Annotated in this window: 101 protein-coding genes (1 of these 101 running past the window's edge); 19 read left to right on the top strand and 82 right to left on the bottom strand. The window is 51.5% G+C overall.

Annotated elements, in window-relative coordinates; all coding sequences use genetic code 11:
* Window positions 1-403: 403 nt before the first annotated feature.
* The 3 genes from efp to BLR64_RS04730 form a co-directional block, all read right to left on the bottom strand.
* Window positions 404-961, bottom strand: coding sequence for an elongation factor P (gene efp, locus BLR64_RS04720; RefSeq protein WP_068728590.1), 558 nt, complete (start codon window positions 959-961; stop codon window positions 404-406).
* 53 nt (window positions 962-1,014) lie between these two features.
* Window positions 1,015-2,085, bottom strand: a complete 1,071-nt coding sequence (locus tag BLR64_RS04725; RefSeq protein WP_090712692.1) for a M24 family metallopeptidase — start codon at window positions 2,083-2,085, stop codon at window positions 1,015-1,017.
* Window positions 2,086-2,159: 74 nt separating this feature from the next.
* Window positions 2,160-2,651, bottom strand: a complete 492-nt coding sequence (locus tag BLR64_RS04730; protein WP_090712694.1) for a YqhR family membrane protein — start codon at window positions 2,649-2,651, stop codon at window positions 2,160-2,162.
* Window positions 2,652-2,853: 202 nt separating this feature from the next.
* On the opposite strand from BLR64_RS04730, the gene BLR64_RS04735 reads away from it, so the two are divergent.
* Window positions 2,854-3,807: a DUF1385 domain-containing protein gene (locus BLR64_RS04735; protein ID WP_090713148.1), complete on the top strand. Its 954-nt coding sequence runs from the start codon at window positions 2,854-2,856 to the stop codon at window positions 3,805-3,807.
* A 7-nt stretch (window positions 3,808-3,814) separates the two neighbouring features.
* A complete protein-coding gene (locus BLR64_RS04740) occupies window positions 3,815-4,162 on the top strand; it encodes a hypothetical protein (RefSeq protein WP_090712696.1) in 348 nt (115 codons plus the stop codon).
* A 75-nt stretch (window positions 4,163-4,237) separates the two neighbouring features.
* Here the strand turns inward: BLR64_RS04740 and BLR64_RS04745 are convergent, their stop codons facing one another.
* From BLR64_RS04745 to mntR, 3 genes are all read right to left on the bottom strand, one after another.
* Window positions 4,238-5,179 (bottom strand): patatin-like phospholipase family protein, encoded by a 942-nt coding sequence (locus BLR64_RS04745; RefSeq protein ID WP_090712698.1) that lies wholly within the window; start codon window positions 5,177-5,179, stop codon window positions 4,238-4,240.
* A gap of 66 nt (window positions 5,180-5,245) precedes the next feature.
* Window positions 5,246-6,889 carry a family 10 glycosylhydrolase gene (locus BLR64_RS04750; RefSeq protein WP_090712700.1) on the bottom strand — a complete coding sequence of 548 codons (1,644 nt, stop codon included), beginning with the start codon at window positions 6,887-6,889 and terminating at the stop codon, window positions 5,246-5,248.
* Between the two features lie 206 nt (window positions 6,890-7,095).
* Window positions 7,096-7,521 carry a transcriptional regulator MntR gene (gene mntR, locus BLR64_RS04755; protein WP_039875255.1) on the bottom strand — a complete coding sequence of 142 codons (426 nt, stop codon included), beginning with the start codon at window positions 7,519-7,521 and terminating at the stop codon, window positions 7,096-7,098.
* A 193-nt stretch (window positions 7,522-7,714) separates the two neighbouring features.
* Here mntR and splB point away from each other — a divergent pair, with 193 nt between their 5' ends.
* The gene (gene splB / locus BLR64_RS04760; protein ID WP_090712703.1) at window positions 7,715-8,791 is read left to right on the top strand and encodes a spore photoproduct lyase; all 1,077 of its coding nucleotides are present in this window, start codon (window positions 7,715-7,717) and stop codon (window positions 8,789-8,791) included.
* Window positions 8,792-8,804: 13 nt separating this feature from the next.
* Here the strand turns inward: splB and BLR64_RS04765 are convergent, their stop codons facing one another.
* From BLR64_RS04765 to BLR64_RS04895, 26 genes are all read right to left on the bottom strand, one after another.
* Window positions 8,805-9,518 (bottom strand): cytochrome c biogenesis CcdA family protein, encoded by a 714-nt coding sequence (locus tag BLR64_RS04765; RefSeq protein ID WP_090712705.1) that lies wholly within the window; start codon window positions 9,516-9,518, stop codon window positions 8,805-8,807.
* A gap of 47 nt (window positions 9,519-9,565) precedes the next feature.
* Window positions 9,566-10,369: a metal ABC transporter permease gene (locus BLR64_RS04770; protein WP_167360600.1), complete on the bottom strand. Its 804-nt coding sequence runs from the start codon at window positions 10,367-10,369 to the stop codon at window positions 9,566-9,568.
* Between the two features lie 967 nt (window positions 10,370-11,336).
* Window positions 11,337-12,086: a metal ABC transporter ATP-binding protein gene (locus BLR64_RS04775; RefSeq protein WP_090712709.1), complete on the bottom strand. Its 750-nt coding sequence runs from the start codon at window positions 12,084-12,086 to the stop codon at window positions 11,337-11,339.
* A 45-nt stretch (window positions 12,087-12,131) separates the two neighbouring features.
* Window positions 12,132-13,223 carry a metal ABC transporter solute-binding protein, Zn/Mn family gene (locus BLR64_RS04780; protein WP_090712711.1) on the bottom strand — a complete coding sequence of 364 codons (1,092 nt, stop codon included), beginning with the start codon at window positions 13,221-13,223 and terminating at the stop codon, window positions 12,132-12,134.
* A gap of 408 nt (window positions 13,224-13,631) precedes the next feature.
* Window positions 13,632-15,659 (bottom strand): methionine--tRNA ligase, encoded by a 2,028-nt coding sequence (metG, locus tag BLR64_RS04785; protein WP_090712714.1) that lies wholly within the window; start codon window positions 15,657-15,659, stop codon window positions 13,632-13,634.
* Window positions 15,660-16,039: 380 nt separating this feature from the next.
* A complete protein-coding gene (gene yidD, locus BLR64_RS04790) occupies window positions 16,040-16,303 on the bottom strand; it encodes a membrane protein insertion efficiency factor YidD (protein ID WP_090712717.1) in 264 nt (87 codons plus the stop codon).
* Window position 16,304: 1 nt separating this feature from the next.
* Window positions 16,305-16,766 carry a Fur family transcriptional regulator gene (locus BLR64_RS04795; protein WP_068728577.1) on the bottom strand — a complete coding sequence of 154 codons (462 nt, stop codon included), beginning with the start codon at window positions 16,764-16,766 and terminating at the stop codon, window positions 16,305-16,307.
* A 210-nt stretch (window positions 16,767-16,976) separates the two neighbouring features.
* Window positions 16,977-19,223 (bottom strand): stalk domain-containing protein, encoded by a 2,247-nt coding sequence (locus BLR64_RS04800; protein WP_090712719.1) that lies wholly within the window; start codon window positions 19,221-19,223, stop codon window positions 16,977-16,979.
* Between the two features lie 300 nt (window positions 19,224-19,523).
* Window positions 19,524-20,315 carry a response regulator transcription factor gene (locus tag BLR64_RS04805; RefSeq protein ID WP_090712721.1) on the bottom strand — a complete coding sequence of 264 codons (792 nt, stop codon included), beginning with the start codon at window positions 20,313-20,315 and terminating at the stop codon, window positions 19,524-19,526.
* Complete coding sequence (locus BLR64_RS04810; RefSeq protein WP_090712723.1) at window positions 20,293-22,149, bottom strand: cache domain-containing sensor histidine kinase; 1,857 nt, start codon at window positions 22,147-22,149, stop codon at window positions 20,293-20,295. The genes BLR64_RS04805 and BLR64_RS04810 overlap by 23 nt, the downstream gene beginning before the upstream one ends.
* 26 nt (window positions 22,150-22,175) lie before the next feature.
* Window positions 22,176-23,006 (bottom strand): carbohydrate ABC transporter permease, encoded by an 831-nt coding sequence (locus BLR64_RS04815; RefSeq protein ID WP_090712725.1) that lies wholly within the window; start codon window positions 23,004-23,006, stop codon window positions 22,176-22,178.
* Window positions 23,006-23,890 carry a carbohydrate ABC transporter permease gene (locus tag BLR64_RS04820; protein WP_090712727.1) on the bottom strand — a complete coding sequence of 295 codons (885 nt, stop codon included), beginning with the start codon at window positions 23,888-23,890 and terminating at the stop codon, window positions 23,006-23,008. The genes BLR64_RS04815 and BLR64_RS04820 overlap by 1 nt, the downstream gene beginning before the upstream one ends.
* Before the next feature lie 159 nt (window positions 23,891-24,049).
* Window positions 24,050-25,456, bottom strand: coding sequence for an extracellular solute-binding protein (locus BLR64_RS04825; protein WP_090712729.1), 1,407 nt, complete (start codon window positions 25,454-25,456; stop codon window positions 24,050-24,052).
* A 613-nt stretch (window positions 25,457-26,069) separates the two neighbouring features.
* Window positions 26,070-26,810: a pyruvate formate-lyase-activating protein gene (pflA, locus tag BLR64_RS04835; protein WP_068728570.1), complete on the bottom strand. Its 741-nt coding sequence runs from the start codon at window positions 26,808-26,810 to the stop codon at window positions 26,070-26,072.
* A gap of 124 nt (window positions 26,811-26,934) precedes the next feature.
* Window positions 26,935-29,196, bottom strand: a complete 2,262-nt coding sequence (gene pflB, locus BLR64_RS04840; protein ID WP_090712733.1) for a formate C-acetyltransferase — start codon at window positions 29,194-29,196, stop codon at window positions 26,935-26,937.
* A gap of 263 nt (window positions 29,197-29,459) precedes the next feature.
* Window positions 29,460-32,081, bottom strand: coding sequence for a bifunctional acetaldehyde-CoA/alcohol dehydrogenase (gene adhE, locus BLR64_RS04845; protein WP_090712736.1), 2,622 nt, complete (start codon window positions 32,079-32,081; stop codon window positions 29,460-29,462).
* A gap of 353 nt (window positions 32,082-32,434) precedes the next feature.
* A complete protein-coding gene (locus BLR64_RS04850) occupies window positions 32,435-33,907 on the bottom strand; it encodes an ABC transporter substrate-binding protein (protein WP_090712738.1) in 1,473 nt (490 codons plus the stop codon).
* Window positions 33,908-34,052: 145 nt separating this feature from the next.
* Entirely contained in the window at window positions 34,053-34,925 is an 873-nt protein-coding gene (locus BLR64_RS04855; RefSeq protein ID WP_090712741.1) for a carbohydrate ABC transporter permease, read from the bottom strand.
* Between the two features lies 1 nt (window position 34,926).
* On the bottom strand, window positions 34,927-35,754 hold the full coding sequence (locus tag BLR64_RS04860) for a carbohydrate ABC transporter permease (protein ID WP_090713150.1): 828 nt from the start codon (window positions 35,752-35,754) through the stop codon (window positions 34,927-34,929).
* A gap of 211 nt (window positions 35,755-35,965) precedes the next feature.
* Window positions 35,966-37,294, bottom strand: a complete 1,329-nt coding sequence (locus tag BLR64_RS04865; RefSeq protein WP_090712743.1) for a response regulator — start codon at window positions 37,292-37,294, stop codon at window positions 35,966-35,968.
* A 16-nt stretch (window positions 37,295-37,310) separates the two neighbouring features.
* Window positions 37,311-39,032, bottom strand: a complete 1,722-nt coding sequence (locus BLR64_RS04870; RefSeq protein WP_090713151.1) for a cache domain-containing sensor histidine kinase — start codon at window positions 39,030-39,032, stop codon at window positions 37,311-37,313.
* A 713-nt stretch (window positions 39,033-39,745) separates the two neighbouring features.
* Window positions 39,746-41,335 carry a peptide ABC transporter substrate-binding protein gene (locus BLR64_RS04875; RefSeq protein WP_090712745.1) on the bottom strand — a complete coding sequence of 530 codons (1,590 nt, stop codon included), beginning with the start codon at window positions 41,333-41,335 and terminating at the stop codon, window positions 39,746-39,748.
* A 142-nt stretch (window positions 41,336-41,477) separates the two neighbouring features.
* Window positions 41,478-42,275: an alpha/beta hydrolase gene (locus tag BLR64_RS04880; RefSeq protein ID WP_090713153.1), complete on the bottom strand. Its 798-nt coding sequence runs from the start codon at window positions 42,273-42,275 to the stop codon at window positions 41,478-41,480.
* 74 nt (window positions 42,276-42,349) lie between these two features.
* A complete protein-coding gene (gene pgmB, locus BLR64_RS04885; protein ID WP_244157616.1) occupies window positions 42,350-42,994 on the bottom strand; it encodes a beta-phosphoglucomutase in 645 nt (214 codons plus the stop codon).
* A gap of 48 nt (window positions 42,995-43,042) precedes the next feature.
* Entirely contained in the window at window positions 43,043-45,361 is a 2,319-nt protein-coding gene (locus tag BLR64_RS04890; RefSeq protein WP_090712747.1) for a glycosyl hydrolase family 65 domain-containing protein, read from the bottom strand.
* Window positions 45,358-47,664, bottom strand: coding sequence for a glycoside hydrolase family 65 protein (locus BLR64_RS04895; protein ID WP_090712749.1), 2,307 nt, complete (start codon window positions 47,662-47,664; stop codon window positions 45,358-45,360). The genes BLR64_RS04890 and BLR64_RS04895 overlap by 4 nt, the downstream gene beginning before the upstream one ends.
* 417 nt (window positions 47,665-48,081) lie before the next feature.
* Between BLR64_RS04895 and BLR64_RS04900 the strand changes: the two genes are divergently transcribed.
* Entirely contained in the window at window positions 48,082-48,801 is a 720-nt protein-coding gene (locus tag BLR64_RS04900) for a Crp/Fnr family transcriptional regulator (protein ID WP_260509899.1), read from the top strand.
* Window positions 48,802-48,995: 194 nt separating this feature from the next.
* Here the strand turns inward: BLR64_RS04900 and BLR64_RS04905 are convergent, their stop codons facing one another.
* From BLR64_RS04905 to BLR64_RS04950, 10 genes are all read right to left on the bottom strand, one after another.
* A complete protein-coding gene (locus tag BLR64_RS04905; protein ID WP_090712751.1) occupies window positions 48,996-49,787 on the bottom strand; it encodes a formate/nitrite transporter family protein in 792 nt (263 codons plus the stop codon).
* 30 nt (window positions 49,788-49,817) lie between these two features.
* Window positions 49,818-50,159: a nitrite reductase small subunit NirD gene (nirD, locus tag BLR64_RS04910; protein WP_090712754.1), complete on the bottom strand. Its 342-nt coding sequence runs from the start codon at window positions 50,157-50,159 to the stop codon at window positions 49,818-49,820.
* Between the two features lie 28 nt (window positions 50,160-50,187).
* Window positions 50,188-52,617, bottom strand: coding sequence for a nitrite reductase large subunit NirB (gene nirB, locus BLR64_RS04915; protein ID WP_090712756.1), 2,430 nt, complete (start codon window positions 52,615-52,617; stop codon window positions 50,188-50,190).
* Window positions 52,618-52,876: 259 nt separating this feature from the next.
* On the bottom strand, window positions 52,877-53,566 hold the full coding sequence (locus BLR64_RS04920) for a hypothetical protein (RefSeq protein ID WP_139171907.1): 690 nt from the start codon (window positions 53,564-53,566) through the stop codon (window positions 52,877-52,879).
* A gap of 255 nt (window positions 53,567-53,821) precedes the next feature.
* The gene (gene ric, locus BLR64_RS04925; protein WP_090712760.1) at window positions 53,822-54,547 is read right to left on the bottom strand and encodes an iron-sulfur cluster repair di-iron protein; all 726 of its coding nucleotides are present in this window, start codon (window positions 54,545-54,547) and stop codon (window positions 53,822-53,824) included.
* A gap of 118 nt (window positions 54,548-54,665) precedes the next feature.
* On the bottom strand, window positions 54,666-55,916 hold the full coding sequence (locus tag BLR64_RS04930; RefSeq protein WP_090712762.1) for a hypothetical protein: 1,251 nt from the start codon (window positions 55,914-55,916) through the stop codon (window positions 54,666-54,668).
* Window positions 55,917-56,061: 145 nt separating this feature from the next.
* The gene (locus BLR64_RS04935; protein WP_090712763.1) at window positions 56,062-56,784 is read right to left on the bottom strand and encodes a hypothetical protein; all 723 of its coding nucleotides are present in this window, start codon (window positions 56,782-56,784) and stop codon (window positions 56,062-56,064) included.
* Between the two features lie 251 nt (window positions 56,785-57,035).
* A complete protein-coding gene (locus BLR64_RS04940) occupies window positions 57,036-57,353 on the bottom strand; it encodes a winged helix-turn-helix transcriptional regulator (protein WP_038594991.1) in 318 nt (105 codons plus the stop codon).
* 123 nt (window positions 57,354-57,476) lie between these two features.
* Window positions 57,477-57,779 (bottom strand): hypothetical protein, encoded by a 303-nt coding sequence (locus tag BLR64_RS04945; protein ID WP_415840988.1) that lies wholly within the window; start codon window positions 57,777-57,779, stop codon window positions 57,477-57,479.
* Window positions 57,780-57,818: 39 nt separating this feature from the next.
* Window positions 57,819-58,757, bottom strand: coding sequence for a Gfo/Idh/MocA family protein (locus BLR64_RS04950; RefSeq protein ID WP_090712771.1), 939 nt, complete (start codon window positions 58,755-58,757; stop codon window positions 57,819-57,821).
* Window positions 58,758-58,889: 132 nt separating this feature from the next.
* Between BLR64_RS04950 and BLR64_RS04955 the strand changes: the two genes are divergently transcribed.
* Together BLR64_RS04955 and msrB are read left to right on the top strand one after the other, a co-directional pair.
* Entirely contained in the window at window positions 58,890-59,507 is a 618-nt protein-coding gene (locus BLR64_RS04955) for a TVP38/TMEM64 family protein (RefSeq protein ID WP_090712778.1), read from the top strand.
* Window positions 59,508-59,613: 106 nt separating this feature from the next.
* Window positions 59,614-60,600, top strand: coding sequence for a peptide-methionine (R)-S-oxide reductase MsrB (gene msrB, locus BLR64_RS04960; protein WP_090712780.1), 987 nt, complete (start codon window positions 59,614-59,616; stop codon window positions 60,598-60,600).
* A gap of 107 nt (window positions 60,601-60,707) precedes the next feature.
* On the opposite strand, the gene BLR64_RS04965 is transcribed toward msrB, so the two are convergent.
* Together BLR64_RS04965 and BLR64_RS04970 are read right to left on the bottom strand one after the other, a co-directional pair.
* Window positions 60,708-61,106, bottom strand: a complete 399-nt coding sequence (locus BLR64_RS04965) for a GNAT family N-acetyltransferase (RefSeq protein ID WP_090713157.1) — start codon at window positions 61,104-61,106, stop codon at window positions 60,708-60,710.
* A 25-nt stretch (window positions 61,107-61,131) separates the two neighbouring features.
* Complete coding sequence (locus BLR64_RS04970; RefSeq protein ID WP_244157617.1) at window positions 61,132-62,277, bottom strand: DUF4349 domain-containing protein; 1,146 nt, start codon at window positions 62,275-62,277, stop codon at window positions 61,132-61,134.
* A 420-nt stretch (window positions 62,278-62,697) separates the two neighbouring features.
* Here BLR64_RS04970 and BLR64_RS04975 point away from each other — a divergent pair, with 420 nt between their 5' ends.
* Window positions 62,698-62,850: a DUF1540 domain-containing protein gene (locus BLR64_RS04975; protein ID WP_090712784.1), complete on the top strand. Its 153-nt coding sequence runs from the start codon at window positions 62,698-62,700 to the stop codon at window positions 62,848-62,850.
* A gap of 194 nt (window positions 62,851-63,044) precedes the next feature.
* On the opposite strand, the gene metE is transcribed toward BLR64_RS04975, so the two are convergent.
* From metE to BLR64_RS05000, 5 genes are all read right to left on the bottom strand, one after another.
* The gene (metE, locus tag BLR64_RS04980; protein WP_090712786.1) at window positions 63,045-65,336 is read right to left on the bottom strand and encodes a 5-methyltetrahydropteroyltriglutamate--homocysteine S-methyltransferase; all 2,292 of its coding nucleotides are present in this window, start codon (window positions 65,334-65,336) and stop codon (window positions 63,045-63,047) included.
* Window positions 65,337-65,724: 388 nt separating this feature from the next.
* A complete protein-coding gene (locus tag BLR64_RS04985; protein ID WP_090712788.1) occupies window positions 65,725-66,585 on the bottom strand; it encodes an undecaprenyl-diphosphate phosphatase in 861 nt (286 codons plus the stop codon).
* Between the two features lie 67 nt (window positions 66,586-66,652).
* A complete protein-coding gene (locus BLR64_RS04990; RefSeq protein WP_090712790.1) occupies window positions 66,653-67,276 on the bottom strand; it encodes a DedA family protein in 624 nt (207 codons plus the stop codon).
* Window positions 67,277-67,298: 22 nt separating this feature from the next.
* Complete coding sequence (locus BLR64_RS04995; protein WP_090712792.1) at window positions 67,299-69,242, bottom strand: FtsX-like permease family protein; 1,944 nt, start codon at window positions 69,240-69,242, stop codon at window positions 67,299-67,301.
* Window positions 69,217-69,987 (bottom strand): ABC transporter ATP-binding protein, encoded by a 771-nt coding sequence (locus BLR64_RS05000; protein WP_090712794.1) that lies wholly within the window; start codon window positions 69,985-69,987, stop codon window positions 69,217-69,219. The genes BLR64_RS04995 and BLR64_RS05000 overlap by 26 nt, the downstream gene beginning before the upstream one ends.
* Window positions 69,988-70,213: 226 nt before the next feature.
* On the opposite strand from BLR64_RS05000, the gene BLR64_RS05005 reads away from it, so the two are divergent.
* Together BLR64_RS05005 and BLR64_RS05010 are read left to right on the top strand one after the other, a co-directional pair.
* Window positions 70,214-71,251, top strand: coding sequence for an NADH:flavin oxidoreductase/NADH oxidase (locus tag BLR64_RS05005; RefSeq protein ID WP_090712796.1), 1,038 nt, complete (start codon window positions 70,214-70,216; stop codon window positions 71,249-71,251).
* 148 nt (window positions 71,252-71,399) lie between these two features.
* Window positions 71,400-71,837 carry a MarR family winged helix-turn-helix transcriptional regulator gene (locus tag BLR64_RS05010; protein WP_090712798.1) on the top strand — a complete coding sequence of 146 codons (438 nt, stop codon included), beginning with the start codon at window positions 71,400-71,402 and terminating at the stop codon, window positions 71,835-71,837.
* 250 nt (window positions 71,838-72,087) lie between these two features.
* Here BLR64_RS05010 and BLR64_RS05020 read toward each other — a convergent pair whose 3' ends face one another.
* Both BLR64_RS05020 and BLR64_RS05025 read right to left on the bottom strand, forming a co-directional pair.
* Entirely contained in the window at window positions 72,088-73,107 is a 1,020-nt protein-coding gene (locus tag BLR64_RS05020) for a sensor histidine kinase (protein WP_090712800.1), read from the bottom strand.
* On the bottom strand, window positions 73,104-73,805 hold the full coding sequence (locus BLR64_RS05025) for a response regulator transcription factor (RefSeq protein ID WP_090712802.1): 702 nt from the start codon (window positions 73,803-73,805) through the stop codon (window positions 73,104-73,106). The genes BLR64_RS05020 and BLR64_RS05025 overlap by 4 nt, the downstream gene beginning before the upstream one ends.
* Window positions 73,806-73,930: 125 nt before the next feature.
* Between BLR64_RS05025 and BLR64_RS05030 the strand changes: the two genes are divergently transcribed.
* The gene (locus tag BLR64_RS05030; protein ID WP_090712804.1) at window positions 73,931-74,665 is read left to right on the top strand and encodes a class I SAM-dependent methyltransferase; all 735 of its coding nucleotides are present in this window, start codon (window positions 73,931-73,933) and stop codon (window positions 74,663-74,665) included.
* 93 nt (window positions 74,666-74,758) lie between these two features.
* Here BLR64_RS05030 and BLR64_RS05035 read toward each other — a convergent pair whose 3' ends face one another.
* The 6 genes from BLR64_RS05035 to BLR64_RS05060 form a co-directional block, all read right to left on the bottom strand.
* Window positions 74,759-75,553: a TIGR00266 family protein gene (locus tag BLR64_RS05035; RefSeq protein ID WP_090712806.1), complete on the bottom strand. Its 795-nt coding sequence runs from the start codon at window positions 75,551-75,553 to the stop codon at window positions 74,759-74,761.
* Window positions 75,554-75,754: 201 nt separating this feature from the next.
* Window positions 75,755-76,426 (bottom strand): YitT family protein, encoded by a 672-nt coding sequence (locus BLR64_RS05040; protein ID WP_090712808.1) that lies wholly within the window; start codon window positions 76,424-76,426, stop codon window positions 75,755-75,757.
* A 355-nt stretch (window positions 76,427-76,781) separates the two neighbouring features.
* Complete coding sequence (locus BLR64_RS05045) at window positions 76,782-77,282, bottom strand: Crp/Fnr family transcriptional regulator (RefSeq protein WP_068728537.1); 501 nt, start codon at window positions 77,280-77,282, stop codon at window positions 76,782-76,784.
* A gap of 150 nt (window positions 77,283-77,432) precedes the next feature.
* A complete protein-coding gene (locus BLR64_RS05050) occupies window positions 77,433-79,358 on the bottom strand; it encodes a PTS fructose transporter subunit IIABC (RefSeq protein WP_090712810.1) in 1,926 nt (641 codons plus the stop codon).
* Between the two features lie 49 nt (window positions 79,359-79,407).
* Window positions 79,408-80,319 carry a 1-phosphofructokinase gene (gene pfkB / locus BLR64_RS05055; protein ID WP_090712812.1) on the bottom strand — a complete coding sequence of 304 codons (912 nt, stop codon included), beginning with the start codon at window positions 80,317-80,319 and terminating at the stop codon, window positions 79,408-79,410.
* Between the two features lie 32 nt (window positions 80,320-80,351).
* On the bottom strand, window positions 80,352-81,116 hold the full coding sequence (locus tag BLR64_RS05060; protein WP_244157618.1) for a DeoR/GlpR family DNA-binding transcription regulator: 765 nt from the start codon (window positions 81,114-81,116) through the stop codon (window positions 80,352-80,354).
* 285 nt (window positions 81,117-81,401) lie between these two features.
* Between BLR64_RS05060 and BLR64_RS05065 the strand changes: the two genes are divergently transcribed.
* On the top strand, window positions 81,402-81,689 hold the full coding sequence (locus BLR64_RS05065; RefSeq protein WP_090712814.1) for a hypothetical protein: 288 nt from the start codon (window positions 81,402-81,404) through the stop codon (window positions 81,687-81,689).
* An 8-nt stretch (window positions 81,690-81,697) separates the two neighbouring features.
* Here BLR64_RS05065 and BLR64_RS05070 read toward each other — a convergent pair whose 3' ends face one another.
* Entirely contained in the window at window positions 81,698-82,171 is a 474-nt protein-coding gene (locus BLR64_RS05070; RefSeq protein WP_167360601.1) for a general stress protein, read from the bottom strand.
* A gap of 175 nt (window positions 82,172-82,346) precedes the next feature.
* Between BLR64_RS05070 and BLR64_RS05075 the strand changes: the two genes are divergently transcribed.
* Window positions 82,347-83,447, top strand: a complete 1,101-nt coding sequence (locus BLR64_RS05075; RefSeq protein ID WP_090712818.1) for an AI-2E family transporter — start codon at window positions 82,347-82,349, stop codon at window positions 83,445-83,447.
* A 112-nt stretch (window positions 83,448-83,559) separates the two neighbouring features.
* On the opposite strand, the gene BLR64_RS05080 is transcribed toward BLR64_RS05075, so the two are convergent.
* The 4 genes from BLR64_RS05080 to BLR64_RS05095 all read right to left on the bottom strand — a co-directional run bounded on the left by BLR64_RS05080 (window position 83,560) and on the right by BLR64_RS05095 (window position 86,116).
* The gene (locus BLR64_RS05080) at window positions 83,560-83,964 is read right to left on the bottom strand and encodes a hypothetical protein (protein WP_068728531.1); all 405 of its coding nucleotides are present in this window, start codon (window positions 83,962-83,964) and stop codon (window positions 83,560-83,562) included.
* Window positions 83,965-83,995: 31 nt separating this feature from the next.
* Window positions 83,996-84,664, bottom strand: a complete 669-nt coding sequence (gene ung / locus BLR64_RS05085; RefSeq protein WP_090712820.1) for a uracil-DNA glycosylase — start codon at window positions 84,662-84,664, stop codon at window positions 83,996-83,998.
* Between the two features lie 52 nt (window positions 84,665-84,716).
* Window positions 84,717-85,385 carry a ribonuclease H gene (gene rnhA / locus BLR64_RS05090; RefSeq protein WP_090712822.1) on the bottom strand — a complete coding sequence of 223 codons (669 nt, stop codon included), beginning with the start codon at window positions 85,383-85,385 and terminating at the stop codon, window positions 84,717-84,719.
* Window positions 85,386-85,528: 143 nt separating this feature from the next.
* Entirely contained in the window at window positions 85,529-86,116 is a 588-nt protein-coding gene (locus tag BLR64_RS05095; protein WP_090712824.1) for a TetR/AcrR family transcriptional regulator, read from the bottom strand.
* A gap of 168 nt (window positions 86,117-86,284) precedes the next feature.
* Between BLR64_RS05095 and BLR64_RS05100 the strand changes: the two genes are divergently transcribed.
* The 3 genes from BLR64_RS05100 to BLR64_RS05110 all read left to right on the top strand — a co-directional run bounded on the left by BLR64_RS05100 (window position 86,285) and on the right by BLR64_RS05110 (window position 89,209).
* A complete protein-coding gene (locus BLR64_RS05100; RefSeq protein WP_090712826.1) occupies window positions 86,285-86,827 on the top strand; it encodes a hypothetical protein in 543 nt (180 codons plus the stop codon).
* A 53-nt stretch (window positions 86,828-86,880) separates the two neighbouring features.
* Window positions 86,881-88,230, top strand: coding sequence for a metallophosphoesterase (locus tag BLR64_RS05105; RefSeq protein ID WP_090712828.1), 1,350 nt, complete (start codon window positions 86,881-86,883; stop codon window positions 88,228-88,230).
* 76 nt (window positions 88,231-88,306) lie between these two features.
* Window positions 88,307-89,209, top strand: coding sequence for a manganese catalase family protein (locus tag BLR64_RS05110; protein WP_090712830.1), 903 nt, complete (start codon window positions 88,307-88,309; stop codon window positions 89,207-89,209).
* Between the two features lie 110 nt (window positions 89,210-89,319).
* Here BLR64_RS05110 and BLR64_RS05115 read toward each other — a convergent pair whose 3' ends face one another.
* From BLR64_RS05115 to BLR64_RS05130, 4 genes are all read right to left on the bottom strand, one after another.
* Window positions 89,320-89,955: a hypothetical protein gene (locus tag BLR64_RS05115; protein ID WP_090712832.1), complete on the bottom strand. Its 636-nt coding sequence runs from the start codon at window positions 89,953-89,955 to the stop codon at window positions 89,320-89,322.
* A 40-nt stretch (window positions 89,956-89,995) separates the two neighbouring features.
* Window positions 89,996-91,108: a DNA alkylation repair protein gene (locus BLR64_RS05120; RefSeq protein ID WP_090712834.1), complete on the bottom strand. Its 1,113-nt coding sequence runs from the start codon at window positions 91,106-91,108 to the stop codon at window positions 89,996-89,998.
* Between the two features lie 117 nt (window positions 91,109-91,225).
* Window positions 91,226-91,738 carry a GNAT family N-acetyltransferase gene (locus BLR64_RS05125; RefSeq protein WP_090712836.1) on the bottom strand — a complete coding sequence of 171 codons (513 nt, stop codon included), beginning with the start codon at window positions 91,736-91,738 and terminating at the stop codon, window positions 91,226-91,228.
* Window positions 91,739-91,821: 83 nt separating this feature from the next.
* Entirely contained in the window at window positions 91,822-92,166 is a 345-nt protein-coding gene (locus tag BLR64_RS05130) for a DUF3139 domain-containing protein (RefSeq protein WP_244157619.1), read from the bottom strand.
* Window positions 92,167-92,307: 141 nt separating this feature from the next.
* Here BLR64_RS05130 and BLR64_RS05135 point away from each other — a divergent pair, with 141 nt between their 5' ends.
* Complete coding sequence (locus BLR64_RS05135; protein WP_090712840.1) at window positions 92,308-92,526, top strand: hypothetical protein; 219 nt, start codon at window positions 92,308-92,310, stop codon at window positions 92,524-92,526.
* A 227-nt stretch (window positions 92,527-92,753) separates the two neighbouring features.
* Here the strand turns inward: BLR64_RS05135 and BLR64_RS05140 are convergent, their stop codons facing one another.
* The 5 genes from BLR64_RS05140 to BLR64_RS05160 form a co-directional block, all read right to left on the bottom strand.
* On the bottom strand, window positions 92,754-94,061 hold the full coding sequence (locus BLR64_RS05140) for an ABC transporter substrate-binding protein (RefSeq protein WP_244157620.1): 1,308 nt from the start codon (window positions 94,059-94,061) through the stop codon (window positions 92,754-92,756).
* A gap of 226 nt (window positions 94,062-94,287) precedes the next feature.
* Window positions 94,288-95,397 carry a glycoside hydrolase family 172 protein gene (locus tag BLR64_RS05145; protein WP_090712842.1) on the bottom strand — a complete coding sequence of 370 codons (1,110 nt, stop codon included), beginning with the start codon at window positions 95,395-95,397 and terminating at the stop codon, window positions 94,288-94,290.
* Between the two features lie 104 nt (window positions 95,398-95,501).
* A complete protein-coding gene (locus BLR64_RS05150; RefSeq protein WP_090712844.1) occupies window positions 95,502-96,347 on the bottom strand; it encodes a carbohydrate ABC transporter permease in 846 nt (281 codons plus the stop codon).
* 13 nt (window positions 96,348-96,360) lie between these two features.
* Window positions 96,361-97,236, bottom strand: coding sequence for a carbohydrate ABC transporter permease (locus tag BLR64_RS05155; protein WP_090712846.1), 876 nt, complete (start codon window positions 97,234-97,236; stop codon window positions 96,361-96,363).
* 122 nt (window positions 97,237-97,358) lie between these two features.
* A complete protein-coding gene (locus BLR64_RS05160) occupies window positions 97,359-98,627 on the bottom strand; it encodes an ABC transporter substrate-binding protein (RefSeq protein ID WP_090712848.1) in 1,269 nt (422 codons plus the stop codon).
* A gap of 209 nt (window positions 98,628-98,836) precedes the next feature.
* On the opposite strand from BLR64_RS05160, the gene BLR64_RS05165 reads away from it, so the two are divergent.
* From BLR64_RS05165 to BLR64_RS05175, 3 genes are all read left to right on the top strand, one after another.
* Window positions 98,837-100,672 (top strand): cache domain-containing sensor histidine kinase, encoded by a 1,836-nt coding sequence (locus BLR64_RS05165; RefSeq protein ID WP_090712850.1) that lies wholly within the window; start codon window positions 98,837-98,839, stop codon window positions 100,670-100,672.
* Window positions 100,650-102,254, top strand: a complete 1,605-nt coding sequence (locus BLR64_RS05170) for a response regulator transcription factor (RefSeq protein WP_090712853.1) — start codon at window positions 100,650-100,652, stop codon at window positions 102,252-102,254. The genes BLR64_RS05165 and BLR64_RS05170 overlap by 23 nt, the downstream gene beginning before the upstream one ends.
* Before the next feature lie 195 nt (window positions 102,255-102,449).
* Window positions 102,450-103,658 carry a GNAT family N-acetyltransferase gene (locus BLR64_RS05175; protein ID WP_090712855.1) on the top strand — a complete coding sequence of 403 codons (1,209 nt, stop codon included), beginning with the start codon at window positions 102,450-102,452 and terminating at the stop codon, window positions 103,656-103,658.
* Window positions 103,659-103,742: 84 nt separating this feature from the next.
* On the opposite strand, the gene BLR64_RS05180 is transcribed toward BLR64_RS05175, so the two are convergent.
* The 11 genes from BLR64_RS05180 to BLR64_RS05230 form a co-directional block, all read right to left on the bottom strand.
* Window positions 103,743-104,663: an N-acetylglucosamine kinase gene (locus BLR64_RS05180; RefSeq protein ID WP_090712857.1), complete on the bottom strand. Its 921-nt coding sequence runs from the start codon at window positions 104,661-104,663 to the stop codon at window positions 103,743-103,745.
* Between the two features lie 12 nt (window positions 104,664-104,675).
* Window positions 104,676-106,238: a glycoside hydrolase family 3 protein gene (locus tag BLR64_RS05185; protein WP_090712859.1), complete on the bottom strand. Its 1,563-nt coding sequence runs from the start codon at window positions 106,236-106,238 to the stop codon at window positions 104,676-104,678.
* Window positions 106,239-106,255: 17 nt separating this feature from the next.
* Window positions 106,256-107,398: an exo-beta-N-acetylmuramidase NamZ family protein gene (locus BLR64_RS05190; protein WP_090712861.1), complete on the bottom strand. Its 1,143-nt coding sequence runs from the start codon at window positions 107,396-107,398 to the stop codon at window positions 106,256-106,258.
* Window position 107,399: 1 nt separating this feature from the next.
* A complete protein-coding gene (locus BLR64_RS05195; protein WP_090712863.1) occupies window positions 107,400-108,104 on the bottom strand; it encodes a PIG-L deacetylase family protein in 705 nt (234 codons plus the stop codon).
* A gap of 2 nt (window positions 108,105-108,106) precedes the next feature.
* Complete coding sequence (locus BLR64_RS05200; RefSeq protein WP_090712865.1) at window positions 108,107-109,075, bottom strand: GNAT family N-acetyltransferase; 969 nt, start codon at window positions 109,073-109,075, stop codon at window positions 108,107-108,109.
* Window positions 109,075-110,295 carry an anhydro-N-acetylmuramic acid kinase gene (locus BLR64_RS05205; protein ID WP_090712867.1) on the bottom strand — a complete coding sequence of 407 codons (1,221 nt, stop codon included), beginning with the start codon at window positions 110,293-110,295 and terminating at the stop codon, window positions 109,075-109,077. The genes BLR64_RS05200 and BLR64_RS05205 overlap by 1 nt, the downstream gene beginning before the upstream one ends.
* Window positions 110,295-111,155, bottom strand: coding sequence for a carbohydrate ABC transporter permease (locus tag BLR64_RS05210; protein WP_090712869.1), 861 nt, complete (start codon window positions 111,153-111,155; stop codon window positions 110,295-110,297). The genes BLR64_RS05205 and BLR64_RS05210 overlap by 1 nt, the downstream gene beginning before the upstream one ends.
* A 17-nt stretch (window positions 111,156-111,172) precedes the next feature.
* Window positions 111,173-112,075, bottom strand: coding sequence for a carbohydrate ABC transporter permease (locus BLR64_RS05215; RefSeq protein WP_090712871.1), 903 nt, complete (start codon window positions 112,073-112,075; stop codon window positions 111,173-111,175).
* Window positions 112,076-112,183: 108 nt separating this feature from the next.
* Window positions 112,184-113,629, bottom strand: coding sequence for an ABC transporter substrate-binding protein (locus tag BLR64_RS05220; RefSeq protein WP_090712873.1), 1,446 nt, complete (start codon window positions 113,627-113,629; stop codon window positions 112,184-112,186).
* 57 nt (window positions 113,630-113,686) lie between these two features.
* On the bottom strand, window positions 113,687-114,592 hold the full coding sequence (gene murQ / locus BLR64_RS05225; protein ID WP_090712875.1) for an N-acetylmuramic acid 6-phosphate etherase: 906 nt from the start codon (window positions 114,590-114,592) through the stop codon (window positions 113,687-113,689).
* Window positions 114,593-114,947: 355 nt separating this feature from the next.
* Window positions 114,948-115,343: the end of a MurR/RpiR family transcriptional regulator gene (locus BLR64_RS05230; RefSeq protein ID WP_090712877.1), read on the bottom strand. The gene runs 468 nt beyond the window's last position; 396 of the gene's 864 nt are visible here — the last part of the coding sequence; the start codon falls outside the window, past its right edge; it ends in the stop codon at window positions 114,948-114,950.

Consider the following 115,343-nt stretch of genomic DNA (forward strand, 5'->3'; position numbering starts at 1 on the left):
TCCCCAGTTCACTGCATTATCTTTCAAACCATGCCGTTCCCTCTACGCCGGAGGGTTCTTCGCTGTTGTACCAAGTTCTTTACAGCTTCCATGGCCTTCGTCCAGTTTAGCGAGACTCGGCTCCCTCTTTTCCCCTTTGCAGGGCCTTTTTGACGACGCGGCAGGATTCACTTGATGTTGCGGCCTGGGTTGTTGCTCGCCCGGTCTCTGACCGGTACTTTTGTCGATGCGCTTTTACACACAGATTTCGCCATGCGCAAGCATCCTAGCTACAAGAGTGGCTTGGCCCCTCTCTTGGTTGGACTTGCACCAACTAGATAATGCGTGCCTCTGGGCACGCCTAAACAAAAAAGCCTCCGCCGCTAAATAGCGGGGAGACTCTGTTAACTGGATAGGACTTGTCCTACGCGCGGGAGATATATTTACCTTCGCGGGTGTCGATCAGGAGAACGTCCCCTTCATTAATGAACAATGGAACCTGTACAGTATGGCCAGTTTCCAGTGTAGCCGATTTGGTTGCGCCCTGAGCGGTGTTACCCTTAACACCCGGCTCAGTTTCAGTAACCTTCAGCTCAACGCTAGTAGGCAGGTTAATCCCGAGGATTTCGCCCTGGTAGCTGACAATGTTAACCGTCATGTTTTCTCTCAGGAAGTTAAGCTCCCATTCAAGCTGCTTCGCGCTCAGCTCGAACTGATCGTAAGTTTCGTTGTCCATGAATACATGGTCGGCACCGCTTGCATACAGGTACTGTACGCCGCGGTTTTCGATGATGGCACGGCCGATGGTTTCGCCGGCACGGAAGGTGCGCTCAACGGTGTTGCCGTTGCGCAGGTTCTTCAGCTTGGAGCGGACGAATGCCGCACCCTTACCCGGTTTAACGTGCTGGAAATCAAGCACGGTAAAGATATCGCCATCTACCTCTACGGTCAGGCCTGTTTTGAAGTCATTAACTGAAATCACTAAAAATCCCTCCTGGATCATTAATCAACTTGGTGAATGGGTGATGCAAAATTCTAAAGCGTCAGATATTCCTTCGACGAATGCGTCAAAAGTGTAATACCGCTTTCGGTAATTACAATATCGTCTTCAATCCGTACTCCGCCTAGCCCTGACAGATAAATCCCCGGTTCAACGGTAACGACCATCCCCGGCTCCAGAATCTCGTCAGCAAGCTTGGAGAGCCGCGGCCATTCATGGACCTCCATACCAAGGCCATGGCCTGTGCTGTGGCCGAAATACTCGCCGTAGCCGTAACGGGTAATGATATCGCGCGCAAGCGCATCCGCTTCCCGTCCGGTCATGCCGGGCTTGATATTCGCCAGCGTGTGCAGCTGTGCTTCAAGCGTGATGTCATAGATTTCCTTCAGCTTGGGATCCGGCTTGCCCAGTGCAATCGTACGGGTTACATCCGAGCAGTACCCGTCCAGCAGCGCACCGAAATCAAAGGTAACAAATTCATTGTTCCCGATGACCTTGCTGCTGGCTACACCATGCGGCATGGCCGAACGTTCACCAGAGGCTACAATAGTGTCAAACGATGAAGAGGTTGCACCGTGGGTGCGCATGTAGAATTCCATTTCCAGATCCACATCACGCTCGGTCATGCCGGGCTTGATCACATTCAGGATATGGCTGAACGTTGCATCGGCCAGATCGGCCGCGCGCTGCATAACAGCCAGCTCATCCTCATCCTTGAACATGCGCAGATTCTCAACCGCCTTGGACACGGGAACCAGCACTGCCGGCTGGAGCGCCTCGGCATAAGCCGTGTATGCGCTGAATGTAACATCATCCTGTTCAAAGCCCACACGGACACTTCCGCTCTGGGGCAGCAACTCCCGTACAGTATCAATGAATTTCGTCCCATGCTGTATAACCTTGAGGCCGGTTACCTGCTCCGCCGCCTGGGTCATATACCGGAAGTCAGTCAGCAGGTAGCTTTCATCGCCGGTAACCAGCACATAACCTGAAGAACCGGTGAATCCGCTCAGGTAACGGCGGTTATACCCGCTGGTAATTAACATAGCATCCAATCCCAGATCCTGCAGAACCTTACGCAGCTTGGAGACGCGCTTGTTGCCCATTTTCATTCTCCTCTCGAAATAGCCACATTGTATTTTAACATAGGGTTATGCCCTTGAGAAGTTTTTTCGGGCGTTCAGGCCAGCTTTGTCCGCTGTTCGCGTTTTCTTTCATCTGTATACTCGATGGCTGCCGTGTACCCGATGAATAATCCCCAGAGCAAAAAGATGCAAAATTCGCTGACCACAGAGTTCCAGGGGAGCCTGAACATCGGCTGCTGCAGGAAAAGCCAGGACCCGGCGAGGAAGATTACCGCCCACCAGATCACACCGTATACCATTCCCGGCCAGGGCCCTTTTAGCTTGCGGAGGAGGAATACGTAGATAAGCGAAGCGATTACCGAGAACAGAATAAAAAACAGATATCCGGTCAGCTGTCCTGCGGGCTTCATTAAAAAAGCATGCTGAAAGAAAGGCTCTGCCAAAAAGCCCGGAATCACCTTGGTAAAATGAAAAACGTAGATCAGCCAGCGTATCCCTCCCCAGATTATTCCGGCAAATATCCCCAGCTCGATTGCAAAAAATAAAGGGTTCGTATGCCCTGATGCCTGCTTGCCTGCCTTGTTCATTATGTTGCCCCGCTTTCAGATGTGAATTGGCTGTACTGCTTGCCTCTTCCTCCTAGTATGCTCAGGAAAAGCCAATCCAACTAGCAATGTAAGCATAAATTAGTTACAATGGTTTATATCAATCATATTATTATCAGGGAAGGTGAATTGGTTGTCCCAGGAAACTCCCAGTTACGGCGGCCAGGCCGTTATCGAAGGCGTCATGTTCGGCGGCAAGCATATCAACGTAACAGCCGTACGGCGGAAGAATCAGGAAATCACATTTTTGGAGGTGCCGAAGAGCGATAAGAGCTGGGTCATCAAGCTGCGCAAGATTCCGCTGCTTCGCGGCATTGTCAGTATTATAGATTCCAGCGCCAAAGGCTCCAAGCATTTGAATTATTCAGCAGAATCGTTTGCTGAAGATGAGACTGACCCGGAGGAAGCGGCCAAGCAGAAGGACAAAGCCAAGGACAAGAAGAAAGAAGAAGGCTGGAGCCTCGGCATGATTTTTGGTGTCGCGGTGATGGGTATCCTGTCATTCCTGTTCGGCAAGCTGATCTTCACCCTGGTTCCGGTCTTTGTAGAGACGTATCTGTTCGGGGATGCATTTGATAACTACATTCTGCACAACCTTGTGGAAGGCGTCATTAAGCTGATTCTGCTGCTGATCTACCTGACCGCTATTTCACAGACTCCGGTAATCAAACGGCTGTTCCAGTATCACGGGGCCGAGCACAAGGTTATCAGCGCCTTTGAAGCCGGAGAAGAACTAACTGTCGAGAACGTACAGAAATACAGCCGCCTGCATTACCGCTGCGGCAGCAGCTTCATGATGCTGACCATTATTCTCGGTGTTGTGATCTACTCCGTTGTTCCTTGGAGCAGTCTGACTGAACGCGTTCTGCAGCGTATCATTCTGCTGCCGGTTGTCATCGGAGTATCGTTTGAGGTTCTGAAAGGAACGAACGCGGTACGCGACGTTCCATGGCTGAAGTATTTAGGTTACCCGGGCCTGTGGCTCCAGCTGCTTACCACCAAGGAACCTAAAGATGATATGGTTGAGGTGTCCATCGCCTCCTTTAACCGGATGCGCGAGCTGGACGCCATGATTGAAGCCAAAGGCTATATCGATGAAAGTGTGTCAGGCGGCGTATTGGATCCTGCGAAAGGATGATTGCCCTATGATCAGGCATGCTTTACTTTTTTGGATCAGTGTTATTCTTGGCGTTTATGGACTGGTTTACGGGGTAATGAATTTCGGATTCTGGTGGCTGTTCCTGCAGCTGCTTCCGACCTTCATCCTGGTAGGACTGCTGGTGTTCGCTTACAGGCTGGCTATGAAAGGCCCGTCCTACGGCTCAGGCTCCGGCCGCTCCAGACCGAAGGTTAAACCATCCCAGAAGACAATGGCCAAGGTTGCCGGAGTCCGCAAGGGCCAGACAGCTCCCGGCAAACGTAAAACGTATCCATTTCAGGTTATTGAAGGCAGCAAAGGCAAAAACGACGATCAGCTGCCCAAATATCATTAGAATAACAGCAAAGACCTCCCGGTGCTGCGCAAGCAGTCATGCGGGAGGTTTTTTTGTGTGTAAAAATAATCCGCTCTAAATCCTGTGCTTGCGAGGCCGCCAGTTCCGGAAAAATTCCTCGCCTGCCTTTATTCCTGCCGCATACAGCTCATCGCTCTCCTGTGCGGAAAGATGAAATTGTGTCGTAGAGATGCCCAGGGTCGGTATCTTGACTGTACGCACGAACTTCTCCGTTTCTATATAGCGCTCATCATGTGCGGACAGCATCGTGCCTACCATTGCCTGCAGCATGGTGAACGGCCCCGTAATCCGGTGCGGCTGCGGCTCCGTCTTTCCGATCAGCTGGTAGCCGACCGTCGGTGTCCGGTGTTCAGGGCTCTTGAAGCCGTCCTTCTTTTCATCAAACAGCCACAGAGGAAAATTACTCAGCACCCCTCCGTCCACGACATAGACAAACTGCTCAATAAACGTCTTCCCCTGTGCCGCCTGCCCGTTTAACCTTAGCATGACCGGATCGAAGAAATAGGGAATGCTGCAGCTCATCCGCACCGCCTTGGCAACCTCGAACCTGTCCGGTGATATCCCGTACTCGGGAAGATCGTCCGGCAGCACAATAATCCGGCCGTTGGTAATATCCGATGCGATGACCGACAGCTTGCCCCGGGGCAGATCGCTGAAGGTGACGATGCCTTTATCCATGAGGATGCCGCGCACCCAGCTCTCCAGGGCTTCTCCGGAATACAGCCCCTTCTTGATCATGACACGCAGCGCCGGACCAATCAGTGCCGTGTTGTAGAGCATTCCCCGCTTGAGAAAGGAGGTAAACGGTGTCTGCTTGATGATCCGGCTCATATCCTCCCCGTCGTAGCCTGCTGCCAGAAAAGCAGCGATAATCGAACCGGAGGAAGTTCCCGCCACTCTTTTAAAAACACCGCCTGCCCGCTCTGTCGCTTCAACCGCTCCGGCCAGCGCCACGCCTTTTACCCCGCCGCCTTCAAAGACTGCATTGATCTCCATACACGGCAAACCCCCGTTCCATAGATCTACTGCTTATCTATGAGCACGGGGGAATATTCATGACTTCTATGATTTAAAATAAAAGGCCAGCAGGCTTGCAAGCCCGTACGGATTACGTACGGCAACATCGTTAGCGCGGAACATAATGCTTCCGGCAACTTCCTCGTATTTATCATTGTATTTCAGCTGGTTGATAATCTGTTCACCGCTCTGCCATTCGGCTTTCTGATTAAGATCTCCTACCTTGTAAGCCGCCTGGCCGATGTACAGCCTGACGTCGGTGCCTTTGACCTCATTCACCCACCAGTCCACAAGCTTGTCATAGCGGGCCGCCGAAAAGGACAGGCTCCAGTAAATCTGCGGGGCGATATAATCGATCCAGCCGTTCTTGATCCAGGTACGCGTATCCGCATACATATCGTCATAGGCCGTTACCCCTGCTGTAGTGTCCGATCCGGTACTGTCGGCCTTTTTGTTGCGCCAGACGCCGAACGGGCTGATTCCATAGGATACTGCCGGCTTGGCGGTATGAATCTCCTGGCCGAGCTGGCGGATGAATGCATTGATATTATTTCGCCGCCAGTCCGCCTTGCTGGCAATGCCTTCAGCGTTATATGCCTTGAAGGCTGCATCATCGGCAAAGGCCACACCCGAGGGATAGAAATAATCATCCAGATGCACACCGTCGATGTCATAGCCCCGGACGACCTCCATCACCGTATCAATAATATGCTGGCGCGCCTCGGGGATGCCGGGATTAATATACAGCTTGCTGTCCGCCTTGACGATCCAGTCCGGATAGACCTTGGATACATGATTACCGGCCAGGCCGGCAAGTGTAGCCGCAGAGGTGTCCGTCGTGGCCCGGAACGGGTTAAACCAGGCATGGATCTGCATGCCGCGCTGGTGTGCGGCACTCACCATGTATTCCAGCGGATCATAGTCCGGAACCTTACCCTGCGTGCCGGTCAGCACCTTGGACCAGGGAACCAGCTGTGAAGTGTACAGGCTGTCCCCTGAGGGACGCACCTGCACAAATACAGCGTTGAAGCCGGTCGTCTGCAGCTTGTCCAGCAAGGTGTCAAACTCCTGCTTCTGTTTCGCCGAATTGCCAGCTGACGACGTGGACGGCCAGTCCAGGTTGAACACGGTGGAGATCCAGGCTCCCTTCATCGCTTTCCCTGTATTACCGGGCAGTGTCGGTGCAGGGACGGAAGGCACAGAAGGGGTTGGTACTGTCGGAACCGACGGCGCTGACGGGCCCGTGATCTCTGCATTTGAATACAGTGCGATATGCTTGGCCGCCTGGTTCCATACCACCTGAAGGCCGAGCTGTTCACTTACAAAGCGCAGCGGTACCATTACCCGGCCCTGTCTGATCTGTACCGAGGTATCCAGACGCACAGAGGCTGCATTTACCAGTGCTGTCTGTTTGCCGCTGGTCAGCTTCAGCACGGTATCTCCTTTGCTGATCGTCGCCGTCTTGCTGCTCTGGCTCCATTCAACCGCTGCACCAAGCCCTTGGCTGACTACACCGACCGGGACCATCGTTACGCCTGAGGCCGTAATATACGGCGGTACGTCAGGATTCAGCGCCTCCCCGTCCAGTTCAATCGTGATCTGAACCGCAGCCGCGCGGAGACTTGCCGGCCATACCGGCAGAAGCAGCAGCAGCACCATTACTCCCAAAAACCATTTTCGGTAATTCATAATTCCTCCCTGTTATGCATGAAATAAACGCAAAAAAACAGCCTCTCGTCCTTATGTAAGGGAGACGGCCGTTTCTTGCAAAACGGAGAAATACAAGTAAAAGTATAACAGGCTGCTATACTTTCTCATACTTCGTTAAAGGACGTTATCCGTTTTGACGTAAAAAAACTGGAAAGGTTGCGGTATACCATACAGAAACAGACTTTTTATGAATCGCTGACCAGCTCATTGTGAATATCATATAAGGTCTTCACGCGTTCCTCATCACGGCGGAAATACTCCACCAGCGTTTCAATACGCGTAATCGAATCCCAGCTCAGATGATGCTCAATGCCTTCGACATCCTTATAAATATGCTCCTGCTGTACTCCGATCAGGCCGAGGAACTCCTCCAGCAGCTGATGCCGGTCAACCAGCCGTTTTCCTACTTTTTTACCTTTGCTCGTCAGGACAAGCCCACGATATTTCTCATAGATGAGATATTCGTCCTTATCCAGTTTTTGGATCATCTTGGTTACAGAGGAGGGGTGTACTTCCAAGCCCTCGGCAATATCCGAAACCCGCGCATAACCCTTCTCGTCGATGAGCTTGTAAATGCGCTCCAAATAATCCTCCATGCTGGGTGTTGGCATTCAAGTTTACCTCTTTTCTATAATGAGCGTGGCACTGGGGCCGAGCCTTGCTCTAACAATGATACATGTTTCTGCCGCTCCTTGGCAAGTCCCGCGGAAAAGCACCTGCTGCCATTAACGATGTTTACCATGATTTCAGAACAGCGCGAAATGGCACAATATCATTAAGCCTACACGGAAGGAGTGTGAGTTCATGACAATCGCAATACCAGAACGTCCCGCTGTCAAAAGAAAACCGAGGCCCACCGGATTATTTATTCCTGAGCTGGTTTTTTTTGAGCCGGACGCCTTGAACTATCCCAAAGGGGAGCAGATCATGCAGTGGGTCAAAGCCCAAAACATCCCCTACCGGATGACCACCTCACATAACCGGATTACCAATCTGCCCGGTGAAGGCGAGCTGGAGCAATACAAAATCGCCAAGCGTACGCTGGTGGTAGGCCTGCGCAAAACGCTCACTTTTGACCAGTCCAAGCCTTCCGCCGATTATGCCATTCCTATTGCCACAGGCTGTATGGGCCATTGCCATTATTGTTATCTTCAGACCACGCTGGGCGCGAAGCCCTATATACGGGTGTATGTAAATACATGGGATATCCTGGATGCCGCCAAAAAATACATCGATGAGCGCGCGCCGGAAATCACCACCTTTGAAGCTGCCTGTACCTCCGACCCGCTGGGGCTGGAGCATATCACAGGCTCGCTGGCCGAGCTGATTACGTACATGGCCAAGGAGCCGCTGGCCCGGCTGCGCTTTGTTACCAAGTATCAGCATGTCGACCCCCTGCTCGGGCTGGAGCATAACGGGCATACCCGGATCCGCTTCAGCATTAACGCCGACTATGTAATCAAAAATTTTGAGCCTGCCACCGCCCGTTTCGAGGAACGGATTGAAGCCGCCGGGAAGGTGGCCAGAGCCGGTTATCCGCTGGGCTTCATCATTGCGCCCATCATCTGGCATGGCGGCTGGGAGGAAGGCTATGGGGAACTGCTGGCCAAGCTGGCGAAAGCGATGCCTCCCGGTACAGGCAAAGGCCTGACCTTCGAAATGATCCAGCACCGGTTCACCAAAACAGCCAAAGCGGTCATCGAGAAGCGTTATCCCAAATCCAAGCTGGAGATGGATATCGAGAAGCGCAAGAAGAAATGGGGCCGCTGGGGGCAGAACAAATATGTCTATCCCGATGAACAGCAAACCGCCCTGCGCGAATTCATCACAGAGCGGATTTTTGAGCATTTCCCGGAAGCGGGCATTGATTATTTTACTTAAATACCGAACAATACTAAAAAATCAGCCAGTCCGGCGTGACTCCCTGCAGCCAGATTGTAATCCTGAACATCTGGTCGGTAAACAGCAGGAAGCCCATCAGGATCATCAGCGCCCCTCCGGCTTTCATCAGTGCATTTGAATACTTCAGAATGCGCCTTGCCCCGCCCAGGAAGAAGGCCAGCGCAAAGAACGGGAGCGCAAAACCGATGCTGTAGGCGGTAATCATGGTGAACCAGGTGCCCGGGTCGCTGGCAGACAGCGCGATGATCGCCGTAAGAATCGGCCCGATGCACGGGGACCAGCCTGCGGAGAAGCCGATGCCGAAAATAAAGGATCCGGCATACCCTGCCGGCCTCCACTTCAGATTCAGCTTGCGTTCACGCAGCAGGAACTGTGGCTGGAAGACGCCCAGCAGGAACAGCCCCATTACGATGATCAGAATTGCCGACAGCTGGCGGATCAGGTCCCGCTGGCCGTTAAAAAACTGCCCGAACAGCCCGGCACCAAAGCCGAGCGTATAGAAAACTGCCGAAAAACCCAAAATAAAAGCCAGCGTATGCGAGAGGGTCCGGAAACGGACCTCTTTGCTGTTGCTGCCGTTTTTAAGCTGCTGAACCGACAAACCTGTAATATACGACAGGTACGAGGGGTAGAGCGGCAGACAGCAGGGCGAAATAAAGGACGCCACACCGGCGGCAAAAGCGATTCCTGCATTCAGATTGGACAAAGCGGCAGCTCTCCTTCCGGATTAGGGGTCACTTCGCTATTAATGAACTAGGCAGGCAGCCCTTTTTTGCCGATCAAAGTCAGGGCAAGCAGGGCAATAAGCAGCAGAACAATCGTTGCTCCCGGAGCAAGGTTCCAGACACCGGCTATAACGAGGCCGCCGACAACGGCGATTTCCGCAATAATTACAGACAGGACAACCGAAGACTTAAAGCTGCGCGACAGCAGCAGACTAATGGCCACCGGGATGGTCAGCAGCGCCGATACGAGCAGTGAACCGACAATTTTGATCGCTGTACTGATTACAAGCGCCGTAAGAACGGTAATGAGCATATTGAGCAGCTTGACAGGCAGCCCGCTGACGCTCGCCGCATCCTCTTCAAAGCTGAGCAGGAAAAACTCTTTGAAGAACAGTGCTACTACCACCACAACCGCAATAGTTACAATTCCGACGACGATCAGATCCGTATTGTCGAGTGTATAAATACTTCCGAACAAATAGCTCATTACATCCGCATTATACCCTTTGCCCAGCGTAAAGAACAGGGACGCCAGCGCCACCCCGCCCGACATAATGATCGCGATGGAGAGCTCGGCATAGCTCTTATAGGCTTTACGCAGCTTCTCGATCGCAAACGAAGCCAACACCGCAAAGATCAGCCCTGCTCCAAGCGGATAAAATCCGGTCAGAAACCCGAGCGCCACCCCGGCAATCGTAACATGCGCCAGCGTATCCCCGATCATCGACAACCGCCGTAACACAAGAAAAACGCCGATCAGCGGCGCCGTAATCCCAATCATCAGCCCGCCCGCAAGCGCCCGCTGAAAAAAGTCACTGAATAAAATTTCCAAGATGATATCTCCTCATTAATAATTAGAAACAAACCAATCCTTTTGCAAAAGCGTTTCGAACCCTCCCAAACCCTCCCTTCCAAGGGAGGGCCCCAAAGGGCTCTGCCCTCTGGACACCCGTTAAGTGCAACTGGTGTAGGCATGTCGGCTTGTGGCATCTAGTTGCGATTAGGAAGGATCGCTTACGTCCCTTACAGGGACACGCTTTACGGTTGGCGGTGTTTAGGGACAAGGTAAACATTTGGTTACTTTAAGGGATTATGAAAACGTAATATGTAGCATACCTTAGTGGACATTTGCATAATTAAGCTGGAATTTAAGTGTTCTCACAATAAGGTCGTCTGAAATGTTGTACGTTTGCTCAGATCTAACTGCGACCAAATAATTTGACCTACACCTGTATATCCGCATATACGAGCGACTGATTGATCTACTCCCCATGCCTCACATCAAGCAGGAATCAAACTTAAGTGTACTTTGTGCAACTAAACCGGACAAAAAAGAGGCACATGAAAGAATAAGTGTACTTTGTACAACTTTTCTCGGAAAATAGGGCGATTTTGGCCGTTTTCGGCAAAAATAAGTGTACAGAGTGCAGTTAAAACCTACAATTGAGCGAACTAGCAGGTTTTAGTTGCACAAACTACTGTTATTTCGGCGCAGCCATTTAAACAATCACATATAGCTGGCACAGATCATAGTTACTTAATCGTCCAGCTTGCTTACCATGTGCGAAATACGGTTACTCTCCGGGCTTCAGCACGCTTACACCGCATAGAACACATTTATTTTACTATTTTAGCCTACTTATAGCGTGTTTAACACTGTTACTTTACTAGTTTTTCCCGTCTGACATGCCTATGTGGGCGGACTAGCGGAGCAATATGCTGTGGGATGCAGAAGTATATTTCGTAATCCGCATCCCTTCACACAGCTATCTTTTACTGCGCTGGACAACAGTTCTCTTTTAAGCCAGTGTATGCTGAAGGTCCTCTGCCGCACAATTCTGGGCGTCATGGGAGTGGCGGCAGTAAAAGTTGATTTTACCGTTGCTTTGTACCGGCTCATTGCCCAGGTAGCTCTTGATCATGTCGATGTCATGCGACACCATCAGAAAGGTCATGTGGTGATGGGCATGCATATGGAAAATAAGCTCAAAAAATCCCGCCTGCGTCTCCGCGTCAATTCCGACCGTAGGTTCGTCCAGAATCAGCAGATCCGGATGGTTAATCAGCGCCCGTGCCAGGAAGACGCGCTGCTGCTGGCCGCCCGAGAGCTGGCCGACTCTTTTGTCCGCGATATCCTGAATCCGCATTACTTCCAGCGCGTCGTCGCATTGCCGGTGCTGCGCTTTGGATACGCGGCGGATCAGATTTTTGTTGTTGTACAGCCCGGACAGCACGACTTCGCGTACCGTGGCAGGGAACAGCGGGTTAAAGGCGTTCTTTTGCGGGACATAGCCGATCCGTTCCCAGTCCTTGAATTTGCGCACTGACTGGCCAAACAGCCTGATATCTCCGCTGGTTGGCGGCAGCAGGCCCACGATCATTTTCATCAGAGTGGTTTTGCCCGCGCCGTTGGAACCGATAATGCCAAGGAAATCCCGCTCCTTCACGGTGTAACTCAGACCGGAAATGACCTTCTGCTCTCCGTAGGAGAAGGACAAATCCTCTATTTCGATCATATGCTGATGGCAGTCCAGGGATACCGGTTGCATGATGTGTACCGCCTTTCACTTAACTTTCATATAAAGCTTTCTTTTTTATTGTAAGGCCTTAATCAGATTTTGCAAATTTTTCTCCATCAAAGTGAAATAATTATCGCCGTTCTTCTCCTGCGCTTCGGTAAGACCTTCCACCGGATTAAGCACCATGGTCTCTACTCCGGCTTCAGCCGCAAGTGTTTTGGCCAGCTTATCGGAGACCAGCTCTTCGAAGAAAATATATTTGATTCCTTCTTCCTTAACCAGTGCCGCCAGATTAACCAGATCCTGGCCGCGCGGCTCTGCATCAGGAGACAAGCCCATAATCGCATGCTGGCTCAGACCGTAATCACGGGCCAGATAGGCGAATGCCTGATGGGATACGACAATTTCTTTATTCGGAAGCTTCGCAAGCTCCGTTTCGAATTTACTGTCCAGCGCCTGCAGACGCTCAGCCAGCTTGCTGTAACGTTCTTCATAGCCTGCCTGGTGTTCAGGATCCGCCGCAACCAGACTCTCCTTAATGTTCTCAGCCATAATCAGCGCCGATTTCGGGCTTACCCAGGTATGCGGGTCAGTATGCAGACTGTCACCCGCTGCTTCATCTGCATGCTCCTCGTCAGCGTGTGCTTCATCTGCATGTTCCTCGTCAGCGTGTGCTTCATCTGCATGTTCACCGTCAGCATGTTCACCGTCAGCATGTTCTTCGCCTGCATGCTCATCTTCGGCGTGGGCTTCTCCGCCATGATTATGCCCGTCATCTTCGTCAGTCATAATATAATCCACACCTTCGCTCACTGCAACGGCCTTCACTTCACTGCCGCTATCGAGGCTCTTCAGGAAATTCGGCACCCAGCCTTCAAGACCGGCACCATTGTACAGGAACAGCTGTGCTTTGGAGGTGTTGATAATATCCTGGCTGCGAGGAGTCCAGTCATGCGGCTCTACCCCGACAGGCAGCAGGTTGATCACATTGATATCATCCCCGCCGATTTCACTCGTAAACTCATATATAGGATAGAAAGTAGTAATCACATTCACTTTTCCTTCGACAATACTTCCGCTGCTCTTGGCTCCGCATGCTGTAAGTACCAGCAATGCAAGCAGCGCAGGCATAAGCAGCATTTTCCGGTTCAATCCTTTGAAAGACATATTCTCTATCGACCCCTTAAATCGTAAATTTTACTATGAGAATTATAATAGTAATCGTTACGATAAGTCAACACTGAACTCGCACTGCCACCTATGAATCTGCCGAAAGCTGCTCCTGCGTACTACTAAGCAATGTGTTCATTCCCACAAATCGCCTACCAACCAGCTGCAATCCCAGCATTCTAACTTCCGGTAAAATCCCTCACATCAGCCTAACGGACTCCAATTTATAGCACCATCTCTACTCGTCAAAATAAAAGAACGCCTGCAGCCGGCGGGTGTCACCCTGTCTGATCAACAGAGCCCTCCCGGTTTCCGGCATACGGCGTTCTTCTATACGTACTGTTAACTCCGGCTTACGCCGATATTAACAGCCATGTTATGCAACTGTCTGTAACTGAGACCTGCCTACTTCACAATCGCTCCATTAGGCATGCTGTCCGGCACAGTGGCGATGGTCAGCTGGTCGCCTTTGGAGGCTGCCAGAATCATGCCCTGGGACAGCTCGCCGCGCAGCTTGACCGGCTTCAGGTTAACGATGCAGATCACCTTGCGCCCCACCAGCTCCTCGGGTGTGTAGAACTTCGCGATGCCCGATACCACCTGGCGCTGCTCATAGCCCAGATCCAGCTGCAGCTTCAGCAGCTTGTCGGCCTTTTTCACCGGCTCAGCCGCAATTACCTGGGCTACGCGCAGCTCGGCCTTAGCGAAATCGTCGATGCCGATTTCTTCCTTGTGCTCTTCCTCCGGCTCTACAGCCGCCGGAGCGGCTCCCGCAGCTGCGGCCGGCGCCGCCTCAGGCTCGGCTGCCGCCGGCTTGCCTGCGCCCATCGCTTCAGCGATGTAGGCCACTTCCACCGCCACGTCAAGCCGCGGGAAGATCGGGTCGCCCTTGGCGAGGTTTGTGCCGGCCGGGATCAGGCCGAAGGTCCGGCCGCTGTCCCAGGTGGTCAGCTCGCCCGGCTGTATGCCCAGCTGCTCCCAGATCTTGGCCGGAGCGCCGGTCAGGAACGGCTGCAGCAGGATCGAAGCGGTGCGCAATCCTTCCACGAGATGTCTCATAACGGAGGCAAGCTCGCCGTTTCTGCTCTCATCCTTGGCCAGCACCCATGGCTGGGTTTCGTCGATGTATTTATTCGTGCGGCTGATCAGCGCGCCGATGGCGGTAAGCGCAACGGAGAACTCCATCTTTTCCATCGCTTCTTCTACCTTTGAATAGGTACTTTCTACAGCAGCTTCCAGCTCACCGTCAAAGGCCGTAACCTTGCCAGCGTATGCCGGCAGCTCTCCGCCGAAGTATTTCTCCACCATCGCCCCGGTACGGTTCAGCAGGTTGCCGAGGTCATTCGCCAGGTCGTAGTTGATCCGGTCAACGAAGCTTTCCGGAGTAAACGTACCATCCGAGCCGAACGGAACCTCACGCAGCAGGTAGTAGCGCAGCGCATCCAGACCGTAACGGTCGATCAGGGTTACCGGATCTACTACGTTGCCCTTCGATTTCGACATTTTGCCGTCCTTCATCAGCAGCCAGCCGTGCGCAAACACCTTCTTAGGCAGCGGCTCGCCCAGCGCCATCAGGATAATCGGCCAGTAGATCGTATGGAACCGGACGATTTCCTTGCCGACAATGTGTACATCCGCCGGCCAGAACTTGTCGTACAGGCTGCGGTCGGCAGAGCCGTAACCGAGAGCCGTAATATAGTTGGTGAGCGCATCGATCCATACATAAACTACGTGCTTGGCATCGCCTTTTACCTTAACGCCCCAGTCAAAGGTTGTACGGGAAACAGCAAGGTCCTCCAGACCCGGCTTGATGAAGTTGTTGATCATTTCGTTTTTGCGTGATTCCGGCAGAATGAACTCCGGATTCTCTTCGTAGAACTTAAGCAGGCGGTCCGCATATTTGCTCATCCGGAAGAAGTAGCTTTCTTCTTTTACCAGCTCCACCGGGTGTCCGCTGTCCGGGCTTTTGCCGCCGGTGATGTTACCGTCTGCGTCACGTTCAATGTCCACGAGCTGTGTTTCTGTATAGAAGGTTTCGTCAGAGATACAGTACCAGCCTTCATATTCGCCTTTGTAGATGTCTCCCTGCTGCAGCAGCCGGTCAAAAATATCGGCAACCACTGTTTTATGGCGTTCCTCGGTAGTGCGGATGAAGTCATCATTGGAGATGTCCAGCTTGCGCCACAGCTCCTTGATTCCGACAACAATTCCGTCAACGAATTCCTGAGGCGTTTTGCCGGCCTTGGCAGCCTTTTCCTCAATCTTCTGCCCATGCTCATCCGTACCGGTCAGATAGCGTACTTCATAGCCGCGCAGCCGCTTGTAACGGGCCATTGCATCGCCGGCTACTGTCGAATAGGCGTGTCCGATATGCAGCTTGTCGCTCGGATAGTAGATTGGGGTTGTCAGATAAAATGTTTTGTTCTCACTCATTGATCCTGTTCATCCTTTCGTATTGGCACATCTCATGATCATGCAGCTTAGGTCCACACAAAAAACTCCCGCCCCAATATGGGGCGAGAGTATACTCACGCGATACCACCCAAAGTTCCCCGGCTCCTCACAGAGCGCAGGCTTCGCCAGTCCTTCATTCAAGAACTGTCCATTAACGCTGGATCACGCTGTGTCCTTACGGCAGGCCGCTTATTTCATCAGCCGCTGCTCGGGCACAGTTCCTCCCGGACCATCTTCAATCTGTGCACCATACCGGTTCCCAGCGATCCCGGCTCTCTGTAATGGCCAACCTGATTTACTCATCCGTTCCTCGGAATGCATATTATTCTCCAAAATATACCCAAAAATCTGCCGTCCTGTCAAGTCGGCCGGACAGCCCCTTTATCCGGCGGCTGGTCCTCCCGCGGCGGGACAGGATCAAGCCCTCCCGGATGGAAGGGGTGGCATCTGGCGATCCGCCTGGCGGCCAGCCAGGAGCCCTTCACCGGGCCGTGCACTTCTATCGCCTCCAGCGCGTACGCCGAGCAGGTCGGATAGAACCGGCAGGTCGCAGGCTTCAGCGGCGAGATGAACTTGCGGTAAACCCTGATCGGCGCCTGGACTGTTCTGCGCAGGTCCGGCATATCAGCGGCCTTCTTTGCCGTGGGCCGCAAGTGCAGATTCTGCTTCCTTGCCGCTCTCACAGTCTTTGCAGTAACCGAACACCTCAAATTTATGCTTGACTACCCGGAACTGGTCCGGAGTATCCGTTAGATTCATCGGGCAGAAATGAATCGGGTAAGTCTTCATGCATTGAAGGCAGATCATATGATGATGATGGTGGTCCTGGTTGCAGCTGGCCTTGAATTTAACGCCGTCTTCAAACACCACCTGCTCAAGCACACCCAGCTCCTCCATGACCCGCAGATTGCGGTATACCGTATCGAAGCTGAGCCCGCTGTACTTGCGGCCCATATAATCATAGACATCCTTCGCCGACAAATATCCCGTATTCTCGCCGAATAACTTGGCAAGCGTCTTGCGCTGATCGGTGATTCGCAGCCCCTGCCCCGACATGGCTTCCAGTATTTGTTCTGTCGACAGCATTCGCTCATCTCCCATAACATAATTCATTTGCTGTTGCACTCTCTTTATAATGCCCCAAAACCATTGCTCCGTCAATCAAGCAGGACAGCCGGACCGCTTTTCCTCCCGGAGTTTTGCCGGAATCTGATACATCTACTGCAGGCGGATACAGCAAAACCGGCTAAAGCGCCTGTTAACAGGGCTTTAGCCGGTTTTGTCACAATACATTTCCTATTGCTTCAGCGCAGGCAGCGGTGTAAACACAAAGTTCACCGGCAGATTGCTTCCTGAAGCCACCGAGAACACAATTTCTACTGAGCTTTCCTGATTACCCGAACGGTATACGACAGCATTCATATCGTTGCTGGACAGGCTGCCTTTGTTCGGCAGGTTGACGATGGTATTATTCACCATAAGCGAGCCAAGATAGTTGCCTCCGCGCGGATTAAATGTAATCAGCGTATTGGGAGCAACGTGTTCAAACCGTATTTTGTACAGCACACCGAAGTTCCCGGCATTCGAAGCCTCCGTTCCGGTCATCGGATCGATGCCGATCAGGTTCAGGTCATTTCTGTTATCACCCAGAATCAGCTTCGACTGTGTCGTTCCGACTACATCGCTCACGGTGATGATCCGGGTCGAGTCCGGATAGGTTCCGCGGTTATGCACACCGTCACGATCCAGAATTGGCAGAATAGGCAGCTGGGCAATCGGATCCTTGCTCTCTTCAACCATCACTACATCGTACTGAACGGTGAGATCACTGAACAGATCGGCGCTAAGCGACAGTACCTCGCCCGGCTTCATCGCTATTTTGTTAATATCGGTCAGAATAGCTCTGCTCTCACCCGGCTGTAATATTGTGGTGCTGTATTTTTCATTAGTAAGCATGGAGTTGTAGTACTTCTGGATCGAAATTTTACCTGTATATTCCGGTGAAGTGACCGGACCGGCAATCCCGGAATACTGCGTTGTAATGGTCGTCGGATACAGGTTGTTGTTGGTTGCAATCACGTACAGCTTCTGTCTGGTAGACATGTTGTTCAAGTGATGAACAAGGAAGCGTGTATTGCCGACCGAAGTTTCGCGGTACAGCACACCCTCCTGATTTACTGTTTCCGGACTGTTACTGCGGATGAGCTTGTAATTTTCTGAAGACAGATTATAAGTCAGGTTAGGCAGGCCGGGAATCATCCCGCCGTCCATGGAGATTACGTCTCCAGGCACCGTGAACAGTTTCGCCACCTCATCCTGGGTGTACAGCTGCTCGCTGGTAATATTAATGGTCTTTTCAAAGGTGCTGCTTAATCCGTGCTTATCGGTTACTTTCAGCTGGATCGACACCGGACCCGGGTTAAAGAATGCGAGTGCGCGGTTCGTCCATTCAGCTGTAAGCTCTTCGTACTCCGGATCATAGCTGAGATCGGTCAGGGTGATGGGTTCACCCATTTTGTATTCTTCTTTGTTGGTAGTGAAATTGGCGACAGGCGGCTGGTTCGGCTGCAGCACCTTAATCGTTACAGAATAAGGGTCACTCCACTGCCCGTTCGCATCACGAACGGAATAAGTAACCGTATAGTAGCCCGGCTGGTCGTAGATATCCTGTTTGTTGTCACTCCAGCGCTCCTCTACAATCGGCGTACCGTTCGGTGAAGAGCTGGAAGTGGTGTAGTTAATATAAGTCTGGCCTGCAAAAATTTCCGTTGACTGCACACTGAATATTGCTGTCGGCTTGGTGTTCAGCGTCAAAATAACCCGCTTGCCAATGTTATCCACTGTATAAGGAAGATTGAGTGCGGCGGTAATCGAGGTCAGCGGAACCATGAAAGTGCCTTTGAACTGGTAAGCAGGCCCTTTCATTGTCACTTTAGTGCCGTTTACAGTATAGATTTTGCTGTCTGTCTTGAAGCGCATTACACTGCTGCCTTTAGTAACAACAACTTCCTTTGTTTTAGCTTCATAGGTGTAGCTTACGCCTACCATTTCGACCATCGCGCGGATGGAAACGTAGGACACCCCGTTCTTGACAGCCATCGGCTGGTTAGCCAGATAAGATATTCCGTTTTTGTACATTTGTCTGCTGTTCATATGCAGGATAAGCTGGTTAGCAGAGGTTCCATATACAGCGTTTACCGTATTCTGCGGCTGAACGACCGTTCCGTCTGTAGCAGCAGGAGCCGCGGTTTCCGCCGGAACCGGTGTAGCAGTGGCCGATGGATCTGCAGAGGCTGCAGGCTCAGCGGTAACACCCGGATTCGGAGTGGCTGTCGGTGTGACCGTTCCGGCAGGAACCTCACTTGGCAGCGGATCTGTAGCCTCCGGCTGTACAACAGCCTCACTAGGCTGAACAGCCTGCGCTGTACTTACTACAGTGCCGGTTACTCCGGCTGTACTTACCGGTACGGCATATGCCGGAACCGCAGCTGCGGCCTGTGTTACAGCTAATGCAGCGACTAACGTTAATTTTTTGAAATTCATGGTATGACTCCTTCAGCTCCCATTTTTAGTCTATAAGGCAGGTTGTTCTCTGTCTGCTGCTTATAATCCCGTAAAACAAAACGCTTTAACAGCTGCCGTGAAGCTGCTTTTTTGCCACGCTCTTTTTACAAAACATAGTATTAGACGCTGCGGACCTGAAAAAGTTTCATTTAATGTTAAGAAAAAAACAAAGACGACTCCCCCTTCACCCCCCAGGTTAATCGTCCACGCATCGTGCTTTGGATTAGATTTTATATTGGTTACCCTTTATTACGTCTGCTATTCCGGAAATTTCAGCCGTTAATGTTCTTCAGGACTTCGGCTGCGGTCACGGTATTCTTTCGGGGTCATCCCCGTCTGCTTCTGGAATACCTTGGTAAAATAACGCCGCTCCTGGTATCCCACACCCGCGCTGATCGCCGTTATGCTTTTGTCGGTGCCGGCAAGCATAACCTTGGCTGCTTCAATCCGCTGCTGGGTTACATATTCCACGAAGGTCATCGCGAACCGGTTCTTGAACAGAAGACAGAAGTAACTGCTGCTGATGCCGATCCTGCCTGCCACTTCTTCAATTCCGAGATCATAGTGGAGCCGCTCTGAAATGTATTTTGCCGCCTGATTCATCAGCTGCTCGGGTGTTTTCCGGGACGTGTCCTCTTCAGCAGGCAGCTCCTGAAATAACGGGATGCTGTTGTACAGCCTATCCTTGTACTGTCTGCTGCGGATTTGCGCACCGATATTGCGCACCTTGTTGCCAAGCTCCTCGTAATGAATCGGCTTGCAGATGTACTCCTTGACTCCGAGTCTGATGGCTTCCCGGGCATAATCAAACTCCTGATACCCGCTTAGCAGCAGTACCTCGCTCTCCAGGCCCATCTCCCGCAGCTTGCCGACGAAGGTAAGTCCATCCATAACCGGCATGCGGATGTCACAGAGCACCAGGTCAGGTGCCTCCTCCTCGGCAATTCTGAGCGCCTCCATTCCGCTGCGCGCCATACCGGCAACCTCCATTCCCATCTCCTGCCACGGCAGCACTATGTTGAGATTGTTCAGAATAGGGGCTTCATCGTCAACCAGCAGAACCTTTAGCATAATGATCCTCCCCCTGCTCATATTTGGGAATGACGCATTGAATGACCGTACCGGCTCCGGGACTGGCACAGATAAAGATGCCGTACCGGTTGCCGTACTCAATACGGATACGGTCAGCCACGCTGCGGACGCCCAGCCCCCGCCGTTCCTGGTGGCGCATGCCATCTCCTGTCCGGTATAATGCATCCGCCTCAGCCGGATCATGAACCATGTACTGGAACATGGACAGCTGGGCCGGTGTCATACCGATTCCGTTATCCTCGATCCGCAGAATCAGATCTCCGCGTTCCTCCCAGCCTGTCACCTTCACCAGACCGTGGTATCCGATCCCCTCGAACCCGTGCTGAATGCTGTTCTCGACCAGCGGCTGCAGCGTCAGCTTCAGAATGCCGCAGCCCAGCAGCTCATCCGGGATATCGATCTCATAATCAAACACATCCTCGAAGCGGAACTTCTGGATATCCAGATAGTTACGCAGATGGGTAACTTCCTCCTGCAGCGTAATTTCGTCCCGGTCCTGAATACTGATCCGCAGAATACCGGCCAGCCGGTAGACCATCTCACTGACCTTCCGCCCTTCATTCTGGACAGCAAGCACATTGATCGACTCCAGTGTATTGAACAGGAAATGCGGCTTGATCTGCGCCTGCAGCACCCGCATTTCCGCCTGGTTTTTGCGGCGCTGCTCGACCTGAATCCGGTTGAACAGCATATTGATTTTGTTCATCAGGTCGTTGATTCCTCTGGCCAGCAGGGTCATCTCGTCATTGCCTCTTTCCTCTACCCTTGTGGTCAGGTCGCCATCCTCTACCCGCCGCATGAAGCGGACGATGACGGCAATGCCGCCGGTAATCCGGTTCATAAAGAATAGGTTGAATATGACCGCTGCCAGCAGGCACAGGAAAATCACGGCAACGAACCAGCGGGCGAACACTGTAACTTCACGGGACAGGGAATCCCACGAGGTGACCGACACCAGGCTCCAGGGATAGTCCTTGAGATGATAGACGGACAGAATGCTTTTTTCGCCGGCAAACTCTGTTCTGAAGCTCTGAAAGCCCGGCTTATACGTAATTTTTTTAGCAGTAAAAGAGCTCAAATCCTGCCCGTCCAGACTGTGGTCCGGATCAAGCAGGATCATCCCGTTATCGTTCACCAGCATAAAAGAAACCTTCTGGCTGCTGTCGCCGATTTTCAAATTGCGGAAGATGGATTCGAACTCCCAGTTCTTGATCTGCACCACCAGAATACCGATATTCTGAAAGAAGCTAAGCTCCTTAATCAGACGGATCTGCGTAAATACCGGCTCGGTTCCGGTCAGCTCAGGATACTCATGCGGCGCCAGCCACTTGGGCACACCGTTAAGCTCCATTACTTCCTGGTACAGCTCACTTCCCTTGAATTTTTCGTACGGCAGCGTCCGGAAGTTCTCCTTGGTGAATACCGAGACAATTTCCGAGCTGCCTTTTCCGTTAAAATTGTACAAAAACGCATAGCTGATTGACGGATGATTGTAGAGCAGACTCCGGAAGTTGCGCTGGCTGGCGTTAAGGCTGAGCTGCTCGGCATCGGTCAGATCCTGCTTGGAGGGATCATCCGCACTGAGTGCCATGTGAAAGACCGAGGTGGCAATCCCGTTATCCGTTACATTGTTCATATCCTTGAACACATTGGAGATGCTGTAGCTGATCGCTTTTAGTGAATACTCAGACTGCTGGCTGTACTTCTTCTCAATCGAGTTATACGTGACGAAGAACATAATCATGCCAAGGGTAAAGAGAGGAATAATGATCAGGCCCAAAAATGCAGTAAATAATTTATAGCGCAAATTCATAAGCTGCGCTCCTGACTGTAATTAGGTTAGCCCTTTACGCTGCCTGCCGTTACACCTTCAATGATTTTCTCCTGCAAAATGGCATAAATGATAACTACCGGCAGCACGCTGTAGACGATACCGGCAGACATCTGCGCATAGTTCATCTGATACTGATCACGGAATTGGACCATTCCCACCGGAAGCGTGCGCAGCTCATCATTGGAAAGAAAATAGTTGGCCAGCAAAAACTCATTCCAATTTCCCAGGAAATTGACGATGAATACTGTAACCATGGCGGGAACCGTCAGAGGTACAATAATTTTAGCAAAGATACCCGGGGCCTTCAACCCATCCATTACCGCTGCTTCCTCAATTTCACTGGGAAGTGAACGCATGAAGGCAGCGAGAATAATGACCGTAAACGGGATCGCATTGGCAATATACGGAATAATGAGCGCCCAGTGCGTGTTCAGAATATGCAGCTTACGCACAATCGTATAAATCGGCAGCATCAGCGCGTTATTCGGAATCAGCATTCCTACCAGTACGAACGAGTACAGCAGTATATTCCAGCGGCCGTGGCGCATCCGGGTAACAGCGAAGGCGAACATACCCGCCAGAATAATCGACACCACCGAAGCAAAGACCGAGATATATAAGCTGTTAAAAAAGTACGTGCTGATCTTCGCATTGACCCAGGCTTCCACATAGTTATTGAATACGAACTCCTTCGGAATGCCGAAGGGGTTCAGCGCTATCGAGTTATTATCCTTTTTTACAGAGGAAAACAGTACAAACAGGAACGGGAACAACACAACCAGCAGGTAGCCGAGCAGCGCGGCATGGGGCAGACTTTTTTTGAGAGCACGCGGCATCAGTATTCAATCCTTTCACTACGCCGGTTAAACAGCAGCTGGTACACCACTGTCACGATAAGCGTAAATACGAAGATCAGGACCGCAATGGTATTGCCGTACCCGTACTTAAAGTTCGTAATTGCATATTTGATCATATAGGTGGCCATTACTTCGGTCGAACCGGCCGGGCCGCCTTTGGTCATAACAATGACGATATCGGCCGCTTTCATTGCTCCGGCAATGGAGAGCATAATCACAACTGAAATGATCGGCACAATCAGCGGCAGGGTGATGCGTGTAGCCCGCTGGAAGCCCGTAGCGCCGTCAATCGCAGCAGCCTCCTCCAGCTCTCCCGGAATTGCAAGAATCGCCGCCAGCACCATTACAATGTAGAATCCGGTCCATTGCCAGGCATTGGTGATCAGAATCGACAGCATGGCAAACCGTTCATCAGACAGCCAGTATACCGGTTCTATGCCAATCAGGCTTAGCAGCTTGTTAAACAGGCCGATGTTGGGCTCATAAATGAAGCCCCAGAGGATACCGATGACCGCCGTTGACATAATCGAAGGCATAAATACTGCCGTTTTATACAAACCCTTGAGTTTCTTGACGTTGGCAATCAGCAAGGAGAACAGAACAATCAGCGGAACCTGGATAAAGACGGAGAACAGAATGAACCAGCCGTTATTCTTCACCGATACCCAGAAGCGGTCATCGCCGAGTGCTTTTTCATAATTCGACAGGCCAGTCATTTTAACCGTGTCGGATACACCGTTCCAGCTGGTCAGGCTGTAATAGACGGAGCTGAATATGGGATAGATAAAGAAGATCAGGAACAAGGCAAGTGCAGGAAGAACGAACAGGATAAAGACGAGTGGATTTCTGAGCGCTTTATTCATAACTACCTCCGATGCTTGAAATCTGGGAAGGTCTGCCGGGTGCAAATAACCCCGCAAAGTCTGGGCTTAACGTGAAGATGACTCCGTTACTTTGCGGGGATACCAATCTTTAAAAAAATGTACCCTGGAGCAGCCACCAGGGTACATTTCAATGGTTGCCTATTCCACAGCCGCGTTCGCTTCTTCCTGAACCTTCTGCAGCTCTTCGCCCATCTTCTCAGGAGTGGTCTGGCCGCCAATCAGCTTTTGAATCTGGATGTTGCTGATCTCGGTGGTCACATCCGCTTGAACCAGCGAGTCAAATGCCGGGAAGGAGGATGCGGAGTTATTGAGCACCGCCACGATTTCTTTCATCAGGTCATCGGTAATGTTCGCATCCAGCACTGCCTGGTCCAGCTTCATCGCCGGCAGGACGCCATCCTCTACCAGACCGCGGAGCTGCATTTCTTCGTTATACATATTTTTAATGAAGGATTTCACAGCAGCCAGCTGGCGTTCATCTTCTCCCGCGGAAGCAGAGAAGCCGTAGCCGTTGTTCACATCACGCATCAGCGCTGTCTGGTCACCCACTCCGCCGTCAACCGCCGGAATGTTGAAGAAACCAACCTTGCCGATCAGGCCTTCACCGGACTGGCCGGCTTTGAATACGGAGGATTTCCAGGTACCGTCATACATCAGGATCGCTTCACCGCTGGTAAATTGAGTAGTATATTCAGCATATTCGAATCCGAGCTCACCTTTTTTGAAGTAGCCTTTATCGACCCACTCCTTGTATTTGGCAAAGCCCTTGACAACATTCGGGTCACTCCATTTTGCCTCACCGGTCGCGAATTTCGCCGTTACATCCGGTCCGGCATAGCGGGACCACAGATGGTTAGCCAGCATCAGTGGTACCCAGCCTGCTTTGGAGGCGCCGGCCAGCGGCACCTTGCCATCCGCTTTGATGTCAGCCAGCTGCTGTTCCAGCTCGGCGAAGGTGGCCGGAGCCTTCCAGCCCTTGCTTGCATAGTATTCTTTATTATAGAAGAAGCCCTCACCAGAGCCGCCAATCGGCAGTCCGTAGATTTTGCCTTCATAAGTAAACGGATCAAGATTGGAGAATTTGTCCTTGATGCCCAGCTCCTCCAGAATCGGGGTCAGATCCAGCAGCTTGCCTTCCTTTGCATAAATCTTGGAATCCGGGCTGCCGAACAGGTCAAAAATTTCCGGCGGGTTGCCGGCTGCCATTTCACCGCGCAGCTTCTCTTTACGGTTCACGTCTGAATCTACGCCGTCGAGCTTAAAGGTCAGGCCGGGCACTTCCTCCTGTACTTTGCCGACTACATCCTCCAGAATAGCCAGACGCTTTTGTTTGTCGGCACCAACCTGGGTGTGGCGGATTGTCATTTCAAAAGGTTCTGTATTCGCAGGTTCTTCTGTTGCCGGGGCGTTAGTTGCGGCTGTTCCGCCATTTGTCGCCGCGGCTTCCCCGTTGTTACCTGCATTATTGTTGTTTCCGCCACAGGCAGTCAACAGCGCAGAAGTGACAAACATCAGGGACAACAGCATCGTTATACTCTTTCTCATTACGGGTGACCCTCCCTATTTAATGACTTTCCTTACACCTCTTATTATAAAAAACGTCATTTGTAATCGTAAGGTTAACATTCATCTACAATAGGGATAAAAACCTCTAATGTAAGCGAATACATCACCTTTATGTTACATGTACAGTGAACTTATATCACACAAACACAATTTTACATGATTGAAAACATTTCTCCCGTTATGATACTTGTACATTGAGACTAGTCAGCCGGACAAAATATTTCCCGAGTCTGTTTGAATATAACATTCTTTCCTCAACAGTGGTTATTCCGGGTCTTGATGTGTACAGCTGGTCCTGGTCATTGCGCGGAAAACATGCAGAATGGTACTGCCACACATCCCGGCCGTATGACGCTCGTTGTTTTGCCGCGAAGAGCTGCCGTCACATCCATACGTTTCCTTTAGCGCCTTGGACACTTTAATTTCCAGCCTATTTATGCGGCCGGAGAGCTCCCCTGTCAGACTGTAGATATTCTCAATGCACGAGTTTTTACAGCGCAACATGAGCTTTGTTGCCTCTTCTGAAGAAGCCAAGCAAAAAAGCCGCTCCGCAGCTATCGCTAACAGGAACGGCTTCATATTTCTGTTTCCATTACTTTACCAGAGCGGTTTCTTTGCGCCCCTCTTCAATCAGCCGGTACGCACGCTGTACTTCCTCATCGCTTGGTGAAGGCACTCCTTCAAGCTCGTAAGGACGCCCCAGCTCTTGCCATTTATAAATCCCCATCTGATGATAAGGCAGGATTTCAAACTTTTCAACCCCGTTCAGGGTTCCGATAAAACGTCCAAGGTTAAGCAAATCTTCTTCTTTATTATGAATGCCGGGAACATATACGTGGCGGATCCACATTTTACGGTTATGATCAGACAGCCAGCGGGCCAGCTTGAGTGTACGGTCATTGGATTTGCCGGTCAGCTTAATATGAGCTTCATCGTCGATATGCTTCAGGTCCAGCAGGACAAGATCGGTAACATCCAGCAGATCGCTGATCTTGGAGCCGTCATTATAACCGTTGGAATCCAGGGTGGTATGCAGATTCCAGCGTTTCTTTACCTCTGTAAACAGCTGCTTCACGAAATGCGCCTGCAGTGTAGGCTCGCCGCCGGAAACGGTAAGCCCGCCGCCGGAAGTCTTATAATAATTCAAGTACGGCTCGATTTCCGCAAGTACTTCTTCGAGTGTCATTTCCTTGCCTTCGTTCAGCCCCCAGGTATCCGGGTTGTGGCAATATTGACATTTAAGCAGACAGCCCTGCATAAAAAGCACGAAGCGGATTCCGGGGCCATCCACCGTTCCAAATGTCTCTAAAGAGTGGATATGTCCTTTAACCATATGAGGTCATCCTTTCAATGAAAAAAACTTAAAATTTTAATGAATTTTAAGCAAGAGTTTACCGCCCTCTTTCAAGGGCGGCAGCTCTGTGGTTTATATCAGTTCCTGATTCCAAGAACAAATCTTACATCGAAGAGTGGAACGTACGGTTGATAACGTCCAGCTGTTGTTCGCGGGTCAGCTTGATGAAGTTAACGGCATAGCCGGATACACGAACGGTCAGTTGCGGATAGTTCTCTGGGTGATCCATAGCATCGATCAGCTGCTCACGGTTAAATACGTTAACGTTCAAGTGCTGAGCGTTGTTGTGGAAGTATCCGTCCATCATGAATACCAGGTTGGACTTACGGGATTCTTCATCTTTACCCAGTGCCTTAGGAACAATGGAGAACGTATTAGAGATACCATCTTGTGCATCAGAGTAAGGCAGCTTGGCAACAGAGTTCAGGGATGCCAGTGCGCCCTTCTTGTCACGTCCGTGCATTGGATTAGCACCTGGTGCGAATGGTTCGCCTTTTTTACGTCCGTCAGGAGTAGTACCAGTCTTCTTACCGTAAACAACGTTCGAAGTGATAGTAAGTACCGATTGAGTCGGCACAGCATCACGGTATGTTTTGTGTTTGCGGATCATCGACATGAAGGTTTCAACCAGTTCAACTGCGATGCTGTCAACAGCGTCATCGTTGTTACCGTAGCAAGGGAATTCACCTTCGGTTTCGAAGTCGATTGCAATGCCTTGTTCGTTGCGGATCGGCTTAACCTTAGCGTATTTGATTGCGCTCAGGGAGTCAGCAGCAACGGACAGACCAGCGATACCGCAAGCCATTGTACGCAGAATGTCGCGGTCATGCAGCGCCATTTCAATGCGTTCGTAGGAATATTTGTCATGCATGTAGTGGATGATGTTCAGGGTGTTAACATAAGTCTTGGCCAGCCACTCCATCATTGGTTTGAAGCGTTTCATTACTTCGTTGTAATCCAGATACTCGGAAGTGATTGCAGGGTATTCAGGACCTACCTGTGCGCCGGATTTTTCATCCACACCGCCGTTGATTGCATACAGCAGAGCTTTAGCAAGGTTCGCACGGGCTCCGAAGAACTGCATTTGTTTACCGATGCGCATTGGGGATACACAGCAGGCAATCGCGTAATCTTCGCCCCAGTATGGACGCATTACATCATCATTCTCATATTGGATAGCGCTGGTTTCAATGGATACCTTAGCGCAATATTTCTTGAAGCCTTCAGGCAGCTTCTCGGACCACAGTACAGTCAGGTTCGGTTCCGGTGCAGGTCCCAGGTTATAGAGGGTGTGCAGGAAGCGGAAGCTGTTCTTGGTTACGCGGGTTGTTCCGTCTTCAGCCATACCGCCGATGGACTCAGTTACCCAAGTAGGGTCACCGGAGAACAGTTCGTTGTAGTCAGGCGTACGCAGGAACTTCACGATACGCAGCTTCATTACGAAATGGTCAACGATTTCCTGTGCTTGTTCTTCTGTAAGAGTACCTTCTTCGAAATCACGCTGTGCATAGATATCAAGGAAGGAAGATACGCGTCCAAGGGACATTGCCGCACCGTTCTGCTCTTTAACTGCTGCCAGGTATCCGAAGTATACCCATTGAGTAGCTTCTTTGAAAGAGTTAGCCGGTTTGGAAATATCAAGCCCGTGTGCAGCAGCCATTTCTTTCAGTTCGCCCAGAGCGCGGATCTGCTCAGACAGCTCTTCACGCAGACGGATTACATCTTCAGTCATGGAATCAACTTCAAGCTCAGCCTGTTGTTGTTTCTTGTCTTTGATCAGGAAATCAATACCGTACAGAGCAACGCGGCGGTAGTCGCCGATAATGCGTCCGCGACCGTAAGCATCAGGAAGACCTGTGATAACGCCGGATTTACGCACTGCTCTCATGTCAGGTGTATATGCATCAAATACGCCTTGGTTATGCGTTTTGCGGATATTCGTAAACATTTCGACAATGTTATTCGGAAGCTCGAAGCCGTAAGCCTTAGTGGCATCGATCATCATCTTGATCCCGCCGAAAGGCTGGATGGAACGTCTGAAAGGAGCATCAGTCTGCACCCCTACGATTTGTTCCTTGTCCTTGTCGATGTAGCCTGGTGCGTGGGAAGTAATAGTGGAGACAGTATCCAGAGAAACATCCCATACGCCGCCTCTTTCTCTTTCTTCCTTGCTCAGCTGGGAAATAATCTTCCACAGTTCAGTAGTGTTGCTTGTAGGACCTACGAGGAAATCTTCATTTCCTTCATAAGGCTTGATATTTGTTGCGATGAAGTTGTTAACGTCAACTTTCTTGGCCCATTTGCCTTTTGTAAAGCTTCTCCAACCCGACTTTACCTCTTGTACATCTTTTTCAATCACCGACATGCTAAATCCCTCCATTTATATATTTATTATATTTGTAGAGATCGCGGGCTTGAAGGTTAATCCCGTGTCTCGTGATCCCAAAGATATGGTTGTTATAAAATTCACAATCGCACTTTCATATCTCGGGCTCGTTGTTTATATAAACATTTTAGTTTATTTTCTGAAAAAGGACTGTGACAAATATCACCTTTCCGGTGATATTTGTCACTACCATCTAGTCCCATATTATCCTTTAAACATATTATTCGCCACTCAACACCTAATTAGACGTCAAATCTTCCGTAGAAGGCATTGCGGTATACGTCAGCCAGCTCACTTACCAGCGGCAGCTTAGGGTTAGCAGTTGTACATTGGTCTTCAAATGCACGGTCAGCCAGATAATCTACACGCGATTCGAAATCCTTAGCATCAAAGCCCAGAGCCTGGAAGGACTCTTCGATACCCAGCTTCTTGTTCATATCACGGATCGCATTGATCAGGCTTGTTACGCCTTCTTCAGTAGTGCGGGCCGGCAATCCCAGAATGCGGGCGATTTCGGCATAACGCTCGTCAGCTACAAAGTGCGAATATTTAGGGAACGAAGCGAACTTCGTAGGCTTCTTGGCATTGTAACGGATAACGTGCGGCATCAAGATCGCATTGGTGCGGCCGTGTGCGGTGTGGTACTGTCCACCCCATTTGTGCGCCAAGCTGTGGTTGATACCCAGGAATGCGTTAGCGAACGCCATACCGGCAAGGGTCGAAGCGTTGTGCATTTTCTCACGGGCCAGCTTGTCGCCGGTCAGTGCCGACTTCTCAAGATATTGGAATACCAGCTGGATCGCTTTGATTGCCAGACCATCCGAATAATCGCTTGCCATAACCGAAACATAAGCTTCGATAGCGTGTGTCAGTACGTCCATACCAGTATCAGCAACAGCTGTTCTTGGCAGGCTGTATACAAATTCCGGATCGATAATGGCAACGTCTGGAGTCAGCTCATAGTCAGCCAGCGGATACTTGGTGTTGCTGCCGGCAGTTTTGTCAGTGATTACCGCGAACGAGGTTACTTCCGAGCCTGTACCCGAAGTTGTCGGGATGGCAACGAATTTCGCTTTTTGACCCAGAGTAGGATATTTGTATACGCGTTTGCGGATATCCATGAATTTCTGTTTCAGGTTGTTGAAATCTACATCCGGGTGTTCGTAGAACAGCCACATGCCTTTGGCAGCATCCATCGGGGAACCGCCGCCGAGTGCGATAATGCAGTCCGGCTGGAATCTGTTCATCATAGCTGTACCTTTTTCAACAGTAGTAGTCGATGGATCCGGTTCAACTTCCGAGAACACTTCAATTGCTACAGGAGTCTGGCGCTGGCGCAGGTAATGCTCAACTCTTTCCACATAGCCCAGTTTAACCATCATAGGGTCAGTAATGATTGCTACGCGTGTAATGTTAGGCATTTTAGCCAGGTATTGTGTGGATCCTTTTTCAAAGTAGATCTTGTCAGGTACTTTAAACCATTGCATATTCACGGTACGACGGTTCACCCTTTTCACGTTGATCAGATTGATGGCAGTAACGTTTTGCGACACCGAGTTGCGGCCGTATGATCCGCAGCCCAGGGTGAGCGAAGGGATGTTTGTATTGTAGATGTCTCCGATGGCGCCGTGTGTTGAAGGCGAGTTCACCAGAATACGTCCTGTCTGCAGGCGGTGCGAGAACTTCATGATAACTTCTTCATTATTGGAATGGATCGCCGAGCTGTGGCCCATGCCGCCGAATTCAACGATTTCTGCAGCGCGTTCGATACCCTGATCAGCATTTTTCACTTTGTAGCAAGCCAGAACCGGGCTCAGCTTCTCAGCCGACAGCGGATATTTAGGGCCTACGCCTTCAATTTCAGCTACCAGAATCTTGGTGCCGGCTGGTACCTGGATACCGCACATTTCTGCGATCTTCACTGCGGATTGACCTACGATTGCCGGGTTAACTGCGCACTTCTCAACGTTCATGGCACCGTTAGTCAGCTTGGCAGCCTCATCTTTATTAACGAAGTAGCAGCCGTTCGCGATCATTTTCTTCTTCACTTGGTCAAAAATAGCTTCTTCAATAATAACAGCCTGCTCGGAAGCGCAGATCATACCGTTATCGAATGTCTTGGAAAGGATGATGTCCGTTACAGCCTGATCGATGTCGGCACTCTTTTCGATGAAGGCAGGTACGTTACCAGGGCCTACGCCGAGAGCCGGCTTGCCGCAGCTGTAAGCCGCTTTAACCATTGCGGATCCGCCGGTTGCCAGGATCAGTGCAACGTCAGGGTTATTCATCAGCGCGTTTGTTTTATCCATGGTAGGAAGCTCAATCCATTGGATGAAGTTCTCAGGGGCACCTGCTTTTACGCCTGCATCATGAAGGATTTTGGCGGCAGCGGCGCTACACTCTTGCGCTGAAGGGTGGAAACCGAATATAATAGGGTTACGTGTCTTAGCCGAAATCAGTGCTTTAAACATCGTGGTGGATGTTGGGTTGGTTACCGGTGTGATACCCATAATAATTCCGACTGGTTCAGCGATCTTTTGGAAATTGTCGTAGGCGTTATCCTCAATAACTCCTACGGTTTTGTCATACTTAATTCCGTGCCAGATATATTCGGTTGAGAAGATGTTCTTCGTAATTTTGTCTTCGTATACTCCGCGGCCTGTTTCTTCGACAGCCAGTTTCGCCAAGTACATATGTTTGTCGAGACCTGCCAATGCCATTGCATGAACGATTGTGTTAACCTGCTCTTGATCCAGTTCCATGAACGCATCCAGGGCTTTCTTTGCTTTATCCACCAAAGTCTGAATATATTCTTCAGCGGTGGTTTGTTTCACTTGGGCGGCGACTTCGTTCTTAACTGCCATCTCCCTCGTCCTCCTGTCAATTTTTAGGTTGTTTTTCTCTACACATTTATCTTAACACATCATTTCCGTCTTGTATAGTGAATTCTTTCACAAAGTATAAAGTTTTTTTGATTTGCTTTCAAAGCGCTTTCATTCGATCATATTCAGGTTATTTAACCATTATTTATGTGTTTTATTCGGTTATATTTAACTTGAAGATATTTTCGCGCTTAGGATGCTGTACTTTCAGAAGATCATTTTGTCACTGGTTGAGGTTTTTTGTCACAATTTATCACCACAACAAAAAGACCGGCTGTCTCCCTGATTGGAGGCTTTGCCGGTCTTCTGTCTTTTTTTACAATTCAATTTGTCTCCTATTCAACTGTAATAGAATCAAAGAATTGCTCCTGCACTGTTTTGGCTGCAGCATCAAGCTGTGCCTTGGAGTCCGTGCCTTTTTTGGAGAACAGCTCCTGAATTACATTAGACATCGTTGCGTAGTAGTCCTGAGTGTTGTATTGTGCCTCCGGCTTTCCGTCCAGCAGAGCCATAATGTCAGGGTTGTATTGATATACAATATCCGAGTACTTGTCGTATACCGCTTTGGTTTTCTTGCCGAACTCGGAATCAGCAGCATAGTAATCCAGAAGTGGCGGAATGAAGTATTTGCCGTCCGCCTTGCGCTGCTGCAGAATGGCATCCAGCGCCTCAAGGCCTTTGTCAGAAAAATAATCGAAAGTGATATAGCGGAACGCCATTTCCTGCTCATCCTTGGTGGCGTTTGGATTGATTACGAGGTAATCGCCGCCGAGCACCCCTGTGTGCTTGCCGCCCTTTTCAGCCGCCGGCATCGGATAGGTTAGCACATCCTCCGGCTTGAGTCCGCCCTGGTTCAGCGCCTGCTCAATTACGCCGTCGGAGCCGGCCATAACCATCGCTGTACGCCCCTGCTGGAATGCACCTACCGCATCCCCCCAGCCGAGTGCCCAGTCCTGCGGAATAGCGTTAGCTTCCCATCTCAGCTTTTTGTAGAAATCCAGCGCCTTCACGCCGGCTTCTGAATTGAAAGTGGCCTCAACCTTGCCGCCGTCCACGTTCTGGATCTCACCCCCTGCTTCAAACAGGAAGTTGGTCCAGTTCCAGCCGGCCTCATTGCCTTTACCCATTGGAGCAATGCCGGAAATGCCTTTTTTGGCATCGGCTACCCCTTTGGCGGTATTCAGCATGTCATCCCAGGTCCAGTCCATGGGCGGAACAGCCACACCTTTGTCATCCAGCATTTTTTTATTGATCATGGTAGTGGTAACATAGCCTTTTTGAGTTACACCGAAAATTTTACCGTCAATGACGAACTGATTTTGCAGCACCGGATTGATCTGATCCTTATACTCATAAGTGTTCCAGAGGTCGGTGATATCGGCCGCCCAGCCTTTTTCCACCAGGAATTTGGCTTCCGTCGCATACGTGTTGAAGAAGGTCGGCGCCTCATTGGCTGCCATTTTGATACCGATTTCGCTGACACTGTACTGCCAGTCGTCCTTGATAATCTCTACATTCGGATACTCGGCCTGGAACCGTTTGATCCGGTCGTCTTCCTGTGCGCGCATTTCGGTCAGGTCAGGCGTCGGATAGTGGATTTTGATCGTCACTTTTCTTTGGGTAATATCGTCCGCAGGCGCATCTGTTGCAGCAGTGCTGTTATCTGCAGCTGTAGCTGCCGGCGCCGGAGTCGCCTCCCCTCCTGTATTCCCCTGGGCATTTCCGTTGCTGTTATTGTTGCCGCCGCAGGCGGATAACAACGAACCGGCCACAAGGAGACCTGCTAATACGCTGGAAAATTTACGCATTGAAACTCCCCTTTTCAATTCATGATTAGCTTACAAATTCATCTTAAAAGAGAAATCGTTTACAAACGAGGTGTATTTATATTGCTTTCATGTGCGTGTTTACGATCGTATGCATTCCTCTGCCAGGCATCTTCCTATACCGTCTTCAGCCTTTTACCGCCGACAATGCCACGCCGCGCATAATAAACTTCTGGAAGACCAGGAACACAAGAATAGGCGGCAGCGACACGAGAAAGAGAATGGCAAACTTGATATTCGTATTGAGCGCCTTGACACTGATTACATATTTGTAAATCGCAGTCGCAAGCGTATATTTATCCTCGGAATGCATAACCAGCGAGGGCCAGAACCAGTCATTCCAGGCAGTGGAGAAAATAAAGATCGCCAGCGTGGCAAAAATCGGTACCGACAGCGGAACAGCGATCGCAAAAAAGCTTCTCGGCTCTGAGGCCCCGTCGATCCGCGCCGCTTCAAAGATTTCCGGGTGAATCCCGTCGAAGAAGTTCTTCAGCAGCAGAAAATAAAACGTATTTGCTCCCGCCGGCAGCCAGAAAGCCGCATATTGGTTCAGCAGGCCCAGCTCCTTCAGATTGACGAAATTCGGAATCATATAGCTCGTCGCCGGAATAAACAGCGTCATCAGGAAGAAGAAGTAGAACGCCTTGCGGTAAGGCACATTCATCCGCGATATGCTGAACGAGGCCATGCCCAGTACGACAAGGGTCACAATCATGTTGCCGGCAAAAATATAAATTGTATTTTTCAGAAACACCAGCAGATCAATGTAATTCACCGCATCCTTTAAATTACCGAAATGCCACTCCTGCGGGAAAAAATGCGGCGGAAACGAATTGACCTCGACGTTCGACTTCAGCCCGTTGAACATCGTCATCAGAATCGGATACATCATCGTGAACACCATTACCGCAATAAAAAATACCATAATGCCGTAGACGACCTTGTTGCCCGTTTTTTTGAGATCATGCTCGGACAGAATCCCTCTCTCTGCGCTCTTCATCCTAGTTATCCTCCTTATTCAGCCTGAACTGTAAAATGCCCAAACCGCCAAGGACGATGAACATCAACATGCCAAGCGCCGTTGCCGTGCCGTAATCCAGTCTGGTAAAAGCATACTTCACAATCAGCAGCGCATAGGTCAGCGTTGTCTTGTTAGGTCCGCCGTCCAGCAGCGCCAGCTGGGACTGATAGCCCTGCGAGGTCGCGATGATCTGCAGTATCAGCATCAGGATAATCAGATTGCGCAGCGACGGCAGCGTAATGTGGCGGATCCTCGCCCATACCCCGGCTCCGTCAATCTCCGCCGCTTCATACCAGTCACGCGGGATACTGAGCACGGCCGCCAGATAGATCAGCATCCCCGAGCCGAACTGCTGCCAGGTCTCCATAAAGACAAGCGAGAGCATGGACCACCTGCTGTCCGTCAGGAACGGGATCTGATCCGCCCCCATTGTCCCTAGCAGCGCATTAACCGGACCCACAGGATCATAGAGCCATCTCCATAGCCCGTACAGGACAACTGCAGGCATGACATAAGGCAGATAGGCCGCCACGCGGACAAAACCGCCGAATTTTCTCAGCTCGGAGATCGCAATGGCGAAGGCAATCGGCACCCAGAAGCCGACGACAAGACAGAGCAGCATATAGTACAGCGTGTTCTTGATCGCGATCAGCACATCGGGATCGGTAAGGGCCCGCGCATAATTATCAAAGCCGACAAAGGAGTTTCCTTTTACAAAATCCACCGTGTAAAAGCTGTACAGAAATCCTTTAAAAATAGGCACCCACATAAACATAATGAAGATGGCAATCGCGGGTACAAGGAACATGTAGCCCCAAAAATTCTTTTTCCAGCGGTTCTGCTTATACGGCCTGCTCTCAAGCTTCGCCGGCAGTTCATCGTGAAGTGCAGCGGTCTGATTCATCTGGCTCCCTCATTCCTTTCGTCTTTAAGCACTTTGACAAAGTGCTTCCTACCTTAATTGTAGGAAAGGCGGGGAGCCCTGCACATGTGTAAATCTACCGAAGTCATGAGCGTTCTTACTTCTTCAGCTCGCTCGGGCTGATGCCGTAGTATTTCTTGAAAATCTTGCTGAAATGCTCCGGTGACTCATACCCGACCCGCTCAGCAATTTCGTAACGGCGCAGATCGGTATGCAAAATCATCTCCCGGCTCTCCTCCATCCGCAGCTTGATGACATATTCCCACAGGTTGTGGCCTGTATTTTTCTTGAACAGATAGCTCAGATAATTGGGGCTGACATGGTTCTTCTTGGCCACCTCATGGATGGTTAACCCCTTCTGAGCGTAGTTCTCATCAATAAATTCCTTGGCTTTCTGGACAATCAGATTGCTGCGCGTGTGCAGCTCTTCGGCGGAAGGCTCAGTCGTATAGCTGCTCCAGTTGAAATCGCCGTAATAGAACACGTAATGGTCATTGTGCTCCTTATTCCAAAGAATGGCCTGCGAGGCCTGGCGGTTCAGCACCTCCATGAACGACAGCCCTTTAAGAATCTGGCTGATCCCGATGACCGCATTCAGGTGCAGAAATTTGTGGATGTTAAAATGCAGGCTCCGGCCCAGCACATCCAGCCGGCTGACCTGACCGCCCCCGGCCTCCTCGTAGCTTTTCTCATCCCACTGGATAATTACCGTAATTTCTTCCCCCGGCGAATAAAAGGCAGTCGAGCTCCACTCCTGATCCAGCAGCTCTTTGGCGATGTTAAGCGCGCCGTAGCGCAGCAGCCCGCGGTCACGCGGGCTGTACTTGGTGCTGCTGTCTGCCCCCGGAAGCGGAAGCTTGATCTTGAGCACGGCAAAATAAGGGCCTTGCAGCCTAAGCTCATCCAGCTTCCGCATGTCTTCCTCGCTGCCCAGCGCTGCAGCAGGATCGGTAAGCAGCCTGTTCAGCAACTCGCTGTAGGCTGGAAGCGGCTCCTCGAGCCGGAAGCTTTCGCCGAGTCCGGCTATGAAGCCTGCGAGCTCGGGCGAAGGCCGGTCCATTTTGAGCAGCACATTCCGTACCGAATCCAGAAACTGCTCACTGTTCAGCGGCTTGATCAGATAATCCTTCGCTCCAAGCCTGACAGCCATTTGTGCGTACTGAAAGGTTTCATGCGCCGATATCACAATCGTCTGCACCCACGGCTTCGCCAGCTTGGCATGCTGCATCAGCTCGATCCCGCTCATCGCCCCCATCTGGATATCAGTAACAAGCAGATCGACCTCCTCCATCCGGATGCAGTCGAGCGCCTCAAAGCCGCTGCCTGCAGTATAGATATTACCGATATCCAGTCCGGAGGAAGCAAGCAGATTACTTAGGCCTTTACAGATAAGCGGTTCATCGTCGACCACCAGAATATTGAACATTTGCAGATTCCCCCTTCTATTCTTGAACTTCTGTTTTGGGCAGCAGAACCGCCGCAACCGTCCCGCCTCCTGCACGAGGTCCGTAGCTGATGCTATAGTCCGGGCCGAAATGCAGCTGCACACGCTGGTTAATATTGCGGATGCCGTAGCCGCCTGCCGGATTTGGACTTTGGTCATTAAGTACCAGGGTGATGGCCTCGTAATCCGCCTGCTTGTAGCCGTTGTCTTCTATCGTAATTAGGACATCATCCCCGAGGACGGCGGCAGTGATGATGATTTCCCCGTCCTCCCCCATATTTTTGACCCCGTGGATAATGGCATTTTCGATCAGGGGCTGGAGGGTGATTTTGGGAATCAGATTGCTTTTGGTTTCGGGGGGAATATTCCAGGTCACAGTGAATACGTAATCGTAGCGGTGCTGCTGCAGCTTGATATAGGCACTGGCATGCTCCAGCTCCTCCTCCAGCGTAATCAGCTCCCGTCCCCGGCTCAGGCTGATCTTCATCAGCTTGGACAGCTCCTTGATCATTTCCGCGGATTCCACATTGCCTTCCAGCGAGCTTTTCCAATAAATACTTTCCAGGGTGTTATATAAAAGATGTGGATTGATCTGCTGATACAGCAGCTGCAGCTGGGACTCCTTCTGCTTCAGCTCCATCTGGTATTTATACATGATCAGGCTGTTCAGCCGGCGCGCCATATCATAGGTGGAAGAGATCAGCACGCTGACCTCGTCGTTGCTGCCCCGCTTCGGCGTTTCCGGCACCCGGTTGCCCGGCTCATACTTCCGCACAAAAAAAGCCAGCTTCTGCAGCGGTGTCATCAGCGAACGCCAGAAATACGTAATAATAATCAGGCCGAATAAGGCGTAGGCCACCGTTATGTACTGAATGACTCTTTTCATCTCGTTCTGCTGCTGGAGCAGCGCTTTTACCGGGACCTTGTAGACCAGCTTCTGTCCGAGCATATGGTTGTTGTTCACTACATAAATGAAGTCGTCGGTAATCACGTCCACAGTTCCTTCAGGATCTCCGATCTTCGCCCCTTCCGGCAGCTCAATGATCTCTCCCGTGGAATTGGTGCTTGAGGCGAGTACCCTGTTATTCATATCCGTCAGGTAAATTTCCCCGTCCGGCAGTGAAATCGACTTCAGCGACTCCCCGATCTTGGCCTCCATCTTCGTGACCACAAGCACGCCGATCGTTCCTGCACCGAGATAAATATTGTTGACCGCCCGTACATACGTGAGCGTCTTCAGATCCTCAGCCTGCGGGCTGAGCCGGTCCATGAACATCAGGTAGCCCCGGCCCTTCTGCTCTACCGCCTGCCTGAACCAGAACGGCTCCTCCTCCTTGGTAAAAAAATAAACGCCCGCCTTCTTTACCTGCGGAAAATTGGGGGCGAAAAAATAATAATTATTCGGATCGTACACATACAGCGAGTAATAAATCGCATCCCCCCGCTCCGCCCCCTGCGAGTAGCTGCCCAGCAGCTTTTCTATCGTCTCGTAGCGCTCCACCCGCTCCATTATGGGATCAAGCCCGCTCATATTCAGCTGCTGCAGAAAAGGGTTCTGGATCACTGTAGACGTTATTTTATTAACGGTATCGATGTCCCGGTTGATGATGGCAAAATTCTGCTTGTTCAGCTCCACATAAGCGTTGGTGACATGCCGTTTCAGAACCTGTTCGGCCTTGTAATTCCCGTAATTATTGAGAACCAGAATAGGAGTAAGCATAATAACAAACAGCAGAATCAGCTGCTGCTTGACGTTCAGCCGGACAATCGGCTTGATAAGTGATGAGAACACCCCGAAACACCTCCAGTTTCAATAATATAACAAATGAAGAAGCGCTTACATATGTTTATTTTAAAGTTTATTAGGTGGGATTGTATGCAATTTTTGCGGCCGGCGTTTGTGAAAAGAGGGGGATATAGTCGCTGCTGCGCGGAGCGTTTGGGCTTTCGGCCGCTGTTGTCTGTGGATTTCTTGATTTAATACCGCTGTCCGCGGTGGAAATCCACAGACAAAGGCGGACGCTGACGCTCCTACAGCTCCAAACCTCCACTCCGCTGCTCCATCCCCTTTTTGGAAAGAACGCAAAGCACAAAAGATTGCTTACGGGGTGTTGGCAGGGGGAAACTAACAGCATAATTTTCAAATTAAGTGGAAAAAGGGAACTTATTTCTTCAGCAAACAACGTGAAAAGCATATTAGTTGGAAAAACGCTACTTAATTATAGCAATATCGGCCAATGTGGAGGTTATACAGGGAAATAAGTGGAGAATTTCCACCTAATCAGCTCAAATGCTGAAAAACGATCTATTTAGATGGCGATAATCCACTTAGTTTACATACAAACAGGCCATCCGGAACTTCCGGCTGGCCTGAATGATGTTGTTGCCCATTGTTCAGAGTGTTCCGGGCAAAAGTGAGTATGGTATGGCTGATTATTTTAAATACCCTCTGGTAAACGCAATCGAGCCGTCAAAATCCACATAAACATTATGAACATTCGGCTTTTTTAGAACATCCGCCACATAATAGTACAGCGGGAGGATGACCATGTCATCAATGAGCAATTTCTCGGCCTTGGCATACAGGCGCATCCGCTCGGCAGGGTCCTGCTTCTGCCGTGCCTGCAGGATATAACTGTCGTACTGTTTATGGCTCCAGCCGGAATCATTGTCCGCACTCCAGGATGTAAAGTACTTCAGGAACGCAGCAGGGTCATTGTAATCCGCTCTCCAGCCTGCTCTGGCCACCGTAAAGCTCTGGCTGTGGCGGTTGTCGAGCAGCTCGTTCCAGGCCTGAACTTCAACATTCGCCTTGATGCCCAGGTTTTCTTTCCAGCCGGAAACGATGATTGAGGCAATCAGCTCATGACCTTGCTCTGCATTCACAATAATATTAAATTCCGGCAAACTGGTTAAGCCCTCTTCCTTCAGTCCCTCCTGCAGCAGCTTTTGGGCCGCTTTAACATCTTCTCTGAAATATCTGGAATCCTTAATTTCTGAACGGAAGGTTTGTTTAGCTCCGTGAATGGTTGGAGCAACATCTCCGTAAGCCGGAGTACCGTAAGGCAGGCCCTCGCGGTCAACCGCCATTGCCAGCGCTTTACGTATCTTCACATTATTGAACGGAGCTTCGTTAACATTAAACTGGTAGTAGTATAAGCTGGCGTATGGAAAAGTATATTTTTCGGCGGTTATGAGGTCATAATAATCAATCCTTGTATTTTCACCGCTGCCGATCCAGTCGAGCCCGCCATTGAGATAAGCCTCAGTGTTCGATGGCTGACCTGCTGCCGGCCTGAGGAATTGGACCTCGGAGAACCGGATCTGCTTAGCTCCGTAATATCCGGAATTTTTGACCAGAACAATTTTGTTAGCATCCCAGGCTGTCAGTCTGAACGGGCCGTTGGTCACTATAGCCTTTGCGCTGGTTGCCCAGCCGGTATTGGCTTTAACCGCTGCTGCATTAAGCGGCAGATAAATATTCTCGGCCAGCATTTGAAGGAACGTGTAATTCGGGGCTGTCAGCGTCACCTGAAGAGTATGGTCATTCAACGCCTTGATTCCAACATTGGAGGCATCCTTCTGTTTGCCGTTGTGATAATTTTCAGCTCCGGCGATCATATACATTTTGAAGGCCATGCTGTTGTAGGACTGCGGAGACAATGCCCGCTTCCAGGCATATTCAAAATCCGCTGCCTTTACAGGCTGTCCGTTGCTCCATTTGGCGCTGGTTCGCAGAGCAAAGGTATACGTTTTGCCACCGCCGGATATTTTCCAGGACTTCGCTATTCCCGGCACGGCCTGTCCATTCTCATTCAAGCGCACCAGACCCTCGAACAAGCCTTTGATGACCGATGACTCCGTATCGTTGACGGTAAGTGCGGGATCAAGCAGACCCGGGATAACGTCTACGCCAATTCTGAACACCTGCTTGCTTCCTTCTGCTGAGACCTTTCCCTCCTCCGTAATTCCTAAGCTAAAAAGCAATCCCAATGCCAAAAGCACATGAAGCAGCTTCTTCATCTATGATTCTCCTCTTCCCTGTAAAATCAAACCAATACTACCATCTTATCATGTAACAATACATTCAGATAGAATAAGAAATAGCCTTTCATAGAGTTCATGAACTCATGAAAGGCCGGAATACCAGCTATTAAAGAATTGTCTATCTGCTGTAACCGTTCATCTGCAGCCAGGAAGCACAGGCGTTGGTCCAGCTTCGGGTATGAGGCTCCTCTTCAGCTAATCCAAGGCCGTGTTCGCCGTGAGCGTATACATGCAGATCGAACGGTATCTGCTGACGGCGCAGCGCCGAAGCAAGCAGCAGGCTGTTCTCCACCGGTACGGCGTCATCATCTGCAGTATGCCAGAGGAACGCAGGTGGTGTATCAGGCGTGACTTGCAGTTCTCCGCTAAGACGGCGGATCAGCTCTTCTGACGGGTTATCGCCAAGCAGGTTGGTCCTGGACCCTTCATGTGTCACACCATCCGTCATGGAAATTACCGGGTAGCACAGGATGGAGAAGTCGGGACGGCAGGACTGGCGTTCCAGCGCCTCCTCTGCTTCCAGGTTTCCCCTGTCAAACAGCCCCGATGCGGTAGAAGCCAGATGTCCGCCGGCGGAGAACCCCAGAATGCCGACTCTCTCCGGGTCGACCCCGTACTCCCCGGCATGGAAGCGGATCGTACGCAGCGCCCTCTGGGCATCCTCCAGGGCACTCGGATATTGATAAGGAGCCACGCGGTAGCGCAGCACAAATGCAGAGATACCCAGTGTATTCAGCCACTCCGCCACCGGGCCTCCTTCATGATCAGCACGCAGCCAGTAAGCGCCGCCGGGACAGATCAGCACCGCAGCGTTGCTGCTGCCTTCCACCAGATACGGCGTAATTGCAGGGCAGTCCTCATCACTTGTTCCCAGCGCTCCCGGAGCCCCCTCCGGCCATAATAATAACGTTTCCATCTGCATCCCTCAGGCTTTCCTTCAATGATAGAATATTGGGGTTACAGTTCCCCGACTATTAGTCTATCAAGCCCCTATAATTCATGCAATCCGGAAATGACAATATCTGCCTCGCCCAGCACCTCTGGCCTGCCGATGCCGATTACCCGCATCCCTGCGGCTTTGCCGGCGGCGACGCCTGCTTCGGCATCCTCGAACACTACACATTCGCCGGGCTGCAGGCCCAATTCCTGTGAGGCTATAAGGAACACCTCCGGGTCCGGCTTGGCTCTGGACACCTTATTGCCGTCCACTACAGCATCAAAGAGGCCGGCAATGTTCAGTTTATCCAGAATGAACAGCGCGTTTTTGCTGGCTGAGCCCAAGGCGATGCCGATACCGCTGTCATGCAGCCTGTTCAGGTAAGAGCGGACACCCGGCAGCAGTTCCGCTTCATCGAGCCGCGAGATGTACTCTACATAAAGGCGGTTCTTCTTGTCAGCCATAGCAAGCTTCTCCGCATCAGTGAATTCCAGACGACCTATCTCCAGCAGAATATCAAGCGATCTCATCCGGCTTACACCTTTAAGGCGTTCATTATCCGCTTCTGTAAAATCAAAACCGAGCTCTGACGCGAGTGACCTCCAGGCCAGATAATGATATTTGGCTGTATCCACAATGACTCCATCCAGATCAAATATTGCACCTTTCATTTGCTTCAGCATGCTGTAATCCGGCATACATTCATGACCTCCCTGTTGTTACTTTAACTTGATTACCGCCAGCTGTTATTCAGCAGCAATAGCATTGTCAATACCATTGGCACCCGCAGCGGCAGCCCCCGCCGCCCGCAGTGTCAGCTCCGCTCCGGGGCGGCATAGCTGGTCTGCGCTGCCGGGCGAGCATACCATAAGAGCGTCCCTGTTACCTGCCGCAGCGCTAACCGTTATCTCCTCCCGGCTGACTCTAAGCCGGAAGCTGTCACCCCGCAGGCTCAGCGGCAGCTCTACTGCCGTCCATTGCTCAGGCAGCGCTGGCTTCACCTGCAGCGTCTTCCCGTCAAACTGCACGCCGGCAAAGCCGAGCACCGCCGCCATCCAGGCTCCTCCGTTCGCAGCCGGATGCGTTCCGCCGATATACAAATCCCCGACATACTGCTTGGATTCTCCGGTCAAATCCACAGTAGCGGTACGCATAAAGTAAGGGTATCCCCAGTCGGGTGAACCGATATCTGCCGCTACCAGCGCATAGATACACGGGCTTAGGCTGGAACCGTGCTCGGTCCGCGGTTCATAGTACTCCCAGTTGGCCTGCTTGACCGCTCTGGAATATGAGCTTTTGAACACATTCAGCATCAGCACAACATCAGCCTGCTTCAGAATGGTAGTCGTAGTCGCAAGCCCGTTGCCACCGCCCAAGTATTCATTAGGGTGGAGCACCCGAGCCTTCAGCTCTGCCAGCGGAATATCCTCCAGCTTAAAGTATCGGTCAAACTGCTCGATGAGCAGGGTGTCCGGGTCAGGCTGCGGAACGAAGAAGGACTCCAGCATTTCCTGGAATTCCTTCAAAAAAGGTCCCTCCGCGAATTGTAAGGCCAGCCGGTGATACTGCTCCGGATACATGATCTGCAGCAGCTCCGCACACTCCAGCGCCACCTCCAGTGTCCGGCGCACCAGGGCATTTGTAAATGCATTGTTATTGACACGCTCATGGTACTCGTCAGGACCGGTAACATCCAGAATTTCATAGCGCCGCTTAACCGGATTATAATAGGCATAGGAATAGAAGAATCGGGCACACTCCCAGATCACCTCGGCCCCGCCGTCCAAAAGCAGACTTTCATCCCCGGTGAACGATACATACTGCCAGATGCCGTGGACAACATCCGCGCTGATATGTACCTGCTTATCCCGGAAATAGGTGCGCATCGGCCGGCCTGTGAATACATCGTTAACATTAAAAAGCGTACAGGCATCGTCGCCCGTATCCTGGCTCTCCCAGGCGTAAAAGGCGCCATGGCAACCATATTCAGCCGCCTTCCGCCGCGCACCGTCCAGTGTATGAACCCGGTACATCAGCAGATTGCGGGCTGTGCCAGGGTCGGTGTGCAGGAAAAAGGGCAGCATGAACATCTCCGTGTCCCAGAACACTGCGCCTTTGTACACCTGACCGGACAGCCCTCTCGCCGGAATGGATACCTTCTCCGATCCGGTCGGAGCAATGATCAGCAGCTGATAGATGCTGTATCTGAGCGCTAACTGCGCGGTGTCGTCCCCTTCAATGAGGCAGTCACTCTGCTTCCAGCGTTTTGCCCAGGCCTTACAGTGGGCAGCAAGCAGCTGTTCATATCCGGCTGCTTCCGCTGTACGGACATTCTGCACAGCCAATACGGCCGGATCGCTGCAGTCCAGCTCTGTATAGACAGCCGCATATTTAAACCACTCGTAAACCGCTCCGGCCTTGATGTCAAAAGCAATGAACCGGCGTGCACCCTCCCACGCCGTTTCCTGCGTTTCAAATCCGTGCACAGTCATTTCTGCCACCGCCACCCGCAGGTTAAGCTCACCTGTTACCGCTGTAGACAGAAGTACTCCTTCAATAGACTGCTCCTGCAGTCCGTATAAATGCGGGCCATTAATATCCCACACCTCACTGTCAATGCCCGTCTCCAGCTCAATCCGGCAGTCTGACGTGGCAACCAGGCTAAACCTGGCCGCCAGCCCATGCAGCTGATCCATGCTGACGAAGCGCTCAGCGGTAAAAGTCAGCTCGCCTCCGCTGATGCTGTATACCGTCTCACGCTTGTGCACCGCCGCAGAAATATTCAGCTCCTGCCTGTGCGACAGCGGCTCTGCATTAAGTACTCCCAGCCTTTCACCGTTGCAGCGGAGTCTGGTGAACAGCGGGTTCGGCGCATTTACCGGCTCCCGCCATTTTCCTCCGGACTGATCGTATACTCCGGCAAGCGTAATTGCAGCAAGCTGCTCTTTCCCGAATTCCTCCAGCGTTCCGCGGCAGCCCATATAGCCGTTTCCGGTCATATATTTATTGCCGTTCGTAACGATATGCTCCCGGCTGAATTCACGGTCCTCTACCATCCAGCTCATCCGGCCACCACCCCTTCAGCTAGCGGAAGGCTTACAATGTCCGGACCAACGCTCACCCGCTGGCCGTACACCATCATTTCTGTGCCGCCGCCTGAAACCGCCTGTAGCTGTATCCCCTTTTGCCCAACCTCTACACGGACCAGTACTCCTTCATACTGTACATGGAAGCTGTAGGACGTCCAGCGCTCAGGCAGCGTTGGACTGAAGCTGAGCCGCTCTGCGTCTGAACGCATACCGCCGAACCCGTAAACGATATTCATCCAGGCCGCAGCAATCGAGGTGGTATGCAGTCCCTCACGGGTATTGCGGTTATAATTATCCAGATCCAGCCGGGTGGCGAATTCAAAGAAACGGTATGCCTCATCATGCTTGCCGAGCTCACTGGCGAGAATCGAGTGAATGGACGGTGACAGCGAGGATTCGTGAATACAGCGCGGCTCATAATAATCATAATTGGCCAGCTTGGCTTCTCTGGTGAATTCACTGTTATACAGAAACATGAACATCAGCACATCAGGCTGCTTGATCATGTCATAGCGGTACAGCCGGTCATAGGACCAGTTCGAATACAGCGGAAATTCCGTCACCGGAATAGAGTGGATATCCATATGAGGCATATCAAAGAAACCGTCATGCTCCTCATAGACCCCGCTGGCCGGATCAGCCGGAATCTTCATATGCTCGGCTTTACTTGCCCAGTCTGCCAGTTCATCATCCCGGAGCCCGGTCAGGGCGGCCAGCTGGGCAAACCGCTCCGGCACAGACTCCCGCATTTCAGCCAGTGCGTCTCCTGTGTACTCGAACAGCTTTTTGGCCATCAGATTGATATAGCAGTTATTATTCACCATCAGCTGAAATTCATCTGGACCCATTACGCCAAAATACCCGTACTTCCCGCTGCGCGCTCCCCACTGTCCGCGGGTGGCATAAAACCGGCTGATCTGAATCAGCATCTCGGCGCCTTTACTGTAGAGAAACTCCTTATCACCCGTATTTTTTACATAATGCCAGATGCCGTAGGAGACAGCCGTCCCGACATGCAGCTGCAGATTGGAGTGCTGCCACAGGTCACAGCTTTCCGTTCCGTCAATGGTCGCTATCGGATAGCAGGCTCCCTCACAATCCACATCCCTGGCCCTCTGCATCGCCTCAGGCAGCGTCTTATAGCGAAATTCCAGCAGGCTGCGGGCTGCCTTAGGATTGTTAAACAGATAAAACGGCAGACAGTAAGATTCCGTATCCCAGAAGGCCAGCCCCCGGTATGCTTCGCCTGTCAGGCCCTTCGCCCCGATGTTATAGCCCGGATGGTCGCCGTGGTACGTCTGGTACAGCTGGAAGATACAGAATCGGATGCCCTGCTGGTTCTCCGGATCCCCTTCAATGCAAATGTCACTGGTTTCCCAGATTTCTTTCCAGTAAACGGCCTGGGCCTCAAACACATTCTCTGCTTCTAGCCCTGCTGCCGCTGATGCAAGCTTCATGCCTTCTTCCCAGAGCTGTTCTTGACTGCGCGCATTCCCGGTGTCCGCACAATTGACGGCAAGCTTCGTATAATGAATCCTTTCTCCTTCTATTAAAGGCAGCCTAAAGGACTGGCCCGCGAACCTGTCACGCTCTACCGCACACGGGTTCAGTTCAGCCGGAGAATGCAGGACAAAGCCGGAGAACAGTCTATTGCCGGTAGTCAGCGTTTCAGCCATAATTGCCGTAATTCCTCCCGCAGAGCCGCTGCGCAGGCTTCTCCACATACTTTGGCCCCGCTCCTCATGGACTGCCCCGAAATCAAGCCCAGTACACACCTGCACCTCACCCGTGAAATTAAGCGGCTCAAAAGCCACCTGCTGCAGCCCAAGATGTGACATCGTCATGCTGACCAGCCGGGTGAACGTGATCTTCAGCTCTTTTCCGCTCTCCAGTACCCATACGAATTGACGGCAGTAAGTACCGGTACGGAAATCCAGCCTGCGGCTGAAGCCCATCACCTTACTGTGAGCCAGATCCAGCTGTTCGCCGTCAACAGTAATCCGGGTATATAGCCAGTCCACTGCATTCACCATATAACGCAGCGAGCGGATGATCCCTTTGTAGTGGTTGCCGATGGCGTGCTCTTCATATAATCCGTTAAAATAGCTGCCCAGCAGCGTATCGCCAGAGTACCCCTCCTCCGGATAGCCGCGCACCCCCATGTATTCATTGCCCAGCGAAAAAATCGACTCCGATACTCTGTTCCGCTCCGGATCAAAGCCTTCTTCGATTACTGCCCACGGATCCACCTTTAAATATTTATCCGCTACTTTAGCCATGTCTGATTTCTCCTTCTCCGTTTTTTGATGCACGCCATAAGCGTACCTTCCATCTCTAAGCGGGCCAATGTCAGGCTGTAACGGAGTTATGTGTATTTTTACGGAGTTGAATAAAATCCCCATTTCACAATATAATCTATAAGAAATGTCTCCTTTCTTCCACAAAACGCAAAATAACCGCCTCCCAACAATTGTGCTAATTGGGAACCGGCTGTTATAATAGACGAATATATATGGATTTTTCCCCTGTCACGGTGAAAAACGTATCAATTCTCACATATCCGAAGTGAAAATTATCACAATGTTAAAAATTCGACACTTTTTCGCGAAAATTTTTAACCATAAAGAGGAATTACCATGTATAATTAATTTAAAATTTACTGAAAAACTGAGGGAATAAAGGGGATGTCGATTATTATGATAAAGGAACATTACAATGTTATCGAAGCCCACGGAAATACAAACTGTTTCTCCGAACAGAATTTCAACAGACTTCTCGTTACAATGAAGGAACGTATGGTCCCTGAAGGATCACATCTGTTCTGGGAAGGCGACTACTCGGATAAATTGTTTTATATCAAACGTGGACGCGTGAAGCTGACCAAATCTACAGACGAAGGCAAGGAACTCATTCTTTATATGTATCAGGCAGGTGACATGGTTGGGCAGGCCGACCCGTTCTTCAGCACGAAGCACAGCTTCACCGCCGAAGTTATCGAAGAAAGCGAAGTTGGCGTCATTGAGCAGAAGGATTTGGAGATTCTAATCTGCCAGCACTGCGATTTTGCGATTGACTTTATGAAGTGGATGGGCATTCACCACCGTCTCACGCAGACGAAATTCCGTGATTTGATGATGTACGGCAAACCGGGCGCACTGTGCTCCACCCTGATCCGTCTTGGCAACACCTACGGCGAGAAGAATGGCGACAACATTCTGATCAACAAAAAAATTACGCATACGGATCTCTCCAACATGATCGGCGCTACCCGTGAGAGCGTCAACCGGATGCTTAGCGACCTGCGTAAAAAAGATGCTGTTGAATATGAGAATGGCATGATCGTCATCAAGGATCTTGGTATGCTGCAGGAGATCTGCCACTGCGAAATGTGTCCGAACGAAATTTGCCGGATTTAATTCCCTAGTAATAATACCCTCTATTCTCCTCATTGAAACAGTTCTGGCCCAAATATTATTTAATAAAAATAGAGTGGTCAAAGGCGCCGTGCAGGCGTCTTTTTTTCTGCCTTCAACAGCCTCTGATTCAGCCTCAGGCAGACAAAAAACTGCCCCAAAGGCTTATGCCTTCAGGACAGTTTATCAGGACTTCCTTAACGTTTGCTGAACTTGCTGCGGACAGGAGAGATCAGCCAGTACGCTGCGCCGACGAACAAGCCGCCGCCGATGATGTTGCCGAGCGTAACCGGAATCATGTTGTGCAGCCAGCCGGCTACCGTAACGGTCTCAGGGTGGTTAGGCAGCAGAACAGCTACGCTGAGCAGAGTCATGTTAGCGACGCTGTGCTCGTAGCCGCTGGCGATGAAGGCGAACAGGCACCACCAGATCAGGACTAGCTTGGCGGCTTCGCTTTTGGCACGCGAGGACATCCAGATGGCCAGACAGACAAGCCAGTTACAGAGAATCCCGCGGAAGAACAGCTCCGAAAACGGCAGCGTCATTTTTTTGGCTGCGGCAGCAAAGATCAGATGCTCCGCGGGAGCTGCCTTGAATAATCCGGTGCCTTGGATCAGCAGGGCCAGGATTACGGCTCCGCCGACGTTGCCGATAAAGACGATCACCCAGTTTTTGGCCGTGTCCCATACGGACGTTCTTCCGGCAAGGGTACTGACGGTAAAAAACATATTGTTCCCGGTGAACAGCTCCGAGCCGGCAAAAATGACCAGCGTCAGCGCGATCCCGAAGGAGGCCCCCATCACGAGCGGCTGGAACGGCGATTTAATCGCCGCCAGCGGTGCCCCCAGCGAGAAGATTAGAATAATTCCGATTCCAACGTATGCCCCTGCGAGCAGCGCCGCCAAAAAGTACCGCGGCAAATTCTCATTCATTTTATCCCGTTTGCTGACTGCTGCCTCTACGATGTTCTCGACGCTTTGCGTAAACATCTCTCCACCCCGCCATTTCTTATCTTAATGTTAGCTTTGAATCAATGTACCCTGCAGGGTAACTTTAACACTGTCCCCGTCTACAGTAACCGGGAATGAGGCGACTCTTCCGTTGTCGGGAGCCTGAACCTCTCCGCTGCGCAGATCAATTTTCCAGTCATACAGCGGATCGTACAGGTAATGCCCGGACACGATTCCTTCCGCCAGCGGACCGCCCTTCGGATGAGGATTCTTGTTCTCCACCGCGAAAATCTGGCCATCCGAGGTTTTGAACACAGCCAGCTCCACCGGACCGCAGCCGATTACACGGCCGATCTGCGGCAGGAAATGCTGAACCGTCCCTATCGTATACTCATGGTTTGTGTTTCCCATCGTTCTCTCTCCTCCTGGGCTTAATATTTTAGTGCTGGACTTTTTCGAACAGGGCGCTGCGTGTGTCTTCTTCCTTCAGCATTTTTTTCCATGGATCGGATACCTGGGCCAGGGCAAAATCAATCCGTGCCGCCAGCTCCTTGCGGTTCTCCTCATTGTTCAGGATTACGCTCTGAATCTTCTCAAGACCCATGCGTTCTACCCATTCCGAGGTTCTTTCCAGATAATTGCCGGTTTCACGGTAGAACTGCATGACGGCTGAGCACACTTCAACCAGCTCTTCATCGGTCTTCACTTTGCAGAAGGAATCTGCGATCCGCGGCTTGATCCCGCCGTTACCGCCGATGAATACTTCCCAGCCGCCGTCATTGCCGACGATGCCGATATCCTTGGTGCAGGATTCCGCACAGTTGCGCGGGCAGCCGTTAACCGCCATTTTGAATTTGGCAGGGAAATCAAGGCGTTCGTATTTACGTTCAAGCATAGCGCCTACACCCATGGAGTCCTGTGTACCAAAACGGCAGAATTGATTGCCGACACAGGTTTTGACGGTACGCAGCGATTTGGCGTAGGCATAACCTGAAGGCATATCCAGCTCTTCCCACACTTTTGGCACATCTTCTTTTTTGACGCCGATCAGGTCCAGACGCTGTCCGCCGGTAACCTTGACTACTTTCACATCATATTTCAGGGATACATCGGCAATCCGTTTCAGATCTTCAGGGGTAGTCACACCGCCGTACATACGCGGAACAACTGTAAAGGTACCGTCCTTCTGAATATTGGCGCTCATCCGTTCATTGACAAAGCGCGATTCCTTCTCGTCCTCATGCGTATCCGGATAGATCATGCCCAGGTAATAGTTGACGGCCGGACGGCACTTGGAGCAGCCTTCAGGCTGTTTCCATTCCAGCACGTTCATAACTTCCTTGGTGGTCTTGAGTCCTTTTGCTGTAATCTCGGCAACAATTTCATCACGGCTGAGCGATGTGCAGCCGCAGATACCGGTTTTGGCGCTTTCTTGGAAGCTGTCACCCAGCACGAACTGAAGAATTTGCTCAACAACCGGCTTACAGCCCCCGCAGGAACGTGTAGCTCCGGTGCAGGCTTTGATTTCATCTACAGTGGTAAAACCGTTCTCTGTTACCGCATCGACAATCGCCTTTTTGGTAACCCCGTTACAGCCGCAGACGATTTCTTCATCTGCCATTGCTTCCACGGACATGCCCTTCTTGGCACTGCCTCCGCCGCCGCAGCAGCCGGTTCCCATTACTTCACTGTATATCTCATCGGTCATCTCTGTGCCCTGTTTCACAAGCTTCTGCAGGTTTGCAGATTCGGTAACATCGCCGAACAGTACAGCACCGACAATTACATTATTTTTGAGCAGGATCTTCTTATAGGTTCTTTTCCATTCATCTTTAGCGGAGATAACAGTATGCTCAGGTGTATCCGTAAACTCGCCTGCCGAAAAGACATCCACGCCGGAAATTTTCAGCTTGGTCGATACAACCGAACCTTCATACGGCTGGGTAGCTGCCCCGCACAGGTGTTTAGCCAATACCATTCCCTGTTCAAACAAAGGAGCGACCAGACCGTAGCAGGTTCCGCGGTGTTCTGTACATTCACCGACAGAGTAGACATTCTCCATGGAGGTCTGCAGATAATCATTGACAACAATTCCGCGGTTCACGGTAATACCGCTGTCTTTGGCCAGCTGGGTATTGGGTTTGATACCTACAGCCATGACCACAAAATCCGCCTGCAGCTCCGAACCGTCGCTGAATCTCAGTCCATTAACACGTTCATCTCCGGTCAGCTCCACCGTCTGCTTGCCCATGGCGAACTTCACGCCTTGACGGGTTAGCTCTGCCTGCAGCATAGATGATGCCGTATGGTCCAGCTGACGTTCCATCAGATCCTCCAGAAGATGCACTACTGTGACATCCATCCCGAGGTTAACTAATCCTTTAGCTGCTTCAAGTCCGAGCAGACCGCCACCGATTACTGCCGCTGTACGGTACTGCTTGGCAGCCGCCAGCATCGCATCACAGTCAGCAATGTCGCGGAAGCCGACCACGCCTGCTTTGGTGCTGCCCGGCACAGGCAGGATGAAGGAGTTGGAGCCTGTTGCAATAATAACCTTATCGTAAGGAACAGCCAGTCCGTTCTCTGCGATGACCTGGCGGGATTCCTCATCAATCTTTACAACCGTAGTTCCTGTATGCAGCGTAATGTTGTTGTCTGCGTACCACTGGCGGTCATTCAGAATAATATCTTCGATGCTTTTGCTGCCTTCCAGTACATAAGAAAGCATAATCCGGTTGTAATTGGGATGAGGCTCACTTCCGAAGATCGTAATATCATAAGCGCCGCCCAGCTTCAAAATCTGTTCAATCGTGCCTACGCCTGCCATACCGTTGCCTATTAATACTAACTTTTCTCTCGCCACTCTCACTGTTAGAACCTCCCCAAAACTCTTAAAATTCTTAGAATTTTATCTCGTACCTGAATTATACATTTTAAATTTGAACGGCATTTGTGATTACAATCACAATAAATGTGAATGTTTTCACAATATTACATGTCATGTTAGCTTACATTTAGTTTGTTAATTGCTTGAGGTTTGCAAAAAAAACAGCCCATTCTCCCTTCAGCCACTGACGGCTGCTTAGAGAAAAACGGGCTGTACAAATCCTTCTGTCTATGACGTTCAATTACCGCAGAACCAGGGAAATCTCCAGCTCATCCTGGATTCGCAGCTTCATATCAATGCCGCTGTCGAGCAGCGTCTTATCATTCAGCTTCAGCTTCCATTCTTCATTCGAAAGCGGCTTGTATTCCTTGACAGCGAGCAGCGTTCTGTTGTTCTCGGCCAGATGGACCAGCCCGCTGCTCTTCAGCAGCCCCCTCACCGTCAGATTCTCTGTATAAGGCATAACATAGGACTGCGTCAGCTCGGGCTGGCCTACCCCGCCGTTGACAGTCAGAATGACCGGCTGAAACGGAGCTTCCTGTGCAGCTGCGGCCGTTATAAGGATAGTATCATCCCTCTTGACCACCGTGCCGGTGTCAGCCACCGGCTTGCCGCTTAATTGAATCTCCCAGGCCATATCCGGACTGAGCGATATATGGTTTACAATCAAAAGAGATTTGCCGTCTCCGGCAAAGGTGACAAGGCCGCTGGCGTCAAGCAGCTCCTTCACGGTGATCTCCGGCCTATAGGCATCACTGATCTGCCGGCCGGAGCTGCCGGTCAGGTCCGTATCCCCCACTTTTATGGAAAACACAGGCTGAACAGCACTGGCAGCAGCATTATTCACTTCCAGATTCCCGTTCAGGGCATCACAGCCTCCGGCAATCATGATTAGTATAAGCCCCAGACACAAACGCCACAGCAACTTCACTTGCACTTCTCCGGCACCGCCTTCTCGGCCTGAACACAGCTTCCAGCATTTTCTCAGGCATGTAGTCGTTATGTATTACTCCTACTTAAGGATAACGTAAATAGACAGGCTTCTCAATCATACCGCTGTCATTTTGCGGAACATTTACTGCTGGAGTCTGGAGAATGATCGGGAAATAATCCCAGGCTGTGCATAGGACGGATTAAGCATAGAAAAAGCCCCCGAGGGGGCTTTTAACTTCACACACCGCTCCGTTTATTGATAACGCAGGAACAGGTTGTTGTTTTCCAGATGTACATGCTCGAAGGTCATGCCTTCCAGCTCCTCCAGCCGGGCGTAGGTCAGACGGTAGGTAGTGCAGGCATGCGGCGGCGGAGTGAAATCATTGGTGACTGCACGTAGCTCACGCAGAATTTCGCCGGCCCCTTCATGTTCCTGCTCCAGATTATGCAGCAGCTCGTGCAGCTCAGCTAATCCGGCTTCGCTTGGATTTTCGCTGTAAGCCAGCATTTTAGGGAATTCCATTTCCTCTTCCTGAGCGGTATGCTTCAGCAGGTCTTCACGCAGCAGGTTGAACAGGCGGTGTACTTCGGCCAGATGCGGGGAATCATCACCGTGCACACGGAACACCTTGGTTACGTTCTGGCTGATCTGCGGAAGCTCTTCACGCAGGTATCTGTGATGCTTGTTCACAATATGCTCAACCAGCTCACGGGAAGATGCCTGGTTCCATCTGGTATCTTCCTCCAGTACAGGATGCTCTTCTACCAGCTTGTGCAGATCGCCGAGCAGCTGGTCTGCGTTCAGCCCTTTTTCTTCGGCTGCTTCAGCCAGCGGCTTGGCACCGCCGCAGCAGAAATCGATTCGCTGTCCTTTAAAGTAATCTGCCGCTTTCGGAAATTTCAGTACGATATCTCTTACGAAATCTTCACCGCTGAAGCTAAGCTGTTCTGTTGTCTCGTTTATTTGATTGGCCGTCATAGTAGGCCCTCCCTCATCGTTATTGGTCTAAGTTCTTTCTTGCCTCTTCACAATAACGCCGGCAGGGACGCGGCCTAGTGATTAAACGCACTGAATATATAAAATTTTAGTGAACGCATTACTCGATACGCTTAATTTTCCACTGTCCGCTGCTTGATACCATTGTAAATTTCAGAGACCGTGAGTAATCCCCGCTGTTCTGGGTTACCTTTATTATTTTCACCCCGTTCTTGTTAGAGAGTGTGGTGTACGTCAGATCCAGTTCCCCGTATTCCAGCAATCCAATCTCCATAACCTTACTTACTTTAAATTTCAAGATTTCCGGATCAGCTGCCATCCGCTTCATTTCCGCAAAATTAGCCTCCGGCCAGAGGCTGTCCTCAATGTAGTTTCTGATTACCGACTCAGCGCTATCCGGATAAGTAAATTGTCCGTGCCCGTTGTGATATAACACTTTATATTGATCAGATGCTGATCCGTCATAAGGATGATAGATAAACAGCTGATGGCCCTGTAAATCCTCGTAGCTGTATTCAGATACACTGTCCATAATTCCGTTTGCATCTATATCCTCCAGATAACGTTTCCCTTGTCCGGTAGCATTCGGAAAATTACTTTCCAGAAGAACAGGCCTGTTATTCGTCCATTGGTACAGGTTAAAGCCTTCTCCGCCTAAAATCCCCTCCATGTAAACGGCAATATGTTTTTTACCGCTCTGATCCAGCTTTAGAATCTCCACATGATCCAGCCCGTGTACTACGATTACAGCGTCCTCCAGCTTCCCCAGATTTTCAAACCGCTTACCGTTCTGACGGATTACATGAAGCTCTACTTTCTCTGCCGTATCCTCTGGCTCTAAATGGGTGTACACTACATATTCTGTTTTTGAGTCGTTATCTATGTCTCCCGATGCCTGCACATTTAATTCAGCAAGAGAGGTAATCCCGGACAGATATTTGTCGAAGCGCTGGTCAAAAAAATGCGCATTACCGTTTACAGTCACTGTTCCTATCACTTTCTTTTTAGGATCCGAGAGCACCTTAATTGTTGCCGCCTGCCTGCTGTCAATCAGTTCATAGCTCCAGTAACCGTTGGCGCGGGCCACCGCTGACACCAGGTCCATCACCTCTCGTTCACTGCTATCCTGAAGTTTGAACGGAAGCTCCACATAAAATTTAGGATAGGTACCATTCTGGTATAATTCCACCTGTTTCAGGGTTACTCCAGCAGCTTTAAAAGCTTCTTTTACCGGATGCTTCCAGGTCCCCATATTTACAATTTTCTGTTGGCTTGCAGCATGGACTGTAACTGGCCCCTCTGCAGCCGTGACCACAAGAATGCTTAGTATAAGTACGATCCATCTTCTCATAATGACCTCCGGGACATTGGATTAAATTGTATATTCCATCCATTTTAACCAATAAACCAGAGCCTTGCTGCGATAAAAATCGCCTAATTAATATAAAAAAACACCTCTAGGCAAGAGGTGCTTTACATAGTGTTAGCAACAATGATTAGCGGACAGTAGCCTGCATATAAGTCCGCTTCCCCTGGGCGTCTTTCAGATAGGGGCCCAGCCCGGCAAACCTGGAATGATCCACATATACACCGGTCATCCATCTGCCTTCAGTAAGCCCGCCGTTCCACTGGAGAACCAGATCAGGTGCGGATATCCATTCCTGGTAGACCTGTATATGATCTTCCTTATATTCTTTAAAAGGCTTACCATCCCCGATCAGCCGGAACGGGCTGACATAGGTCGGCACAAAATATTGCCCTATAGTATCCAGATCATCTCCGTCCAGAAAGGCCTCGCTGCCCAGATAGTGCTGGAACAGCAGCGTATTCTCATACAGCGACCAGATTACAGCCTGCAAAACCATGCTCTGTCTTATCCCGTTATGAAAGGTGAACAGCCGCTGGCTTCCTGATGCGGCCCGCTTTGCAGCATCCGCAGGCTCCAGGCAGTGCCGCTCACAGCCGATGCATTTCCAGCCTGACGGACTCTGAATCCATTTCTGAAACACACTTCCGCTGTCATTATCCCCTTTATATAAAGAGGAAATAATTTCATAGGGTACGCCGATCCACGAGTCCCATAAGGAGCCGGGAAGATAGCCGTGCAGCATGAGCAGCGCCTTGTCATAAATAAGCTGGACTTTGATCGAAGCAGTCTCCAGTTCGGCAACATCCTCTTTTCCATAGGTTATTTCCCGGGAAAACAAGGTGGTTTTCATCTTCCTCGCCTCCTAAATGTTGTGCGGAACGGACTTCACACTTTGGTTACGCTTTCACTCGGATTCCCTGCGACATCATAATCAGCGGCTAGACAGGCTGGCTACGCCAGTTTTTCCTATTATATTACATTTTCGCGTCAGTTGTGCAAGTTTTATTTATTAAAAATTTATATACACCTGATTAACAATTGAAAAAGCCCCTCTTTCCATTAGCGGAAAAAGGGGCTATCAACAGGACTGCAGTAGCGGGACTATTCGACCCAGCTCTCGGCCCAGGACTGGATCTGCTGCATGACCGGCTCAAGCGCGCGGCCCTTTGTTGTTAATTCATACTCGATGCGTACCGGAGTTTCAGGATACACATGTCTTACCAGAATGCCTTCGCATTCCAGATCCTTCATTCGTTCCGACAGCATTTTATCGCTCATTGACGGGATCAGGCCGGAAATATCCTTGAAGCGTTTCGGGCCGCTCATCAATGTCTGGATTATAAGTCCATTCCAGCGTTTGCCTAAGAAAGAGAAGGCCGTTTCGAATCTTGGGCACATCGTCAGCTGATGCTCTTCCATTGTTCTCACCTCTCGTTGTGAAGCTAACTATTAGTTAGTATATATAATTTTAACATATTTATAGCATAATGAACATCGTTTTCCCAAAAAAAGTTCATAGCCTACCTTATTATATCCCCAGTGTCAATCCCCTGTGCCTGAGTGTGGCTTGCGCCGGGCGATGGCCTCTGTTACTACGTAAGCCAGCTCATCATTGCCGTACAGCGACAGCACCCCGAGAACCGTATCATCGGATATGTCTCCGGCTTCTTCTTCCGGTACAGTCAGGGCAAGCGCCCGGCCCAGGGCGGCATTTCCTTCCTGCTGCGGATAGGCCTGCAAATACAGGGCATGCGGGTCCAGCTTATTGTTTACACACCACTGGGCAAACACGAGAATCATCATTTCTTCATCCCGCTTGTAGCTCTCGATGATTTGCTCCTCCATTGCTTTGCGGTAATCGTCCACGTTCCTGCTCCTCTCTGTTTATCTGGCAGTCAGCTCTGCCGCCAGCCTGTGACCAGGCAATACGGCGGAAGCAGAGATGCTGCACTGCTCCGGTGTATCCAATGTACTTAAAAAATGCTTGACTGCTCCGCTGAATCCTCTGCGCTCCAGAACGGTATCCCAGCTGCCGAAGGTTTGGTTGCGCGGCAGAGAACCCTTTTCATATAATACCGCCCGCTCCATATCCGTTACCTCCACTGATCTCCCGCTTCCGTGCAGCTCCAGCTTCTCAATATCAGCTCCGGCATCCCTTACCATGCTGTATATTCCGGTAACGCCCCGGTTCCAGCCAAGAATTCCGGAAGACTGCAGCAGCCGTCCATCACTGTCGGAGTTCAGGCTGCTTCTCAGCAGCTCATAATCGTTGCCGCACAGCCACAGCAGCAGATCGAGCATATGGATCAGATCATCATGGACCGTCTCACGGCTGCTGCCGTTCTGCTGGCTGGTGCGGTGCTTAACCGCATGACACTGGCTGATTCCGCCTGCCTTCTCCAGCCAGGCCTTGGCTGCCGTATACATCGGTGCAAACCGGCGGTTGAAGCCGACAGCCAGCAGCACTCCCCGCTCCTCAGCCAGCTTGGCCATCCGCTGCGATTCTTCCAGATCATAAGATAACGGCTTATCTACATACACCGGTAATCCTTGCTCCAGACATTTGGTAACATACTCATAATGGGTTGTAGTGGGACTGTGTACAAAGACTGCATCCAGGTTCCAGGAGAGCAGCTCATCCAGATCCGTTGTACCCTTGGGTAACCGGTAGGATCGGACCGCCCCCTGCACAGTAGCCGGCGAATGGCTAAGCACGCCGACCACCTCTGCCTGATCGTGGCGGGTCAGCAGCGGCAGATATACTTTGCGGGCGATATCGCCGATCCCGATCATCGCGACTCTTTTACGTACGGGAGTATTCATAGTACATCTTCCTTTACATGTCGTATAGATGTATTATACCGTGACATGCCGCTGCGACAATGATCTTTGCTTCATTAATCGGTTTTTTTTCAGTATGATGAGAGGAACAGCTTGTGAAGGGGCATAGTAAAAATGCGAAAAGGATTGACGGTTCTCCTGTATGTTTCGGTTATTATTCTCGCGTTTATCTACAGATATAATCTGCTGGACTGGCTGCGTGGGGATCATAGTCCTGTTCTGTCTTTTATTGCAGCTGTGCTTCTGGCCCTGTTTCCTGTCCTTCCCTACAAACTGGTCATCGGCTTGTTCGGTTATGTGTACGGAGGCTTCTGGGCGGCAGTCATCTGCTGGAGCGCAACGACGATTGCCGCAGCGGTCATGTACGGTCTTGTAAAATACCTGTTTCAGCAGCGCGCCTTCACCTATCTGTCCTCAGTACCGGCACTTCACAGATTCACGTCTGCCATACAACGCCGGCCGTTTGCTTCCATTGTGTTGGCCAGGCTGCTTCCGGTAATCCCGCAGACTGCAGTGAATATATATGCCGGGGCCGCAGGTCTGCCCTTCTGGAGCTATCTGGCAGCTTCCGGAATCGGCAAGCTTCCGGGTATTGCCTTATATGCGTTTCTCGGAGGCAGCCTATCCGGTCATCCCGGGACTGTGATTGCAGCCTTGGCGTTGTATGGGGCAGTACTGGCAGCGGCAGGCTGGTCTTTGCGCATTCAGGCTGCGGACAAGCCCAAAGAATAATGATCCGGCTGGCCGGGGCGTTGGCAGACAGTGCATATTTGTTTTATACTATAATTAATTAAATTTTGATCAATTTAATGACATTGCATAATATGGAGGGATATTCATGAGTGAAATTCAATCTGAACATATAGGCTCGAAGACAGAAAAGGCCACCTTTGCAGGCGGCTGCTTCTGGTGTATGGTATCCCCTTTTGAAGACTTGCCGGGCATAGCCGGAATTATCTCCGGGTATACAGGCGGCCATACCGTTAATCCGACTTATCAGGAGGTCTGCTCGGAAACAACCGGGCATGTAGAAGCAGTACAAATTACATTTAACCCTGACATTTTTCCATACAGCAAGCTGCTTGAGCTGTTCTGGCAGCAGATTGATCCGACAGATGCCGGCGGCCAGTTCCATGACCGAGGGACCTCTTACGGCACAGCCATCTTCTATCATTCCGAAGAGCAGCGCCTGGAAGCTGAAGCCTCCAAAGCGGCGCTGGCTGCGAGCGGACGCTTCTCGGCACCGATTGTAACCCCTATTCTTCCTGCCAAGCCTTTTTATCCGGCAGAGGAATACCATCAGGATTACCACCGCAAAAATCCCGCCCATTACAAGCGGTACCGCAAGGGCTCCGGCCGGGAAGCCTTCATTGAAGACCATTGGAAGCATAAAGAGGATAAGCAGAGCCTCAAGGAGCGCCTGACTCCGCTGCAGTATGAGGTTACACAGAATAATGCGACCGAATCGCCGTTCCGCAATGAGTTCTGGGATCATCACGGCGACGGACTGTATGTGGATATCGTCTCCGGGGAGCCGCTGTTCAGCTCCAGGGACAAATACGATTCCGGCTGCGGCTGGCCCAGCTTCACACGTCCGGTCCGCGATTATGCGGTTAAGGAAAAAACAGACCTCAGCCATCTGATGATCCGCACCGAGGTCCGCAGCAAGGTTGCCGATTCGCATCTCGGCCATGTCTTCACCGACGGCCCCGGCGAGAATGGCCTGCGCTACTGCATCAACTCAGCTGCCCTGCGCTTCGTACCCAAGGAGGATCTGGAAAAGGAAGGCTACGGCGAGTACCGGGTGCTTTTCCAGTATGCATAAGCAGCTATATCCGCTCAGCTCCTGATCCCTGCGGAACAGATACAATAAGCCTCCAGCCCGTCTTTGGACGTGCTGGAGGCTTTATTTTGGCATAGCATCCGGGACGTTTACAGAAACAGGCTCATCCCCGGTGCATCGGCAGCTCTCGGCACAAAACCAAACCGTTCATAAAAGGCTGCTTTTCCGCTTGCTGCAGAGAGCTGAATCCAGCGGATTCCCTTTGCTTTGCAATGGCTGATCAAGTGTTCCATTACCAATGTCCCGATCCCGAGACCTTGATAATCCGGCTTTACGATTACATCGCAAATCACACACTGGATTACACCGTCGGAAACAATTCTGCCAGAGGCGGCAAGCCTTCCGTCCCTGACTACACTTAATGTGTACCAGCTGTTTATTAAGGAATCCTGAAGCAGCGTTGAGGTCCAGCGTCCTTCCGGGTCCCAGCCGGTAGATTGATAAAGCTCATAATACTCCTGTTTATCAGGAAGGCTATTAAGAAACATCAATTCCACTGTTGCTTCCTCCTTCCTATTTACTCGAATGCTCATCCTCATCTTTGAACAGATCGGCTTCCTCAGACAAGCTTCCGGTGCTGTGACCCGGCAAATCGCGCTGCGTCGTCCTTCCGGCACGTATACGCTCCAGCCTAGTCTCCTGCCCCCGGCCGAGCTTTTTCCGGATAAACAGCACAACAGCAGCAATGACCGCCAATACGACCAGTACAGGCAATGCTGCCGCCAGGAAGACAAACAGCCCCTGGAACATAACCGACAAGGCATTCAGACTCTTCGACAGCGCATCAGAGGCCCGTGTCATCAGCGGCTCCTGCTCTTTTTTCTGAATATCAACGATACCCGAACCGCTCTGATAGAGCCGCAGCTCTACTGTTGAAAAGGATACATTCTGGTCGATATAACGCATTCTGCCTTTGATCTGCTCAATAGCCTCCTGGATCGCCCCAAGCTCATTGGCAAAGGCTACAAGATCCGAGGATTTGGTTGCTTTTGACATAAAATTAATGTACTGGGTCTCCATCAGCTGCTTCGCCTTAAGGCGTGATTCGAGATCCACGTATTCCTCCGACACATCCTGGCCCTCGATGCTCCGCTGTATTCCCTTGTTCTTAATCTCCTCGAGCTTGTCAAGAAACGGGGAGAAGCCCGCAGCCGGCACCTTCATCACAAAGTTACCGCCCTTTTCGTAGTCGGACATATTCTCTGTGAAACCGATGATATATCCGCCTGCCAGCGTAACCAGGTTGCGCACTTCGGACTGGGCCTTTCCGTAATCCTCTACTTCCATGGTAAGATTCGCTTTATAAATCAGCTTCTTGTTCAGCCCGGCTGCAACGTCAATGCCGCTGAACCCGGATGTCCCAGTTGGGCTGCCGGATGCCTGCTGTCCTGAATTCCCGCCCTTGCCGGCCGGATTATTGCTGCCTGAGTCAGCTTCCCCACCGCGCATGGCAGTCTGATTCAGGTCCACATCTGCTGAGCTGTCGTACTTCATCGTCTCTTCTGCTGCAGGCGCCGCTTCCGTGGAAGCTTCACTGGCTGCCCCCATATTAGCCGCTGCATTATCACTTGCCGAATTGTTGTCACCTGAACCGCAGCCCGCCAGTATCACCGCCAAAACCAATAAACCTGTCAAGTAATGCAGACCCCATTTGCGCATACTCATTCCTCCAAAAGTGTAGTGGATTTCCCGCTTCTTTTGTGCAATGCAACCAGCCGTTCATCTTCTGTCTGTTTTTCAGATGTTCCGCCTACCCATTTGACGTTCCAAATGCTGGAAGGTTGCAGGAGAAATAGTAAAATAGCATCCTTTTTCTAAACCTGGATTCCATAATTAACAATTCAGTCATATATATGTATGTAAAAAAGGACCACCCGACTGCCGGATGATCCGTTTGCGCAAATCCACTATTTTTGCTACAATTATTATGCCTATCGACTCTGAAAAGACAAGATACGCCAAATACCCTGTATTCATTAGAATAAGGGTAAGGTCTGTTCGGACAAGCTCCACCTTGCTGAACAGGGCGCTATTCGCACTAACAATATTGATAATCTACTATAAGGGGAGGTGACCCTCATGGCAAAAGACGTTATGTGTGCCGTAAACTCCTGCACCTACTGGGCTGAAGAGAACAAATGTAACGCTGAATCGATCTTCGTTGCTTATCACAGCTCCAAGGAGCCTAAGCATTCTGAAGAAACAGACTGCAAAACATTCGAAAGCAAATAAGGAATACTATCAGAAGGGACCCTCCACGGTTCCTTCTTTTCTGTTTCTCATTTTATCAAGAATGATAATTATTATCAAGTATTTTTTTATGTGCGGAGGGTGAACGATGATCAAGCAGATTGGCCGGGTGTTCAACTTACGCCACCACAGCTATTGTGGTGGCGTTAATTATGCGCAGACGCTAACGCTTCCTTCTAGACCCCGACTGCCTTCCTCACCTGCTCTGCCGCCTCTACCATATTGCGCAGAGCTGCAGCGGTTTCTTCCCAGCCTCTGGTTTTCAGGCCGCAGTCCGGATTGATCCAGAACTGTCCGGCGTCAAGGACACGCAGGGCACGTTCGATACTGGCGGTCATCTCCCGCGTATCCGGTACCCGCGGACTGTGGATATCGTATACGCCAAGCCCGATACCCTTATCATATTCCTGCTCCTCAAAGCTGACAATCAGCTCGCCGTGGCTGCGTGAGGTTTCTATAGAGATGACATCTGCATCCATTGCCGAGATCGAATCAATCATATCGTTAAATTCGCTGTAGCACATATGGGTATGGATTTGCGTTGTATCCTTGACCGGATTCGTAGCAATCCTGAAAGCCCGCACTGCCCAGTTCAAATAGTGCTCATGATCCTCCGCCTTCAGCGGCAGGCCTTCACGGATAGCCGGCTCATCCACCTGAATCATCTCGATTCCGGCAGCCTCCAGCGCTTCTACCTCCTGCCGCAGCGCGAGCGCGATCTGATTCGCCACTGCTTCACGGCTAAGATCATCCCGGACGAATGACCAGTTCAGGATCGTCACCGGTCCGGTCAGCATTCCTTTGACCGGCAGCCTGGTGAGCGACTGGGCATAGACACTTTCCATGACGGTCATCGGCTCTACAAACGCAACGTCAGCATAGATAACCGGCGGCTTCACACAACGGGAGCCGTAGGACTGCACCCAGCCGCCTTTGGTGAACAGATAGCCGGCCAGCTTCTCGCCGAAAAATTCCACCATATCCGTCCGTTCAAACTCCCCGTGTACCAGCACATCCAGGCCAAGCTCCTCCTGGAAAGCAATGGCATCCTCGATCTGCTTGCGCACGAATGCGTCATAGCGCTCCTGGCTCCACACGCCCTTGCGCCATTTGAGGCGGGCCTGCCGGACCTCGGCTGTCTGCGGAAAGCTGCCGATCGTCGTTGTCGGCAGCAGCGGCAGCTGCCATTTGTCGCGCTGGACCTTCTGCCGCTCGGCGAACGGCAGGCTGCGGCTGTCCGGAAGCTGCTGCAGCCTGCGCACCTGCTCTGCCACATCTCCGCGGCCGCGCTCCGGCAGGGCGCGGAACAGGGACAAGGCTTCGCGGTTCTCTGCCAGCTCGGCGGCATAGCGGTCCTGACCGTCCGCTGCCGCTGCAGCAATCAGGCTCAGCTCCGCCAGCTTCTCGTCCGCAAAGGCGATGGCGTTCCTGACCGTGCTCTTCAGCCGGTCCTCGCCCTGCACCGATACCGGCACGTGCAGCAGGCTGCAGGAAGGCTGCAGAATGAGCTGCCCGTCCGGCACGAAGGCCCGCAGCTCCCGGATCAGCTCCAGCTTGGCAGCGGCATCGCTGCGCCAGATGTTGCGCCCGTCAATGATGCCGGCACCGAGCCATTTGTCCGCGGGCCAGGCCAGCTGGCGGATGGATTCCAGATTCGCTCCGCCATCATGGACAAAATCCAGGCCAAGCCCGGCTACCGGAAGGTTCAGCAGCGCTTCCAGCGGCTCTGCAGCCTCAAAGTATGTCTGCAGCAGCAGCTTGAGCCCAGGCACCCTGGAGGCAATGGTCTCATAGATGCGCTCCAGAAGCGTGATATCTTCTGCACCCAGCCCGGTGACAACCGCTGGCTCGTCAATCTGCACCCAGGCTACGCCCTCCTGCTTCAGCTCCTGCAGCAGCTGGATGTAGACCGGCAGGAAGCGCTCAGCTACCGCTGCAAGATCTGCAGCCGGGAAGCCCTTGGACAGCTTCAGGAACGTGTAAAGGCCGAGCACAACCGGCTTGCCTTCTATTCCAGCCTGCTCTTTGGCGAACCGGTAAGCAGCAAGGGGCTTATTGGCTGTCAGCACCGGAGTCTGTTCACCGATCTCCGGCACGATATAGTGGTAATTCGTATTGAACCATTTGGTCATTTCGCAGGCTGTAGCTCCGGCGCTGCCGCGGGCCATCGCAAAATACAGCTCCAGGGAAATCTCTCCGCCGTCATACCCGTAGCGCGGCGGAACTACACCGAACATAGCAGCCGTATCAAGCACATGATCATAGAAGGTGAAGTCGCCGACCGGAATCAGTTCAATCCCTGCCTGCTGCTGTGTTTTCAGATGCTGAAGCTGAAGTCCCGACATGCCGGCCCGGAGCTGCTCCTCACTGATTTTACCGCTCCAGAAATCTTCAAGCAGCTTCTTCCACTCCCGGTTTCTGCCGATTCTCGGATAACCGAGGCTGCTTGTTGTTATAGTGCTGGACATAATGACTCACTCCTAGTTCACATAATTGTATTTATCACGTTGTTATACGATGCCGGATTTTAATAACGCAAGCGCTGCCCGTCTCTCCTAGCCTTCGCCGCTGCCGTGCACCTGATCTGCTGCAATCATACTAACCGCAGGGATGAGTCCGCAATAGCTTTGCCGTTTCCCGGTTATACACATTCTCTATAGCTGACGCCGCATAAACCTTCCGGAAAAGCTCCATTCCTTCTTTTTTATCTTCCACTTTTATCCTTCTCAGCAGAGAGATACCGGAAAACTGCCGGAAAACCGCATAAAAACGGCGGCCCCTTCCCTTCCCGGGAGGAGCCGCCGTTTGCGGCAGCCTGCTATAAATTAGGTTTATGGAAGCCGTCTATCGGACCGCCTAAAACCAGACGAGATAGACTACGGCAGCCAGGACAATCCGGTAGATTGCGAACGGCAGCAGCTTGATCCGGTTGATCAGCTTCAGGAAGAAGCGCATCGACAGCAGTGCGAACAAAAAGGCGCTGATGAAGCCGGCGATGAAGAACGGCAGCGCGTCGAGTGTAAAGTACTGCCAGTTCTTGATGAGCGAGATCAGACTGGCACCGGCCATAATCGGCACTGCCATAATAAAGGTAAAGTCCGCGGCAGCCCGGTGGCTCATTCCGAGCAGCACGCCTCCGGAAATGGTCGAGCCGGAGCGGGAAAAGCCCGGCCAGAGCGAGGCACACTGAATCAGGCCGACCGACAGCGCCTGACGGTATGTAATTTGGTCGACCGTTTCTGTTTTTGGTTTTTTGGGCGCAAAGCGGTCTGCAATGATCATAAAGATGGCTCCGACGACCAGACCGATCAGTACCGTTGAGGTTGAAAAGAGATGTTCATCAATGTAATCCTCAAACAGCAGGCCGAAAACGCCTGCCGGAATCAGGCCGACAAGGACCTGGCCCAGCTTCAGGCGGCCTTCTGTCTCCACCTGCGGCACACCGTCCGGCACGGCAGTCATTTCTTTACGGCTGAACCGCTTGAGTCCCAGCAGATCAATAAACCGTTTGTAGAAAATAATGACCACCGCGAGGATCGATCCCAGCTGGATTACAACCTTAAACGTGTTGGCTGTATATTTTCCCAGAAACTCCTGGGATTTCAGCCACATGTCATCCACAATGATCATATGGCCCGTGGAGGAAACCGGAGCAAATTCAGTCAAGCCTTCAACGATACCGAGAATAATTGCTTTCATAATGGTTAGCAGCTCCATGTTTTTCCTCCTTATGATTGTCTCTGCCTGCGCAGAGTTAATAAACTTCTGTTATCCAGCCTCCAGCTTAGCTGCGGGCTTTGCCCGCCGCCTGTCTTCTGCGGAAGAACAGCACGCCCAGGACAAGAATCCCGGCTGCAAGCACGACGTAGACAACGTTCGAATAAGCATCCATATAATGGGCGATGTCTTCCCATGACTCACCGAGAGCCGCACCAAGCAGAATGAGCAGCGTATTCCAGCCCAGCGTACCAATGGTAGTGAACAGCATGAACTGGCCGAACTTCATTCCCGACATCCCGGCAGGGATGGAGATCAGGCTGCGCACCAGCGGAATCATCCGGCAGAACAGAACCGTCCAGTAGCCGTATTTGTCAAACCAGGCATCCGCCCGGCGGATATCCTTGGCGCTGATCCGCAGCCAGCCGCCCCAGCGCTCGACAATCTTCTCCAGCCTGCTTACATCGAGCAGCCGTCCGATCCAGTACAGCACGACCGCTCCGAGCAGGGAGCCGACCGTAGCGGCAATCAGCACACCGGGAATGGTCATATCCGAGGTTGTCGTCATAAATCCGCCGAACGGCAGGATGATTTCCGAAGGGATCGGCGGAAAAATGTTCTCGAAGGCCAGCATCAGCATAATGCCGAGATAACCGAACTGCTCCATAAAGTCAGTAATCCAGGTTTTCATTGTAAAGTCCTCCGCATTCAAGTCAATTTTTTTTGAGGTTACGCAGATAACGGCCGCGGATCAGGAAGAAATACAGACCCTGCGCCGCCAGATAACCGGCCAGCACCGCTCCGGTCTCCACAGCAATGGACAGGTAAAACAGCCGCTGCAGGGCGATAAATGCAAACAGGCTGTGCAATATGGCCATTCCAACCGGGATAAAAAACATCAGTGCCAGCTGCAGCGTAACGGTACGATCCAGCTCCTGGTCGGTCAGCCCCATTTTTGACAAGGTGGAATACTGTTGCCGGTCATGATCCAGATCCGTATACAGCCTGAAATATAAGAAGCTGCCTGCGGCGATGAAGAAGACGGTCCCTACCAGCAGGGAAGCGAACAGCATCGTGCTGTAAAGAATTTTCTGGATTTCAAACAGTGTGCCGCTGACTACTACCGCATAGGGGGCATCGCTCTCATAGGCCACCTTCCCCTTGTCACTAAGGGACCTTGCAATACCTGAGGTTTGCGGAAAATCATCTACATAGAAGCCTGTATAACGGTCTGTGTGCACAGGAGTAATGGCCTGGAACAGACTGTCACTGATCACAATCCCGCTAAAATCCCCGCCGTCCCTGCCATCCAGCTCAGGCAGCAGATATTCGGCAATCGGGACATGGCCGGTATAGCCGGCTTCAACAATCTCCATTCCCTGCTCCAGGGTATATACCGCCTTGACCCGGCTGGAGGTTAGGCTGCGGTCACGCTGCGAGCCGATCATCACCAGCCCTTCGCTGCCCTGCAGCGGCTGTTCGACGGAGACGAATCCCGCCTTTTCCAAAGCCTGCATGTAGTCGCTGTAAGATATAAGAGGCAGCTGGCGCGTCAGGTCAGGCCCGGTCTGGGAAGCTACCTCCGCATATTTTACCGGGAGCGTTAAGGTTTCATAAGGTAATCCGAGGCGCTCCAGCTCGCTGCGGATCCCCTGCAGATCATGCTCTGCCCTGTCTCCATCCTGATTAGCCTTGGCCACATAGCCTACAGCCGCCGGATAATCCAGCTTCAGCTCTCTGGACAGGGTATGAATCGAAGCAAACACGCCGACAGAGGTAAAGGATACCGCCGACACAATCGTCACCATAAAAAACATGCGCCCGTTGGCCTTCCAGCGGTAAGACAGTCCCGATAGCATAATCAGATTCGTCTTGTGCCAGTAGAACCGGCGTATGCTGCGCAGCACACCCGCGATATACAGGCTCAGCTGTGTATAAAACAGATAGGTTCCGATAACCGTAATGGCAACCACCGGGAACATGACCCGCTCCACCGAGGAGGCCGAGGCTGAGGCCGCAAGGGCGTATCCGCCGAGCAGCAGCAGGGCAGAGACGGCAGCCCACAGAAGGGACACCCGCGGTGCCTGTTCCTTCCTGCGTCCCCCTTGAAACAGGCCGCGAGGAGAATCCTGACCGATCAGCACGAAGGTCCCGAGAGAGATCAGGACGAACAGCAGGGCGAAGCTGCTGATTGTCAGCACAGGCGCCTGCCAGGAGAAATAAAACTCCAGCGGACCTATCCCGAGAAAACCTGCCCCGATCATCAGAAACAGCTTGCCCAGCAGAATGCCAAGCAGGGTGCCGCTCAGGATGGCCGACCCGCCGATCATCATATTTTCCAGAAACACCATTTTGTTGAGCTGGCCCTTGGTCATTCCGTGCATGAGCAGGATACCGAACTCCAGCTTGCGTGATTGCAGAAAGGAGTCTACGGACACCAGAACGAACAGTGAGGAAAAAACAAAGATGATCCCCTCCGCCGCCAGCATCGTATTGGCCGCGGTGCTTAGAATCAAGTCCTTTTTAATGGCCGGATGAAAAACAAACAGCGCACAGAGGAAAAAAACCATCACCGAAAAGGAGCTGCAGACGAAATAGGCGGCATATTTGCGTTTGTTGCGTGTAACATTCCTATAGGCGAACTGGCGAAAGGTCATGGGAAGCTCCTCCCAGCAGCGACAGCATGTCGATAATATTTTGGAAAAAAGCCGCCCTGCTGCTTCCCCGGTACATCTCGTTGTAGAAACGCCCGTCTTTGATAAAGATGACGCGGTGGCAGAAGCTTGCCGCCACAGCATCATGGGTAACCATCAGCACGGTAGCCCCCTCGGCCTCGTTCACCTCAGCCAGCAGCCCCATGACTTCCCCGGCCGTTTTGGAATCGAGGCTCCCTGTAGGTTCATCCGCCAGAATCAGTGCCGGGCGGTGAATCATCGCCCGGGCAATCGCCACCCGCTGCATCTGGCCGCCGGAAATCTCGTAGGTGCGCTTGCCTAGCAGCTGCACAATTTCCAGCCTCGCCGCCACTTCCTGCAGCCGGCGTTCCATTTCTGCCACCGGTATACCGGCCAGAGTGAGCGGAAGCACGATGTTCTCCTCTACAGTGAGCGTATCGAGCAGATTGAACTGCTGGAAGACAAAGCCCAGCTCCTTGCGCCGGAACAGCGCCTTCTCCTTGCGGCCCAGCGTGTTCGGATCGCGGCCTCCGATCATCACTTCACCCGAGGTAGGCTCATCAATGGTGGCAATAACGTTGAGCAGCGTCGTTTTACCGCTGCCGGAAGGGCCCATAATGCCGACGAATTCCCCCTTCTCTACAGCAAAGCGGATGTGGTTCAGCGCGTGGATCGACACCTTGCCCTCGTATATTTTGGATAGATTGTGTACGTCTAACAGGGGCAAGTGCTTCCGCTCCTTCTGTCTTAGATTGCTTTTATTATACAAAGTGTTAACACCAGGCACTATTTCTGAAACTTACAGTCACCTTACATTATTGTAAGCAAGCAGGGGTTGACAGCAGCGGCAGCATCTCCTATATTTATATGCATGAGCATGCATTTATTAAAACGGTGCTTCTGTTACATAAATCATGCCAAATTCAGGCACTCTGCCAAGGAGAGATAACCGAATGAAAGATCTGTTCACCCCTTATGAGCTAAAGGATTTAAAGCTGAAGAACCGTGTAGTTTTGCCTCCTATGTGCCAATATTCTGTTACTGAGAAGGACGGTATTGCTACTGACTGGCATTATAACCATTATGTAAGCCGGGCTGTTGGCGGCACCGGGCTGATTATTATAGAGATGACGGATGTGGAGCCGGACGGCCGGATTACCGATTATGATCTTGGCATCTGGTCAGACGAGCACATCCCTGCCCTGGCGCGGATTGTCGACGCCTGCCATGCCTACGGCGCCAAAGTGGGTATCCAGATTGCCCATGCGGGACGCAAGGCTGAAGATGCAGCCGTTCCTGTATCCTCCTCCCCGATCCCGTTCGACGATAAATCCAAAACACCACGCGAGCTGACAACAGCAGAAGTGAAGGACATGGTCGGCAAGTTCCAGGCAGGTGTGAGACGTGCGGTTAAAGCCGGTTTTGATGTGATTGAGCTGCACGGCGCCCACGGCTACCTGATCCACCAGTTCCATTCACCGCTGACCAACCGCAGAACCGATGAATACGGGCAGGACCTTACCCTGTTCGGCAAGGAAGTCATCGCTGCCGCCAGACAGGAAATGCCTGAAGGCATGCCGCTCATTATGCGCATCTCGGCACAGGAATATGTTGAGGGCGGCTACGGCCTCAAAGAAAGCCTGAATATCGGCGCAGCCTACAAGGAAGCAGGCGCTGACATCTTCCATATCAGCGCAGGCGGCGAAGGCGCTATTGCTGCTGCGGGCAGACCCGGCACGCATGCTGCTTACCAGGTTCCGCTGGCCCGGGCATTCAAACAGGAGCTGGCAGTTCCCGTCATTGCCGTTGGCCGGCTGGATGAACCGGCGCTTGCCAACGCCGTAATCGGCAACGAGGAAGCGGATCTTGTCGCTGTCGGCCGCGGAATGCTGCGCAACCCTTACTGGACGCTGGAAGCCGGCGTACAGCTCGGCAAGGCTGCAGGCGTTCCGAAGCAGTATACTTTCGGTTTTCCCCGGACTAATAACTAAGCAGTTAACCGGAGAGGGCATTCTGGTATATGGTTCATTCAGCATTACAGCCGGCTGACTTCTTTGCTCGCAACCCGCAGGGCGGAAATGGTATAATGGATTTTAACTAATTTCATGCGCCGGCATGCACCGGGAGAGGACTTTTCAGATGAAGAATAATCCGGAGAATGATCTGATAGCCAGCTGGCTGTCTCTGACTCATATACAGATGAATGTTGCCAATGAACTGGAAGCAAGGCTTCAGGAGAAGTATCAGCTGTCCCTGAAGGAATTTTACCTGCTGCTCTTTCTGTCCGAGGCTCCGGAGAAGAAGCTGAGGCTGCAGCAGCTTGAGGCAATGGTAGGCCTCAGCCAGAGCGCGGTCTCCCGGCTGGTCAGCCGGTTCGAAGCCAAGGGCTGCGGCGCGCTGGAGCGCAAATCATGCGATAGCGACCGCAGAAGCATCTATACCTCGCTGACAGCGATCGGACAGGGCAAGGTGGACCGCGCCCGGGTAACCGTGGGCGAGGTGCTGGCGGAGTCATTTCCCCACAGTGAAGCTGCACAGCTGCTGGAGCAGCTTGCGCGGCTGGGACAGCAGCAATAGGCTGCTCCAGCCATTAACGGCGTACACATAAATACCCCGCTATCCTTTTGGGATAGCGGGGTATTTATGTGCCGGTTCGTCCATCAGCCCTTGTAAGCGCCCGATCTCTCCGTAATAATATCAGGTCTGAAAGCTTATCTGCTGATGCTGCTGGGTATCGGACTGATGGAAGCTTATGCTGTGAATCTCGCTGTACAGGGGAGCGGCCTGGCGTTTCTGATTACGAACTCGCTGTCTCTGGCCGTTGTCTCTACCGTCGTGGTTCTGATCCTGCACTACCTGCCCCCGCGCTCCCGGAGAAAATAATCCGAACCGCCGTTCCCTTGCCCACCTCGGAGGAAATCTCCACCTCATGCCCCAGCTTGCCGCAAATCTGCTTAACCAGATACAGGCCCATCCCGGTAGATTCCTGAAAGGTGCGCCCGTTAACACCGGTGAAATACGGATCAAACACCCGGGGCAGGTCGCCTGCCGGAATGCCTACCCCTTCGTCACGGACTTCAAGTATGACCCGCCCCTGTTCCTCCGTATAACCATGAAAATGTACAAGTCTGCCCTCTTCCACCGTATACCGCAGCGCATTCGTAATCAGCTGGGTCAGCACAAATCCGAGCCACTTCTCGTCGGAGGTGATGGTGATGCCGCTGTCTACGGCAATTGCCGGGAAAACACGCTTGCGGATAAACAGCCTTTTCTGCTCGGAAGTCACACTGCGCACGACAGCAGCCAGCTCCAGCTGCTCCACATAAAAGTCGTGCTCGAACGTATCGAGCCGGGCGGTATACAATACCGTATCCAGCCCCTTCTTCAGCCGGTCCAGCTCATCGCCGATCGCCGTAAACGGGGGGCCGTCCTTATCCTGAATAATTAAATGAATGACAGACAGCGGCGTCTTCATCCCGTGCACCCACTGGTTGATGAAGTGAATATGCTCCTCCAGCTTGTGGCGGTAGCTGTGCAGATCATTCTGATAGAGCCGGAACTGCCGGGTCAGCAGATTGCGCAGGCTGTCGGCAAGCGGCGAGCTCTGGGCCGGTCCGCCCGATTCATCGAGGGAATCCGGCTGTGTCAGCAGCCGTTCATAGAAGGAACGGTTGCTGATATAGCGGAAAGCCAGATAAGCCAGCAGCAGGCAGGTGCTCAGCAGCATCGCGTACAGGCTCACCTCCATTGTGCTTCCGCCGTCCAGCCGGTATATCAGCGTAATGATCAGCAGCTGCGACAAATACACTGCAATTAACGGCGTCTGTTCCCGTAAAAAAAGCCTCACTGTGCTTCCCCCCAGTCGCCCGATAACCGGTAGCCTTGGCCGCGCACGGTCTGAAGCCCGTCCTGGATTTCCAGGGCGGCCAGTTTTTTGCGGACCCGTGTCACATAGACATTCAGTGTATTATCATCGACAAATGCCTGCTCATCCCAGATTTTCTCCAGCAGCCGGTCACGAGTGACGACCGTACCGGCTTTTTGCATCAGCTCATCGAGGATTTTGGCTTCAGTATGGCTAAGCTCAATCCTTGCTCCGCCCCTCGAGAGCAGCAGCCGGTCCACATCAAGCAGCAGGCCCGAAACATTCAGGCTGCGCTCATTGCCTCCGGCAGCATAGGAGCCGTAGGCGCGGCGGAGATGGCTTTTGATTTTGGCAAGAGCAATTTCATAGTCAAAAGGCTTCGTAATATAATCATCCGCCCCGTTTTCGAGCGCCATTACCTGATCCATCTTTCCTTCACGGGCGGAGATGAACAGAACCGGACAGGTGGAAATACCGCGAATCTGCCGGCACCAGTAATAACCGTCGAATTTGGGCAGATTGACATCCAGCAGCACCAGGTGCGGTGCATACTGTTCAAATTCGCTCCTTACCGCTTCAAAATCCTGTACAGCCTGTGTCTCATAGCCGAACTTATGTAAGTAATCCTGAAGCAGGGTCACCAGACCCTGATCATCTTCGATAATGAATATTTTGAACATAGAAGGCCTCCGGTTGCAGCCCTGGCCTGTGCCAGGGGGTTTGCCCATAATATATACAGTCCCGGCAGGCTAGTCAAATATGGTATACACTGTATAGGAGATTATAAAGGGTAAGGAGGACACAGATGAAAGAGAATAAATATGATGATGCCGTTTTTTTTGAAAAATATAGCGCAATGCCCCGGTCTGTCGGAGGCCTGGAGGCAGCAGGTGAATGGCAGACCTTCCGCTCTCTGCTGCCTGTTTTGGACGGAAAAAGGGTTCTCGACCTAGGCTGCGGCTTCGGCTGGCACTGCCGGTATGCGCGTGAGCAGGGTGCGGCCTCCGTCACCGGTATTGACCTGTCAGGTAACATGCTGCAACGGGCCAGGGCGATGACGAGCGATCCGCAGATCGAATACCTGCAAATGCCGATAGAGGACATCTCTTTTGGTGCGGGTGAGTTCGATACGGTAATCAGCTCGCTGGCCATTCATTATGTGGAACGGTTCGGCGACCTGTGCCGGCGTGTGAACCATTGCCTGAAATCCGGCGGGCAGTTTGTGCTGTCTGTGGAGCATCCTATTTTCACAGCATTGGCAGCCCAGGACTGGCATTATAGCCACAGCGGCGAAAAGCTGCATTGGCCGGTCGATGCCTATCATCTTGAAGGTGCGCGTACAGCCAGATTCCTCGGAGAGGACGTTGTAAAATACCACCGCACACTGTCCACCTATTTAAACGTGCTGCTGGACTCCGGATTTACGCTCGCCAGGATTTCTGAGCTGCAGCCGACCCCCGAGATGCTGGAGCAGAATCCGGCATGGCATGAGGAAGTGCGCCGTCCGATGTTTCTGCTGCTGTCTGTGTTTAAGGCTTAGTAGCAATTTTTGATGTTTATTAAACAAACAGCCGCCCCTCCGGGCAACCCGGCGGTACGGCTGTTATGTTCTTTATTGTGTATCCGGCACTGCTTATCTGCCGTCGAGCAGATTGCCCAGGCCGCCGAGAATGCTGCCTTCCTCCTTGCGTCCGGACCCGCCTGCTGCCGACAGGATGCGGTCGGCCATCCGGCTGAACGGCAGGGACTGCACCCATACCTTGCCCGGTCCGCGCAGGGTGGCAAAGAATAGGCCTTCCCCCCCGAACAGGGCGGTTTTGACGCCTTTGACGAATTCAATATTGTAATCCACGGATGAGGTCATCGCCACAAGACAGCCTGTATCAAGCTTGATCGTCTCGCCCGGCTGCAGCGTCCGCTCCAGCACATGTCCACCGGAGTGAACGAAAGCAAGGCCGTCCCCCTCCAGCTTTTGCATAATAAAGCCTTCACCGCCGAAGAAGCCTACGCCCAGCTTGCGCTGAAATTCGATGCCCACAGAGACGCCCTTGGCTGCACAGAGAAAGGAATCCTTTTGGCAGATGACTTTGCCGGAATACTTCTGGAGATCAAGCGGGATAATCTTGCCCGGATACGGCGCAGCGAAGGTTACATTCTTCCGCCCATAATGCCCGCTGTGTGTGAAGACGGTCATGAACAGGCTTTCTCCCGTCAAAATCCGCTTGCCCGCCCCCATCAGCTTGCCCATCAGTCCGCTGCCCTGCCGCGAGCCGGAGCCGTCACCAAAAATCGTCTCCATCGTAATTTCCGGGTCCATCATCATAAAGCTGCCAGCCTCGGCTACTACACTCTCTCCGGGATCAAGCTGAACCTCCACACACTGGATTTCCTCGCCCATAATGACATAATCAATTTCATGCGCACTCATACCTGCAGCCTCCTAAAGGGTTAATAATGCTTAAGCATCCGCTTCTCTGTAATTTCCTGATGTTATGAACGAGATATATACGCGCTGACTGCTGCCAGGGTTTCAGTCCTGCAGGCACAAATAAAGGCCGGCTCAGATGCATTGCATCATAAGCTGGCCTTAGATCATGAACCCCGCGCTTCGGGGTTAACTTTGCGCTGGTCACGCTACTGAACCATCATGCGGCTTGCTCAGTTTCGGCTGAAGCTTCGGTACTTTGTTCAGCTTTGGTCTGCCCAGTGATGTAGTCAAGGTGATGACATAACCGGCTACTACAACAGCCATCACTGTATACAGTGTCTCCTTGACCGGCATATAGATAAGTGACAATGCCAGAACAATAACATCCATGAGGATGAAAACCGTACCTACCTTTATGCCCTTCCATTCACTGATCAGCAGCGACAAAATGTCGTCACCGCCGCTCGCACCGCCGCCCCGCAGGACCAACCCTGCACCAAGACCTGTCAGTACGCCGGATAACAAGGCCGCAAGCGGCAGGTTATCCTGCAAGTCAATCACCCATCCGGAATAGCGCTCCATCAGTCCGTAGAATAGCGTAAAGGCTGCTACAGAGATGAACGTGTTCACCACGAACGATCTTCCTTTAAAAATCATGGCGATTATAAGTACTGGTATGTCCAAAAGTAGAGTCGATACAGATGGTGAAATGCCTAGTACATATTTGCCGAGCAGAGCCAGGCCTACAAACCCGCCCTCGGTCAAATGGTTCTGGTAATTAATGTGATAATAAGTAAACGCTAATAGCAAAGTTCCGGACAAAATAACGGTGAGTCGTAACGGCAGTTTCATGCCGTCGTTGTGATTCCTCATACAGGTCTCCCCTTATCGTAGTTGGCGGCTTAGACGTCACCGGACCCTCTACGACGGGTTGCACCAGAGGAGCTTATCCTTCGCATACAATACTCCCTTCCCACGTCAGAGGCGGCTTCGTCATTAACAACGTTTCGCACCTGCTACAGGGAAGCTAAGTATAAGACAGATCATAACGTTTCCAAATCGTCCTTTGGGGAATCGTCCTTCGGGGACACATGGTATCCTGATCCTTTCTTTAATTTGATAACTTCTGAATAGATTATACCACGCGGCGGGCCGTCTCTAAACAGGTTTCCAGTAAAAACATCACGATTCATGTAAATTTTACGCTGTATTCATGTAAAACTTACATTCAGCCCTGGTTTCGCAGCAGGCGGTTGACTGTTTCGCGCCGGACGCCGATCAGCTGTCCGATTTCTTCCTGGGTTAACAGATCCGTAAGCTGTGCGCCGTAAGCATAATCTTTCATCCAGCGGTTCAAGAGCTCCATGCGCTCTGCCGGAGAGCCGACGGTCAAGTGATCCAGCCGGGTCTGCATGAACCGGACCTTCTCCTGGAGCAGCAGCGCGATCTCCATCACTTTGTCCGGATTCTCGCGAAGCTCCCGGTACCATTCCGCCGCCGGAATGATCTCGATCTCGCTTTTGATCATGGCGACAGCCGTTCCATGCGCCTCCTTAGGCGAAATGAGGGAATGATGGGGGACGGTCTCACCGGGATACAGCAGGTTGAACAGCACCATATTCCCGTTTTCATGCAGCCTTGTTACTTTGAACAGCCCGCTCTTCACCTTATAGAGATAATCGCAGCTGTCTCCCTGGCGGAACAAGACTTCCCCTCTGTGCAGAATCATTTCGCTCTCTCCTTTAGCTTCTGTTTATGTATATTAATAATTATACAGAATTACACCTCAAAATTGCAGCGGAATCAAACAAAGAAAAAACTGCGGGGAACAGACCGGCATCTGATTCCCCGCAGCTTGCTGTGCGGATCGTTGTTATTATTATTTTGCCTGCAGAGGCTTCTTCCAGAGCCCGAGCGCCAGACCGGAGATTACAGCACCGATCAGCACGGCCAGCAGGAACAGCAGCGCGTTGCTGGAAAGTGCGGCGACGAAAACCCCGCCGTGCGGCGCAGGCACGTTAATGTGCCAGAGCTGTGTAAGCCCGCCGGCAACAGCGGAGCCGATGATACAGGTGGTCAGCACGCGCAGCGGATCGGCTGCGGCAAACGGAATTGCGCCTTCAGTAATAAAGGAAAGTCCCAGTACATAATTCGTAATCCCCGACTTGCGTTCGGTTTCTGTGAACTTGTTCTTGAACAATGTAGTTGCCAGTGCGATTGCCAGCGGCGGCACCATACCGCCCGCCATTACCGCAGCCATCATCAGACCGTTCGTGTTACCGCTGGAGGTGAATACGCCGATGGCAAAGGTGTAAGCTGCTTTGTTGAACGGGCCGCCCATATCAATGGCCATCATTCCCCCAAGGACAATACCAAGGATAACCATATTGCCGGTGCCCAGTCTGTTAAGGGCATCAATCATCGCTGTATTAATTGAGCTAAATACCGGATCAAACACATAGAACATCGCAGCTCCGGTAATCAGCAGGCCAAATACCGGGTAGAGCAGAATCGGCTTCAGTCCGTCTAGCGTGCGCGGCAGGCCGGCAAAGGCTTTGCGCAGGCCGATGATGACATAACCGGCCAGGAAACCGGCGGCCAGACCGCCGAGGAAGCCGGCGTTGGAATTCAGGGCCATGAGCCCGCCGACCATACCAGGCATGAGCGCCGGACGGTCGCCGATGCTCATCGCGATAAAACCGGCGAGGATCGGGATCAGGAAGTGGAAGGCACCGTCGCCGCCGCCGATCGTCTGCAGCAGCTTCACCAGCGGATTATCGACGCTGGCGACCTGCTCGATCAGGAAGGAAATGGCGAGCAGGATACCGCCGCCGACTACGAACGGAAGCATGTGCGAAATGCCGTTCATCAGATCTTTATAAATTTTGCTGCCGACACTGCCGGATTTGGCAGGAGCTTCTTCATTGCTGCTGCGTCCGCCGCTGCCCTGGTAGATCGGCGCATCGCCCCTGAGTGCTTTGCTGATCAGCTCCTCAGGCTTGCGGATTCCGTCGCTGACCGGTCTTTGCAGCACCGGCTTGCCGGCGAAGCGGGCCATCTCGACATTCTTGTCAGCGGCCACAATAACGCCGCTGGCCCGGCGGATCTCATCTTCGGTAAGCACATTCTGCGCACCTTCCGAGCCGTTGGTCTCAACGCGGATATTGACCCCCATCTCCAGCGCCTTCTTCTTCAGTGCATCTTCTGCCATGAAGGTATGGGCAATCCCTGTGGGGCAAGCAGTTACAGCTACAACAAAACCGGAGGAATCCGGATTTCCGACGATCATCTTCTCAGGTGCCGGCTTGGCTCCAGGAGCGGCCTTTTCTGCTTCTGCCTTGGCATCCTGCTCCGCCTGTTTGGCGTCGAATAATGCGGCTACCTCATCCGGAGTGGACGCCTTCATCAGCGCCTCGATGAATTCGCTTTCAATGAGCAGCCTGGACAACGCTGCAAGTGTCCGCATGTGCATATTGCCTGCGCCTTCGGGCGCAGCGATCATAAAGAACAGCTTGGCCGGCTCATCATCCAGCGATTCATACTCAACGCCTGCGCTGCTCTTGGCAAAAACCACTGTCGCCTGATTAACGGCAGAGGTTTTGGCATGAGGCATGGCAATGCCTCCGCCGATACCGGTGCTGGACTGGGCTTCACGCGCCAGAATCTTTTCCTTGAACAGCACCTTGTCGTTGATTCTTCCGCTGGCTGCCAGGCTGGCAATCAGCTCGTCGATCGCCGCCTCCTTGGTGGTTGCCTGCAGATTCATGATCATTGCTTCTTTAATCATCAAATCTGTAATTCTCATATTGATCAGCTCCCTATGTTCCTGTAAATGCCGTTGTTTAGCTTATTGCTTAAAGCTGTGTAATCTGAATCTGCGGGCGCAGCCGGCTGATAAATCCGCCGTCCGCCAGATCATCGGAGAATGCCGTTGCACTCCCTGAGGCTACGCCTGTGCGGAAGGCTTCCAGCACATCTCCTTCACAGGATAAGGTGCCTACAAAACCGGCAATCATCGAATCCCCTGCACCAACCGAATTTCTGACCTGACCTGCCGGCGCACTAGCAGCATACACACCCTGCTCTGTGATCAGCAGCGCACCTTCCCCGGCCATCGAGACCAGCACATGCTGCGCTCCGGCTTCCAGCAGCTTGCGGCCGTATATGATAATCTCTTCTCTTGTGCTGATGGTAACCCCGAACAGTTCGGCAAGCTCGTGGTGATTGGGCTTGACGAGCAGCGGACTGTGTTCAAGCGCCTGCTGCAGAGCCTGGCCGGTGGTATCAATCACGAACTGTGCACCCTGCTGCTTGCATACCGCGATCAGCCTGTTATAGAAGTCCCCGCCCAGGGATGGAGGAATGCTGCCGGACATAATAACGATATCTCCGGCCTGCAGATTACGCAGCTTGTTCATCAGCGCCTCAGCCTCAGCAGCAGTGATTTCCGGTCCGGTTCCATTAATTTCGGTTTCTTCTCCGGACTTTAGCTTAATATTAATCCGCGTGTCTCCGCTGACCGGAACGAAGTCACTTGAGGTTCCTTCCTCCCGCAGCCAGTCCTCGATGAACCGGCCGGTGAAACCGCCGAGAAAGCCGGTCGCCGTATTGTCTACCTTAAGCTGGTTCAGCACACGCGACACGTTGATGCCTTTACCGCCGGGCAGCTTCAGATCCCGGGACATCCGGTTCAGGCTGCCTAGCTTCATATCTTCCACTTCCACGATGTAATCAATGGAAGGATTGAGTGTAACGGTGTAAATCATGTTCATCCCTCATTATTGTGGTTTACTTGCCTTCACACGATAGTGAAGCCGACATCCATGGCTTCAAGGCCGCGGGTGAAGCTGCCTTGCACTGCCGAATCCAGGATGCAGTGGTCGATTTCGTTCAGATCAGCCACCTTGCAGAAGGAGACCTGGCCGATCTTGCTGTGGTCTGCCAGCAGAATAGACTGTTTGGCAACAGCGATCATTTTGCGCTTCGTCGCCGCCTCTAGCATATTCGGAGTGGTAATTCCCTCCTGGAGGTCAAGCCCGTTCGTTCCGAGAAAGGCTTTGTCCACCCGCACCATCTCCAGCGACCGCTCCGTCATCGGACCGACAAAGGCCATCGTATCCGGCCGCAGCATCCCGCCTGTAATCGACACTTCGATATTCCGGCAATCCTTCAGCTCGTTCAGGGCCATAATCGAATTGGTAATCACCTTCAGATTTGAAAAGCTCTTTAGCGCCCTGGCTATCTGCAGTGTTGTCGTTCCTCCGTCAAGCAGTATGGCGTCGCCCTCCTGGATCATCTGGACTGCCTTGGCGGCAATCCGCTGCTTCTCGTCCAGAAGTCGGTCTGCCTTGTCCGGGAAGGCAGCCTCAAAGTTAACGCTCTGCAGGGATACCGCTCCGCCATGCGTACGCTTCAGCAGCCTCGCTTCCTCCAGTTCTTTCAGATCCCGCCGGATGGTCGATTCAGAGACGCCGAGCTGGAGGCTGAGCTCCTGCACCGAGGCCCTTGTACGCTGCTCAACGAACTGTACAATACTCCGTTTTCTTTCCTCTTCAAACAGCACAGCAGTCAACTCCCTGTACGCATAGCGTAAGCATGTAGTCCGCCTGCTATGCAGTATCTGTATATTTGCTTACGCTTTTTGATCATTTAACTGATGATAAGTGCTCATTATTGATCGTTTGTGCTCATTTATGATATTAACAGCGTTTTCATAAGATGTAAAGTGATTTTTTATGCTCATTTATGAAAAAACAAGTCATGAGAAAAAACCACCCGATTGCCTATTTCCTACCGGGGGGCAGCGACATATTTATAATACATATGGCGAAAAAGCGGGTGAACAGGGATGGCCAATAACAGTAACGGTTATAGCAGCAGCGGCAGCAATAATAAGATCAGCAATGGTTCCGGCGGTCCGGGAAATCCTGTTGAGTCTGCGGAACTGAGCGCTGATGACTATGAGATTATCGCTGCCGGACTGTCTGTTCTTGGAGAATTCTTTGCTTTTTTGGCACTCGTCAAGGCTAAACAGGTTACGCAGGAAACCGGGGGGCAGGTAGATATAGAGCCCGCTCTGTTCATCCAGTCACGCAAAAAAGCGGCAAAACGGAAATCCCGTCTGCCGCGCCGGTAGCTGCAGGTTTATTCAGCGGAACCTAATGGAATAGCATGATGCCGCTCCATTATTTCACTTGCCTGCCTGCTCTGATTCTCTTCTATGTCCACAATAACGATGATACGCTCATTTTCGGCATGCTCTGCATATTTGAGGGCATCTGCCTCCGGTATTCCTAACCCGATCAGGCTGACGGCAAGGCCATCGTCCTCAAGGTCGGCTCCGGCCAGCTTACGTGCCGCCGGTCCGGCTGATACAGCGGTGTCGTTGATCATATCCAGGCCGACGCCCACCTCCCGGGCTGTCCCGAACAAGCCTGCATTGCCGGCTCCGCTCTCTGTTTTTCCGATTCCCGTGTCGTGGCTGATGCGTTCAAGCGTACTCTTTTGCTTCGTTAATGCTGATATATGCTTCGCTTTTATACCGTTATCCTTCAAATCCTCGATTGCCAGCACAGCATCGCTCGGATGCCCGAATATCCCAATAACCAGCGTAGTCATGTGCATCCCCTCCTGTTAATGCGTATTAACCTGCTCTTTTACCGCTTAAACCGGGCCAGGGCTAATTGCACTCTATCAGGCTGAATCAATCTCTTGCGTTTCGGTTATAAAGATAGAATCGGGAATAGCTGTACATATGGACGTGCGACACATTCAAGATTACGGGGGTGCTGCTATGCTGCAAAGCAAATATTTTCGGACAAGCCTGTCCATTATTGCTTTTCTGTTGATTCTTTATCTGGGCTCCAAGGTGATGTTCCTGTTTACGCCGCTGCTCTCCATTATCAATCTGCTGCTGGTGCCAATGATGCTCTCAGGATTCATGTATTATCTGCTTCGCCCGCTCGTCAGGTTTCTGGAAAAGCATAAGCTGAACCGTGCATTGTCCATCCTGCTGATTTATCTCGTCTTCGCCGGCCTGTTCGTCCTGTTCTGGATTCTGATCTGGCCGACACTGCGTGAGCAGTTCCAGAATTTCATTGATAACATGCCTTATCTTGTCGAGGGGATGCAGAATCAGTTCAACCAGCTGCGGAATGATCCTTCACTGTCACGGTTTTTCTCGGGCGATACTGACCTGTCCGATAAAATATCGGAATATGTAAGCAACACGATCACGTGGATGACCAATTCCATGTCAAATCTGATAGGTGTCATTTCAAGCATTGTAGTGGTTATAGCCACCCTGCCGATTATTCTTTATTACATGCTGAAAGACGGGCATAAGCTTGCACCTATCCTGCTGGGGCTGTTCCCGCGGAAATACCGCAAGGAAGGCCAGGATATGCTCGGCGATATTGACAGCGCGCTCAGCGGCTTCATTGTCACCAGGGTTATTTTAAATGTGGTGCTCGGAATTATGCTGTACATCGGCTTCCTGTTTATCGGGCTGCCTTATTCACTGCTGCTCGCTGTGATCTCCATTCCGCTTAACTTCATACCTTATGTCGGGTCACTGCTTGCTTCCGTACCGGTCCTTATCGTGGGATTTATCGAATCCCCTTCCATGGCGATCTGGTCGCTTGTTATTATTCTGGTCGCCCAGCAGATCCAGGATAATGTGCTATCTCCGATTATTTACGGCAAATCACTTGATGTACACCCGCTGACTACAGTTGTCATTGTGCTGGTAGGCGGAGATTTCTTCGGAATTATCGGTGTGCTGATTGCCCTGCCGGTCTATATGATTGCCAAAATCATTTTTATGCGCATTTACGAGATTATCGTGGCAGAGCGGGTCGAGGAGATCCAGCTGCCCAAAGACGAGCAGATGTAGCCGTAAAATAACACAAGAGCAGCGTACTCCCTCTGCAGGGAAACGCTGCTCTTTGTATTTGCTGCTGCTTGTGCAGTCTGGTACAGCTCACTAAAGGCTGTCAGACAGCTAGTTATCCCCGCAGGGACCGGACTACAAAAATATGTGTGCCCTTCATCAGATTCTGTCCGTCCTGCAGCGTAACCGCCCCCTTGGTGTGCGAGACGATGACTGTATTGAAGGCAACCAGCTGGTCGCCTTTCCAGACGGTAACCGCCGATTTAAAATACACAGCATTGTCAAACTGCTGGCGCTCTCTCATGACATAACCGACGGAGTGAAGAACCGGGGGCAATGCCCGCTCCTTGGGCGCGAGCGCCTTAATGTACACAATGTCACGAAAAGGCACAGCAATTTCCTGATGGCCGATGACGGCCAGCGAAGCCTGAGGGTCCCATTTGCGCAGCACGCCCTTCATGATCGTATAAGGCGCCTCGCCGCAATACATGATGACCGGTCTGCCTACCCAATGCTTCATTGCTCTCACCCCTTCACTATGCCCCTGCTACCTATAGATTCGGTATGGACCAGTCGATTCCTTTCAAACCGTGAGATTCCAGATACTGATTCGCCTGTGAAAAGGGCCTGCTGCCCAAAAATCCGCGGTGTGCCGAGAACGGGCTGGGATGCGGAGACTGGATAACCTTATGGCGGGTCCGGTCAATATAGGCTCCTTTTTGCTGGGCATGGCTGCCCCACAGGATAAACACCATCGGTTCTGTCCGTTCATTCAGCTTTCCCATAATCGCATCCGTAAATGTCTCCCAGCCCAAACCTTTATGTGAATTAGGCTGGCCTTCCCGCACAGTCAGCACGGCGTTAAGCATCAGCACCCCCTCCTCCGCCCAATGCAGCAGCGAGCCGTGATTTGGGACAGGCGTGCCGGTATCCTCATGCAGCTCCTGATAAATATTGCGCAGCGAAGGCGGGATGCGTACACCGGGCTTTACCGAAAAGCTCAGCCCGTGGGCCTGTCCCGCACCATGATAAGGGTCTTGTCCCAATATTACAACCCGTGTCTTACTGTATGGCGTCAGCTTGAGTGCCGAAAACAGCTGCTCCTTGGGCGGATAGACTGTATGCTGTTTATACTCTGCCGCTAATGCATAGCGCAGTTCCTGAAAATAAGGCTTCTGAATTTCCTCCTGCAGCACTTCATCCCAATCATTTCCGAACATTCCGGTTCCCCTTCCGATTCCTGCTGTGATTTAGACCGTACTCTGTATTACCCTATTTCCGGCCGTAATCCGCTTTGATCTCTCCCCATTCCTTTGTCTGCCACTTCAGTACTTTGTTATTATAGGTGTTCGTCCGCAGCCAGTGCTCAGCCCTGTCAATCAGCGTCCAGATCTCCTCTGTAGAAGCATCGCGCGCCAGGGTGGTCGCTACCTTCTTCTGCTTGACCCATTTCATCGCATTGACGGAGTCACTATAAACCGTCTTGCTGCTGCCCTCTTTCTTCAGTAGGGCCAGCGCATGCACAATGGCCAGAAATTCACCCAGGTTGTTCGTCCCTTTCCGGATCGGACCGCAGGAGAAGATAATATCCCCGGTCTGGGTATCCACACCCTTGTATTCCACCGGTCCCGGGTTGCCCCTTGTGCCGACATCTACAGAGATGCTGTCATAATCAATTTCCATGGATTCCGGCGTACTTGAAGCTGTGCTGCGGCTCCAAGAGCCTGACGATTTGCTTTTCGCCGTACCGGAACCCGAAGCTCCGCTTCCCCAATTGCCTTTCCAGCCTGCTTTGAAAGCCGCATCAGCAGCAGCCTTCGACTCATAGGACTTGTATTTGGCTCCGGTGTAATGATCGGTCTGGGCCTGACATTCTGCCCAGGTCGTGTAAACACCCGGCTGCTTACCCTCCCAGACCACATAAAATTTCTGTTTTGCCATGTTCGCTGCTCCTCCTGCAACCTAAAATTCATCAGAAGAATATTGTAATCCAAACGCTGCCCGGATAGAAGCCCGTACCGGGAACAGCTGCTACCTTCAGGAAATAGCGGTTAACCGGATAATCGGCACCCGGCACGCCCATACTATACCGGTGATGAATCCAGCGGTTTGAGGGTAAGGTCAATAATGGTCCGCACCCGGCCGGCCTGCGGGTCCGTCTTGACCAGCACCCGCAGGCCCACGAGTGCATTATGCAGATAGGCGGCCATGTCAGCAGGGTCAAAGCTGAGCGCAAGCTCACCGCTTTCCTGACCCTGGCGCAGCAGGCGCTCAAGCAGATGCTCGGTGTTACGAAAGGCTTCCGTTACCTTGGCTGCCGCCTCAGGGTCATGATTAGCAAGCTCCACCGCGGTATTCACAAGCAGGCATCCTTTTGGCTCGGGACCTTTCTTGAACGCAACAGCTTCGAATAGCAGCCGGATGGCTTCCTTGGCGGAAGGCAGCCCTTCTACTCTGCTCTCCATTTTACCGGAAACCGTATCCGTGTAGCGCTCCATTACTTTCATATATAAGGTATGCTTGTCTCCAAATGTATCGTACATGCTGCGCTTATGTATGCCCATGCCCGTTACAAGATCCTGCATAGAGGTCTTCTCATAGCCCTGCTGCCAAAAAATCGTCATCGCTTTGCCAAGAACGTTGTCCACGTCAAATTCTTTACTTCTGGCCATGTATCATGCTCCTTTCTAGACTTATCTTATCATTTATAGAACGATCGGTAAATATTGTGGAGTAGAGTGAGTTTAATCACTTTAATTCCGCACCAACCGTTCTATATTAATTTTAAAGCTATCCGCCGCCAACTTACTCTTCATTACACAATCAGGAGGCTTAGTCAGATGAACAAGATTACTTTTGTAACAGCTGTACTCGCTTTAACCCTGCTAATGGGGTGTTCGGATTCAGGCAGCAGCAATGCGGTGGACAACACGGCTGGCAGTACAAACGGAACCGGGACTGCAGATGCTGTCACAACGGCTTCCATTGTTGATAACGAGGCGGCCTTCAGACATACACTCAGCAAGGACGGTACCTGGATAGCGGCGGCGCTGCGTGATCTTACCTTTACCGATGAGCTTGTTGTTGACGGACAATTCGTCCATAACGGCGGGCCTGCCCGCAAAATCGCCCTCTACACTCAGGACGAGGACCAGAGCATCACCAATTCCTTCACCTTGACTGCTCCCAGGCTAACGGTCAGAAGTGAGAATACCCGGCTCGAAGGCGGTATTTATATTGGAGATGTCTATGTCGAGGCTGACGGGTTCACTATAATCAGCGCTACTGTCAGAGGGAATATCTATTTTGCGAACAAGCAGTACCTGTCTACGTTCAAACTGGGTGACCAGGGGATGGTGAGCGGATCAACCAAAATAAAATAAGAAGCGCGGCCTACATTCCGGTTAACCGTTCTATATGAAATGAGGTGCATCAAATGTCTGTCAGGCAGTTTAACATAATCCTTCTATTCTCCCTGCTTCTTCTACTATCCTCATGCAGCGGGCAGAAGACTGAGCAGCAGGTGCTCCGGATTCAGTCCGGCCAGAACCTCAGACTCCTTACTACTACAGATATTCATTATCTTTCCCCCAGGCTGACCGATAACGGGCCTGCTTTCCGCCGCTTTCTGGCTGCCGGAGACGGCAAGCAGCTGAACTACAGTGATGAAATGCTGGATGCCCTTGACTTAGATATAGGAATCCGGCGCCCGGCGGCAGTCATAATTAGCGGAGACCTGACCAATAACGGGGAAAAAGCCAGCCATCAGGATCTTGCCGGGCATTTGCGGGACATCGAACAGCGAACCGGAACGCGGATTTATGTCATTCCGGGCAATCATGATGTGATGAATCCTTGGGCAAGACGTTTTGAGGGGGAAAGGCAGATCCCGGCGGATTCCGTCACTCCAAAAAATTTCCGCAGCATTTACAGCGAATTCGGCTATGGGGAAGCTCTGCTGAGGGACAATGACTCTCTCAGCTACCTCGCAGCCCCTTCAGAGGATCTCTGGCTTCTGATGCTGGATACCAGCCAATACAGCAGAAATAAAAAGCTGGGGCATCCGCAGCTTGACGGCCAGCTTACCGACTCTACTCTGCGCTGGATCGACCGCTGCAGTGAACTGGCTGCCGGTAAAGGCGCGCAGATTGTGGCTGTTATGCACCACAGCCTGCTTGATCACAGTGATTCCCTCCGGGAGGGCTTCACGCTTAACAACAACAAGCAGGCTGCCGCTGCCCTGCTCCGCAGCGGGATTACAACGGTCTTCAGCGGACATATTCATTTCCAGGATATCCGTAAAAGTGAAGCCGGCATCTATGACGTTGCCAATAGCGCCTTGTCCGTCTACCCGCACCAGTACGGGATTCTGGATTATTCATCTGCAGCACGAACGATTAACTACAATACCGCGAAGCTAAACGTAGAGCTCTGGGCCAAATCGGCAGGCAGCACGGACCCTAACCTGCTGAACTTCAATGCCTACAGCGAAGAGGCATTCCGGAAGCTGTCAGCGGACAGAAGCTATGCCAGGCTGATTAGTGACAGCAGCTATGACGGTTATACGCAGGAACAGCTGGAGAGTATGGCAGACGTTGCTGGGCGGCTGAATGAAATCTATTTTGCAGGAACGGCTGCCAAGGATATTGCTGCTGTTACTTCGTCGGAAGGTTTCCGGCTGTGGCGGGCGGCACCGAACAGCGGCCTTAAGAGCTACGTGCTTCGCATGTCGGAGCTGGAGCGGAAGGATAATAACCATTTTGTTACAAAGTTTCCTCAGTGGTAACGTTTGAATCAGACGGATTGCGTTTAATGTAGGGCGAGCACTCTAATCCTGCATAACCCAAGGAGGACAACAATCCATGTTCAAACGTATGGATGAAATCATGATTGAGATTCCCGATGTCGAGAAACCCGACCCGAATGCGGCTGCTGCCGTACAAGAGCTGTTAGGCGGCAAGTTCGGGGAGATGTCCACGCTCAACAACTATCTCTACCAGTCTTTTAACTTCCGTTCCAAGGACAAGCTGAAGCCGTTCTATGACCTGGTGATGAGTATCACCGCTGAAGAGCTTGGGCATGTGGAGCTGGTCTCCCATGCCGTCAATAAATGTCTCAGAGGCTCAACCGAATATAAAAAACCGGACTCAAGCCCCCTTGAATCCGTAAAGGATGCCCGATTGTCCTACCCTTTCCTGGCCGGAGCCCAAGGCGCCATGCCGTTCGACTCGATGGGCAATCCATGGACCGGGGCCAATGTATTCAACAGCGGCAATCTGGTGGAGGATCTGCTGCATAACTTCTTCCTTGAATGCGGGGCCAGAACGCATAAGATGAAGGTCTATGAAATGACCGATCATCCGGCTGCCCGCGCAGTTGTAGGCTTCCTGCTTGTACGCGGCGGCGTCCATGTCGTGGCTTATGCAAAGGCGCTGGAGATTGCCACAGGCGTAAACGTGACCAAGCTGGTACCGGTACCGTCTCTAAGCAATAAACTGTTCACTGAAGCCAAAAAATATGAGGAAAAAGGCGTGCACACCAAGCTGTACACCTGGAGTGACAAGGACTTCAGCTCGATCGGTCAGATCTGGAAGGGGACTCACCCAGAAGACGGTCTTCCGCTTGAGGTGATTGAGGGAGCTCCTGAGGGCGTTCCTATTCCTGAATCGCCTGAGCTCAAGGAAGAATTCGCGCCGGGCATCTCGGCAGAGGAATTCAAAGAGATTGCCAAACGGCTCAAAATGGCCGGCAATATCACGGACTAGCTTTTAAAAACCGGCAGGCTTGTGCTTGATATAAATGATTAATGAACAGTAATAGGGCGCCTGCCTGAGCAGGTCGCCCTATTTGGTCGTGTTTGCCATTTTCATCCGGTTTAATCGTAGCCGCCGACGGCTTCCGGAAGCTCCAGGTAAGCCGGCCTGCTTTTGACCAGCTCAAAAATATAGCTCCGCAGCTCCTTCATCAGCTTCGCATCTGCAGTTATTTCGCAGTTTTCTTCATCCCAATAAAACGACCGCTCTTCCCCGTCCAGCCTGATCTGCCAGTGTTCCTCATCAAAAGGGGTCTGCACGCAATTCCTCGTATCAGGCTCCAGATTCAGCTCCCTGTAAATGTTGATTGTACGTAAACGGGCATAAATATCCGCCAGCTCACTGTCTGTCAAAACCAGCTCTGCCTGCGCCGTTCCCTTAACCACCAGATCCTTGGTCACCGTACCGTTAAAGGTGTTAATCTCATTTTTACCCGTAATCCCGAAGCGTACGGAGAATGCAAAATCCGGCGGCATAGTTACCGGCATCTGTCCGGTAACGGGTGTATGGGGTGCAATGGATGAGTCTGGTGCGTCTGATCCGGTGGTTGCATTTGGCAAGTTGGATGAGCCGGGTGCGGCGGAGACGTTACTTATAACGTTTGCTGCCGCTTGTCCCGCACTTGGACTATTATTTTCTGCGCAGCCTGTCAGGAACAGAAGTAGCAGCAAGAAAGTGACTGGTAGCAGCAGGCGCATGATTTCCCCTCCTTCTGTAACGAGTTACCAGTTATCACCTTTATTTGCCCGCAGCTTCAAGAATAAGCTCCGTGGAGGCAACCTCCCTGCCGTTCACCAGCAGCACAATCCGGTGCCCGCCCGGATAGTGGCGGCGGGTGGTCAGGTCTGCCCAGCGGTGGGTCCGGACGGATGACAGCCTTGCTCCTCCCGGGACCGTTTTGTCCGAGAGCAGGAACAGCTTGCGGGAGGTTTTGCCGCCGGCCTTCACAAAATCAATCCCGTATTCCACCCGGATCCGCACCGGTTCTCCCTCCCGCACTCTTAATTCATAACTCAGTACACAGTTCTCGCCGATCCGCAGAACGGCCGGATCGACGGACAAGGCGGCGGCTGCCACTAGCGGCGTATGATCTTCTTCCTCTGCATAGCCAAAGATCGCCATAATATCCGGGTTTGCTTTGCGGATCAGCGAGCGGCAGCCATGCCGCACGATCCAGTCGGTGCGGGTGCTTGAGCCCATCCAGCGGCGGGCAATCCCAATCACGACATCGGGATGATCCTTGGCGATATCATTCAGATTGTTAGCCACACTCTTGCGCACGTACAGCGACGGATCATCCTTCAGTTGCTCCAGCACCGGCAGCACGGGGGAAGGATCGCGTTTGAACACCGGCAGCGCCTGCCCCCACGGCAGACGCGGACGGCAGCCTTCGCTGGCAAGCCGGCGCACATGCTCGTTGCCGTGCCGCGACCAGATGAGCATCTGCTCCATCATCCGCTGCGGGTCGCGCAGCAGAAAAGGCCTGACGGCGAACTCGGCGCTCGACCCCTGTGTAAACCGTTCCAGCGCAGCCACCGACAGCGCCCAATGCTCCTCAGCCTGCCCGTATACCTCAACGAAATCGGGGAAGATCAGGTATGGAAAGCCAACACATTCATGGTCTACCGCGTAGAGGACCGCCAAAGCTTGTTCATAGCTTTCAGGCAAAAAAGCCCCCAGTGTCTCCGTAATCCGCCGCATCCGCGCTTTCAGCTCCAGCTCCTCCCACGGCTCCCTCATCGCCTCAGCCACAAAGCCTTCTATATCAAATGCGTCATAAGCTCCATGCAGTATCCTGCCGAAGCTCCGCAGAAATCCTTCATTGTACATTGCCTTTAACGGCTCCGCCATGTCTTGTACCCTCCAATAGTTGTTGAAATCCTAGTTATGATAGCATAGCATGGCATACTGGACAGCTTGGTGTCAGGTTTGATTTGTAGAAGCTTATACAATGCCTAACCGGTTAGATCAAAAAAATGCTGCAGGATACTTCAATTCCCCCTGAAGCTGCTCAAGCGCTCCTTCCCTCAGCTCGCAAATCTGAAATACCTCCGCAGGCACAGGGAACTGCAGCAGCTCCAGCCCGTGCACACCAGCAGGCACAAAACCGAATCGTGGATAGTACGACGGATATCCAATCAGCAAAACAGCGCCAAATCCCATTGTTGCCGCTCGTCTTTTCCCCTCCTCAATCAGCAGCCCACCGATTCCCTGCTTCTGATAATCCGGATGCACCGCAATAGGAGCCAGCACAATCACCGGATGCTCATGCTTTTCTCCCAGCACCTTGGCTCCGCTCAGCAGAATATGTCCGACCACCTTGCCTTTTTCTTCAGCTACAATAGACAGCTCCGGGATGAACTCTACTGAAGCCCTGATCCGTTCCACCAGCTTCGCCTCATCCTCACGGTTTCCGAACGCCAGCTCATTCAGCCGGAACACCTGCCCGTAATCCTCAGCCTTCTCAGTTCTAATCAGCATTTATATTCCTCCTTATTAAGCCCTTCTTTCATCTCATCTAGGCTTCTTCGCCCGGACGTTCTGATCCAGCCAGCACACCGGCATCACTGGACAGGGTCCACGTGCTTCAATCGGGCTTCCCTGAATCCGTTCTCCCGCCCCTCGGGAGTAATGCTGTAACTAAACTGCAGCACACCGGCATGGGCAAAATAAATATACTCCACCCCCGGCTCATCCCTAAACTCAACCTCTACCAAAAAAGGCGGCGCCTTGATGCTCCAGATCCCTTTTACCGAGGCGATTTCCTGCTTAGTGTAGCCCTTTGTTTCCTTTAAATAGGCGGAGACCCGCTTGGCGTAGAGAATTTTATTAACCTGCACATACACCACCGGAGTCAGAAGCAGCAGCACAATCAGAACACGCAATACATAAACAACTCTTCGCCTCACCGGACTCAGCCCCAAACGCCTCCTTCTGCTAATGACCTGTTTTCATCAGTTTTGCAAATTAAACCTGTTTTCAAAACGCGTTTGCTGTCGTAAAATAGTTGAAAAGCTTTAGGAACAAAAAGGATACGGAGGGCCGGGACGATGCCAAAGCCGCTTGTCAAAAACATTGATTTTTTTGTTGCCGCCATGTCACAGACCTTTGTGTCCGCACTGCAGCTTGACCCTGACGGGATGTATTCCCAGGTCGGCTACGGCATCATTGAAAAATTCTCCGAGGATTATGTGCGGGTCAAACGCTTTGACGGCACAGTGTCGCATTATGACCGGGGAATAACCAAATTTCAGCATAACCGGGCATAGGACATCAGATACACTATTTCTCTCCCCGGGCTGAATCCCCTTCTTTTTCCACAGGCAGATATAATTCTGGCGCTGATGGATCAGATGAAGAATATCCAATCCTCCAATCGGCAAAAAAAAAGCGGACGCACGCTAAGCATGCATCCGCTTTTTTGGGTTGTTTGTGCACAGCACCCCGCCCTTCGGACATTGGGCTGTCGAAGAAAGCATGGTGCACTGATCAGCCGTTATTTATTGCTCCCTGCCGTATCCCAAATTCGCTGAAATTCCTCCAGCAGCCTCTCCCGCCCGATCTGTTCCCCGATATAAGCCTGCATCTGCACGCTCATCTGCGAGGTAGTCGCCTCATATCCGGGATAACGCTGCCACAGCCAGGGAAGCGTCCTCCCGGCGTCCATATAAGCGATGATATCCTCCGCAAGCGGCCCTAATCTGCCATCCGCAGCCGGAATGCTCTTAAGTGCAGGAATCAGCCTGGCCTCGTCCACGATAAATGTCCGGCCGGCGTCCGAGCTCGCCAGCCAGCGCAAGAACGCCTTGGCCTCCTCCTTCATTCGCGAATTCTTAAGCACAACCCAGTAATTCGCGACGCCGATCTGGAGATTGTCCATCTCCTCCGCATTATCGTTCACCGGCATCGGCAGGAAGCCGATGTCCAAATCCGGAGCAAGCTTGTCCAGCTGCAGCTGCGTCCAGCTTCCCTGCTGCATCATCGCCGCCTGCCCATCCGCAAAGTGCGCTATCTGGGTATAATAGTCCGTCTGCAGCGGCGTCTCCTGGCCATACTCCAGGGTAAGGTCGATCAGATCGAGCCAGGCCTCAAACGCAGTGTTGCCGGTGAACTTGGCGCTGCCGCTGCTGAACCGTTCAATGTAATCCGCCGGAGCGGGCTGCAGGGCAAAAGCGGTGTTCAGCAAATGATTCCCAAGCACCCACCACTCCGCGTAGCCGTTCTCGAACGGCCGGATACCGGCCGCCTCCAGCCGCTGAGCCGCAGCCCGCAGTCCGCTCAGCGTCACCGGCTTGGATTCGATCCCCGCCTTGCGGAACAGCTCCTTGTTGTAAATAAAACCCCAGCCTTCCATGGCCAAGGGCATCCCGTAGACCCGTCCGTCCTTCGTAATGGCGGGTTTGGCCAGCTCCTGCATATCGTCCGCCCACGGCTCGCCGGTCAGATCCTCCAGATACTCCTGCCACAGGTCCAGGTCGGTATAGCCGGCTACGAAGAACAGATCGGGCTTGTCCCCGGAATTAAACCTCGTCTTCAGCTCCGCGCTGTAATCGCAGCCCCCGCCGCAGGTATCAAGCTCGATCCGCACGCCCGTCTCCTCCTGATACCGCCGCGTGAGCGCGCTCAGCTGCTCCGCCATTTCGACTTTGAAATTAAAAATCTTGAGAGTCCGCGCGGAATCGCCGGTTACGGTTCTCCCCGTTTCGTACTCTTCCACAACTCCGTTCTTCCCGCCGCACGCTGCAGCGGCCGCTCCAATGAGTAGGAGCGCTATAATGGTCAGTATGAACCGCTTGGGCATCATCGCATCGCTATCCCTTCGTCAGCAAGATGGCATTATGTATGTCCAGTATAAACGCCATCCCCTCCGGGTAGAAACGAGGAATAAATTTCCATCCACAAACAGGGCTGCCTGCATGGGCAGCGTTCATCCGCAGGGCAGACAACAAAAAAAGGGGGCAGCGACGCTCATGTCTCCCTGGACATAAGCCGGCACGTTGCCCCGCCGGCATAAGCATGCCGACTCCCCTTTATCTCGGCCAGCGCTCTTCCTTCTGCGCCAACGGCCCGTACGGCTGATGCGGCTCCGTCTGATACCAGTACGCGACCGAGGCCACATCGTCCTGACGTTCGAACAAGCCTTTTTTATAGACTCCGATCTGCTGAATGGTCACTTTAAGGTCCTCATGAAACCGGATCGGGTCCAGAATATGCCACCGGTAGAACCCGCGCATTGGCGGGGCGTCGTCGTTATGGTACAGGTTGTGGACGTCCTCGTCATGGCTGGAGTAATACGGATACCCCATGTAAGTCGTGCAGTAGGTGTTCTCTACCGTCTTTCCGTCCCTTTGCGTCGCAAAGCTCCAGGCGCCCCCGAAATAATCCTCCGTCCCCGTACCGCAGATCGTCGGATATTCGTCGTCCCCGTCGATGTACATCTTGATCTCGCCCTCTCCCCACCAGTACCGTTCCAGCGTGGTCAGCGCCATATAGGTTCCTACATACTGTCCGCGGCCCTTCACGTTGTCCAGAATGACGTAATCCTCCGCCTTGTCCGTGATCCGCTGCCGTTTCCACCGGGCGTGGAAATAGGCTGTCTGTTCAGGCAGCTCATCGTGCAGGCAGTAATCGATCTGATAAAATAGTGCCGGAATCGCCGCTTCATGCTGATTCTCGATTTCGATTCTCGCTTTGCGCCGGAACGGCATCGGGAAGTAGCAGTTAAAGCCGCGTGTCGGATTCACGACGATCGCCTGGGAATTGACGGTGCAGCCTCTCCCGAAGCCGTTGCAGAAGAAATCCCCGAGCGGGCTTTCGACGGAAGGCTCGGTCTCCTCATCCCAGTACATGCGCAGTACAAGGTCCCTTAATACAAAAGTGCCCGCTTCGGTTTGGTCGGTGACGGTGATCCAGATATGCTCGATGATCCCTGGACCGTCGATATCGGCCAGCACGGCGGTTGCGCCCGGCGCCACGTCCCGGATACAGGGCGAGCCTTTGCGGGACGGTCCAAGGTGGCTGGCCGCCATGCCGCCTTTGCCTTTTTCCCCTTTCGGGTTCTCTGCGTTAACGGCCCGGCTCCGGCCGGATTTGATGAGGGGAAGTGCAGACAGCCCTCCCAAAAACGGATGTTCAACCATGATAGATATGCTCCTCTCATAATCAGCTTTTTTCAACAATACCCTGTCTCGGATCACCATCCGCAATTGCTTATATCCCCTTGCACAGAGCCTCATACCTGAAATCAGCCCTTCACTCCGCCGGCCATAATTCCCTCCATGATCTGTCTCTGGAAGATGGCCACGAAGAGGATAATCGGCAAAATAATGATCCAGCCCATGGCGCTGACCAGATCCCACGGCACGGCGTACATATTATCCCTTAGAGGCAGCTGCGTTATGGCCGTGGACAGCACAGAGATACCGTTAGAGTAGAACAGCGGCGTAAAGAAGTTGTTGAGACAGGTAATAAAGTTAACGATACAGACGGTCGCAAGCGCCGGTCTGAGCAGCGGAACGGTCACGTAGATCAGCGACTGAAAAAAACCGCAGCCGTCGATGGCCGCCGACTCCTCGATGGAAACCGGAACATCGTTCAGATAGTTTTGCAGGATCAGAATCGTAAACGGAAGAATGCCGCTGATATACAGAATAATGAGTCCCGTATACGTATCGTACAGATGCACACTGCGCAGAAAATCGTACAGCGGCCGGGCTGTGACTACATCTGGAATAAGCATTGAAGCCAGCAGGAAGCCTATGGCGAGCGCAAGGCCCCGGGTACGGAACCGTGCGAAGCTGAAGGCGGCCATGACGGACACGACCATCCCGATCAGGATGGACAGCCCGACTATAATTGCGGTGTCCCATATTTTGGGAAGCAGCCCGACGTTTTCGATCAGATATCGGTAGCTCGCAAGCGTCGGATGGTCCGGCCAGTATTTGATCGGTGTGGAAAACAGCTCGCCGGACGGCGTGATGGAGGAAATAAAAATCCACCAGAGCGGAAACAGGATCAGGAAAGCGACGATCAGGGCCAGTCCCCACATGAACAGGGTCAGCGTCAGCGGTCTCGGATTTTGGTTCGTCATCGTACATCGCTCCTTAGTAATCTACGCGTTTGGCCGCGGACATGCTGAGCCAGCTGAGCAGAGCCATAACCAGAAACAGCACGACCGCGATCGAAGCGGCGTAGCCGGTATTGAGATTGGTAAACGCCTCGGTCGTTACCCGGTAGGCGATCAGCGCGGTGCTTTCCCCGGGTCCCCCGCTTGTCATCGCATATACGATATCAAAGGAGGTGATCCGCCACATCGTGAAGAATATGCTCAGCACCAAAATATTGCGAGACAGCATCGGCAGCGTAATGCTAATGAACGACCGGATCGGACCGGCGCCGTCAATCTTGGCCGCTTCATACATTTCCGCAGAAATGAACTGCAGCCCCGCCAGCACCAGAATCGCGAAGAACGGAAGGTCTTTCCACAGATCGACGGCGATGACGGCAAAACGCGCCGTATTGGTGTGGATCAGCCAATCGAGATTAAAATCAGGGTTAAACCACCGGACAAAGTCGTTAATGAGACCGTAATCGTTGTTGAACGCCCACTTGGATGCCATGGCAATGACAACCATCGGCATGGCCCAGGGAAGCAGCACAATGGTCCGGAGTATTTTTTGCCCTGCGAACTTCATATTCAGAATCAGCGCCAGCGCAATGCCAAGCACGATATGTCCTATCATGGAGCCGACGACAAAAATGACGGTGAATCCCATGGATGTAATGACTTTGGAATCCTGAAACAATTGAATAAAATTATCGAAACCGACAAACTCGCGGATGCCCTGCAGCAGCTTGACCTCATACAAACTAATGCGGAACGTTTCGATAATGGGATAAATGGTTGTGAATACCCGGATGATCAGCGCCGGCAGCACAAGAATCCAGGCTATCGCCAAATATTTTCGGCTGGCGTACATGCGAGAACACTCCTTTCCTGCGGCATAGCCGCCGGCGGACAAGGGACGGGGCTTAGGAGCACCGTCCGCCTGATCCCCCGTTTCGGCGAAACCTTTACGGCTGGATGTGGATCATGGATGATTTACTGGTAGCGCTCAACCGCCTCCTGCGCTTTCACGCAGAATTCATCCAAAGTAATTTTGTCCTGGATATAATTCTGGAACAGCGTGCCCATTTCGGAGATGAACTCCATCGTCTGCGGCAGCATCGGACGGCCGCGCACCTCGTTGGTAGCCTGAATCTCGGTATAAATCTCCTTGATGTCGCCGGTCACCGCTTCATTGGCCGCAACATCGGCTCTGGCCGGATAACGGTCGAAGTTCTTCCAGCCGTTCAGCTCACCGTCCTCGCTGGCCGCGTATTTAAGGAACCTGATCGCCGCCTCTTTGTTCTTGGAGGCCGAATTCAGAACATAGCTCCAGGAGTCGGTAAAGATGCTGCGGTTCGCAAATTCCGGCATATTGACCATATGGATCTGGTCCGGACCGTAGCGGTTCGCCTGCTTATAGTCCGTTCCCGTTCCCCACATGAACACCGAGGCGTATTTGCCGTCGATAAATTTCTGGTTCATCTGCTCGTATTTATCAGCAATCTGGTCAACCGGCGTTACCTTCCACGTATTGGCCATGTCGTACATAAACTTGACCGCCTCGCGGCTGTTCCCGTTGGTCCAGTCGTAGTAATCGCCTCCGAACAGATTGACGAAGGTTGCGATTTCATTGAAGACGTATGTCTTTTCCCAGGAGCCGCCGTAGCCGTACTGCCCGTCCTTGGTCGTAGCCTTCAGGAAATTTATAAAATCCTCTTTGTTCTCAATCGAGTTCATTCCGGCTGCATCCAGCTTCTTCTGGTCGACCCACAGCGCGAGATAGCCCGTATAGCTTGGCACGCCGAGCACATCCCCTTTGGCGGAGGTGAGCATATCCTTCATATAGCCTTGCGGCAGCTGCTCCATAATATCCTCTGTCAGCACCGTGTCCTGCAGCGGCTCCAACCAGCCGGCGTTCTTGAAGGATGTGGCCATTTCATCGTTGACCTCCAGAATGTCCACGGAGCTGTCGCCGGAAGAAAGGATCGTGGAAACCTTCTGCTGGCGGGTGTCCGAATCGGTCGGCGCAGCGACCCAGTTGATTTTGACCCCGCTTTTCTCCTGCGCTTCGTCCAGCCAGGCCTGGAAATTGGGGTTCGTCGACTGAATGGTATATAGCGTAATCTCATCCTTGCCGCCGGACCCCGCTGCGTCTGTAGGATTCGCGGCACTCCCGGCGTTGGTGCCGCCGCCCGAGCACCCTGCGGCCAGCACCGCCAGCGATAACGAGCCTGCCATAAAGAAGGACGACCATTTTTTCATACCATAACCTCCCTTTGTGTTTGCGTGTAAGCGTTTTACACGCTCAGTATACTAAGCGCACCGGGAGGGCGGATACAGCCGGCGTTGACCAAAAATGTGTAAGATTGTGACCTCCCTTTCTTTTTTACACTTCTGTCAGGAAGTCTATTGACCCCGCCTCGGAAGCGGTGCTAGACTGTTAACCAATTCGAGAAACGGAGGGACCAATCATGAGATACCGGAGCTTTCGGAGCAGCATCCGCTACAAGCTGAGCGTCTTTCTGATGGCCGCCATTCTCCTACCGATCGCGGCCTCGATCCTGATTTCCTATTTTTATACGAAACACTCTTTAAAGGAAGACGCTATCCGCGAAAATTCCAATACAATCCGCCAGGGAACTACCAGTCTGATCGGACAGCTGAACGGGATGAACAACGTCTCCCTTTATGTGTATAACAACATCCGGATGACGAACAGCCTGTATAACATTTTGGTTCAGGGCCGGAGCGATTTTATGATCGAGAACAACATTTATTCTGGGCTGCACGCCATTGAGCAATCCGCCAAGGACATACAGCAGGTTTACCTTTATTCCGATCTGGCGGACCAATCGTGGCTGCTTATCGACGGGTATCTCAAGCGGGAGCCTGGAGGCGAGGGATTAACCGGGCATTTCGAACAGCCTCTCGACAAAAATCATCCCTTTCTGGAACCGCCTCATCCCTCCCACAACTACGGCATGGAGGAATTCCCGTACAGTCCCTCCAATACTGTCTTTACGATTCACCGACCGGTATACCGGGCCCCGCTCAAGGAGCGGATCGGTGTGCTGTCGGTCGACTTCAAGCTGGACGGATTCCGCAGCATCATGAACATGCTCTACGACAAGGATGAGGAGAATATTTATCTGCTGGACGACACCGGAACCGCCATCTACACCTCCAGAGAAGAAGAGATCGGCACCAAACCCGATTACGCCTGGCTGCGGCATGCCCGCTACAGCTTCGCCGGCGCCGGATATTTCGACTGGAGCGGGGACGACGGCTTTAACGGCATCGTCGTGTTCGAAAAATTCGAGCTGATCGGCCGCATCTGGATTGTTGCCAAGCAGATTCCCGACAGCTACCTGTACAGCAACGCTTCGAGCGTGCTGCGCATCAATCTGCTCGTGCTGCTGACCTTTCTGTTCATTGCGATTGCCGCTGCGCTATTCGTCTCGGTAATGGTAACGGCCCCGATCAAGCGGCTGACCGAGTCGATCCGCAAAATCAAGCTCGGAAAGCTCCAGTTCGACGGCCTGGAACGCAGCGACGAAGTCGGCGTGCTGGGAAGCGCGATCAAGAACATGGTCGATACGATTGATAATCTGATTATGCGGGAGCTGAGGCTGGAGCTGGCCAACAAGGATAATCAGCTAAAAGCGCTTCAGGCGCAAATTAATCCTCATTTTATTTTTAATACGCTGCAGTCCATCGGCTCCGTCGCCCTGCATCACAAGGTACCCCGGATCTATGAGCTTACCTCATCCCTCGGCCTCATGATGCGCTACAACATGAACACGGATGAGCCGGTAGTTCCGCTCTCCAAGGAGATCGCCCATGTGCAGGCTTACCTGGAACTGCAGCAGCAGCGGTTCAAGGACAGGCTCCGTTACAGCATTGAAATCGCCGGCGACCCCGACTTGAGCACCTCCGTTCCCAAGATGATTCTCCAGCCGCTTGTCGAGAACTGCTTCAAGCACGGCTTTGAATCGGCGGAGCAGGCTGTAATCTCCATTTCGGTGGCGGATGACAGCGGGATGCTCGGCATTACAGTCACCGACAATGGCCCAGGCGTCACACCGGAGCGCCTTCAGGAGCTGCAGCGGCAGATCGCCCGCGGAAACTCGGGCAGCACAGAAGGCAGCAGCATCGGATTGATCAATGTCATCTCCCGGCTGCGCCTCTTCTATAACGATAAGTCAGCTGTAACGATCGGGCATGCGAAGCCTCGCGGCTTCTCCGTGCACCTCGGCATCCCCCTGACGGAAGGAGCGGTTCACCATGAAAGTGCTGATCGTGGATGATGAAGCCGATGTAAGAGATTCAATCCGGCTTCTTGTGGACTGGGAGGAGTATAACATTACGGACGTTTTGGAGGCTTGCGACGGGGAATCAGCCATGGCGCTGATTGAGCGCGAGCGGCCGGAAATCATCTTTACCGATATGAAAATGCCCAATGTGGACGGTATGGCGCTGCTCCAGTGGATCGAGGACAAGGCCCCATCCTCCAAACGAATCGTGATCAGCGGCTATGACGACTACGCTTATATCCGCAACACAATCAAGCACGGGGGGATGGACTACTTGCTGAAGCCGATCAGCCGCAGCGAGCTGCTTGAAGCGCTCGGCCATGCCGCTGCGGCCTGGCGCAAGGACGAGGAGGCGCGCAGCCTTAACTTCCTGAAGGATGTGGAAATTAACAAAACGCTGCCCACGTACTGGGACAAAACACTCACTGCCCTCGTCTCACAGCCCGGCTCCCAGCAGGGAGCCGCGGAAGAGCTGAGCGTTGCGTTCGGATGGTCAACGGTCCTGGAATGCCAGGTCGTCATGCTGCTTACCGATCCGCTTCCGCGCGCCGTGCTGGGAAAATTCGGGCGCAATCCCGACCTGCTGCATTTTCTGATGGGCAATATTTGCAACGAGGTGATCGGCTCGGCCCGCAACGGCTATGCCTTTAAACATACGGACCCCAATTACGGGCTTGTCCTGCTGCTGACCGGGGAGCTCGGGCAGACGGACGCGAAGCTGAAAGCCATGAATGACGCCCTGTTCAAAGTGCTGGGGGCGCGTTTCCGCTTCGCCTGCAGTAGCAGGGTGTCCTTTCCGCAGGGTGTTCACACAGGCTTCCGGCAGACGCTCCAGACCGCCCGCGGCATCTCGTTCCTGGAAGATTCGCCGTTGATCTATCATTTCGGTGAGCCCTCCACCGCGCCTGCCCCGAGAACCGTGCTGGCCGATTACGCCAGCCAGATCACAACGGCGGTCCACCGGGGGGAGGCCTCCCAAATCGGGCGTGCGGTGTCCAACTGGATTCAGGCCGTCGGACAGCTGCCTGCCGTCACCTGGGAGGACCTGAAATACTGGCGGTACGAATACGGGCTGCTGAGAATCCGGCTGCTTCAGGATAGAGCGCCGGCTGCCGGCGAGCCTGTCCCTTCTTCATCTCCCGGGCTGTTTCCGCTGGATGAGAACGGCCGGTTATCACTTGAAGAATGGCGGAGGGAATGGACGGAAGCCTTCGCGGAAATCGCGGAAATCCTGAAGGAATCCCGGCTGCAGGAGAACAACGCCATTTATGAAATTAAGCGGTATATCGACCTTCATTACATGGATAACCTCACGCTGCAGGAAATAGCAGGCGAGTTTTTTCTAAGCCGCGAATATGTTTCCCGCCGCTTCAAGCAGGTGTTTAACGAGAACATCTCGGAATATCTGGAGCGGGTCCGCATCGACAACGCCAAGCTGCTGCTCGCCGGCGGACAGCATAAAATCTCCTCCGTCGCCGAGATGGTCGGCTATCAGGACGGGCGTTACTTCAGCAAAATCTTCAGCAAGCTGACGGGAATGACGCCGAGGGAATGGCGCAAGGATACGGAAGCCTAGAGAGACCGGGGCTTGCTGCGAAAGCTTTGCGGCGGAGGAAGTAAGTGACGATTTGTTTCCTCTCCCCTCGGATAAAGCGTTTGACGAAAATTATTTTCAATATTAAGATCATATTGTGATAATAAATTTCATCATTACGCGCCCGTCAGTCTAATTAAATTCGTCCTAACACGGCGACGCAGGAGGAAATGAAAGATGACGACAGCTTCAGACAGAAAGGTCATTGTAACGAATCGTCCCGGCAGAGATCAGCTTGAGAAGATTTACGATATTTTGGATGAATGCTTTTCCGTAGGCCGGGCTTATTTTCAGGAAAGGTTAGACCTCGACAGCGCATATGATCCGGATACTACATGGTTTGCGACGGTCGACGGCAAGATCGCGGCCAATGTTCAAATCTTTCCGCTTTCTGTCAGAGTCGGCCAAGCGGTCTTGCAGACGGGTGCAATGGGCAGCGTCGCTGCAGATCCGAATTACCGCGGCATGGGACTTACTCACAAAATTCTCGCTGCACAAACGGACTATATGAGAGAAACCGGTTATGATATAAGTTTACTTTTGGCCAGCAAGCACGCATTTTATGAGAAGGCCGGCTGGAGACTTGTTCCCGAGACGGCTTACGCTGTTGAGAAGCAGCCGGTTTATGAGCAGCCGGACGGTTACGAGATTATTCCTTTTGAGCCCCGTTATCTTGAGGATATCCGCTCAATCTATGATCAATTTAATCACTACCGCACCTATACCGTAGTGCGTAATGAAGCCTACTGGAATGATCTGATACACTGGCCGGATTGGAAAAAGTCTGACTGTCTGCTGCTTCAGCAAAATAATAAAATTGTTGCTTACGGCATTATTGAAAAGAAGGACACCGAACAGGTATTTATCAACGAATTTATCTATTTGGATGAAGCGGCGGACGGGGTTGAATACCTGTTTCATGAATTATGCCGGCTCCGCCCGAAGGCCAAGCAAATCCTAGCGATGCTGCCGGAGGATCATAAGCTATATTCCTATTATCATCAGCATCAGGCAGAGCCCGTTCCGATCCATACGGCGATGTGGAAAATGATCAATCTGTATTCTACATTCCATAAGCTTCGGCCTGAATTGGAGCGCCGTCTTAATGATAATGATTGGACGGCAAATCAAGAGCTATGTATAGCGCTGAAATGCAAAGAGGAGCGGATCTGCCTTGATTACCGTCACAAGCAGCTCTCCGTTTCCGAGGATATTCCTGCCGGTTCCTGTGTATCAATAGAAGTGGATGAACGTAATCTGATCACTTATATGATATTCGGCTACCCGGCGGAAGGCGCACTTGAAGAAGATGCTGAACATGCCGATATTTTGCGGGCCCTGTTCCCGAAACAGCAGGCCGTGTTTTATTTGACCGACAAGTTTTAAACCGTTTCATTTTAAAAAAAGGGTGTGCCGCAAGTCCAAAACTGCCGGACTTATGACACACCCTTCTTTTGTTTTATGCCAGGATTACCCATTCATCATTTTTGATTTTCCGAGCAAAACAGCACCATAGGCTGCATTATTAACAGGCATAATCAGCTTTGTCTGCGGGTAGCTTTGGGCAAGCCTCCGCTCTAATGCCTCTCTTACAAAAGGAGACTTTTGCAGCACACTTCCAGCCGTTGCAATCGGGCTCTCATATAATTCCAGCTGCTCAATAACAGGCACCACAAGCTCAAACAGACTGGCTGCGCATTGCTCCGCAAGCTTTAGCGCCCGGACGTCACCCAACTCGCAGGCCTTCGTCATAACCGGAGCGAGCGCTGCAATATCTTTTTTCGTTGTGTTTTTGTGATAGACAAAACCGATAACTTCCTGTACAGTGCCAAGTCCAAGCCGCTCGTATACCAGCGAAGGGATGACCGTACCCGTCATTCTTCCATCCTCTGCCTGAACCAGCACGGACAAGAGATCACGCCCGATGCTATATCCGCTTCCCTCATCATCAATAAGATGGCCAAAGCCTCCTGTGCGATGGCGTTCTCCCTTATGATTAACCCCGAAGCAAATAGAACCTGTCCCGGCAATAAGAATAATGCCCTGCATTGCATTTTGCGCTCCATATAATGCTGTTTCCTGGTCACCGGTAATCGTTAACGGCCCCGTATAACCATTATCTCTTACCTGCTTCTCCAAAAAACGGGATACAACCGGATTGCTTATTCCTGCCGCTCCTATACATACATGATGAACTTGCTCTAAATGGGTGCAGCAGAGCTTCATCTGAGTAAAAATCTCCCGAAAAGAGGCAGTAATAGCATCAGCATTACCGCCGTTATAATTAATAGGCCCTACAGTAAAGGTTAGTAAAACATCTTCTTGATCGCCATGAGCAACGGTGACAGCCGTCTTGGTGCCTCCCCCGTCAATTCCAACAATAAACGCCATACTTATGTCCCCCTAAAGCTGAATCGTAATGCTGGCAGCCGGCGCTACCTCACCATTCAGGATGGGAATAAGGGATTTGAATGCCTCCGGGGAATATTCAAATGCCGCAAGGCCGCAGAACTCACCTTCGATTAATGACAAATCATAAGGCCGGCCTAACGTAATTGCCGTTACTTTACAGTCTGCTGTCAAAAGCTTCTGTACAAGCGCCAGCTGACCTTTATTTTCACGCGCATTGAACAGCCCGATTACAACATGCTTATACCCTTCAGCCTTTTGCAGCGCAGTGTTCATTTGCTCCTCGCTCGGATCAATGCTAATCATCTCATACGCTGCATCAAAATACTCACCCATATACTGGGGGAAACTAAGCTCTTGATTCACGCTGCTGGAGGCGAGATCGGTCCGGTAGGAATGGGAGCCCATAAATAATACCTGCTTATCACCTGTTCGAACAGGCTCGATTTCACCTGTGATACGGCAAATGGTTTCGGTACGCATCAGCTCATTCGCCCGGCGGTGAACCCCGCAGCCAACCACCGCGTAATCCGGCTCCTCAATAACTGCATACCGGGCTTTATAGGCTAAAATTTTGGCTACAGCTGTATCAATAACCGCTTCATCCAAATCACCGGCCGCCACAGCTTCTTCTATTAAATGAACCGCTTCTTTAACCGCTGCAGGCGTGTGACTGATGAACACCAGATCAATACCCGCTTTAATGGCTCCCAATGCACCTTGGGCGGTCCCGTAATTGCGTTTAATCGCATCCATTTCCAGACAATCCGATACAATCAGTCCGTTAAATCCCAATTTCTCTTTGAGCAGCTCAGTAATAATCGTGTAGGACATCGTTCCCGGCACGCCGGACTTGTCGATTTGCGGAAACAAGATATGCGCACTCATGATAGCCTGTGCACCTTGCCCGATTGCAGCCTTAAACGGCAGCAGTTCAAGCTGCTCTAATTCCTCAACCGTTTTATTAATCACAGGCAAGCCAATATGCGAATCGACATTGGTGTCCCCATGACCCGGAAAATGCTTCAGCGAGGACATTACACCTCCATCGAGCAAGCCTTTCATCATTTGAATCCCGTACTGCGCTACTGTCTCAGCGGAATCCCCGTATGAACGAACGTTGATCACCGGATTCAAAGCATTATTGTTCACATCCATTACGGGCGCAAGATTGAAATTAATGCCTAATGCTTTTAATTCCCTGGCGGTAATTCTGCCTGCTGCATAAGCATTTTCAGGGCGTCCAGAAGAAGCAATTGCCATGGCTCCGGCTACATTCGTCGCATCCTTGGGCATTCGGGTAACACGGCCGCCCTCCTGGTCAATCGTAATAAAGCCAGGGAGGCCTGTATGTGCGGTGAACCATTGCTGCAGCTCTGTTACAAGCCCGCCTAATTGATGTTTATTGACGATATTATGTGAGAATAAAATAATATTGCCGACTTTATACTGCTCAATGACCTCCTTCAGCTCGGAGGATATCTCCGCTGACGGGAAGCCTGTTACGAACATTTGCCCAATTTTCTCGCGCAAGCTCATTTGTTCTATCGTTTTCATTCATCGCTCACCATCCGCTAGTGATATAAATGGTATTGCTTTTTCATTTCCGCAAATTGCCTGCTTTCCTCTGCAAACTGTTCGAGCAGCTGCTTTGCCTGGATATCTTTCGTACGATACACACTGCTTCCGCCCAGCAAATCAATAAACGGGCGTGAGCCCTCCTTCACAGGGGGCAGAAATGCGAATTGCTCATATAAATCTCTTACCGTAAATAATAGGGTTACGCCAACCTCCAGCGGCTTTATCACCTGGATATCTGTAATGTATATCTGTACGCCGCCGCACAGCTCCCCTGAATGCTTGGATGACGTTGGCTTAAAATGAACCGGACGGAAATACACGCCTGGAATTCGATAGGCATTCATCACCTCTGCCAGCTGCTGTGCCTGAATGAAGGGAGCCCCGATCATTTCAAAAGGGAACGTTGTACCGCGTCCTTCCGAGCAGTTAGTACCTTCAAATAAGCATGTTCCTGAATATAACAACGCTGTTTCATACCGCGGGATTCCCAGTGAAGGATGAACCCAGGTTAAGGCTGTGTCCGGAAAGGACATGCTTCGTTCCCAGCCTTCCAGACGAACGACATGGAGAGATGCATTCCAATTCATCTGGTCATTTGCCATTACTGCCAATTCACCTGCCGTCAGGCCATACCGCACAGCCAGCTCATAATTTCCGACAAAGGATTTGAAGTCAGGCTTTAGAATATTCCCTTCCACGTTCACCCCGTTAAGCGGATTCACCCGGTCGAGAACAACAAATTCCACACCGGCTGCAGCACAATCCTCTAGGGCATACAGCATCGTATAAATGAAAGTATAATACCGTACACCAATATCCTGGATATCGTACACAAGGATATCTACTTCATCCAACATTTCTTTTGTTAAACGTTTGGAGTCCTTACGGTACAGACTGTACACCGGAACGTTGGTATAAGGGTCCGTATACATCTCCACTAATGCTCCTGCATCCAGATCTCCGCGAACCCCGTGTTCAGGCGAGAACATCGCAGTAAGATTACAGTTTTCATGCAGAATAGTAATCGTTGATTTGAAGTCTTTGGTAAGCCCGGTCGGTGAGGTAATTAACCCTACACGCTTGCCTTCAAACAGATGAAGATACTTTGCAATAGAGTCGATCCCGTTTAACACCATATTACGCAAGACCCGGCAGTCTGATCTTCATCGTCTCAGCAGGCACCATGAAGGCTTCGGCATACGTTTTTCTTGCTTCACAGCCCCGGACAACCGCCAATGCTTTATAGTAATCCATATATTTAAAAGATTTGCTGTTCGTCACAAACCAATGCTTGCTCAAAGCCTCAATCCATAAGTCATATGCCGCCTGATCAAAATCCACATATACGTAAGGGACAAAGTCCACCGCATCTTCCCAGTTTTCCGAATAGTACAGCTTGGCTGCAAAGTGGGCGGGAAGCTCACGCTCAAAGGAGGACAGGCTTGCAAAGAACCTTGCATCGCCCACAATATGATGGGTCAGTGCATGATCCTTGTGCATGCTGTTTTTCCAATGGGTTATGATAATGTCGGGCTTCACGCGCCGGATAACATCGCAGACTTCCATACGAATCTGCTGATTGTCAGGCAGCTCTCCGTCACAATAATCAAACACAACAGCCTCACCGCCCAGCATACCGGCAAAAATTTGCGCCTCTTTCACTTTTTGCTGACGGTACTCCTTCATATCCTGCCCGGCCGGCACGCCTCTTTCACCTGGAGTTAAAGCCAGTGTTACAATACGGTCTCCCTTCAGGCTATGGCTCGCCAGCACACCGCCGGATGCCAATTCCACATCACCGACATGTGCTCCAATCGCTAATACGGTCAACTTTTCGCCCATCCTTATAGCTCCCTCCGCAATATGGAAAATTGTTTTTCAACATGAAACCCTGCTTTCTGATAAATTCGAAGAGCCGGGTTATTACTGCCAGTGAATAAAGAGATATATTGACAGCCCGCATTCTGAAAAGCTTCGACCATCCGGAAAAATAATACACTGCCGAGACCATGACCCTCATACTCCGGGTGTACCCCGATTCCGCAAAAAAAGGCCCGGCCATCCGGTTCTACAATAAGGGGACCTGCAAAACCAACAACCTCATCGCCATACATAGCCGCCACAAGAGGTTTGCCATCCCTCACATAAGCTGCTACATCCTTTTCCCACTGCGGATTCTGCAGGGCGGCAAGCATGGTTTCAAGCCCTTTGTGAACGTCGGGGGCATAATGAGCAACCCGATAGCCTTCCCGGTTTGCTTTTCTTTCTTTGCCAGCAATATCTTCAGGAATACTGAAATTCCCCAGCTTCAGGTACATACCGCATTGTGTCGCCCGGTCTACATACCCTCTGGCGATTAGAGCAGCATATAATGGCTGGTCCTTACTAATACCCGGGGCATTATTGTGTTTATGCTGCGGCGCGCTTGGAATCGTCCACTCCAGCTTTACAGGGTTAAAGAACAACACTTCCGCCTGTCTTTTTCCAAGCTGCCGGAATCTTGCTTCTATACGCTGTACAAAGGCGTCGTACAGTTCCTTAGAAGCGGTCTCGGAATCTATAATAACGCACGTAATATAACCGGCCACATCGCCAAGCGGGAGATTCTCCCCGCTGCAGCCGGCTGCAAAACCAGCCATGCCTTTTTCATTGCAGCCTACCCATATACACTCCGCATCGAAATAAGGATGATTGATGAAGGTGTCCTGAAATTCCCGTTCGGTAAACGGCTTGTAATCATATTGGGTAGCCTCCTGGTTCCAGAGCGCTACAACTGCAGAAACATCTTCCATGGTAAAGGGTCTGATTTGCATTATTCAAACCTCCCAGGCTGTTGATAGGGCCAAGCAATTTTGCCCATGACTACCGGCCGGGAAGCCCCGGTTACTTGTGTAACATTGTTCGGCAGCCGCTTCATCGTATGATAAGCCAGCACAGCAAAAGCAACAGCTTCTTTGGCATCACTGTTACTGCCAACATCCTCCTGTGTCAGTACCTGCACTCCATAGGGTGCAAATAATTGCCGCAAATCCCGCAATAACTTTTGGTTATAACTCCCGCCGCCGCCAATCAACAATTGCTGAGCCTGATGCTTCGGCGCAATATACCGTTCATAGCTGTCGGCAATGCTCCATGCCGTTAAGCGCGTAGCCGTAGCAATAACATCCTCGGCTTTCCAGTTGTTCGCCTCCATCAACTGAATCACTTGTGCAGCATACTGCTCTCCAAACCGTTCTCTGCCCGTCGATTTCGGTAGAGGCATCGTATAATATTCATCCTGCTGCATCCATTTCAAAAGCTCATCAATGATTTGGCCGCCCGCAGCAATTTCACCGCCGGTATCCATTGTCATTGGCGCAAATAATCGGGATACAAGGCCATCGATAATCATATTTCCCGGCCCTGTATCGTAAGCATATACCTCTTCCGGGGAAGCATTTGCAGGAAGAACAGTCACATTTCCTATTCCTCCGATATTCTGCAGAAGCGAGGTTTTCTCCGGATGGCTAAACAATAAATATTCAGTAAAAGGCACCAGGGGCGCCCCTTGTCCACCCACTGCCATGTCAGCGACCCTAAAGTCTGATATGCACGGAATGCCTGTACGATTCGCTATAACTGCACTTTCGCCAATTTGAACCGTACAATGCAGGTTATAGCCGTCCATAACCTTCTCTTCCGGTGCATGGTAGATCGTTTGGCCATGTGATCCTATCGCTAAGATTTGCTGCGGCGCAAGTCCGCACTTTCCGATTACAGACATTGCAGCCTGGGCGTACAATTCGCCCAGCCACATGTTCATTGTGCCTACCTTATCAACCGTTGCGTTGGATGGATCAAACAGCTCGAATATCTTACTCCTGACATGCGCCGGAAACGGAGTGTTCTCAAAAGCCAGTACTTCCGCCTCGATCCCAAACTCCTTTTCCGGCGAAGGGGACAGTTTAATTGCCGCCGCATCAATACCGTCTACCGATGTGCCGGACATCAGGCCGACCAGGTAAGTTACATCGACTTTCGACGAGCTGCCCATTACCCTTTCACCGCTCCGACAGCTACCCCTTCAAGGAAATACTTTTGCAGGCTGAAGAACAAAATAAACATCGGAACGGCAGAAATGGTTGCACCGGCCATCATAGGCGCAAAGTAGGTTGTATTGGCAAAGCGGAAGTTTTTGAGGCCAACCTGAATCGTCTGCATGTCCATCGTATTGGTGACCAGAAACGGCCAGAAGAAGTCATTCCATGCTGCCATAAACGTCAGAATCGCCAGGACTGCCATAACAGTTTTGGATAAGGGCATAATGATATGCCAAAAGATTTTAGGCTGAGAGCAACCCTCGATTTTGGCAGCCTCAATAATTTCAACCGGAATGGAAGACATGAACTGCTTAACCAGGAATATGTTATACACGGTCACTAAGCTTGGCATAATTAATGCTGTATACGTATTTTGCAATTCAAAAACATTTACGATCAATATATACAGCGGAACCTGCGTTACCTGTGTAGGGATCATCATAGACCCCAGCAGGATAGCAAACAAAATACCTTTTCCTTTAAATCTCATTTTGGCAAAAGCATATCCTGCCAGCGTTGCGAAAAATACATTAGACACCGTAATACAGGCTGCTACGATAAAGGAATTGATTAACCAATCCCAGGAATGGGAGCTGAAGTTAAAGAAGAATTTATAAGACTCAAAAGAAATTTTCGACGGGAGGATCGAATAGCTCATTGCACCGGCTTCCACCGGATCGCCGAACGAGGAAATGATCATAAAGTATATCGGGAAAATGGTCGCTGCGGCAAACAGGAGAAGGCACGTAATGATCAGACCGTTACGGGCGAACAGAGACCCATTGCTTTTTATGTTATTGTTATACAACCCCATAGGTTTCTGCCCCTTTCCTAGTATTCTATGTCTTTACCTAAAAACTTAAATTGAAGGAATGAGATCAAAGCAATAACCGCTGCCAGAAGTAAGGACTGGGCCGCCGCCTCACCAAATTCGAAATATGTGAACGCATTGTTAAAAATCAACAATCCCACCATGGTTGTTGCATGGTCTGGTCCGCCGCCGGTCATCAGATAAGCGTTCTGGAACACCTGGAAGGAACCGATGACCCCTGTAACCAGCAGGAATAGCGTTGTTGGCTTAAGGAAAGGGATGACGATAAACCACAGCTTTTGCAAAAAAGTGGCGCCGTCAATGTCTGCCGCTTCGTAATAGCTGTTATCAATACCGAGCAAAGCCGCCAGGTAGATAATAATGGCTGTACCGTGACTCGACAACCACGACATCAACACAAGTGAAAACATGGAGGTCGCACTGGAACCAAGCCAGTTTTGATTATCGATACCAAAAAGGCCCACCAGCTGGTTGGCAATACCCGATTTTAACGGATCGAAGATCCACAGCCATACAACAGCAAGAGATACACCTGATGCTACAGCCGGCAAATAATATACCGCTTTAAAGATCGACTGTGTTTTTTTCTTGAAAGGCATAATTAGAATGGCAATCAGGAATGACAGAAAAATATTAAACGGAACGGTTAACAGCGTATATACTAATGTATTTTTCAGTGCTTTCCAGAACAGTTCATCTGCAAAGGTATTAACAAAGTTCTCCAGACCTACGTAAGTGGACCCCAATGGACCATATTCCTGCAGGCTGATTATAAATGCATTGATTACCGGATAGGCGGTAAATAAAGAAAACGCAATAAGTGCTACTGCGATAAACGCGTATCCCCAACCAGAGTCACTTTCAAGCTTCAACTTTTTTCTTTTGGTCAACATTTGATTCATTGGGCCGCACCTCTCTTCTTCAAAAAAAATACCAGCTACTGACTAGATTCAGAAGGAAAGCTGTACGTTACAGTTACGTACAGCTTTCGCATGCCTTTCTAAGACAATCTAGTCAACTACTACACCGTCTTCACCGAAGGATTTGACGGCAGCTGCTTTAACGGCATCGTACATCTCTTGCGGGGTAATTTCATCGGCAAGTAATGCCTGCAGTTTGGGAATAATCACTTCTGTCTCAATTTTGATAGCTTCAGCAGCCAGATCTGTAGGAATATCTGTACGGGCCGGGAGTGCCTTGGCCATCATAGCTTGACCTGCAGCAACGTTATCTTCGTTCCGAGGAAATTGTTCCAGTACTTCTGCCTTACGTCCTGACTCCGTAATTGGTGTTAAGAACAGCTCGTTACTATAGTTAGCAGCAATGGAACCGGAGGACAGGAAGTTCATCGCCAGGGCGATATTTTTGATATGTTCTTCAGAAGGCTCCTTTTTACCACGCAGTGCGATGTAACCATCTACTATGGAAGTAGGAATATAATCGGCACCGTTGAAGGTTGGGACTGGAAGCGAAATGTAATCCACTTCAATCGAATCTGCAACAGCCGAACCATCGTTCGCTTTAATCTTCTCATTGTTCAGACGGGCGGAGTTTTCAAATGCAGATAAACCTTTACCTGTGATCATCGTCTGACCAGTCAGGAACATATTCCAGCGTTTGCCGGCATCGATGGAACTTAACTCCTTAGGCATAGAACCATCGTCGACCATTTCACGGATAGCTGTCAGCAGACCCAGGAATTTTTTGCTTGTATACGTGTATTTCAGATCATTATCGAAGTAATCCGGCAGACCTGCCGTTTTGGCAAGGATAGCCAGATAATCTTTAGAGGCCACACCGGATGTAGCGAACACGAAACCGTAACGGGTAGTTTCACCACTATCATTTTTCACTACGCCTTTTGAGATGGCATCCCGGAATTCTTCATAGGTCCAGCCGTTTTGCTGAATACTTTTCCAATCAATCCCGGCTTCCTCAAGGAATTGTTTGTTCCCGCCGATCGTATGGATTTCCATATATGCCGGCAGGCCGTATTGAGCGTCACCCAACTGGAAATATTTCATTGGAACTTCATCATAATCCGCCTTTATTTCATCAGAGAGTACGGTGTTCAGGTCGATCAGTACATTCAGCGCTGCATATTTTGAAAGTCCGGATGCACCGATCCAGGCAATGTCGGGAGGGGAGCCCGCATTTACTTGCGTATCAAGCTTTTGCGTCATATCTTCCCAGCTCGCCGGTTCGATTTTCAGAGTCAAATTAGGATGCAGTGTATTAAATTCCTGCTCCATATCTGCAAAACGCGCCTGGTAATTTGCCGATACCGGTGGCAATAATGCAGTTATCGTATCCTTTTTCACACCGCCGCCGCTGTTGCCTGCACTTCCGGAGTTTCCGGAATCAGCAGTGTTATTTGCGTTTCCTCCACAAGCGGATAACAACGATACCATCATGATTGATGACAAAAGCAGAGCTGATACACTTCTTTTTTTCATTGAGGCAGCCTCCTTAATTTTCAAAAGCATCCATCGTCTCATTTCACTTCTTGGCCATTAATTAAATGATAAGATTGCCTGTTTCAGTAGTCCGCCATTCGCATCAAGCGCCTCTCCTGCCGCCTTAGCATCTAACCCCGTTTTAATCATCATGATCGCCAGCTTACAATTCAATCCTGCCTTCTCAAGTGTTTCTGCGGCGGTTGAAGCATCTACATCCGTAGTACTCATGATAATACGGATTGAACGGTCCACCAGCTTAACGTTGCTCGCCTTTAAATCCACCATTAAGTTGTTATACGTTTTCCCTAACTTGACCATGGTGCATGTGGTCAGCATGTTAAGCACCAGCTTTTGAGCGGTCCCTGCCTTTAACCGGGTCGAGCCGCTAATGACCTCCGGCCCTACAACAGGTGAAATACAAATATCTACAATAGGTTCAAACATTGAGCCTTTGTTATTGCACACACCGATCGTTGCTGCTCCCAGCTCTTTTGCCTTTGTTAAAGCTGCAATAACAAACTTTGCACTGCCGCTTGCCGAAATGCCTATTAGGACATCCTTCTCTGTGACACCAATGCTTTCGATTAATGCAATCCCTTCATCAGCATCGTCTTCACAGCCTTCAACCGCATTTCGTAAAGCAATATCACCCCCAGCAATATACCCCTGTACCAGGGACGGATCGGTACCAAAGGTAGGAGGACATTCGGAAGCATCCAAAACACCCAATCTTCCTGATGTGCCTGCTCCTATATACAACATTCTTCCACCAGCAGACAGTCTGTGGTGCAGAACATCTACCGCCCTTGCAATCTGCGGAATTTCCTTAGCGATAGCCCCGGAGACCAGAGCATCTTGTTGATTCATTAACTGGACCATTTGTTCTGTGGTACATTCATCAATCAACAGGGTGTCTGGATTTACAGCCTCAGTTGTTAATCCCGCAAGATAGTCGTTCATAGTCATCCTCCTTCTTGTCAGCTAAACCTCACAACTAATTAACAATGAATGTTAGAATACCATACATTTATTAATTTTTATACTAATATATATCCTGTAAACCGTCAATAGATTTTGAAATAAATTTTTATGAGTAAATTTTATTGCGGTTTTTTATTTCAATACTTTATACGATCTGTTATATCATAAATGTAAAGCGCTTACAATAATGAGGTTTCAAGCCAACATTTTACTGGTTAAAAGCAGATGGTTTTATTATGTAGATAATCTGACATAGCCCAAGAAAGCCGCTCATACAAAAAAAGCATTGACCGATGATCGATCAATGCTTCTCTAAAATCCATTCTATGAGAGACTAATATCTGAGCTTTTTCTTCAATATGTTATGGGTTTTGGTTAATGAGGATTTGACCTGTTCATATTCTGCACTTGCGACACCGGCAAATAAAATATCGACAATTGTCAGCATAGCAATCCGCGAGCCCATAGCACCACTGCGGATGGTTATTTCAGGTGTAGATATACTGAGAACAATATCCGCCCGAACTGCAAGCTCACTTTTATTGTATCTCGTAATCGCAATACAAGTCGCTTTATTCTTTTGGGCAATGATCAGGGCATCAATAATATCACCGGTTGCCCCAGAGTTAGAAATGAAAATAGCAACATCATCTTTCCCGAGTAAGGTTGCTGCAGTGAGCTGACTATGACCATCGGTATAGGCATGACACATCTTGTTAATCCGTGAGAA

Origin of the sequence: Paenibacillus typhae, from assembly GCF_900099765.1 — a bacterium.
Taxonomy (GTDB): domain Bacteria; phylum Bacillota; class Bacilli; order Paenibacillales; family Paenibacillaceae; genus Paenibacillus_AQ; species Paenibacillus_AQ typhae.

Excerpts from the sequence above, each read along its gene's own strand:
- BLR64_RS04725 (WP_090712692.1), bottom strand. The coding sequence starts at position 2,085 with ATGGGCAACAAGCGCGTCTCCAAGCTGCGTAAGGTTCTGCAGGATCTG.
- BLR64_RS04730 (WP_090712694.1), bottom strand. The coding sequence starts at position 2,651 with ATGAACAAGGCAGGCAAGCAGGCATCAGGGCATACGAACCCTTTATTT.
- BLR64_RS04735 (WP_090713148.1), top strand. The coding sequence starts at position 2,854 with ATGTTCGGCGGCAAGCATATCAACGTAACAGCCGTACGGCGGAAGAAT.
- BLR64_RS04740 (WP_090712696.1), top strand. The coding sequence starts at position 3,815 with ATGATCAGGCATGCTTTACTTTTTTGGATCAGTGTTATTCTTGGCGTT.
- BLR64_RS04745 (WP_090712698.1), bottom strand. The coding sequence starts at position 5,179 with ATGGAGATCAATGCAGTCTTTGAAGGCGGCGGGGTAAAAGGCGTGGCG.
- BLR64_RS04750 (WP_090712700.1), bottom strand. The coding sequence starts at position 6,889 with ATGAATTACCGAAAATGGTTTTTGGGAGTAATGGTGCTGCTGCTGCTT.
- mntR (WP_039875255.1), bottom strand. The coding sequence starts at position 7,521 with ATGCCAACACCCAGCATGGAGGATTATTTGGAGCGCATTTACAAGCTC.
- splB (WP_090712703.1), top strand. The coding sequence starts at position 7,715 with ATGACAATCGCAATACCAGAACGTCCCGCTGTCAAAAGAAAACCGAGG.
- BLR64_RS04775 (WP_090712709.1), bottom strand. The coding sequence starts at position 12,086 with ATGCAACCGGTATCCCTGGACTGCCATCAGCATATGATCGAAATAGAG.
- BLR64_RS04780 (WP_090712711.1), bottom strand. The coding sequence starts at position 13,223 with ATGTCTTTCAAAGGATTGAACCGGAAAATGCTGCTTATGCCTGCGCTG.
- metG (WP_090712714.1), bottom strand. The coding sequence starts at position 15,659 with ATGAGTGAGAACAAAACATTTTATCTGACAACCCCAATCTACTATCCG.
- yidD (WP_090712717.1), bottom strand. The coding sequence starts at position 16,303 with ATGCCGGACCTGCGCAGAACAGTCCAGGCGCCGATCAGGGTTTACCGC.
- BLR64_RS04795 (WP_068728577.1), bottom strand. The coding sequence starts at position 16,766 with ATGCTGTCGACAGAACAAATACTGGAAGCCATGTCGGGGCAGGGGCTG.
- BLR64_RS04800 (WP_090712719.1), bottom strand. The coding sequence starts at position 19,223 with ATGAATTTCAAAAAATTAACGTTAGTCGCTGCATTAGCTGTAACACAG.
- BLR64_RS04805 (WP_090712721.1), bottom strand. The coding sequence starts at position 20,315 with ATGCTAAAGGTTCTGCTGGTTGACGATGAAGCCCCTATTCTGAACAAT.
- BLR64_RS04810 (WP_090712723.1), bottom strand. The coding sequence starts at position 22,149 with ATGAATTTGCGCTATAAATTATTTACTGCATTTTTGGGCCTGATCATT.
- BLR64_RS04815 (WP_090712725.1), bottom strand. The coding sequence starts at position 23,006 with ATGCCGCGTGCTCTCAAAAAAAGTCTGCCCCATGCCGCGCTGCTCGGC.
- BLR64_RS04820 (WP_090712727.1), bottom strand. The coding sequence starts at position 23,890 with ATGAATAAAGCGCTCAGAAATCCACTCGTCTTTATCCTGTTCGTTCTT.
- BLR64_RS04825 (WP_090712729.1), bottom strand. The coding sequence starts at position 25,456 with ATGAGAAAGAGTATAACGATGCTGTTGTCCCTGATGTTTGTCACTTCT.
- pflA (WP_068728570.1), bottom strand. The coding sequence starts at position 26,810 with ATGGTTAAAGGACATATCCACTCTTTAGAGACATTTGGAACGGTGGAT.
- pflB (WP_090712733.1), bottom strand. The coding sequence starts at position 29,196 with ATGTCGGTGATTGAAAAAGATGTACAAGAGGTAAAGTCGGGTTGGAGA.
- adhE (WP_090712736.1), bottom strand. The coding sequence starts at position 32,081 with ATGGCAGTTAAGAACGAAGTCGCCGCCCAAGTGAAACAAACCACCGCT.
- BLR64_RS04850 (WP_090712738.1), bottom strand. The coding sequence starts at position 33,907 with ATGCGTAAATTTTCCAGCGTATTAGCAGGTCTCCTTGTGGCCGGTTCG.
- BLR64_RS04855 (WP_090712741.1), bottom strand. The coding sequence starts at position 34,925 with ATGAAGAGCGCAGAGAGAGGGATTCTGTCCGAGCATGATCTCAAAAAA.
- BLR64_RS04860 (WP_090713150.1), bottom strand. The coding sequence starts at position 35,754 with ATGTTCCTTGTACCCGCGATTGCCATCTTCATTATGTTTATGTGGGTG.
- BLR64_RS04865 (WP_090712743.1), bottom strand. The coding sequence starts at position 37,294 with ATGTTCAATATTCTGGTGGTCGACGATGAACCGCTTATCTGTAAAGGC.
- BLR64_RS04870 (WP_090713151.1), bottom strand. The coding sequence starts at position 39,032 with ATGCTTACTCCTATTCTGGTTCTCAATAATTACGGGAATTACAAGGCC.
- BLR64_RS04875 (WP_090712745.1), bottom strand. The coding sequence starts at position 41,335 with ATGAAGAAGCTGCTTCATGTGCTTTTGGCATTGGGATTGCTTTTTAGC.
- BLR64_RS04880 (WP_090713153.1), bottom strand. The coding sequence starts at position 42,275 with ATGGAAACGTTATTATTATGGCCGGAGGGGGCTCCGGGAGCGCTGGGA.
- pgmB (WP_244157616.1), bottom strand. The coding sequence starts at position 42,994 with ATGCCGGATTACAGCATGCTGAAGCAAATGAAAGGTGCAATATTTGAT.
- BLR64_RS04890 (WP_090712747.1), bottom strand. The coding sequence starts at position 45,361 with ATGAGCTGGATGGTAGAGGACCGTGAATTCAGCCGGGAGCATATCGTT.
- BLR64_RS04895 (WP_090712749.1), bottom strand. The coding sequence starts at position 47,664 with ATGGCTAAAGTAGCGGATAAATATTTAAAGGTGGATCCGTGGGCAGTA.
- BLR64_RS04900 (WP_260509899.1), top strand. The coding sequence starts at position 48,082 with ATGATAAAGGAACATTACAATGTTATCGAAGCCCACGGAAATACAAAC.
- BLR64_RS04905 (WP_090712751.1), bottom strand. The coding sequence starts at position 49,787 with ATGTTTACGCAAAGCGTCGAGAACATCGTAGAGGCAGCAGTCAGCAAA.
- nirD (WP_090712754.1), bottom strand. The coding sequence starts at position 50,159 with ATGGGAAACACAAACCATGAGTATACGATAGGGACGGTTCAGCATTTC.
- ric (WP_090712760.1), bottom strand. The coding sequence starts at position 54,547 with ATGACGGCCAATCAAATAAACGAGACAACAGAACAGCTTAGCTTCAGC.
- BLR64_RS04930 (WP_090712762.1), bottom strand. The coding sequence starts at position 55,916 with ATGAGAAGATGGATCGTACTTATACTAAGCATTCTTGTGGTCACGGCT.
- BLR64_RS04935 (WP_090712763.1), bottom strand. The coding sequence starts at position 56,784 with ATGAAAACCACCTTGTTTTCCCGGGAAATAACCTATGGAAAAGAGGAT.
- BLR64_RS04940 (WP_038594991.1), bottom strand. The coding sequence starts at position 57,353 with ATGGAAGAGCATCAGCTGACGATGTGCCCAAGATTCGAAACGGCCTTC.
- BLR64_RS04945 (WP_415840988.1), bottom strand. The coding sequence starts at position 57,779 with ATGGAGGAGCAAATCATCGAGAGCTACAAGCGGGATGAAGAAATGATG.
- BLR64_RS04950 (WP_090712771.1), bottom strand. The coding sequence starts at position 58,757 with ATGAATACTCCCGTACGTAAAAGAGTCGCGATGATCGGGATCGGCGAT.
- BLR64_RS04955 (WP_090712778.1), top strand. The coding sequence starts at position 58,890 with ATGCGAAAAGGATTGACGGTTCTCCTGTATGTTTCGGTTATTATTCTC.
- msrB (WP_090712780.1), top strand. The coding sequence starts at position 59,614 with ATGAGTGAAATTCAATCTGAACATATAGGCTCGAAGACAGAAAAGGCC.
- BLR64_RS04965 (WP_090713157.1), bottom strand. The coding sequence starts at position 61,106 with ATGTTTCTTAATAGCCTTCCTGATAAACAGGAGTATTATGAGCTTTAT.
- BLR64_RS04970 (WP_244157617.1), bottom strand. The coding sequence starts at position 62,277 with ATGCGCAAATGGGGTCTGCATTACTTGACAGGTTTATTGGTTTTGGCG.
- BLR64_RS04975 (WP_090712784.1), top strand. The coding sequence starts at position 62,698 with ATGGCAAAAGACGTTATGTGTGCCGTAAACTCCTGCACCTACTGGGCT.
- metE (WP_090712786.1), bottom strand. The coding sequence starts at position 65,336 with ATGTCCAGCACTATAACAACAAGCAGCCTCGGTTATCCGAGAATCGGC.
- BLR64_RS04985 (WP_090712788.1), bottom strand. The coding sequence starts at position 66,585 with ATGGAGCTGCTAACCATTATGAAAGCAATTATTCTCGGTATCGTTGAA.
- BLR64_RS04990 (WP_090712790.1), bottom strand. The coding sequence starts at position 67,276 with ATGAAAACCTGGATTACTGACTTTATGGAGCAGTTCGGTTATCTCGGC.
- BLR64_RS04995 (WP_090712792.1), bottom strand. The coding sequence starts at position 69,242 with ATGACCTTTCGCCAGTTCGCCTATAGGAATGTTACACGCAACAAACGC.
- BLR64_RS05005 (WP_090712796.1), top strand. The coding sequence starts at position 70,214 with ATGAAAGATCTGTTCACCCCTTATGAGCTAAAGGATTTAAAGCTGAAG.
- BLR64_RS05010 (WP_090712798.1), top strand. The coding sequence starts at position 71,400 with ATGAAGAATAATCCGGAGAATGATCTGATAGCCAGCTGGCTGTCTCTG.
- BLR64_RS05025 (WP_090712802.1), bottom strand. The coding sequence starts at position 73,805 with ATGTTCAAAATATTCATTATCGAAGATGATCAGGGTCTGGTGACCCTG.
- BLR64_RS05030 (WP_090712804.1), top strand. The coding sequence starts at position 73,931 with ATGAAAGAGAATAAATATGATGATGCCGTTTTTTTTGAAAAATATAGC.
- BLR64_RS05035 (WP_090712806.1), bottom strand. The coding sequence starts at position 75,553 with ATGAGTGCGCATGAAATTGATTATGTCATTATGGGCGAGGAAATCCAG.
- BLR64_RS05040 (WP_090712808.1), bottom strand. The coding sequence starts at position 76,426 with ATGAGGAATCACAACGACGGCATGAAACTGCCGTTACGACTCACCGTT.
- BLR64_RS05045 (WP_068728537.1), bottom strand. The coding sequence starts at position 77,282 with ATGATTCTGCACAGAGGGGAAGTCTTGTTCCGCCAGGGAGACAGCTGC.
- BLR64_RS05050 (WP_090712810.1), bottom strand. The coding sequence starts at position 79,358 with ATGAGAATTACAGATTTGATGATTAAAGAAGCAATGATCATGAATCTG.
- pfkB (WP_090712812.1), bottom strand. The coding sequence starts at position 80,319 with ATGATTTACACCGTTACACTCAATCCTTCCATTGATTACATCGTGGAA.
- BLR64_RS05065 (WP_090712814.1), top strand. The coding sequence starts at position 81,402 with ATGGCCAATAACAGTAACGGTTATAGCAGCAGCGGCAGCAATAATAAG.
- BLR64_RS05070 (WP_167360601.1), bottom strand. The coding sequence starts at position 82,171 with ATGACTACGCTGGTTATTGGGATATTCGGGCATCCGAGCGATGCTGTG.
- BLR64_RS05075 (WP_090712818.1), top strand. The coding sequence starts at position 82,347 with ATGCTGCAAAGCAAATATTTTCGGACAAGCCTGTCCATTATTGCTTTT.
- BLR64_RS05080 (WP_068728531.1), bottom strand. The coding sequence starts at position 83,964 with ATGAAGCATTGGGTAGGCAGACCGGTCATCATGTATTGCGGCGAGGCG.
- ung (WP_090712820.1), bottom strand. The coding sequence starts at position 84,664 with ATGTTCGGAAATGATTGGGATGAAGTGCTGCAGGAGGAAATTCAGAAG.
- rnhA (WP_090712822.1), bottom strand. The coding sequence starts at position 85,385 with ATGGCAAAACAGAAATTTTATGTGGTCTGGGAGGGTAAGCAGCCGGGT.
- BLR64_RS05095 (WP_090712824.1), bottom strand. The coding sequence starts at position 86,116 with ATGGCCAGAAGTAAAGAATTTGACGTGGACAACGTTCTTGGCAAAGCG.
- BLR64_RS05100 (WP_090712826.1), top strand. The coding sequence starts at position 86,285 with ATGAACAAGATTACTTTTGTAACAGCTGTACTCGCTTTAACCCTGCTA.
- BLR64_RS05105 (WP_090712828.1), top strand. The coding sequence starts at position 86,881 with ATGTCTGTCAGGCAGTTTAACATAATCCTTCTATTCTCCCTGCTTCTT.
- BLR64_RS05110 (WP_090712830.1), top strand. The coding sequence starts at position 88,307 with ATGTTCAAACGTATGGATGAAATCATGATTGAGATTCCCGATGTCGAG.
- BLR64_RS05115 (WP_090712832.1), bottom strand. The coding sequence starts at position 89,955 with ATGCGCCTGCTGCTACCAGTCACTTTCTTGCTGCTACTTCTGTTCCTG.
- BLR64_RS05120 (WP_090712834.1), bottom strand. The coding sequence starts at position 91,108 with ATGGCGGAGCCGTTAAAGGCAATGTACAATGAAGGATTTCTGCGGAGC.
- BLR64_RS05125 (WP_090712836.1), bottom strand. The coding sequence starts at position 91,738 with ATGCTGATTAGAACTGAGAAGGCTGAGGATTACGGGCAGGTGTTCCGG.
- BLR64_RS05135 (WP_090712840.1), top strand. The coding sequence starts at position 92,308 with ATGCCAAAGCCGCTTGTCAAAAACATTGATTTTTTTGTTGCCGCCATG.
- BLR64_RS05140 (WP_244157620.1), bottom strand. The coding sequence starts at position 94,061 with ATGATGCCCAAGCGGTTCATACTGACCATTATAGCGCTCCTACTCATT.
- BLR64_RS05145 (WP_090712842.1), bottom strand. The coding sequence starts at position 95,397 with ATGGTTGAACATCCGTTTTTGGGAGGGCTGTCTGCACTTCCCCTCATC.
- BLR64_RS05150 (WP_090712844.1), bottom strand. The coding sequence starts at position 96,347 with ATGACGAACCAAAATCCGAGACCGCTGACGCTGACCCTGTTCATGTGG.
- BLR64_RS05155 (WP_090712846.1), bottom strand. The coding sequence starts at position 97,236 with ATGTACGCCAGCCGAAAATATTTGGCGATAGCCTGGATTCTTGTGCTG.
- BLR64_RS05160 (WP_090712848.1), bottom strand. The coding sequence starts at position 98,627 with ATGAAAAAATGGTCGTCCTTCTTTATGGCAGGCTCGTTATCGCTGGCG.
- BLR64_RS05165 (WP_090712850.1), top strand. The coding sequence starts at position 98,837 with ATGAGATACCGGAGCTTTCGGAGCAGCATCCGCTACAAGCTGAGCGTC.
- BLR64_RS05170 (WP_090712853.1), top strand. The coding sequence starts at position 100,650 with ATGAAAGTGCTGATCGTGGATGATGAAGCCGATGTAAGAGATTCAATC.
- BLR64_RS05175 (WP_090712855.1), top strand. The coding sequence starts at position 102,450 with ATGACGACAGCTTCAGACAGAAAGGTCATTGTAACGAATCGTCCCGGC.
- BLR64_RS05180 (WP_090712857.1), bottom strand. The coding sequence starts at position 104,663 with ATGGCGTTTATTGTTGGAATTGACGGGGGAGGCACCAAGACGGCTGTC.
- BLR64_RS05185 (WP_090712859.1), bottom strand. The coding sequence starts at position 106,238 with ATGAAAACGATAGAACAAATGAGCTTGCGCGAGAAAATTGGGCAAATG.
- BLR64_RS05190 (WP_090712861.1), bottom strand. The coding sequence starts at position 107,398 with ATGGTGTTAAACGGGATCGACTCTATTGCAAAGTATCTTCATCTGTTT.
- BLR64_RS05195 (WP_090712863.1), bottom strand. The coding sequence starts at position 108,104 with ATGGGCGAAAAGTTGACCGTATTAGCGATTGGAGCACATGTCGGTGAT.
- BLR64_RS05200 (WP_090712865.1), bottom strand. The coding sequence starts at position 109,075 with ATGCAAATCAGACCCTTTACCATGGAAGATGTTTCTGCAGTTGTAGCG.
- BLR64_RS05205 (WP_090712867.1), bottom strand. The coding sequence starts at position 110,295 with ATGGGCAGCTCGTCGAAAGTCGATGTAACTTACCTGGTCGGCCTGATG.
- BLR64_RS05210 (WP_090712869.1), bottom strand. The coding sequence starts at position 111,155 with ATGGGGTTGTATAACAATAACATAAAAAGCAATGGGTCTCTGTTCGCC.
- BLR64_RS05215 (WP_090712871.1), bottom strand. The coding sequence starts at position 112,075 with ATGAATCAAATGTTGACCAAAAGAAAAAAGTTGAAGCTTGAAAGTGAC.
- BLR64_RS05220 (WP_090712873.1), bottom strand. The coding sequence starts at position 113,629 with ATGAAAAAAAGAAGTGTATCAGCTCTGCTTTTGTCATCAATCATGATG.
- murQ (WP_090712875.1), bottom strand. The coding sequence starts at position 114,592 with ATGAACGACTATCTTGCGGGATTAACAACTGAGGCTGTAAATCCAGAC.